Annotated in this window: 82 protein-coding genes, 4 tRNA genes and 1 pseudogene (1 of these 87 running past the window's edge); 38 read left to right on the top strand and 49 right to left on the bottom strand. The window is 68.7% G+C overall.

The window, feature by feature from the left end; genetic code table 11:
* Positions 1–591: 591 nt before the first annotated feature.
* From G582_RS17870 to prmB, 20 genes are all read right to left on the bottom strand, one after another.
* A complete protein-coding gene (locus G582_RS17870) occupies positions 592–1,215 on the bottom strand; it encodes an HGGxSTG domain-containing protein (protein WP_156880311.1) in 624 nt (207 codons plus the stop codon).
* Between the two features lie 247 nt (positions 1,216–1,462).
* Positions 1,463–1,864: a helix-turn-helix domain-containing protein gene (locus G582_RS0106090; protein WP_028839078.1), complete on the bottom strand. Its 402-nt coding sequence runs from the start codon at positions 1,862–1,864 to the stop codon at positions 1,463–1,465.
* A 576-nt stretch (positions 1,865–2,440) separates the two neighbouring features.
* Positions 2,441–2,734 carry a helix-turn-helix transcriptional regulator gene (locus tag G582_RS0106080; RefSeq protein ID WP_083961015.1) on the bottom strand — a complete coding sequence of 98 codons (294 nt, stop codon included), beginning with the start codon at positions 2,732–2,734 and terminating at the stop codon, positions 2,441–2,443.
* A gap of 12 nt (positions 2,735–2,746) precedes the next feature.
* Positions 2,747–2,968 carry a helix-turn-helix transcriptional regulator gene (locus G582_RS17865; RefSeq protein WP_156880309.1) on the bottom strand — a complete coding sequence of 74 codons (222 nt, stop codon included), beginning with the start codon at positions 2,966–2,968 and terminating at the stop codon, positions 2,747–2,749.
* Positions 2,969–3,435: 467 nt separating this feature from the next.
* A complete protein-coding gene (locus G582_RS0106070) occupies positions 3,436–4,650 on the bottom strand; it encodes a tyrosine-type recombinase/integrase (protein ID WP_028839076.1) in 1,215 nt (404 codons plus the stop codon).
* A gap of 172 nt (positions 4,651–4,822) precedes the next feature.
* Positions 4,823–4,907: transfer RNA gene (locus G582_RS0106065), tRNA-Leu, on the bottom strand.
* Positions 4,908–4,963: 56 nt separating this feature from the next.
* Positions 4,964–5,365 (bottom strand): preprotein translocase subunit SecG, encoded by a 402-nt coding sequence (gene secG / locus G582_RS0106060; RefSeq protein WP_028839075.1) that lies wholly within the window; start codon positions 5,363–5,365, stop codon positions 4,964–4,966.
* Between the two features lie 21 nt (positions 5,366–5,386).
* Positions 5,387–6,133 (bottom strand): triose-phosphate isomerase, encoded by a 747-nt coding sequence (tpiA, locus tag G582_RS0106055; RefSeq protein WP_028839074.1) that lies wholly within the window; start codon positions 6,131–6,133, stop codon positions 5,387–5,389.
* A 10-nt stretch (positions 6,134–6,143) separates the two neighbouring features.
* A complete protein-coding gene (locus tag G582_RS0106050; protein WP_028839073.1) occupies positions 6,144–7,097 on the bottom strand; it encodes an isopenicillin N synthase family dioxygenase in 954 nt (317 codons plus the stop codon).
* A 43-nt stretch (positions 7,098–7,140) separates the two neighbouring features.
* A complete protein-coding gene (glmM, locus tag G582_RS0106045; protein WP_028839072.1) occupies positions 7,141–8,499 on the bottom strand; it encodes a phosphoglucosamine mutase in 1,359 nt (452 codons plus the stop codon).
* On the bottom strand, positions 8,496–9,386 hold the full coding sequence (accD, locus tag G582_RS0106040) for an acetyl-CoA carboxylase, carboxyltransferase subunit beta (RefSeq protein ID WP_028839071.1): 891 nt from the start codon (positions 9,384–9,386) through the stop codon (positions 8,496–8,498). Before accD ends, glmM begins: the two co-directional genes overlap by 4 nt.
* A gap of 85 nt (positions 9,387–9,471) precedes the next feature.
* Positions 9,472–10,287, bottom strand: coding sequence for a tryptophan synthase subunit alpha (gene trpA, locus G582_RS0106035; RefSeq protein WP_028839070.1), 816 nt, complete (start codon positions 10,285–10,287; stop codon positions 9,472–9,474).
* Positions 10,284–10,700 carry a DUF3144 domain-containing protein gene (locus G582_RS0106030; protein ID WP_028839069.1) on the bottom strand — a complete coding sequence of 139 codons (417 nt, stop codon included), beginning with the start codon at positions 10,698–10,700 and terminating at the stop codon, positions 10,284–10,286. Before G582_RS0106030 ends, trpA begins: the two co-directional genes overlap by 4 nt.
* 156 nt (positions 10,701–10,856) lie before the next feature.
* The gene (gene trpB, locus G582_RS0106025; RefSeq protein ID WP_038053146.1) at positions 10,857–12,095 is read right to left on the bottom strand and encodes a tryptophan synthase subunit beta; all 1,239 of its coding nucleotides are present in this window, start codon (positions 12,093–12,095) and stop codon (positions 10,857–10,859) included.
* 209 nt (positions 12,096–12,304) lie between these two features.
* Positions 12,305–12,961: a phosphoribosylanthranilate isomerase gene (locus G582_RS0106020; RefSeq protein ID WP_028839067.1), complete on the bottom strand. Its 657-nt coding sequence runs from the start codon at positions 12,959–12,961 to the stop codon at positions 12,305–12,307.
* Between the two features lie 3 nt (positions 12,962–12,964).
* The gene (truA, locus tag G582_RS0106015; protein WP_028839066.1) at positions 12,965–13,759 is read right to left on the bottom strand and encodes a tRNA pseudouridine(38-40) synthase TruA; all 795 of its coding nucleotides are present in this window, start codon (positions 13,757–13,759) and stop codon (positions 12,965–12,967) included.
* A gap of 23 nt (positions 13,760–13,782) precedes the next feature.
* Positions 13,783–15,897: a type IV pilus assembly protein FimV gene (locus tag G582_RS0106010; RefSeq protein ID WP_156880307.1), complete on the bottom strand. Its 2,115-nt coding sequence runs from the start codon at positions 15,895–15,897 to the stop codon at positions 13,783–13,785.
* A gap of 33 nt (positions 15,898–15,930) precedes the next feature.
* On the bottom strand, positions 15,931–16,971 hold the full coding sequence (locus G582_RS0106005; RefSeq protein WP_038053100.1) for an aspartate-semialdehyde dehydrogenase: 1,041 nt from the start codon (positions 16,969–16,971) through the stop codon (positions 15,931–15,933).
* A gap of 115 nt (positions 16,972–17,086) precedes the next feature.
* A complete protein-coding gene (gene aroC, locus G582_RS0106000; RefSeq protein ID WP_028839063.1) occupies positions 17,087–18,196 on the bottom strand; it encodes a chorismate synthase in 1,110 nt (369 codons plus the stop codon).
* A 4-nt stretch (positions 18,197–18,200) separates the two neighbouring features.
* A complete protein-coding gene (gene prmB / locus G582_RS0105995) occupies positions 18,201–19,145 on the bottom strand; it encodes a 50S ribosomal protein L3 N(5)-glutamine methyltransferase (protein ID WP_028839062.1) in 945 nt (314 codons plus the stop codon).
* Positions 19,146–19,226: 81 nt separating this feature from the next.
* Between prmB and G582_RS0105990 the strand changes: the two genes are divergently transcribed.
* The gene (locus tag G582_RS0105990) at positions 19,227–19,865 is read left to right on the top strand and encodes an SCO family protein (protein ID WP_028839061.1); all 639 of its coding nucleotides are present in this window, start codon (positions 19,227–19,229) and stop codon (positions 19,863–19,865) included.
* The gene (gene asd / locus G582_RS0105985) at positions 19,862–20,704 is read left to right on the top strand and encodes an archaetidylserine decarboxylase (protein ID WP_028839060.1); all 843 of its coding nucleotides are present in this window, start codon (positions 19,862–19,864) and stop codon (positions 20,702–20,704) included. The genes G582_RS0105990 and asd overlap by 4 nt, the downstream gene beginning before the upstream one ends.
* Before the next feature lie 6 nt (positions 20,705–20,710).
* Here asd and G582_RS0105980 read toward each other — a convergent pair whose 3' ends face one another.
* Positions 20,711–21,925 (bottom strand): NAD(P)/FAD-dependent oxidoreductase, encoded by a 1,215-nt coding sequence (locus tag G582_RS0105980; RefSeq protein WP_028839059.1) that lies wholly within the window; start codon positions 21,923–21,925, stop codon positions 20,711–20,713.
* Positions 21,926–22,065: 140 nt separating this feature from the next.
* Between G582_RS0105980 and G582_RS0105975 the strand changes: the two genes are divergently transcribed.
* The gene (locus tag G582_RS0105975) at positions 22,066–24,174 is read left to right on the top strand and encodes a catalase (protein WP_028839058.1); all 2,109 of its coding nucleotides are present in this window, start codon (positions 22,066–22,068) and stop codon (positions 24,172–24,174) included.
* A gap of 193 nt (positions 24,175–24,367) precedes the next feature.
* Here the strand turns inward: G582_RS0105975 and G582_RS0105970 are convergent, their stop codons facing one another.
* The 4 genes from G582_RS0105970 to G582_RS15700 all read right to left on the bottom strand — a co-directional run bounded on the left by G582_RS0105970 (position 24,368) and on the right by G582_RS15700 (position 27,296).
* Complete coding sequence (locus tag G582_RS0105970; RefSeq protein ID WP_083961011.1) at positions 24,368–26,116, bottom strand: ABC1 kinase family protein; 1,749 nt, start codon at positions 26,114–26,116, stop codon at positions 24,368–24,370.
* Between the two features lie 123 nt (positions 26,117–26,239).
* On the bottom strand, positions 26,240–26,578 hold the full coding sequence (locus G582_RS0105965) for a hypothetical protein (protein WP_156880303.1): 339 nt from the start codon (positions 26,576–26,578) through the stop codon (positions 26,240–26,242).
* A 148-nt stretch (positions 26,579–26,726) separates the two neighbouring features.
* A complete protein-coding gene (locus tag G582_RS0105960; protein WP_028839055.1) occupies positions 26,727–26,951 on the bottom strand; it encodes a hypothetical protein in 225 nt (74 codons plus the stop codon).
* Between the two features lie 111 nt (positions 26,952–27,062).
* Positions 27,063–27,296, bottom strand: coding sequence for a nuclear transport factor 2 family protein (locus G582_RS15700; RefSeq protein ID WP_282705137.1), 234 nt, complete (start codon positions 27,294–27,296; stop codon positions 27,063–27,065).
* 110 nt (positions 27,297–27,406) lie between these two features.
* On the opposite strand from G582_RS15700, the gene G582_RS0105950 reads away from it, so the two are divergent.
* Entirely contained in the window at positions 27,407–28,072 is a 666-nt protein-coding gene (locus G582_RS0105950) for a dienelactone hydrolase family protein (protein ID WP_028839054.1), read from the top strand.
* Between the two features lie 25 nt (positions 28,073–28,097).
* Here G582_RS0105950 and G582_RS0105945 read toward each other — a convergent pair whose 3' ends face one another.
* From G582_RS0105945 to G582_RS0105935, 3 genes are all read right to left on the bottom strand, one after another.
* Positions 28,098–28,484, bottom strand: a complete 387-nt coding sequence (locus tag G582_RS0105945) for an MAPEG family protein (protein WP_028839053.1) — start codon at positions 28,482–28,484, stop codon at positions 28,098–28,100.
* A gap of 91 nt (positions 28,485–28,575) precedes the next feature.
* Positions 28,576–28,923 (bottom strand): TfoX/Sxy family protein, encoded by a 348-nt coding sequence (locus tag G582_RS0105940; protein ID WP_028839052.1) that lies wholly within the window; start codon positions 28,921–28,923, stop codon positions 28,576–28,578.
* 85 nt (positions 28,924–29,008) lie between these two features.
* Positions 29,009–30,523: a transglycosylase SLT domain-containing protein gene (locus G582_RS0105935; protein ID WP_028839051.1), complete on the bottom strand. Its 1,515-nt coding sequence runs from the start codon at positions 30,521–30,523 to the stop codon at positions 29,009–29,011.
* A 125-nt stretch (positions 30,524–30,648) separates the two neighbouring features.
* Between G582_RS0105935 and G582_RS0105930 the strand changes: the two genes are divergently transcribed.
* Both G582_RS0105930 and greB read left to right on the top strand, forming a co-directional pair.
* Positions 30,649–32,154: a helicase HerA-like domain-containing protein gene (locus tag G582_RS0105930; RefSeq protein WP_028839050.1), complete on the top strand. Its 1,506-nt coding sequence runs from the start codon at positions 30,649–30,651 to the stop codon at positions 32,152–32,154.
* Positions 32,155–32,157: 3 nt separating this feature from the next.
* Complete coding sequence (gene greB, locus G582_RS0105925) at positions 32,158–32,664, top strand: transcription elongation factor GreB (protein WP_028839049.1); 507 nt, start codon at positions 32,158–32,160, stop codon at positions 32,662–32,664.
* 63 nt (positions 32,665–32,727) lie between these two features.
* On the opposite strand, the gene G582_RS17180 is transcribed toward greB, so the two are convergent.
* Positions 32,728–33,075, bottom strand: a complete 348-nt coding sequence (locus G582_RS17180; protein WP_051246815.1) for a hypothetical protein — start codon at positions 33,073–33,075, stop codon at positions 32,728–32,730.
* A 309-nt stretch (positions 33,076–33,384) separates the two neighbouring features.
* Between G582_RS17180 and G582_RS0105915 the strand changes: the two genes are divergently transcribed.
* The 6 genes and pseudogenes from G582_RS0105915 to G582_RS18300 all read left to right on the top strand — a co-directional run bounded on the left by G582_RS0105915 (position 33,385) and on the right by G582_RS18300 (position 39,247).
* Positions 33,385–34,707, top strand: coding sequence for a DEAD/DEAH box helicase (locus G582_RS0105915; protein ID WP_028839048.1), 1,323 nt, complete (start codon positions 33,385–33,387; stop codon positions 34,705–34,707).
* A gap of 108 nt (positions 34,708–34,815) precedes the next feature.
* A complete protein-coding gene (locus tag G582_RS0105910) occupies positions 34,816–35,004 on the top strand; it encodes a hypothetical protein (RefSeq protein ID WP_028839047.1) in 189 nt (62 codons plus the stop codon).
* 52 nt (positions 35,005–35,056) lie between these two features.
* Positions 35,057–35,527 carry a putative periplasmic lipoprotein gene (locus G582_RS0105905; RefSeq protein ID WP_028839046.1) on the top strand — a complete coding sequence of 157 codons (471 nt, stop codon included), beginning with the start codon at positions 35,057–35,059 and terminating at the stop codon, positions 35,525–35,527.
* Between the two features lie 98 nt (positions 35,528–35,625).
* Positions 35,626–37,419: an acyl-CoA dehydrogenase C-terminal domain-containing protein gene (locus G582_RS0105900; protein WP_028839045.1), complete on the top strand. Its 1,794-nt coding sequence runs from the start codon at positions 35,626–35,628 to the stop codon at positions 37,417–37,419.
* A gap of 190 nt (positions 37,420–37,609) precedes the next feature.
* Positions 37,610–38,179: pseudogene (locus G582_RS0105895) on the top strand (HNH endonuclease); the annotation flags it as partial.
* 96 nt (positions 38,180–38,275) lie between these two features.
* Entirely contained in the window at positions 38,276–39,247 is a 972-nt protein-coding gene (locus G582_RS18300) for a hypothetical protein (protein WP_211219305.1), read from the top strand.
* Between the two features lie 109 nt (positions 39,248–39,356).
* On the opposite strand, the gene rlmKL is transcribed toward G582_RS18300, so the two are convergent.
* Both rlmKL and G582_RS0105880 read right to left on the bottom strand, forming a co-directional pair.
* Positions 39,357–41,492 (bottom strand): bifunctional 23S rRNA (guanine(2069)-N(7))-methyltransferase RlmK/23S rRNA (guanine(2445)-N(2))-methyltransferase RlmL, encoded by a 2,136-nt coding sequence (gene rlmKL, locus G582_RS0105885; RefSeq protein WP_028839042.1) that lies wholly within the window; start codon positions 41,490–41,492, stop codon positions 39,357–39,359.
* A gap of 106 nt (positions 41,493–41,598) precedes the next feature.
* A complete protein-coding gene (locus G582_RS0105880) occupies positions 41,599–42,126 on the bottom strand; it encodes an alpha/beta hydrolase (RefSeq protein ID WP_028839041.1) in 528 nt (175 codons plus the stop codon).
* 22 nt (positions 42,127–42,148) lie between these two features.
* Between G582_RS0105880 and G582_RS0105875 the strand changes: the two genes are divergently transcribed.
* The 3 genes from G582_RS0105875 to G582_RS17175 are packed head-to-tail and all read left to right on the top strand — an operon-like array spanning position 42,149 to position 44,428.
* On the top strand, positions 42,149–42,706 hold the full coding sequence (locus G582_RS0105875) for an N-acetylmuramoyl-L-alanine amidase (RefSeq protein ID WP_028839040.1): 558 nt from the start codon (positions 42,149–42,151) through the stop codon (positions 42,704–42,706).
* A 58-nt stretch (positions 42,707–42,764) separates the two neighbouring features.
* A complete protein-coding gene (gene tesB, locus G582_RS0105870; RefSeq protein ID WP_038053097.1) occupies positions 42,765–43,628 on the top strand; it encodes an acyl-CoA thioesterase II in 864 nt (287 codons plus the stop codon).
* Complete coding sequence (locus G582_RS17175) at positions 43,625–44,428, top strand: hypothetical protein (RefSeq protein ID WP_051246812.1); 804 nt, start codon at positions 43,625–43,627, stop codon at positions 44,426–44,428. Before tesB ends, G582_RS17175 begins: the two co-directional genes overlap by 4 nt.
* A gap of 72 nt (positions 44,429–44,500) precedes the next feature.
* On the opposite strand, the gene G582_RS0105860 is transcribed toward G582_RS17175, so the two are convergent.
* Entirely contained in the window at positions 44,501–45,088 is a 588-nt protein-coding gene (locus tag G582_RS0105860) for an EF-hand domain-containing protein (RefSeq protein ID WP_051246809.1), read from the bottom strand.
* A 111-nt stretch (positions 45,089–45,199) separates the two neighbouring features.
* Between G582_RS0105860 and G582_RS0105855 the strand changes: the two genes are divergently transcribed.
* Entirely contained in the window at positions 45,200–45,919 is a 720-nt protein-coding gene (locus tag G582_RS0105855; protein ID WP_028839037.1) for an arginyltransferase, read from the top strand.
* Position 45,920: 1 nt separating this feature from the next.
* Here G582_RS0105855 and G582_RS0105850 read toward each other — a convergent pair whose 3' ends face one another.
* Entirely contained in the window at positions 45,921–46,265 is a 345-nt protein-coding gene (locus tag G582_RS0105850) for a hypothetical protein (protein WP_028839036.1), read from the bottom strand.
* Between the two features lie 75 nt (positions 46,266–46,340).
* On the opposite strand from G582_RS0105850, the gene G582_RS0105845 reads away from it, so the two are divergent.
* The 7 genes from G582_RS0105845 (at position 46,341) to G582_RS0105815 (ending at position 51,346) form a co-directional block, all read left to right on the top strand.
* The gene (locus tag G582_RS0105845; protein WP_028839035.1) at positions 46,341–47,252 is read left to right on the top strand and encodes an SdiA-regulated/phytase-like domain-containing protein; all 912 of its coding nucleotides are present in this window, start codon (positions 46,341–46,343) and stop codon (positions 47,250–47,252) included.
* A gap of 93 nt (positions 47,253–47,345) precedes the next feature.
* On the top strand, positions 47,346–48,230 hold the full coding sequence (locus tag G582_RS0105840) for an SPFH domain-containing protein (RefSeq protein WP_028839034.1): 885 nt from the start codon (positions 47,346–47,348) through the stop codon (positions 48,228–48,230).
* Positions 48,231–48,233: 3 nt separating this feature from the next.
* Positions 48,234–48,413 (top strand): type II toxin-antitoxin system antitoxin, encoded by a 180-nt coding sequence (locus tag G582_RS0105835; protein ID WP_028839033.1) that lies wholly within the window; start codon positions 48,234–48,236, stop codon positions 48,411–48,413.
* Positions 48,410–48,580: a DUF4177 domain-containing protein gene (locus tag G582_RS17475; protein ID WP_083961007.1), complete on the top strand. Its 171-nt coding sequence runs from the start codon at positions 48,410–48,412 to the stop codon at positions 48,578–48,580. Before G582_RS0105835 ends, G582_RS17475 begins: the two co-directional genes overlap by 4 nt.
* 13 nt (positions 48,581–48,593) lie before the next feature.
* Positions 48,594–49,910 (top strand): alpha/beta hydrolase, encoded by a 1,317-nt coding sequence (locus tag G582_RS0105825; protein ID WP_028839032.1) that lies wholly within the window; start codon positions 48,594–48,596, stop codon positions 49,908–49,910.
* A 4-nt stretch (positions 49,911–49,914) separates the two neighbouring features.
* Entirely contained in the window at positions 49,915–50,448 is a 534-nt protein-coding gene (locus G582_RS0105820; protein WP_028839031.1) for a hypothetical protein, read from the top strand.
* A 73-nt stretch (positions 50,449–50,521) separates the two neighbouring features.
* Complete coding sequence (locus G582_RS0105815; RefSeq protein WP_028839030.1) at positions 50,522–51,346, top strand: M15 family metallopeptidase; 825 nt, start codon at positions 50,522–50,524, stop codon at positions 51,344–51,346.
* Here the strand turns inward: G582_RS0105815 and rfbD are convergent.
* The 15 genes from rfbD to uvrB form a co-directional block, all read right to left on the bottom strand.
* Positions 51,334–52,236 (bottom strand): dTDP-4-dehydrorhamnose reductase, encoded by a 903-nt coding sequence (rfbD, locus tag G582_RS0105810; protein ID WP_028839029.1) that lies wholly within the window; start codon positions 52,234–52,236, stop codon positions 51,334–51,336. The genes G582_RS0105815 and rfbD overlap by 13 nt on opposite strands.
* Positions 52,233–52,793 (bottom strand): dTDP-4-dehydrorhamnose 3,5-epimerase, encoded by a 561-nt coding sequence (gene rfbC / locus G582_RS0105805; protein WP_028839028.1) that lies wholly within the window; start codon positions 52,791–52,793, stop codon positions 52,233–52,235. The genes rfbD and rfbC overlap by 4 nt, the downstream gene beginning before the upstream one ends.
* Entirely contained in the window at positions 52,790–53,689 is a 900-nt protein-coding gene (gene rfbA / locus G582_RS0105800; protein ID WP_425476538.1) for a glucose-1-phosphate thymidylyltransferase RfbA, read from the bottom strand. The genes rfbC and rfbA overlap by 4 nt, the downstream gene beginning before the upstream one ends.
* Complete coding sequence (gene rfbB / locus G582_RS0105795) at positions 53,686–54,741, bottom strand: dTDP-glucose 4,6-dehydratase (protein WP_028839026.1); 1,056 nt, start codon at positions 54,739–54,741, stop codon at positions 53,686–53,688. The genes rfbA and rfbB overlap by 4 nt, the downstream gene beginning before the upstream one ends.
* Before the next feature lie 108 nt (positions 54,742–54,849).
* A tRNA-Pro gene (locus G582_RS0105790) sits at positions 54,850–54,926 on the bottom strand.
* A gap of 51 nt (positions 54,927–54,977) precedes the next feature.
* The gene (locus tag G582_RS0105785) at positions 54,978–55,334 is read right to left on the bottom strand and encodes a MerR family transcriptional regulator (RefSeq protein WP_028839025.1); all 357 of its coding nucleotides are present in this window, start codon (positions 55,332–55,334) and stop codon (positions 54,978–54,980) included.
* A complete protein-coding gene (locus G582_RS0105780; RefSeq protein ID WP_028839024.1) occupies positions 55,327–55,629 on the bottom strand; it encodes an integration host factor subunit alpha in 303 nt (100 codons plus the stop codon). The genes G582_RS0105785 and G582_RS0105780 overlap by 8 nt, the downstream gene beginning before the upstream one ends.
* A 12-nt stretch (positions 55,630–55,641) precedes the next feature.
* Positions 55,642–58,026 (bottom strand): phenylalanine--tRNA ligase subunit beta, encoded by a 2,385-nt coding sequence (pheT, locus tag G582_RS0105775; protein WP_028839023.1) that lies wholly within the window; start codon positions 58,024–58,026, stop codon positions 55,642–55,644.
* Between the two features lie 9 nt (positions 58,027–58,035).
* Entirely contained in the window at positions 58,036–59,046 is a 1,011-nt protein-coding gene (pheS, locus tag G582_RS0105770) for a phenylalanine--tRNA ligase subunit alpha (RefSeq protein WP_028839022.1), read from the bottom strand.
* Positions 59,047–59,203: 157 nt separating this feature from the next.
* Positions 59,204–59,563, bottom strand: a complete 360-nt coding sequence (rplT, locus tag G582_RS0105765) for a 50S ribosomal protein L20 (RefSeq protein ID WP_028839021.1) — start codon at positions 59,561–59,563, stop codon at positions 59,204–59,206.
* Between the two features lie 11 nt (positions 59,564–59,574).
* Positions 59,575–59,772, bottom strand: a complete 198-nt coding sequence (rpmI, locus tag G582_RS0105760) for a 50S ribosomal protein L35 (protein WP_027083463.1) — start codon at positions 59,770–59,772, stop codon at positions 59,575–59,577.
* Between the two features lie 288 nt (positions 59,773–60,060).
* Complete coding sequence (gene infC, locus G582_RS0105755) at positions 60,061–60,585, bottom strand: translation initiation factor IF-3 (RefSeq protein WP_246037199.1); 525 nt, start codon at positions 60,583–60,585, stop codon at positions 60,061–60,063.
* A gap of 90 nt (positions 60,586–60,675) precedes the next feature.
* Positions 60,676–62,577 carry a threonine--tRNA ligase gene (gene thrS / locus G582_RS0105750; protein WP_028839019.1) on the bottom strand — a complete coding sequence of 634 codons (1,902 nt, stop codon included), beginning with the start codon at positions 62,575–62,577 and terminating at the stop codon, positions 60,676–60,678.
* Between the two features lie 244 nt (positions 62,578–62,821).
* Positions 62,822–62,896: transfer RNA gene (locus G582_RS0105745), tRNA-Val, on the bottom strand.
* Between the two features lie 145 nt (positions 62,897–63,041).
* Complete coding sequence (gene uvrB / locus G582_RS0105740; protein ID WP_028839018.1) at positions 63,042–65,051, bottom strand: excinuclease ABC subunit UvrB; 2,010 nt, start codon at positions 65,049–65,051, stop codon at positions 63,042–63,044.
* 211 nt (positions 65,052–65,262) lie between these two features.
* Here uvrB and G582_RS0105735 point away from each other — a divergent pair, with 211 nt between their 5' ends.
* Both G582_RS0105735 and G582_RS0105730 read left to right on the top strand, forming a co-directional pair.
* A complete protein-coding gene (locus G582_RS0105735) occupies positions 65,263–65,793 on the top strand; it encodes a GspH/FimT family pseudopilin (protein WP_028839017.1) in 531 nt (176 codons plus the stop codon).
* A 107-nt stretch (positions 65,794–65,900) separates the two neighbouring features.
* Positions 65,901–65,977, top strand: a tRNA-Asn gene (locus tag G582_RS0105730).
* A 148-nt stretch (positions 65,978–66,125) separates the two neighbouring features.
* On the opposite strand, the gene G582_RS17170 is transcribed toward G582_RS0105730, so the two are convergent.
* Positions 66,126–66,761: a lysoplasmalogenase gene (locus G582_RS17170; RefSeq protein WP_051246803.1), complete on the bottom strand. Its 636-nt coding sequence runs from the start codon at positions 66,759–66,761 to the stop codon at positions 66,126–66,128.
* Positions 66,762–67,053: 292 nt separating this feature from the next.
* Between G582_RS17170 and G582_RS0105720 the strand changes: the two genes are divergently transcribed.
* The 13 genes from G582_RS0105720 to G582_RS15670 form a co-directional block, all read left to right on the top strand.
* On the top strand, positions 67,054–68,541 hold the full coding sequence (locus G582_RS0105720; RefSeq protein WP_028839016.1) for a GGDEF domain-containing protein: 1,488 nt from the start codon (positions 67,054–67,056) through the stop codon (positions 68,539–68,541).
* 76 nt (positions 68,542–68,617) lie between these two features.
* Positions 68,618–69,340: a UMP kinase gene (gene pyrH / locus G582_RS0105715; protein ID WP_028839015.1), complete on the top strand. Its 723-nt coding sequence runs from the start codon at positions 68,618–68,620 to the stop codon at positions 69,338–69,340.
* Positions 69,341–69,405: 65 nt separating this feature from the next.
* Positions 69,406–69,963 carry a ribosome recycling factor gene (gene frr / locus G582_RS0105710; RefSeq protein ID WP_028839014.1) on the top strand — a complete coding sequence of 186 codons (558 nt, stop codon included), beginning with the start codon at positions 69,406–69,408 and terminating at the stop codon, positions 69,961–69,963.
* A 49-nt stretch (positions 69,964–70,012) separates the two neighbouring features.
* Entirely contained in the window at positions 70,013–70,798 is a 786-nt protein-coding gene (gene uppS / locus G582_RS0105705; protein WP_425476537.1) for a polyprenyl diphosphate synthase, read from the top strand.
* Positions 70,795–71,646 carry a phosphatidate cytidylyltransferase gene (locus G582_RS0105700; RefSeq protein WP_028839012.1) on the top strand — a complete coding sequence of 284 codons (852 nt, stop codon included), beginning with the start codon at positions 70,795–70,797 and terminating at the stop codon, positions 71,644–71,646. Before uppS ends, G582_RS0105700 begins: the two co-directional genes overlap by 4 nt.
* A gap of 2 nt (positions 71,647–71,648) precedes the next feature.
* Positions 71,649–72,827 carry a 1-deoxy-D-xylulose-5-phosphate reductoisomerase gene (gene dxr / locus G582_RS15680; protein WP_425476536.1) on the top strand — a complete coding sequence of 393 codons (1,179 nt, stop codon included), beginning with the start codon at positions 71,649–71,651 and terminating at the stop codon, positions 72,825–72,827.
* Positions 72,824–74,182: an RIP metalloprotease RseP gene (gene rseP, locus G582_RS0105690; RefSeq protein ID WP_028839011.1), complete on the top strand. Its 1,359-nt coding sequence runs from the start codon at positions 72,824–72,826 to the stop codon at positions 74,180–74,182. The genes dxr and rseP overlap by 4 nt, the downstream gene beginning before the upstream one ends.
* A gap of 96 nt (positions 74,183–74,278) precedes the next feature.
* Positions 74,279–76,744 (top strand): outer membrane protein assembly factor BamA, encoded by a 2,466-nt coding sequence (gene bamA / locus G582_RS0105685; RefSeq protein WP_028839010.1) that lies wholly within the window; start codon positions 74,279–74,281, stop codon positions 76,742–76,744.
* Between the two features lie 13 nt (positions 76,745–76,757).
* On the top strand, positions 76,758–77,777 hold the full coding sequence (gene lpxD, locus G582_RS0105680) for a UDP-3-O-(3-hydroxymyristoyl)glucosamine N-acyltransferase (protein ID WP_028839009.1): 1,020 nt from the start codon (positions 76,758–76,760) through the stop codon (positions 77,775–77,777).
* Positions 77,774–78,241, top strand: a complete 468-nt coding sequence (fabZ, locus tag G582_RS0105675) for a 3-hydroxyacyl-ACP dehydratase FabZ (protein ID WP_028839008.1) — start codon at positions 77,774–77,776, stop codon at positions 78,239–78,241. The genes lpxD and fabZ overlap by 4 nt, the downstream gene beginning before the upstream one ends.
* A 16-nt stretch (positions 78,242–78,257) precedes the next feature.
* The gene (gene lpxA / locus G582_RS0105670) at positions 78,258–79,052 is read left to right on the top strand and encodes an acyl-ACP--UDP-N-acetylglucosamine O-acyltransferase (protein WP_028839007.1); all 795 of its coding nucleotides are present in this window, start codon (positions 78,258–78,260) and stop codon (positions 79,050–79,052) included.
* A 178-nt stretch (positions 79,053–79,230) separates the two neighbouring features.
* Positions 79,231–80,370 (top strand): lipid-A-disaccharide synthase, encoded by a 1,140-nt coding sequence (lpxB, locus tag G582_RS15675; RefSeq protein ID WP_038053094.1) that lies wholly within the window; start codon positions 79,231–79,233, stop codon positions 80,368–80,370.
* A protein-coding gene (locus tag G582_RS15670; protein ID WP_051246800.1) for a ribonuclease HII crosses the window boundary here: on the top strand, positions 80,367–80,946 show its 5' portion. It continues 38 nt past the right edge of the window; 580 of the gene's 618 nt are visible here — the first part of the coding sequence; its start codon is at positions 80,367–80,369; its stop codon lies beyond the right edge, outside the window. Before lpxB ends, G582_RS15670 begins: the two co-directional genes overlap by 4 nt.

Genomic DNA, 80,946 nt, shown 5'->3' with positions numbered 1-80,946 from the left:
CATCCGTCGGGTAGCGTCATAGGGCCACGCGCGTGGGCGTCCCAGCCGATAACCCAACCCCGGCACAGGTCGCCGCCGCTGGGGCAGCATCCGAAAAAGTTACGGATTAAGCGGAAGCAAGTGACGGGCGCGGTGGCCAATGGATCGGCCAGACTTCAGAGCCGCCCCCCTCGCGCGCGCGCGTCCCCGTCTTGTCTCCGGGTAGCAGCCCCAGCCGCCTTGCCAGCTCCAGCGCGCGCATGGACGAATCGCACAAGGCCGCGTTCGGCAAACGGTCGCCGGCACTTTGATTGCCTTGATTCTTTTTCAATCCGCCGGCCCTCGCGCGGCACGCTCAGTGTCAGGGAATGCCTACCCCAGCGCACGGCATCCGCCGACTGTTTCGCCCTGTTCTCAGGTGCAACCTGTCCGGGCTGGCAACGTGCAACGCCGAAAGGTCATCCACGTGCACGCGGGTCGCAGGGATAGCGAACCTGCCGGCAGCTCTCTACTTCGCACTCCTTCGGCTGGGCCGCGCCTTTTCCAGCGTCACAAAATGCGGCGCTCAGTCAGGGCCGCGCGCGATGGTCGACGGCAGGTTGGCACCTTGCCCTAATCTTGCGGTTCCGCCAGCAGGCGATTTTGCCGCAGGTTCGCCAGCGCCCGCGCCCGGCCTTCCGGTGTCTTGGGGCCGGTGGATCGCCCGCCGTGGAATCGGCACCTGCGCTTGCCCGGCTCGCTCTTGGCTTGGCAAGGTTGCCCGTCGCGGTGGCGCTTGGCTCCGCACTGAACGCGCAGGGCAGCCCTGCCGGACTCATACGCACCCGCGCACACGCCCGCGATGCGTGCATTTATTCCGGTCGCTCCGCCGGTCTCTTGCGCGCGTGCGGAACGCTCCACAATCGAACTCACACGCGCCCGCACGTACTGGCCGCACAATTCCGGCTCCCTGTCCGGACTCTTGGGCGGCGTCACTTCGCTGCACTTTATTCCGGTCAGCCTCGCCCATTCCGTCACGATGGCGTCCAGCATCGCGCTATTGGTCGCCGCCACGCTTCCCGGTCGCAGAGTCGCCCGCTTGGCCTCGATGGCCGCCAGTGCCGCCCTGCCGGGCATGTAGTCGATCCGCACCATGCGCGCCCGCCGATCCCGTTGCAGCCGGTTCAAGTGCGGTTTGCAGCGGGACAGGTAGCCGTCGGCGGTGGCCAATTCTTCCGGGGTCGGGCAATCGGTCATCGTTTCCTCGCGCTTCCGCCAGCAGGCGCAAGCCGTTTTGCGTGGGCCGCGATGGTCTGCGGTGCGATCCGCCAGCCCCTAAGCAAACACCATTGGGATGGTAGATATATCTGTGTAGCCGTGGCGACTACCGTGGCGGCTCGGAAAACGGCTTGACGGTAGCCGTGGCGACTACCGTAAGCCCCTCCCGTGGACATTTTTTCACCACATCGGTAGCCGTGGCAGCTACCGACCGTAGTCAAATTGACTACCGTGATTTTTCGTCCGACGTGCGCGGTTGCCATCGCATGTACGGCTTGGCCGGCTTCGCTCCCGGTGTCGCGCCCGGTTCGTTTTCCAGCCTGTAGGCCGTGGCGTGGCGCATCTTGCGGGTGAATCCCCCCGGCTCATGCACCGCGATCCAGCCCCGAGCAAGCAACGCATCGAACGCACGTTGCACCCGCCGCTGTCCGATGTTGAGCCGGCGCTCGGCCTCGCGTATCGACAGGTAAACGATGTTCCCCTGCGACGGCTGATACAGCGCGCGAAGCTCGACAAGCAACGCGCGTGCATCCGGTTCCAACGTCTGCCATGCCGGGCTGCGGGTTTCGTGGGCATACAGGCGGACGTGCGCTTCCGTGGCCGGGCCTCTCCGCTTGCGCCGGCTCATGCGTTCAACCTCCCTGCAATCGCCCCCCGTACCCCCATAGCCGGCAGGGTCACGCGCGGGCCTGCATCGCCAGCCCCGGCACGTCTGGGATCGGGTTGCAGCAGGAAACCTCGCGCGCTGCGTTGCCAGCCAGCGGCCAGCAGGTAGGTCAGGGGCAGGCATCGGCGCGTTCCCTGCCATTGCCCGGGCTCGGCATAGTCGCCCACCCGGTGCCGGTGAAACGCGCGTTCGCTTCCGAAGTAATCGCCGCAGGCTGCGCACTGGCAGCGGCAGCCCTTCAACGTCGGCCCCGTCATGGCGCACCGTCCAGCGCGGACAGCGCCACGTCCAGCAGGTCGGCAGCTTCCACGATGCCAGCCGGCGGGAAGTCTGTTTGACGCGCATACGCGCCTAGCAGGGCCATTGCACCCTGCACCGCTACCCTCGCAAGGGTCACGCCTTGAACGCCCGCCGATTGCCGGCCCCGGCGCGTTCCTGTAGCGTTCGCATCGCTCGGGCCGCTCGCCTTAGCACTCGCCCCCTGTATCCCGTCCGCCGCCAAGCTGTCCGGGATCAGGGGGTTTTCATTGGGCCAGGTCATGCCGCCCTCCCGGCATCGCGCGCTGCGATGCGTTCGGCGATCCATGCGGATACCTCATGCTCGGGCCATGCGCTGGCGCGTTCGCCCAGCTTCACGGGCTGCGGGAAGTCACCCGCCGCGATCCTGCGGTAGACCTCGCTGCGGCTCTTGCCGGTGCGCCGGCAGACTTCGCGCAGGCGTAGCAGGGTCAGGGGGTCGCCGGATGCGGTTGCGGCCAGCTCGCCATAGACCGGATTGCAGGCAAAGGCAGCCCGCCCCGGCTTCGCCGGGTTTTCGTTTTTCGCGTTCATGTCGCCCCCTTGTCAGCGTTGCGCAGTCAGCGCAGCGAGCCATTCGGAAAGGGCCGGCTCCGGGTACCGGACGGCCTTGCCGATGCGGACAAACTGCGGCCCGGTGCCCTTGCGGCGCATGGCCTGCACATGGGCAGGCGACAGCCGCAGGCGGGCGCACAAATCGCGCTCAGTCAGCAGGGAAGCGGGAGCCGCCGGAACCGGCGGATGGGTCAACAACGTCTCAACGGTCATATAGCCCTCCTTTGGGCGATATGGCCGGAAGCGGGACGCTTGCAGGCGCGATACAGTTTGTATACCGTGGCCCTGCTGGCGTGTGTCCCGCACTCCGGCATCAACTACTCAGGATGGGAACGTTCCACCTTCGGCCCTCGACGCCTGCCAGCGTCGGGGGCTTTTAGTATTTAGTGGATCATCCCCGGTTGAGCCGCTACATCTTGCGGCTAAGGCATTAGCGGTATTACTAAACATGCCTCAGCGCCAACGGTAAGAATAGAATCGGGCCAAGTCAACGCCAAAATTGGCTTGCAATTGCTTGCGTTCGCGCAAACCCACCAGCAGTGCGGGTTCCACGCGATCTGTGATCTTCCGGCATGAAACTGAATGCGGGAATGATGACGTTATGCCGCAGTCCAAACGACACAAAGGGCACTCCAAATACTCACCCTAGTTACCCCCTCAGGCCCGGCGCGGTTGTTCGACTAGCTCGCCTTGCGCTTGATCGGTATCACCTTGCCGCCCGCGCGCAGGCTGTCCACGTAGTCGGCCCACGCCTGCATCATCTTCCGGCGTTCGGCCATGTACTGCGCCCGGTTGTAGACGGCGCGCACCTTGTTCCGTTCGGCGTGCGCTAGCTGGCGCTCGATAACGTCGGGCTTCCAGCCAAGCTCATTCAGGCGCGTGGAAGCCATCGCCCGGAAGCCGTGCCCGGTCATGGTGTCGCCATCGAAGCCAAGCCGCCGCAGCGCCGCGTTCACCGTGTTTTCGCTCATTGGCCGGTCAACCGTCCGCAGGCTGGGGAACACGTAGCGGCTCCGCCCGGTCAGCGGTTGCAGGTCGCGCAGGATCGCCACCGCCTGCGATGCCAGCGGCACGATATGTTCCTCCCGCATCTTCATCTTGGCCGCAGGGATGCGCCATTCCGCCGCGTCCAGGTCTAGCTCGGCCCATTCCATGCGCCGCAGCTCGCCGGGGCGCACGAATAGCAGCGGCCCCAGCTTCAACGCCGCCGCCGTCACGGGCTGGCCTGCGTAGCCCTCCAGCGCGCGCAGCAGGTCGCCTATCTTGGCCGGGTCGGTAATGGCCGCGTGCGGCTTGGATTTCACAGGGGTCAGCGCCCCGCGCAGGTCGGCGGTCGGGTCGCGGTCGGCCCTGCCATGCGCCACGGCATAGCGGAACACCTGCCCGATGCGTTGCTTCACCCGGCGTGCGGTTTCGTGGTGCCCCTGCCCCTCGATCTTGCGCAGCGCGGACAGGATCGCCGGGGGGGTCACTTGCGCAAGCGGCAGTGGGTCTAGGCTGGGGACAAGGGACAGCAGCCATTCCGCCTTTGTAGCGGTCACGGGGGCCAGCACGTGGCGTTGCTTGCCCAGCCATTCCGCCGCCACCGCCTTGAAACTGTCCGCCGCTTCCAGCTTGTCCGCTGCTCGCTTCGCCCGCTTGTCCGCCGCAGGGTCGCCACCGTCACGGATCGCGGCGCGCGCTGCATCCCGCCGCCTGCGGGCCTCGGCCAGCGATACCTCGGGGTACTGCCCAAAGGACAGCAACCGTTCCTTGCCGGCGTGGCGGTACTTCATCCGCCACAGCTTCGCCCCGTTGTCTTTGGTCAGCAGGAACAACCCGCCGCCGTCCGCCAGCTTGCCCGGCTTCGCCGCCTTGATCGCCACCGCTGTCAGCTTGCCCGTGTCCGCCGCCATGCCGATACCCCCACCCCGATACCCCCAGCAGGGGGCCGATACCCCCAACGGTACCCCCACGTTGGCCGGGCTGCAATGGGACGCCCCGGAACGCTAGGCAACAAAAAACCCGCCTAAGTGGCGGGTTCTAAAAGGTTTCTGGGATTGCTTGGAACTTCCAGAAACATCGGATTGGTGCCCAAGAGGGGACTCGAACCCCTACGACCTAAATCGCTACCACCTCAAGGTAGTGCGTCTACCAATTCCGCCACCTGGGCAAAATTTTCGGCCTTGCGACCGCGAACCGTGATTCTAAAACGTGTCTCGCCGACCGTCATTGGCCCGGTGCAGGCGCCGGCTGGACCGGCTGGGTCTCCGCTGCCGGCGGTTGTGCGGCGGCCGTCGGAACCTGTGCGGTCGGCACTTGCGCCGCCGGCTGGGCCGGTGCCTGCTGCTGCGCCATCACGCCGAGATCGGCCTTGGCCGGGCCCTGGCGGGTGGCCTGCCGGCTGGCGTACATCGCCATGCCCATGCTGATCACGAAGAACGTGATCGCCAGCCACTTGGTGCTCTTGCTCAGGAAGTTGGACGCGCCGCGCGCGCCGAACACGGTGGCCGATGCGCCGCCGCCGAAACCGGAGCCGGCCTGCGCGCCGGAACCCTGCTGCAGCAGGACGAAGGCGATGATGGCGATGGCGACCAGCACGTACAGGATCTGGATGAATTGCAGCAACATCTGCGCGTTCTCTATGGGTGTTCAGGCCGCCGCGCGGGCGATGGCCAGGAAGTCCGCGGCCGCCAGCGAGGCGCCACCGATCAGTCCGCCGTCCACGTCGGCCTGATTGAACAGGCTGGCCGCGTTGTCGGGCTTGACGCTGCCGCCGTACAGCAGGGGCAGGGAATCGGCAATTCTAGCATCGAGCGCGGAGATTTGGCTACGAATGAAGGCGTGCACGGCCTGCGCCTGCTCCGGGCTGGCGGTGCGACCGGTGCCGATCGCCCACACCGGCTCGTAGGCCACCACCGCGTTGGCGAACGCGGCCACGCCGGCCAGCGCCAGTACCGGCGCCAGCTGCGCGGCGATCACTTCCTCGGTGCGGCCGGCTTCACGCTCTTCCAGGCTCTCGCCCACGCACAGCACCGGCACCAGCCCCGCGGCCTGCGCGGCGACAAACTTGCGCGCCACCAGTTCGCTGCTTTCGGCGTGATACTGGCGACGCTCGGAATGACCCACCAGGGTATAGCGCGCGCCGACATCGGCCAGCATCGCCGCCGCTACTTCGCCGGTGTAGGCGCCTTTGTCGTGCGCGCTCACGTCCTGCGCGCCGAAGGCCACACCATTGCCGTCGAACTTCGCCACCAGCTCGCCCAGGTACGGGTACGGCGGCAGCAACACCAATTCCACCCCGGCGACGCCTGCATCCACGATGTCGGTGACCAGTGCATGGGCGAATTCGCGGCTGCCCTGCAGCTTCCAGTTGCCGGCGACGAGTTTGCGACGCATGTGACGCTCCTTACTTCAGCTTGATTTCGCGCAGGCGTTCCTGCAGGTAGCCTTCCGCGGTAATCGGCTCCGGATAGCGGCTGGGATTGTCCGGGGTGATGCAGGACGGCAGCACGTCGATCAGGAAATCCGGGTTCGGGTGCAGGAAGAACGGGGTGGAATAGCGTGGCTGGCGCGCCTTCTCGCCCGGCGGGTTGACCACACGGTGGGTAGTGGACGGATACACGTGATTGGTCAGGCGCTGCAGCATGTCGCCGATGTTGACCACGATGGTGTCGGCATTCGCCGTGAACGGCACCCACTCGCCCTTGCGCGACAGCACTTCCAGTCCTTCCGCGCTGGCGCCCACCAGCAGGGTGATCAGGTTGATGTCCTCGTGTGCGCCGGCGCGCACGTTGGGAATGTCGTCGGTGGTGATCGGCGGGTAGTGGATCGGACGCAGGATCGAGTTGCCCGAGTCGGTCTTGTCGGCGAAATAGTTCTCCGCCAGGCCGATGTGCAGCGCCAGCGCCGACAGCACCTGCGAGCCCAGCGCATCCAGCGACTGGTACAACCCGTAGCCGACCCGCTTGAATTCTGGAATCTCCGCCGGCCACTGATTTTCCGCCATGTCGGCGGCGTACTTCGAGTCGCGCGCGATCTCGCGGCCGATGTGCCAGAACTCCTTCAGGTCGAAGTGCTTGGAGCCCTTCGCAGTCTCCACGCCGAACGGCGTATAGCCGCGCGCACCGCCGCCGCCCGCCACGTGGTAGCGCTTCTTCACCTCTTCCGGCAGCGCGAAGAACGCCTTGAAGGTGGCGTAGGCCTCGTCGATCTGCGCCTGCGGGATGCCGTGGTTGCGGATGCCGGCAAAGCCCCATTCGCGGTAGGCCGCGCCGAGTTCATCCACGAAGGCCTGGCGGTCGTCCGGGCTGGCGGGGTGGGTAAAACGGCGAATGTCGAAGCTGGGAATCTGCGAAGTCATGGCGTTTTTCCTTCCCGCAGGCGCGGGAGTCACGGCGTCTGGATCAGGCAGCGGCGCGCACGGCGTCGGCCAGCGCGGACAGGGTGGATTCGACCAGCGCGGCATCGTCGGCTTCCACCGTCACCCGCACCACCGGCTCGGTGCCGGACGGGCGCAGGAAGGCACGGCCGCGGCCTTCGACTGCGCGCTGCGCCTGCACCAACGCGGCCTGCACGCTGGCCGCTTCGGCCGGCTTGCTGCCGGTTGCAAAGCGCACGTTGACGGTCTTCTGCGGCACCTTGCGCAGGTCCTTCAGCGCATCGGCCAGGCCGATGCCGCGGCGCTGCAGCACTTCCAGCACCTGCAGCGCGCTGACGATGCCATCGCCGGTACCGGCGCGATCCAGGCACAGGATGTGTCCGCTGGCTTCGCCGCCCAGCACGCCGTCGTGGGCCAGCAGCTGCTGGTGGACGTAGCGGTCGCCGACCTTGGCGCGCACGAACGCGATCCCGCGCGCGGCCAGCGCCTGTTCGAAACCGAAGTTGGTCATCAGCGTGCCGACCACCGGGCCGCGCAGGCGGCCGCTTTCCTGCCAGTCGCAGGCCAGTACGTAGAGCAGGTCGTCGCCGTCGCAGACGCGGCCCTGCGCATCGACGAACAGTACCCGGTCGCCGTCGCCATCGAAGGCGATGCCCAGCTCGGCGCCGCTCTCGCGCACCCGCGCGGCCAGCGCCTCGGGATGGGTGGAGCCCACGCCTTCGTTGATGTTGACGCCGTTGGGGTCGATGCCGATGGCGTCCACGCGCGCTTCCAGTTCGCGCAGCACCAATGGCGCCAACTGGTAGGTGGCGCCATTGGCGCAGTCCACCACGATGCGCATGCCGCCGAGGTGGAAACCCTTGGGCACCGAATTCTTGCAGGCCTCGACGTAGCGGCCGATGGTGTCGCGGGTGCGCACCGCCTTGCCCAGCTTTTCCGAAGGCACGGTTGCGAACGGCGCGTCCAGCGCGGCCTCGATCGCCAGCTCGGTGGCATCGTCCAGCTTTTCGCCCTGCGCGGAGAAGAATTTGATGCCGTTGTCGTGGTGCGGATTGTGCGAGGCGGAAATCACGATGCCGCCGTCGGCGCGCATCGAATGGGTCAGGTGGGCCACCGCCGGGGTCGGCATCGGCCCCATCAGCTGCACGTCCACGCCGGCCGCCACCAGCCCGGCTTCCAGCGCCGCCTCGAACATGTAGTTGGAAATGCGCGTGTCCTTGCCGATCACCACCATCGGCTTGCGCCATTCCTGGCGGTCGCGCGCGGCGGCCACCAGCGCATGGCCGTAGGCATTGCCCAAGCGCAGCACGAAGTCGGCCGAGATCGGGCCTTCGCCGACCCGGCCGCGGATGCCGTCGGTGCCGAAATACCTGCGCGCGCTCACGCCGCCTCCGCGCCGCCGGCCGGGGCCGCACGCTTCATCAGCATCGCCAGCAGGTGCGCCAGCCGCTCGCGCATCTCCCGGCGGTCGACGATCTGGTCCACGGTGCCGTGCTGGAGCAGGAACTCGCTGCGCTGGAAGCCTTCCGGCAGCTTCTCGCGGACGGTCTGCTCGATCACCCGCTGCCCGGCGAAACCGATCAGGGCGCCCGGTTCGGCGATATTCAGATCGCCCAGCATCGCGAAGCTGGCCGACACGCCGCCGGTGGTGGGATGGGTCAACACGGAGATATAAGGCAACCCGGCTGCACGCAGCCGGCCCAGCGCAGCGGAGGTCTTGGCCATCTGCATCAGCGAGAACAGGCTCTCCTGCATGCGCGCGCCGCCGCTGGCGGAGAAGCACACGAACGGGCAGCGCAGTTCCAGCGCGCGTTCGGCGGCCAGGGTGAAGCGCTCGCCCACCACCGAGCCCATCGAGCCGCCCATGAAGGCGAAGTCGAACGAGGCGGCGACCAGGTCATGCCCGGCCAGCTTGCCTTCCAGCGCAACCAGCGCATCGCGTTCGCCGGTGGATTTCTGCGCGGCCTTGATGCGGTCGGAATATTTCTTCTGGTCCTTGAACTTGAGCACGTCGGTCGGGCCCAGCTCGGCGCCGATCTCGCGCGTCGCGCCATCGTCCAGCAGCGCCACCAGCCGCGCGCGGGCGCGGATCGGCATGTGGAAAGCGCACTTCGGGCAGACCTCGAGGTTCTCTTCGAGTTCGGGCCGGTACAGCACCGAGCCGCAGCGCTCGCACTTTTCCCACAGGCCTTCGGGCACGCTGCGCTTGCGCTCGCTGCCCGCGTCGGTGCGGATGCCGGTGCCCGGCATCAGTTTCTTAAGCCAGCTCATTCGTTTCGATCACCGCAGGTTGCGTCGCGCGCACGATTGCCCACTCCCATCCCGGCCGCGGCCCGGATGGCGCCCAGTCTACTACTCAGGCCGGAACGGCCAGCCCGTCCAGCGCCTCGCGCAGGGGGCGCAGGAATGCGTCCGCGCGCGCGGCGGCATCCGCCTCGTCGGCAGCGGCATCCATCGCCGACACCAGCGCACTGCCCACCACCACGCCGTCGGCATGCATCGCCATCGATGCCGCACTGGCGGCATCGCGGATGCCGAAACCGGCGAACACCGGTGCCTTCGCCATCGCCCGCACCTCCGCCAGGTGGCGGCCCGCATCGCTCACGTCCAGGTGCGCAGCACCGGTGACGCCGGCGTAGCTGACGTAATACAGATAACCGTCGGCCTGTTCGCACAGCCGCTGCAGGCGGGCATGCGGCGTGGTCGGCGAGGCCAGCGAGATCAGCGCCAGCCCTTTGTGGGCGAATGCGGCGCGGTATTCCTCGGCTTCTTCCGGCGGCAGGTCGACCAGCAGCATGCCGTCCACGCCGGCCGCCGCCGCATCGGCGGCGAACGCCGCCGCACCGCGGATCTCGACCGGATTCAGATAGCCCATCAGCACCACCGGCGTGGCCGCATCTTGCGCGCGGAACGCGCGCACGCAGTCCAGCACCCAGGCAAGCCCCGCCCCGCGCGCAAGCGCGCGCTCGGAACTGCGCTGGATCACCGGGCCGTCGGCCATCGGGTCGGAGAACGGCACGCCGAGTTCGATCACGTCCGCGCCGGCCTGGGCCAGCGCGTGCATGACCGGCACCGTCGCCGCCAGCGACGGATCGCCAGCGGTGATGAACGGCACCAGGCCCTTGCGCCCGGCCGAACGCAGCGCGTCCAGCCGTTGTTGCAGACGGATCATTCGTTGGCCGCAGCCGGCGCGTCCTTGAGACGGCCGATCTTGACACCGGCAGCCTTGTACTCGTCGGCCAGCTCGGAATCACCGACGTCGATGCCGCGCTCTTCGCCGATGCCGTCGATATGTTCGTTGAGCATGCGGCGGTACATGGTGCTCATGTAGTCGAGGAATGCGGTGCGCTCTTCGGCGGCGGCGATCGGCTTGACGTTGGCCAGGAACACGTGCGAGTTGAAGCGCGCGCTGGCGAACAGCGCGGCCAGGCTGATGTTCTTTTCGCCGTACTTCTGCGCCTGCTTGTTGGTCAGCTCGAGGTACTCGTTGACGCAGTCGAAGAACTGCGGCGGGAACTGGGTGCCGTTCTGCTGTTCGGCCGCGGGCTGGGCCTGCTGCTCTTGCTGAGCGATTTCTTCGGCCATGGCCGGACTCCTGGATAGTTGGGATGAAGTGGAACCGGGCATTCTCGCCGAAACAGGGCCACAGGCCAAATCCGGTCAAATGACGCGGAAGTGGGCAACCTGTCCCGGCGGCCCGTGCCGCGGCGTATGGTCCACCGCGGCAAGGCCGGCCGGCGGCTAGAGCGAGAGCCCCTCGCGGGCGGCGATGGTATGCACGTCCTTGTCGCCGCGGCCGGACAGGTTGCACAGCACCAGCTTGTCGCTGGGCAGCTCGCGCGCCAGCTTGATCGCCTGCGCCACCGCGTGGCTGGATTCCAGCGCAGGCAGGATGCCTTCGGTACGGGTCAGGCGGTGGAAAGCGGCCAGCGCCTCCTCGTCGGTCACGCCCAGGTACTCGGCTCGGCCCATGTCCTTCAGGAAAGCGTGCTCCGGGCCGACGCCGGGATAGTCCAGACCGGCGGAGATCGAATGGGTTTCGGTGATCTGGCCGTCGTCGTCGCAGATCACGTAGGTGCGGTTGCCGTGCAGCACGCCGACCCGGCCCGCCGCCAGCGACGCCGCGTGGCGCCCGGTGTCGATGCCCTCGCCCGCCGCTTCCGCACCGACGATGCGCACGCCCGGGTCGTTGAGGAAGGCGTGGAACAGCCCGATGGCGTTACTGCCGCCACCCACGCAGGCGGTGATGGCATCCGGCAGCCGGCCGTATTCGGCCAGCATCTGCGCGCGCGCCTCGCGGCCGACCACGGCGTTGAAGTCGCGCACCATGCGCGGGTACGGGTCGGGGCCGGCCACGGTGCCGATGATGTAGAAGGTGTCGCGCACGTTGGTCACCCAGTCGCGCATCGCCTCGTTCAGCGCGTCCTTCAGCGTCGCCGAGCCGGAGGTCACCGGCACCACCGTCGCGCCCAGCAGCTTCATCCGGTACACATTGATCTTCTGGCGCTCGATGTCGGTGGCGCCCATGTAGACCACGCACTCCAGGCCCAGCCGCGTGGCCACGGTGGCGCTGGCGACGCCGTGCTGGCCGGCGCCGGTCTCCGCGATGATGCGGGTCTTGCCCATCCGCGACGCCAGCAGCGCCTGGCCGATGGTGTTGTTGATCTTGTGCGCGCCGGTGTGGTTCAGGTCCTCGCGCTTGAGCAGGATCTGCGCGCCGCCCACCTCGCGGCTCAGGCGCTCGGCGTGGTAGATCGGGCTGGGGCGGCCGACGTAGTGCGCCAGGTCCTTGTAGAAGGCGGCGATGAAGGACGGATCGACGCGCGCGGCGTCGTAGGCATCGGCCAGTTCCTGCAGCGGGCCCATCAGGGTCTCGGCGACGAAGCGGCCGCCGTGGCGGCCGAAGTGGCCGTTGGCATCGGGCCAGGCGTGGAAATCGATGGGCGCGGCGGACGCGGCCTGGGGGCTGGAAGTGGTCACGCTGAAGTCTCCGGTGTCGGAACGCGCGCGGCGAGTCACCGCTGGCGCAGGTCGAAACGAATGGCGTGCGCCCGACGGAGGGGCGCGCAAGGCAAGCGCGGCCTTATCTCACCGCCGCCGCGGGCACGCGCCGCCATCGCCGCAGCGAGCGGCCGAAGGGTGCGCGGGGGCGGTTGGAAGTCTTCATGGCGTGGCCATAGCCTACCCGATCATGGCGCCGTCGCGTCCGCGTCGGCCGCACGCACGGCCTCCACGAACCGGCGCATGCGCAGGCCGTCCTTGATCCCCGGGGACAGTTCGATGCCGCCAGCCACGTCCACGCCCCAGGGGCGCACGGCGCGCACGGCGTCGCCGACATTGTCCGGGTCCAGGCCGCCGGCCAGCAGCCACGGCCGGTCCAGGTCGGGCGGGATGTCCGCCGCCGCCAGCCGCTGCCCGCTGCCACCGGGCGCGCCCGGCGCGTGGCCATCCAGAACGAAGCCGGCCGCGTGCGGCCAGCGCGCGCGCAGCGTGCCCGCCTCCACGCGGGCGCCGCCCAGGCCCAGCCCCTTGAGGTAGGGCAGCCCGAAACGGCGGCAGAAGGCATCGTCCTCGCTGCCGTGGAACTGCAGCAGGGTCGGCCGCGCCTCCTCGATCGCCGCGCGCACCTCGCGCTCGTCGTTGTCCATGAACAGCGCCACCAGCGTGACCAGCGGGGACAGCGCCGCGCGCACCGCTGCCGCCCGCGCCGGCGCCACCCGGCGCCGGCTGCGCGCGGCGAAGATCACCCCCACCGCGTCCACGCCCAGCTCGCAGGCCAGGCGCGCGTCGCCGGGCCGGGTCAGGCCGCAGAACTTGATGCGGGTGCGGATGTGCGATCCGGCCATGGCCTACTCGAACTCCCCGCAGGCTTCGGCCGGCAGGTTCCAGTGCGGCGGATATTTTGGCCCGAGGAACAGCAGCCCGGCCGACGGCGCGGTGGGGCCGGCGACGGTGCGGTCGCGCCCCTCCAGCAACTCGGCGATCCACGCCACCGGCCGCTCGCCACGCCCCACCACCAGCAGCGAGCCGACGATGTTGCGCACCATGTGATGCAGGAACGCATTGGCCTGCACTTCCACCACCACCTCGTCGCCGGTGCGGGTGACGGAAATCTGCTGCAGGTTGCGGCGCGCATGGGTGGCCTGGCACTGCGCGCTGCGGAAGGCGGAAAAATCGCGCTCGCCCGGCAGCGCCTGCGCGGCTTCGTGCATCGCCGCGGCGTCGAGCGGCATGCGCTCCCAGCCCAGGTACTGCCGCTCCAAACCCGGCCTCGCGCTGCGGTTGAGTATCCGGTAGCGGTAGCGGCGCGCGCGCGCCGAGAAGCGCGCATTGAAGTCATCGGCCACCGGCACGCACCACCGCACCGCCATGGTCGGCGGCAGGTTGGCGGTGGTGCCCAGGATCCAGCCGCGCGCGTCGCGGGCGGCCTCGGTATCGAAATGCACCACCTGGCAGCGCGCGTGCACGCCGGCATCGGTGCGGCCGGAGCAGACCGTGTCGATGGGCGCCGCGGCCACCTTCGACAGCGCCATCTCCAGCGCGGTCTGCAGGCTGCCGTCAGCCTCCAGCGCGCCGGCCGGGCTCAGCCGCTGCCAGCCGGAAAAGCCGCCGCCGTCGTATTCGACCCCGAGTGCCAGCCGCATCGCTTCGCTCTCGCCGGCGCGCCTCAGCCCACCAGCTTGCTGAGCATGCGCGCGGCTTCGTCGCTGACCGCTTCGTCCTCGTGGTCGAGCAGCTCCAGCAGCAGCTGCTGGGCGGAGAACTCGTCGCCCACGTCGAGGAAGGCGCGCGCCAGCTTGAAGCGCTGCTCGGGGCTGGCCTGCGCGGGCACGGCCGCCAGGTTGGGCAGATCGTCTTCCGCCAGCTGCACCTCTGCGACGGCAACGTCGGTGGCGACTTCCACTGGCGCTTCCTGCTCAGCGACCAACTGTGCCGACGGCGCGACCGGCGCTGCCGGCTCGACCTTCATCCAGCTCGAATGCCAGGCGGGCGTCTCCGCCTCTGCCTGAGGCACAACGCGCGACATGTCGATGGTCGCCTCGGCGTGGGCCTTGGGTTCGGCTGCCGGGGATGCGTCGATGGGCGCTGCCGCATCGGCAGCGTCGCGTGCATCGTCCAGCTGGATTTCCTCGCCCACGTCCTGCTGCACCGGCTCCACCTGATGCAGCGTGGGCGCGGCCATGCCGGCGGCCAGCGCCTCACTGTCGAACACGCTGCGCCGCGGCGCCGGGGCCTGCTTGCGGCGGCCGGCCACCAGCCACGCCAGCAGCGCCAGCACAACCACGCCCAGGCCACCCCACAGCCAGGGCATCATCGCGCCCTTGTCAGCGACCTCGGCGGGCGCGGCCTGCTCGGTGCCGGCCTTGGTGGCGACCGCTGCGGCCTTGGCCTGTGCCGCCTGGTTGCTCGCGGCCAGTCGCGCCTGCGCGGCGGCCAGCTCGCTGTCCTTCAGCGACAGCAGCTTCTGCTGTTCGTCCTTGAGCTTTTCCAGATCCGCCAAACGCTCCTTCAACTCGCCGATCTCGGCCGACTTGGCCGCGATGTCCTCGTCGCGCTGACGCAATTCCTGTTGCAGCATGCTGCCCTCGCCACCGGCGCTGGTGCCGGATTTGTTGCCCGTGGCCTTGCCCGGTGCCGTTGGCGGCACGATCTGCAGGCGCGCGTCTTCCCGCCGCGGCGCTGCCGCCGGGGCCGGCTTGGGCGCTGCAGCCACCGCCGCGGGCTTGACCGCGGGTGTTTTCTCGTTCGCAGCCGGCGCCGGTTTCGGCATCGCCGGTTTGCTCGCCGCAGGAGCGCTGGCGGCATTCGCAGCCGACGCGGCGTCGGGCTGGCGCACCGCGCGCCGCGCCTGCCGCCACTGGCGGGCCTGCTGGCGCACCACCTGCGCGGCTTCCTCGGCGCTGATCTTCGCCACGTCTTCGCGGCTGGGCACCCGCAGTACCGCGCCGCTGCGCAGGCGGTTGACGTCATCGCCCAGGAAGGCGTCGGGGTTGGCCTGCAGCAGCGCCAGCATGGTTTGCTCGAGGCTGAAACTGCGGCGCAGATCCATGCCGCTGGCGATCTTCGACAGCGATTCGCCGGGCTTGATCGGGCCGTACTGCATGGAAGCTGCAGCCGGCTCGGGTTCGAACGCGGAGATTGGCGCCGCCGCAACCGGCGCGGCCCGGTCCGGCTGCGACACCGGCACCGCGCCCGAAGGCGCTGGCGCTTCCACCGGCATCCGCGCAGGCGCAGGCGCGGGTGCAGGCGACGGCCGGTTGGTGGCGGCAACCGGCGCAGGCGCCAGCGGCGCCGAAGCGACCGCCACCGGCTGCGGGCGCTGCACCAGCGCCGGCACCGGGGTTTGCGGCACGCTGACCTGCGGCGGCAGCACCGCGCCGGCGGTATTGGGGGCGTCCATCAGCGCCGAGTACTCGCGCACCAGCCGGCCTGCGCCCCAATCCACCTCGATCAGGAAACTCAGCACCGGCTGTTCGATCGGCCGGATCGTGGTCACGCGGATGACCGGCCGCCCCTTGGCATCGCTGCCGAGACTGAACTGGAGGTCGGCGGCGACACCGCTGGGCGGCGCCAGGCCGACCCGGCGGAAGGTCTCCGGCGAAGCCAGCCGCGCCTGCAGCGCCGCCAGCTCACCGGGGGTGGTGGAGACGATGGGGATTTCCGCAAGCAGCGGCTGGTTGCGCTTGCTCTTGACCTGGATCTGGCCCAGGCCGAGCGCCCACGCATTCCCCGCCGCCAGCAGCAGCGCGGCTGCCACCGCCGTTCGCAATGTTCCGATCACGTGTGCTCCATCCCCCGCCCAGGCGTGGTGACTCTAGCTGCGCGCGGGCTTCGGCGGCAAGCCTTCTGCCACCAGCAGCTCGGCGATCTGCACCGCGTTGAGGGCCGCGCCCTTGCGGATGTTGTCGGCCACCACCCACAGGTTCAGCCCGCGCGGATGCGAAAAGTCCTCGCGGATGCGGCCGACGAAGACAGGATCCTTGCCCGAAGCATGGGTCACCGGCGTCGGATAGCCGCCGGCCTTGTGCTCGTCCACCACTTCCACGCCGGGCGCTTCGCGCAGCAGCGCGCGCGCTTCGTCCGCGGTGATCTTCTTCTTCGTCTCGATGTTCACCGCTTCGGAATGGCCGAAGAACACCGGCACCCGCACCGCGGTGGGGTTCACCTGGATGGACGCATCGCCGAGGATCTTCTGCGTCTCCCACACCAGCTTCATCTCTTCCTTGGTGTAGCCGTTGGGCTGGAACTCGTCGATGTGCGGGATCAGGTTGAAGGCGATCTGCACCGGGAACTTCGACGGCGCCGGGTCCTGGAAACTGAGCAGCGCCGCGGTCTGCCGGCCCAGCTCCTCCATCGCGCTGCGGCCACCGCCGGAGACCGACTGGTAGGTGGCAACGTTGACGCGCTCGATGCCGTACAGCTTGTGGATCGGCGCCAGCACCGGCATCAGCTGCATGGTGGAGCAGTTGGGATTGGCGATGATGCCGCGTGGGCGGTTGCGCACCTGCTCCGGGTTCACCTCGCTGACCACCAGCGGCACGTCGTCGTCGTAGCGGAAGGTCGAGGAGTTGTCGATCACCACCGCGCCGGCGGCGGCGAACTTCGGCGCGTACTCCTTCGACACCGAGCCACCGGCGGAGAACAGCGCGATGTCGACGCCCGAGGGGTCGAACGTCGCCAGATCCTGCACCACCAGCTCTTCGTCGCCGAACTCGACCTTGCCGCCGGCCGAGCGCTCGCTGGCCAGCGCCACCAGTTCGCCGACCGGGAAATCGCGCTCGGCCAGGATCGACAGCATCGTCTCGCCGACCGCGCCGGTCGCGCCGACCACAGCCACCTTGTATTGCTTGCTCATCTGTTGCCTCGGGATCTGCATGCGGCGCGTCGAAGCGCCTGCGGGGAATGGGGTCTGTCTGCGACTGCCGCTGCGGCGCGCTGCTGCCCGTGGGGGCCAAGCCGGCGGCGCGCCGCTATCGTTTGGTGTCGGTAATGGAGGTGGTGCCCGCGATGCGCGGCGCGACTTCGCCCACGTCGCCGCACTGCGCGCGATGGCGCAGCGCCTGGTCCATCAGCACCAGCGCCAGCATGGCCTCGCAGATGGGGGTGGCACGGATGCCGACGCAGGGGTCATGGCGGCCGGTGGTGACCACGTCCACCACGTTGCCATCCACGTCCAGCCCCTGCACCGGCAGGCGCAGGCTGGAGGTCGGCTTGAACGCCACCGACACCGACACCTGCTGGCCGGTGGAGATGCCGCCGAGGATGCCGCCGGCATGGTTGGACAGGAAGCCCGCCGGCGTCATCACGTCGCGGTGCTCGCTGCCTCTCGAAGCGACGGAGGCGAAGCCGTCGCCGATCTCCACACCCTTGACCGCGTTGATCGACATCATCGCCGCCGCCAGCTCGCCATCGAGTTTTCCGTAGATCGGCTCGCCCCAGCCCGGCGGCACGCCGTCGGCCACCACCAGCACGCGCGCGCCGACCGAATCACCGGACTTGCGCAGCGCGTCCATGTAGCTTTCAAGTTCTGACACCTGCTCCGCGCAAGGCCAGAAGAACGGGTTGCCTTCGACCGCGCTCCAGTCATGCGCGCGCGGCACGACATCGCCGATCTGGGTCATGCAGCCGCGCACGGTCACGCCGCGCTGCCCCAGCCATTTCCTGGCGATGACCGCCGCGGCCACCCGCATCGTCGTCTCGCGCGCGCTGGAACGCCCGCCGCCGCGCGGATCGCGGATGCCGTACTTCTGCCAGTAGCTGTAGTCGGCGTGGCCGGGGCGGAACTGCGCGGCGATGGCGCTGTAGTCCCTGCTGCGCTGGTCGGTATTGCGGATCAGCAGGGCGATCGGGGTGCCGGTGGTGACACCCTCGTACACGCCGGAGAGGATTTCCACCTCGTCCGCCTCGTGTCGCGCCGAGGTATGCCGGGTCTTGCCGGTGGCGCGCCGCGCGAGGTCGTGGGCGAAGTCTTCCGGTGCGATGGCAATGCCCGGCGGGCAGCCGTCGAGGACGCAGCCGATGGCCGGCCCGTGCGATTCGCCGAAGGTGGTGACGCGCAGCAGGTGGCCAAAGCTGTTCATCGAATCAGAACAGCCCCGCCGGCGGCGCACCCGCTTCACGCTCGGCGGCCAGCTGGGTGATGCGGGCGTTGTGCTCGATCAGGTCGGCGCACTCGGCCACGAAGATACCCATCTGGCCCACCTTGAACTCCACCCACGCCAGCGGCAGCTCCGGCAGCAGCTTGACCAGCGCCTGTTCGGCCTCGCCCACTTCGCAGATCAGCAGGCCGTCTTCCGACAGGTGCAGCGGCGCGTCGCGCAGGATGCGCAGGCACAGGTCCAGGCCGTCGTCGCCGGCACGCAGGCCCAGTTCCGGCTCGTGCGCGTATTCGCGCGGCAGGGCGTCGGTTTCGTCATTGGTGACGTAGGGCGGATTGGTGACGATCAGGTCGTAGCGCTCTCCGGCCAGGCCGGCGAACAGGTCGGACTTCACGAAGCGCACGTTCTGCACGTGCAGGCGTTTTTCGTTCTCGCGCGACAGTGCCAGCGCGTCGTCGCTGATGTCCACGCCGTCCACGTGCCAATCCGGGTTGTAGTGCGCCATCGCAATCGCAATACAGCCGGAGCCGGTGCACAGGTCCAGCGCGCGGCGCACATCGCGGTCACCCAGCCACGGCTGGAAGCCGGATTCGATCAGCTCGGCAATCGGCGAGCGCGGCACCAGCGCGCGCGGGTCGGACTTGAAACTCAACCCGGCGAACCAGGCCTCGCCGGTCAGGTAGCAGGCCGGGATGCGCTCCTCGATGCGGCGCAGGAACAGCCCCAGCACGTCTTCCTTCTCCGCCTCGGTGACGCGGGCGTTGCCGTACACCGGCGACAGGTCGTGCGGCAGGTGCAGGGCGTGCAGGGTCAGCTGGGTCGCCTCGTCCAGCGCATTGTCGAAGCTGTGGCCGAAAGTCAGGCCCGCCGCGTTGAACCGGCTGGCGCCGTAGCGGATCAGGTCGATGATGGTCTGCAGTTCCTGGGACATGGCGGCAACAGCTGGGCAAGGCGCTGAAGTATAGCGGTGGCACCCCGGTATCATGGCGGGCCGCTTCCATGCCAGACGGTCATGTCCCGACGCCTTGTTCTCCTGCTGATCGTCGCTGCCCTTGCCGGCGCGCTGGGCCTGTGGGCCGCGCAGCGCATGCACGCGCCGGCCGCGCCCGCCCTGCCCGCCACCCGCGCGGTGACCCTGCTGCCCACCCCGCGCGAGTTGCCGGCGTTCGCGCTGCAGCAGGAGGGGGGCAAGGTGCTGGACAAGGCGGCGCTGGAAGGCCACTGGACGGTGGTGTTCCTGGGCTTCACCCACTGCCCGGACGTCTGCCCCACCACCTTGGCCGAACTGGCCGGGGCGCAGAAGCAATGGGCGGCGCTGCCCGCGGACATCCGCCCGCGCGTGCTGTTCGTCTCCGCCGACCCGGAGCGCGACACCCCGCAGCTGGTGGCCCAGTACGCCCGCGCCTTCCATCCCGATTCGTTGGCCGCCACCGCGCCGCTGCCGCAGCTGGAGGCGTTCGCCCGCTCGCTGTCGCTGGTGTTCATGAAGGTGCCCGGCGCCAGCGGCGATCCGGCCGACTACAGCATCGACCACAGCGCCGCGCTGGTGCTGCTGGATCCGCAGGCGCGCATGGCCGGGGTGACCCAGCCGCCGTTCGACGTGAAGGGCATTGCCGCCGACCTTGAAATGCTGACCAAGGCCGCCCGATGAGCCCGATCACCGCCCTCACCTATGTGCTGCCGCATCGCCTGCTGTCCTCGCTGGCGCGGCGGCTGGCCTATTCCACAAACCGCGGGCTCAAGCAGTGGCTGATCGACACCGTCACCCGCCGGTTCGGCGTGGACCTGTCGGAAGCCGCGGAGCCCGATCCCACCGCCTACCCCAGCTTCAACGCCTTCTTCACCCGCGCGCTGAAGCCCGGCGCGCGCACGCCCGACGCCGACCCGCGCGCCCTGCTGATGCCGGCCGACGGCCACATCAGCCAGTGCGGGTCGATCGTCGAAGGTCGCATCTTCCAGGCCAAGGGCCAGGGCTTCACCGCCGCCGAATTGCTGGGCAGCGAGGCGGATGCCGCGCCGTTCCGCGACGGCAGCTTCGCCACCGTGTACCTGTCCCCGCGCGACTACCACCGCGTGCACATGCCGTGGACCGGGACCCTGCGCGAAACCGTGCACGTTCCCGGCCGGCTGTTCTCGGTGGGCACCGACGCGGTGGCCAGCGTGCCGCGCCTGTTCGCCCGCAACGAGCGCCTGGTCTGCCACTTCGACACCGACTTCGGCCCGATGGTGCAGGTGATGGTGGGCGCGCTGCTGGTGTCCGGCGTGGAAACCGTGTGGGGCGGCGTGGAAATCCCCGCCTACGGCGATGCCATCACCCGCAGGGACTACCGCGGCAAGGGCATCAGCCTGGAACGCTTCGCGGAAATGGCGCGTTTCAACTACGGCAGCACCGTGATCGTGCTGCTGCCCCCGGGCGTGGCCACGCTCAGCCCCAACCTGCATGCGGAATCCCCCGTGCGCCTGGGCCAGTGCCTGGCTACCCGCGACTGAGGCGGATCAGCGCGCCGCCCGTTCGAAGCCGAACAGCGCCCTCAGCGGATGCTTGCGGCGCTCGATGATGGCGCGCAGCAGGCCGGCACCCAGCATCGAATAGGTGATGCCGTTGCCGCCGTAGGCCATCGCGAACAGCACCCGCGGGCCGTGCTGCGGGTGCGGCCCGAACCACGGCAGGCCGTCTTCGGTTTCGGCAAAGGTGCCACCCCACGCGAACGCGGGCGTGACCGGCAGGTGCGGGAGCATCGCGGCGACCCGTTTGGCCAGTTTGCGCGCCCTGCGATCCACTACGGCATCGCGGCGGGCGGGGATATCGATCGCGTCGTCTTCTCCCCCCACCAGCAGGCGGCCGTCGCTGGTGGTGCGCAGGTACAGATAGGGCCGCGCGGTTTCCCAGACCAGCGTGTGGCGCAGCGGGCCCAGCAGGTCCGGGGCGATGGGATCGGTGACGAAGGCATAGCTGCTGCGGTTGACCGCCACCTTGCGGTCGATCAGGCCCTGCGCCTGGTAGCCGGTGGCCATCACCAGATGCTTCGCCTTCACGAGAGTGCCGTCGGCGCACTCCAGTTCCACGCCGCGCACGCGCGGGGTGAAGCGCACCACGGTGGTGCGGTCGTGCACCGCCACCCCGCGCCGCTCCAGTTTCACCAGCAGGCGGTAGGCCAAGCGGTAGGGATCCACGCGCGCGGCGTCGGCGGACAGGATCGCGGCGGGCGCATCGAACCCGAAGCGTTCCCGCACCCGCCCGGCGTCCAGCCAGGCGACATCCAGGCCATGTTGCCGCCGCAGTGCGAATTCCGATCGCAGCGACGGCAGGTCGCGCCGGCGGCTGGCGAAATACAGGCTGCGGGCCCGCGCGAAGCCGACGTTGCCGGCGTATCGCGCCACATCCTGCAGACGGTCGATGGCCTCCACGCAGCTGCGGTAGGCCAGCACCGCGTCGGCCTCGCCGTAGCGGTCGCGCAGGTCGGTCATGTGGGTGTCGATCTCGTACTGCAGCATCGCCGTGCTGGCGGCGGTGCTGCCCCAGCCCACGTCGCGCGCGTCCAGCACGCACACGGAATGGCCATGGTCGGCCAACTCGCTGGCGATCAGGGCGCCGGTGATGCCCGCGCCCATGATGGCCACGTCGCAGTGCGTGTCCCGCGCCAGCGGCGGGAAGGCGTGCAGCAGTCCGTTGCTGACCGCCCAGAAGGGATAGCCGCTTTTCAGATCCATGAGGTTCGCTGTGCTCCGGCCTCGCCGCAGCGGCGATTAGCCGGCATGCCGCGTGCAAACAACGTCAACAACCCGCGTCGTTTCCCCCGCTTCACATGCCGTGGCGGACCCTTGGGAACTCCCCCGCCAAGGAAACGCGCATGGCCACCAGGAAGACCCCCGCCCGCCCCGAGCAGAAACCGCGCAAGGCCGACGCGCCGCCACGTCGCGGCAACGGCGGCGAGCCCCGCCAACAGGCCGAGGACGGCTACGACACGTTGACCACCGCCCAGGGCATCCCGGTCTCGGACAACCAGAATTCGCTGCGCGCCTTCGAGCGCGGGCCGACGCTGCTGGAGGATTTCATCCTCCGCGAGAAGATCACCCACTTCGACCATGAGCGCATTCCCGAACGCGTCGTGCACGCGCGCGGCTCCGGTGCCCACGGCTATTTCCAGCTCAACAAGTCGCTGGCGAAATACACCACCGCGCGCCTGTTCACCGAGACCAAGGTGCGCACGCCGGTGTTCGCCCGCTTCTCCACGGTCGCCGGCGGCGCCGGCAGCGTGGACACCCCGCGCGATGTGCGCGGCTTCGCGGTGAAGTTCTACACGCAGGAAGGCAACTTCGACCTGGTGGGCAACGACTTCCCCGTTTTCGCCATCCAGGACGCGATGAAATTCCCGGATTTCATCCATGCGGTGAAGATGGAGCCCGACCGCGCCTTCCCGCAGGCCGCCAGCGCCCACGACACCTTCTGGGACTTCGTTTCGCTCACCCCGGAAACCTGGCACATGACCCTGTGGGCCATGTCCGACCGCGGCCTGCCGCGCAGCCTGCGGATGATCGAAGGCTTCGGCATCCACACCTTCCGCCTGGTGGACAAGGACGGGCGCTCGACCTTCGTGAAGTTCCACTGGCGGCCGCAGCTGGGTGTGCAGTCGCACATCTGGGACGAGCACATGAAGATCCAGCACGCCGACAACGACTTCCATCGCCGCGACCTGTTCGAGGCGATCCAGGCCGGCGACTTCCCGGCCTGGGACCTGGGCGTGCAGCTGTTCACCGAGGAACAGGCGGCCGAATTCCCGTTCGACCACCTGGACGCCACCAAGCTGATCCCCGAGGAACTGGTGCCGGTGCAGCTGATCGGCACCATGGTGCTGGACCGCTGGCCCGACAATTTCTTCGCCGAGACCGAGCAGGTGGCCTTCTGCCCGGCGAACATGATCCCCGGCATCGATTTCTCCGACGATCCGCTGCTGCAGGGGCGCCTGTTCTCCTACCTCGATACGCAGCTGTTGCGCTTGGGTGGGCCGAACTTCACCCATCTGCCGATCAACGCGCCCAAGTGCCCGTTCGCCAACCACCAGCGCGACGGCCACATGCAGACGATGGTGCCCAAGGGCCGCGCCGCCTACGATCCGAATTCGCTTTCGCAGCCCGGCGACACCACCGCGCGGGAAACCGCGGCCGGCTTCCGCAGTTTCCGTGCCGCCGCCGGGGAAGATGGCAAGCAGCGCATCCGCGCCGAACTGTTCGCCGACCATTTCAGCCAGCCGCGCATGTTCTGGAACAGCCTGACCGACATCGAACGCGCGCACGTGGTGTCCGCGCTGGTGTTCGAGCTGTCGAAGGTGGAGAGCGAGCACATCGTCGTGCGCACCGTGGCGCAGGCGCGCAACATCGACGAGGCGCTGGCGCAACGCGTCGCCGACGGCCTAGGCATGCCGCTGCCGCCGCGCATCCCGCCGGCGCGTGAACCGATCGACATGGCCCCCTCCCCGGCCCTGTCCATCCTGCTCAACGCCAAGGAAACCCTGCAGGGACGCGCCATCGGCATCCTTGTGTCGGAAGGCAGCGACGTCGCGCAGGTCAACGCGCTGCGCAAGGCCGCGGAGAAGGCCGGCGCGCAGGTCAAGCTGATCGGGCCGAAGCTGCACATGGCGCTCTCGGACGGCAAGCCCCGGCGCCTGGACGGCAAGGTCGATGGCATGCCGTCGCTGATCTTCGACGCCGTGGCCAGCGTGCTGACGATGGAAGAAGCGAAGAAGCTCGCCCGGGAAGCCGCGGTGATCGACTTCTTCCGCGATGCCTTCGGCCACCTGAAGGCGATCGCCGCCTGCGGCGGCACGCGCGAGCACATCCTCAAGGCCGCCGGGATCAAGCCGGATGCCGGCGTGGTGCAGCCGGAGGACACGGCCGGCTTCATCGCCGCGGCCAAGGTGCGGCAGTGGGCGCGCGAGCCCAAGGTCCGCACGCTGCCCTGAGCCACACCTGCAAAGGCCCGCCCCACGAAAAAGGGCGGGCCTTTGCCTTGTCAGGAGAACCGGAGGCGCGTTGCCGCCGGCGCGGGCGCGAAATCAAGGAGAAGATGCCGACGCCATGTCGGCATCGGGGGACATTCGCGCCCGCGCCGGCGGCAACGCGCCCCTCCGCAGTCCGGCCTGTATGTCCGGCGTTTCAGCCCGTGCCCGGCGTTTCCTTCGGCTTGGCGCGCCGGTCGCGCAGCAGCGCGCTGATCACGATGGCCAGCCCCAGCACCGCCGCCGCCACGAAGAACACCAGCGCGATGGCCGGATAGCCGAACAGGCGGGCGCCGCCTTCCTGGCGCATCAGCATGGCCGACGCCAGGATCAGCGCGGCCACGATGATGCCGGTGCTGATGCGGTTGGCGATCTTCTGCATGTTCTCCATCAGGCGGGATTCCTCCAGCCCGGTGACCTTCACCTGCATCCGGTTGTCGGCCAGCAGGGTCAGGATGTCGGAGACGCGGCGCGGCGCACCGCGCACCAGCGCCTGCAGCTCCATCGCCTCGCTGGCCAGGTTGGCCGGCGAGAACGACTTCTTCAGCCGCTGGCGCATGACGTGTTCGAGGTGGTCTTCCACCACCCGCTTCACGTCCAGCTCCGGGTCCAAGCCGTTGCAGACCGCTTCCAGGTTGAGCAGGGTCTTGCCCAGCAGGCTCAGTTCCGGCGGCGTGCGCAGGCCGCAGGCGCTGCCCAGCAGCACCAGGTCCAGCACCATCCGGCCTTCCGGCTGGGTGCGCCCGCCGGTCATCGCGGCGTAGCGGGCGATCATCTGCCCCACTTCGCGGTGATAACGCTCGTTGTCGAAGTTTTCCAGCCGCGTGCCCATGGCGATGGCCTCGGCGGCCACGTCCTCGCCACGGCCGTCCACCGCGGCAAACAACAGCTTCAGCAGTTGCTCGCGCCGGCGCGGCGGGATGTGCGCCACCATGCCCAGGTCCAGCAGCGCGATGCGGCCGTCCGGGGTCAGCAGCAGGTTGCCGGGGTGCGGATCGGCGTGGACCTCGCCATGCACGAACACCATGTCCAGGTAGGCGCGCATGACGGTTTCCGCCAGCGCGCCCAGGTCCTGCTCGGTGCGGCGCAGGCCGGAGATCGCGGTGACCTTGATGCCATCGGCCAGGTCCATGGTGAGCACGCGCTCGCGGGTGTAGTCCCACACCGGTTGCGGCACCACGATCTCGGGGTACTTGGCGAAATGGTTGCCGAAGCGCACCAGGTTGTCGGCCTCCACCCGGTAGTCCAGTTCGGCCAGCAGCGACTTGCGGAATTCGTGCACCCAGTCGGCAAAACCCACGCGGCGGCCGACGTCGGTCCAGCGGTCGGCGCGCGCGGCAATGTCCGCCATCGCATCCAGATCGGCCACGATGGCCTGCAGCACGCCGGGGCGCTGCACCTTGACCGCCACCGGGCGGCCGTCACGCAGGTGGGCGCGGTGCACCTGGGCCAGCGAGGCGGCGCCCAGCGGCTCGGGGTCGAAGTCGGCGAAGGCCTGCGACAGCTTCACCCCCAGCGCCTCCTCCACCAGCGCGCGCACGTCCTCCACCGGCATGGGAGACACATCGTCCTGGATGCGCTCCAACGCGACCAGATACTCCGGCGGCAACATGTCGGGCCGGGTGGAGAGTGCCTGCCCCAGCTTGATGAAGGTGGGGCCCAGTGCCTCCAGGTCGTCCACGAAGGCCTCGGGCCCGGCCTCGCTGTCCGACTGCACGGCGGGGGCTTCGCCGAGATCCCCATCCAGTCCCGCGAACACGCCGGCACGGCGGTATTTCAGCAGGAAGCCCAGGATCTGCGCGGTGCGCGCAATCCCGGTGGACGGGGTGGCAGTGGGGTTGTCGGGCACCTTGAACGGTGCGATCGGGGTTTCCGGCACGTCCTGCGGATGATGCGGATCTGGCATGGCGGGTCCATTCGATGAGTGGGCCGCCACGCGCTGCAGCGTGCGTGGCACGTGCGCGGCGTGGCACTGGTGCCAGCCTGCGACAGCGCCGGTGTGACCTGCGTGAAGCACCCAGTCGCCGGGTCAGTGCCGACGCCGCCCCAGGCGCGCGGCATTGGCGCCCACCCGCTTGGCGTAGGGCGCCAGCACGGCGCGGCCGGCGCGCTCAACCTGGGCGGGGCTCAACGGCTGCCCCAGCAGGCATTGCGTCCATGCCTGCAGCGCGTGGTTACCCAGTGCCGCCCAGCTTTCCATCGCCGCGGCCTGCTTCTCCAGCACCATCCGGCTGGCTTCGCGGCGGGTCCGTGCGGACGGCGGCACCATCGGGACCATCCAGTCCCCCATCCGCGCCGCCATCACCAATGGCGCCTGCAGCGCCATGTGCATCATCTGGCCCGCAAGCCCTGCGTAAGGAAACAGCATCGCCCTGCTCCGTGGAAAAGGACGCCAGTGTCCCTGTCACGGTATCAATGGCGCGTGAGGTGCGGGCACCTCGATGTCCGTGCGGAGGCGGAAGGGTGTGAACAAGAACGCGCAGCCGATCGTCGTATGGGCATCAACGGTGCCCGGATCAGGCCCCTGCCGCGCGGGCCGCGGGACGCCAGCCCAGCAGCCGCGCAGGCAGGAAGAGAACCGCCCGCAGGAAGGCGAACAGCGCAGCGAAAGTGATGCCGAGCAGACGGAATGGCAGGGCGATCAGCCAGACCAGCGGCCACAGGACCAATGCCAGCAACGCAAGCGGCCAGCAAAGAACGAACAGGACGCACCAGACCAGCAGTGCCAACAGCGCTCCCATTTGGGCGCTCCCGAGGTGGACGGAGGGCCTACGCTGCCGCCGGCGGCAGCCAGCGCCAACCGCGGCGCGACGAACCCGCCGGAATCCGCGACGGAACCGGGACAGCGACGGCTAGAACATCCCCAGCGCGTTCGGCGAATCCTTCGGAATCACCTGCCCCACGTCCCACATCTCCACGATCCTGCCGCCGGAGAACCGCAGGATATGCACCACCGCGATGTCGATGTCGGCCTGCTCCCGCCGCACGTGCGACAGCACCGCCACCCGGTCGCCGCTCTCGATCGTCTGCTGGACCTCGAACGACCTGTTCGGCTCGCTGCGCGCGCTCTCCTCCATTCCCCGCAGCAGCGATTCGCGGTCGCCGGGGAAATAGCCGCTAGAAGTGAACCTCGCCCGTTAATATCCGGCACGCCATCACTGTTGATTCGGCATCGGAAAAACAACCGGGAGTCACGATGGGCACCTGGCACACCCTCTACACCCCCTGCGGCGCGGTGCAGGCCTGGCGCGCGGAACCCGCCGGCACGCCGCGCGGCGCGGTGGTGGTGGCGCACGAAATCTTCGGCCTGCTGCCGCACTACCAGCGCCTGTGCGAACGGCTGGCCGATGCCGGCTTCATCGCGCTCGCCCCGGCGCACTTCGACCTGATCGAGCCGGGACTCGTGCTGTCCACCGATCAGGCCGGCGCCGACCGCGGCCGCAGCGTCGTGAACCGGCTGGGCCTGGACTGCGGCCTGGATACCACCGAAACCGCCGCGCAGCTGCTGCAGGCGGAAGGCCACGAGGTAGGCGTGCTGGGGTTTTCCTGGGGCGGCACGGTGGCGCTGCTGGCCAATACCCGGCTGGGCCTGCCGGCGGTCAGCTATTACGCCACCCGCAACCCGCCCTATCTGGACGAGCCCGCGCAGACGCCGCTGATGTTCCACTTCGGCGCGCTGGACACAGCCATCCCGCCGGACACCATCGAGTTGCACAGGCAGAAGCAGCCGCAGGCGCAGGTGTTCGTGTATGCCGATGCGAACCACGCCTTCAATCGCGATCCGGACCCGGCCTATCACCCGCAGGCCGCCGCGCTGGCGTGGGAAAGGACGCTGGGGTTCTTCGGCGAATACCTGCAATAAACGGGGGATGCCTCCAACCAGATTCCTAGGTTGCAAGACCACGAACGATGGCGGCCAAAGAACCAAACAGCAGCGCCATCACCGGCAGCATGGAAAGCCCGAAGCCCAAGCTGCGGCTGGCGGGCGCGGAGAGGTAGCTGCGCCAGTAGATGAACCTGCCTACCAGAAAGAGGGCACCAACAGCCGCAACCCAAGCCTGCGGCCAGTACTTGCCGGCGATGAACAGCAGCGGCAGGAACGCAACCAGCAGCTCAAGCGTGTTCATCTGGACGCGATAGGTGCGCTCAAACAACTCATGGCCGGTAACGGCGGGGGCCTTGACGCCATACCTCCCCCGCGCCTGACCCACCAGCACGCCGAAGAACACGAACTGCGCTACAGCAAGGACCGCGACCAAATCAACGTAGTTCATAACCTTCCAGTTTTAGAGATGGAACCACACCCAGATTTCAATCATTTCATCGGACACGAGAAAAGCTGCCCAGCACCCGGCAAATCCCCACCTACCCCTTTTTTGCCTTCCCGCCCGCCTTCGCCTTCTTCGCCTTCGGTGCTGGCATCAGCAACATCGTCTCCAGCAGCAATTCCCTCAGGCGCTCGCCGTCGTCCAGCAGCTCGTCGGCCACCGGGTAATCCTTGGCGCCGGGGTACGGCGGGCGCTGCGGCAGGTCCGGGGCCAGACGCGTGGCAGCGGCGGAGGGTTTGACGAACAGGCTGTTGTCGCAGGCGAAGGCCACCACCTTCTCGTCCACATACAGGGCGTATTCCCCGAACATGCGGCGGTGGGTCAGGCGGGCGCCAAGGCCGGCCTGTTCTGCGATATAGGCGATGAAATCGGTGTCGGTGGCCATGGCGCGGGGCGTGCGGCCGGGCTGGCCGGCGGGGCCTCACCATAGCGCCGGACGGCGGGCCCCGTCCGGGTTGCGCGCGGCGGTATCAGCCGCAGCCGCCCAGGGTCAGGGTCTGGCCGGGCTTGATGGCGTACTGCGGCTTCTTCAGGCGGTTGGCCTTGGCCAGCTCGCCGATGTCGCAGCGCAGCTTGCGGGCGATGCCGCCGAGGGTGTCGCCGCGCTGCACCTTGTAAGTCTTCGGCTTGGCCGGGGCGCGAACGGGGGCGGCGGGCTGCGGCGCGGGCGCCGTGGCCGCTGCGCCGGCGGGAATCGGGTCACCCACGCGCACCAGCGCCGACTGCACGTTGCTGGCCATCAGCTGCTGGGCCAGGTCCAGGCGCTTGCCGCGGGTGCAGTTGAAGCGGTACAGCCAGGCGATGCGGGTGGTGGCGTTCAGCGCGGTGCCGGCCGGCAGGGTCTGGCCGGGTTCCCAGCGCGGGTTGAGGTTGCGCAGCGCGCGCAGGTAGCCGTCGCGCGAGCCCCAGTTGCCCAGGCAGATGGTGAGCTGGTACAGCGAGGCCGGCTGCGACAGGGTGACGGTGGCCGGGCGTGCGCTGACCCGCGGCCAGCGGATGCCGTAGTCCTTCGGGTGCAGGAACAGCCACGCGGCGGCAATCACCATCGGCACGTAGTCCTTGGTTTCGGCCGGGAACTGGTTGTACACGTCGGCGTCCCAGAAGCTGCGGCCGCCGGTGTCGCGGAACACGCGCAGGGCGCGGCCCTCCCCGCCGTTGTAGCCGGCCAACGACAGCTCGATGCTGTTGTTGAGCTGGGCCATGCGTTCGGTCAGGTACTGCGCGGCGGCATCAGCGGAGGCGCGCGGGTCGTAGCGGGTGTCGAAGCCGCTGCCGTCGTTGCCCAGGCCGAAGCGGCGGCCGGTGGCCGGCATGAACTGCAGCGGCCCCACCGCGCCGGCGCGCGAGCCGGCGTGCACCTTGCCGTTGGATTCCTTCGCCATGATCCCGAACAGCAGCGCCTCCGGCAGGCCGTGCTGCTTGAACGCCGGCGACATCAGGTGCTGCATGTAGCGGTAGTTCTCGTAGCTGTCCATCAGCGACGGCCGCATGTCGGTGAGCCAGCGGCGGATGCCTGCCTGCACCGCCGGGTTGAACTGCACCATCTTCACGAAGCGCTGGCCTTCCTCGCTGAGCAGCGAGGCGGCGTTGGCGGAATCGGGCACGTCCACGTCGTCCAAGTCGGATTCGTCGATGGGATCGGCGTTGCCGTCTTCGGCGGTGGCGTCGTCGAACTGCGGGGTGGCGCGCAGCAGCCGCTCGTAGGTGGCCAGCATGGTTTCCACCGAGCAGCCGTGCTGCTTCGCGCAGGCGTCCACCACGCCCTTCATTTCCGCCAGTGCGATGCTGGTGGCGGTGGCCGCCGCTTCCTCGTCCACCGCCAGCATGGCGTCGCGGTAGCGCTTCTCGGCGGCGTCCATGCGCTGCTGCAACACCGCCACCGCCGCCTGTTCGCGCCTGGACTGCGCCTGTGCAACGGGCGCGGACAGCCCGGCCAACAGGGTGAAGGAGAGCGCGGCGATCACAGGCAACGGACGAAGGGGCATCAGGCGTGGTCTTGCGAAGGGGGCTGGCAGGGTAGCCGCGCCCGCTGCGCGGCGGCAACCCGCGCCATCCATGAATGCGCACGCGTTCGCATAGAATCCGGCGACCCTCCCGGATGACGCGCGCAATGGATCCCATTTTCGTCGGCAAGGCCATCACCACCGAAACCAGCGGCAACGTGTTGCTGCTGCCGAAGTACGGCAACCGCCACGGGCTGGTGGCCGGCGCCACCGGCACCGGCAAGACGGTGACGCTGATGACGCTGGCCGAAGGCTTCAGCCGGATCGGGGTGCCGGTGTTCCTGGCCGACGTGAAGGGCGACGTGGCCGGGCTGGCGGTGCCGGGCACCACCAGCGAGAAACTGCAGGCGCGCATCGACCAGATGGGCATCAGCGACTACCGCAACGAAGCGGCGCCGGTGGTGTTCTGGGACCTGTGGGGCAAGTCCGGTCATCCCGTGCGCACCACCGTCAGCGAGATGGGCCCCACCCTGCTGGGCCGCATCCTGGAGTTGAACGACACCCAGGGCGGCGTGCTCGACATCGTGTTCAAGCTGGCCGACGACCGCGGCCTGCTGCTGCTGGACCTGGAGGACCTGCGCGCGCTGCTGGGCCTGATCGCCGACGAGCGCAAGGACATCAGCACTTCCTACGGGCTGGTCAGCGCGCCGTCGATCGGCGCCATCCAGCGCGCGCTGCTGCGGCTGGAAGCCGAAGGCGCGGACATGTTCTTCGGCGAGCCCGCGCTGGAGCTGGCCGACCTGATGCGCACCACCCCAGACGGCCGCGGCGTGGTCAACATCCTTGCCGCCGACCAGCTGATCCTGAAGCCGCGGCTGTATTCCAGCTTCCTGCTGTGGCTGCTCTCCGAGCTGTTCGAGAACCTGCCGGAAGTGGGCGACCTGGACAAGCCCAAACTCGTCTTCGTGTTCGACGAGGCGCACCTGCTGTTCGACGACGCTCCGGCCGCACTGCAGCAGCGCATCGAACAGGTGGTACGGCTGATCCGTTCCAAGGGCGTGGGCGTGTATTTCTGCTCGCAGTTCCCCGACGACGTGCCGGCCAACGTGCTGGGCCAGCTGGGCAACCGCGTGCAGCACGCGCTGCGTGCCTACACCCCGCGCGACCAGAAGGCGGTCAAGACCGCCGCCGAAACCTTCGTCAGCAACCCGAACCTGGACGTGGCGCAGGCCATCGGCCAGCTGGGCACGGGCGAGGCGCTGGTGTCGATGCTGCTGGACAGGGGCGTGCCGATGCCCGTGGAGAAGACCCTGATCGCGCCGCCGCGCTGCCGCATGGGCGCCATCACCGATGCCGAGCGCATGCAGGTGCGCGCCGGCAGCCCGGTGGGCATGAAGTACGACACCCGCATCGACCGCGACTCCGCCGCCGAACTGCTGGCGCAGAAGACCGAGGCCAAGGCGGCGCAGGCGCAGGCCCCGGCCGCGAAGACGACGGAGGCGGACGACGGCAACGGCTTCGGCCAGACGGTGAAGGACGCGCTGTTCGGCACCAAGCGCCGCCAGGGCATGATCGAGACCATGGCCAAGCAGACCGCGCGCACGGTGGGCAGTCAGGTGGGCCGGCAGATCCTGCGCGGGCTGCTGGGCGGCATCTTCGGCGGCAAGCGCTGACGCATGGGCCGCTGGCGTCCCCCCGCCGAGAAAAGCACGGCGCTGATCACCCGCGATGGCCACGACCGGCTGAAGGCCGAGCTGGACGAACTGTGGCGGGTGAAGCGCCCGGAAGTGGTGAAGGCGCTGGCGGCAGCCGCCGCTGAAGGCGACCGCTCCGAGAACGCCGAATACACCTACCGCAAGAAGCAGCTGGGCGAGATCGACCGCCGCGTGCGCTACCTCAGCAAGCGGCTGGAGGTGTTGAAGGTGGTGGACGCCGCGCCGTCCGACCGCCAGGCGGTGTTCTTCGGCGCACAGGTGGAACTGGAAAACACCGCCAGCGGCGAGCTGGTGCGCTACCGCATCGTGGGGCCCGATGAAACCGACGCCAGGCTGGGCTGGGTCAGCATCGACGCACCGCTGGCGCGGGCGATGCTGAAGAAGCGCGTGGACGACGAGTTCGAGGCGCCGTTGCCCGGTGGCACGGTGCGTTACGCGATCATCGAAGTGGCGTACCCGCCCGCATAGGCCCGCGCAGCCCGCGCTTGCGGCGCGCGCGCCTCCCAGCGGCCGAAGGTGCAGCCGCGGCGATCAGCGCCGCTTGGCACCGCCGGCACCGGACAGCAGCACCAGCCCGCCCACCAGCCCCATGTTCTTCATGAACTGCTGCAGCCTGGTCCATTGCGCGCCGCCGGAAAATTCCCAGAACGGATGCGACAGCACGGCGTCGGTCAGCAACAGCGCAGCCGCGAACAGCGCCACCGCGCGCAGCTGCCAGCCGGCGGCCAGCAGCACGCCGATCAATACCTCGACGGTACTCAGCAGCAGCGCGTCGTTGCCGATCGGCACGCCGCGCAGCGCCTGCCACAGACGGAACCCACCGGCGATGAGGAAGGCAGCGGCCAGCAGCCACTGGGCAAGACGGACTTCAAGCTTCATGCGGGGACCAGACCTTGCGGGAAGCCGGAAGAGTGGCACGCCAACCTGAACGGCGAAAGGGGTGCCTCGGCGCATCGGGGCTTTTCGCGTAGAATGCCCGCTGTTCTGCGCACGGCTGATCTCCTTTCCTCCGAGAAAGGTGCGTTTTTCCTGATCGAGCCGGCCGCCCCTAGCGGCTTTCTTCCCGTACGCCTTTCGTCGCGCAGACACGGCCCGGATCACCGGCGTCGTGCCATCTGCCTGCGGCGCGGTTCAACAGGAACGCCCGGGCCGCCCCGTATTCCGTGCGGGGCACCAAAGGAGTTCCCCATGTCGTTCGAATCCCTGGGCCTTGCGCCCGCGTTGCTGCGCGCGCTTGCCGACAACAACTACACCACCCCGACCCCCATCCAGCAGCAGGCGATCCCGCTGATCCTGGCCGGCCACGACGTGCTGGGCGGCGCCCAGACCGGCACCGGCAAGACCGCCGCGTTCGGCCTGCCGCTGCTGCAGAAGCTGGCCGAGATGCCCAAGCCCGAGGGCCTGCACCGCCCGCGCGTGCTGGTGCTCACCCCCACCCGCGAACTGGCCGTGCAGGTCAGCGAGAGCCTGCGCAGCTACGCCAAGCACCTGCGCATCAACGTCACCTCGCTGTTCGGCGGCGTCGGCATGCAGCCGCAGGTGGAAGCGTTCCGCCGCGGCGTGGACGTGCTGGTGGCCTGCCCGGGCCGCCTGATCGACCACCTGGACCGCGGCACCTGCAAGCTCGGCAACGTGCAGATGCTGGTGCTGGACGAAGCCGACCGCATGCTGGACATGGGCTTCCTGCCGTCCATCAAGCGGGTCATGAAGCATGTGCCTGCGCAGCGCCAGACGCTGCTGTTCTCGGCCACCTTCGAGCCGCGCATCAAGGCGCTGGCGCTGGAGTTCATGAAGGACCCGCAGCAGGTGCAGGTGGCCGCGCAGAACACCGTGATCGAGACCATCCGCCACCATGCCCATCCGGTCGACGGGTCGAAGAAGCGCGACCTGCTGATCGACATCCTGGCTCGCCGCCACACCGAGCAGGTGCTGGTGTTCGGCAAGACCAAGCACGGCTGCAACCGCCTGGCGGAGCAGCTGGAAAATGCCGGCCTGCCGGCGCTGGCGATCCACGGCAACAAGAGCCAGGCCGCCCGCCAGAAGGCGCTGAACGAGTTCAAGAGCGGCAAGACCCGCATCCTGGTCGCCACCGACGTGGCCGCGCGCGGCCTGGACATCCCCGACCTGCCGCTGGTGATCAACCACGACCTGCCGATGGTGGCCGAGGACTACGTGCACCGCATCGGCCGCACCGGCCGCAACGGCGCGACCGGCGAAGCGATTTCGCTGGTGTCGCCGGACGAGGCCAACCTGCTGCGCCAGATCCAGAAGCTGCTGGGTCGCGAGATCGCAATGGAAGTCGTGCCGGGCTTCGAGCCCTCGCGCTCTATCCGCAGCGACGCCAAGCCGTTCGAGGCCGCCCCGCGCAGCCCGCGGCCGGCCCGCAACCGTCGCCCGCACGGCAAGCCGCGCACCGCCGAGGCGCATGCGCATGCCGGCCCCAAGCAACCGCGCGACGGCCGCCGCGGCAACGCGCCGGGCGCCGGCCGCCGCGACTCCCGCCAGGGCTGATCCGGCCCCGGCGCAGCACCATCACCGCCGGCACGGCAGACGCCTGCCGGCGGGTTCCTGCGGGCGCATCGCGGGTGTATGTTCGCCACTTCCTCTGGGGAGCAACGCATGGACATCCACGACATCGCCCTGAACCTGTTCGCCCAGCTGGTAGGTGCCCATCGCGGCGCGCCGCTGGATGCCGATGCGCGCATCGAACTCGGCCGCGAAGCCTATCGCTGCGCCGAAGCCTTCATCGCCGCCAAGGACCTGTACATCCGCGAACTGCCCGTGCCCGGCGGCGAGCAGATCTACTGATGCCGGCGACACGCGCGGGTATGCTGCGGCCTTCGTCCCACGGAGCCTCCGCATGATCCGCCGGCTTGCCTGTTTCACCGCCCTTGCCTTCCTGCTGGCCGGTTGCGGCAGCGGACCGGTGCGGCGCGTCTCCGAACCCGCGGCCAGCATCCAGCAACTCACCGTGCGCGCCGATGGCCGCTGGGACGTGGCGCTGCGGCTCAACAACTTCAGCAGCGTGGCGATGCGGTTCGACAGCACCGCGCTGGAGATCAGCTTCGACAACGGCGACGCGGCGCGGCTGGACCTGCAGCCGAACTTGGAAGTGGCACCGGAATCCGCCGACGTGCATAGCGCCGTGGTGACCCCCACACCGGCCGGGCGCGCGCGCCTGGCTACCGCGCTGGCCGACGGCCGCGGGCTGTCCTACAGCCTGCGCGGCACCCTCCAGGCCGGCCCTTTGGACGGCAAGCCGCGCAGCTACGAGATCAAGCGCGAAAGCGCACTGTCGCCGGTGCCCGGGCTGCCCGGCGCGCTGCGCTGAGTCCGCCCCGGCAGGCATTCCACCAAAACCATACGCTGTAGTATGCTCAGGGTTCCCGCGGGCCGGATGGCGGCCCGCCCATGCCAGGAACCGCACGCATGAGCACCTACAAGGCCCCCCTCGACGATCTTCGCTTCGCCCTTTACGACGTATTGGGCGCCGAAGCGCTGTTCGCCCGGCTCGGCCATGCCGACGCCAACCGCGAGCTGGTGGACGCGGTGCTGGACGAAGCCGCGCGCTTCAGCGAAACCGTGCTGGCCCCGCTCAACCGGATCGGCGACGAGATCGGCTGCAGCTACGACAAGGCCACCGGCAACGTCACCCCGCCGCCGGGCTTCAAGGACGCCTTCGACAAATTCGTGGAGGGCGGCTGGACCGGCCTGACCAATGCGCCCGAACACGGCGGCCAGGGCATGCCGGCGCTGCTGGGCGGCGTGCTCACCGAGATGGTGGACAGCGCCAACCTGGCCTGGGGCAACTTCCCGATGCTCAGCCACGGCGCGGTCAAGGCGCTGGAGACCTACGGCGAGGACTGGCAGAAGACGGTGTTCCTGGAACCGCTGGTGGCCGGCACCTGGACCGGCACCATGTGCCTGACCGAACCGCACTGCGGCACCGACCTCGGCCTGCTCAAGACCCGCGCCGAACCCATTGCCGACAACAAGTACGCCATCACCGGCACCAAGATCTTCATCACCGCCGGCGAACACGACCTCGTCCCGAACATCGTCCACCTGGTGCTGGCCAAGCTGCCGGACGCGCCGCCCGGCGCCAAGGGCATCTCGCTGTTCGTGGTGCCGAAGTTCAAGGTGGCGCGCGACGGCAGCGTCGGCGAGCGCAACGCGGTGCGCTGCGGCGCGATCGAACACAAGATGGGCATCCATGGTTCCGCCACCTGCGTGATGAACTTCGACGGCGCCGAGGGCTATCTGCTGGGCCAGCCGCACAAGGGCCTGCAGGCGATGTTCGTGATGATGAACTCGGCTCGCCTCGGGGTTGGCGTGCAGGGCCTTGGCCTGTCCGAGCGCGCATACCAGAACGCGCTGCGCTACGCCCGCGAGCGCCTGCAGTCGCGCTCGCTGTCGGGCCCGAAGTATCCCGACAAGCCGGCCGATCCGATCCTCGTGCAGCCCGACGTGCGCCGCATGCTGCTGTCGCAGAAGGCGCTGATCGAAGGCGGCCGGCTGCTGTCGATGCAGGCCTATGCGCTGCTGGACACCGCCGAGAAAGCCGGTGATCCCGCCGAGCGGGAACGCGCCGAGACCCTGGTCAGCTTCCTCACCCCGATCTCCAAGGCCTGCCTGACCGAGTGGGCGATCGAGAACACCTACAACGCGGTGCAGTGCTTCGGCGGCCACGGCTACATCGCCGAACACGGCATCGAGCAGCTGGCCCGCGACGCCCGCATCACCACCCTGTATGAAGGCACCACCGGCATCCAGTCGCTGGACTTGATCGGCCGCAAGACCGCAGCAACGCAGGGCGCGGGGCTGAAGCTGTTCATCGCCGAGGTGGAAGCCTTCGCCAAGCAGCACGAAGGCGACGAAGCGCTGGCCGAGTTCATCGCGCCGCTGCGCGCCAAGTGCGGCGAGTGGGGCAAGCTCACCATCGAGACGTTGACCCGCGCCGCCGGCAACCCGGAGGAGCTGGGTGCGGCAAGCACCGACTACCTGTTCTATTCGGGCTACGTGGTGCTGGCCTACTGGTGGGCGCGCAGCGTCGCCGCCGCCAATGGGTCGGATCGCCCGCAGGCATTCAAGGACGCCAAACGCGACACCGCCCGCTTCTACTTCGCCCGCATCCTGCCGCGCACGCTGGCGCACAAGGCGGCCATCGAAGCCGGCGCGGCCACGCTGATGGCGATGCCTGACGCAGGCTTCGGCGCGAACTGAGCATCACCACGCGCCCGGCACCCGCCGGGCGCGTGGGCTGCGCCTCGGTACACAAACCGTCATCGAAGGCGTATAAGCTGGTTTCCCGATGGAGACCGATACAGCGACATATCGCACGGCCCATACCGGCGACCCCACCGCTGCGCTGCATGCGGACAGCTTCGTTTTCCCCGGCACCCCCGGCTTCTTCCCCAATCTGCGCCTGCTCGGGCTGGATGCACATGGCCGCGCGCTGGACTGGATGAGCTGGCAAGATGCCACCTGCCTGTACGCCCGCGGCGCGGTGGCGTGGACGCTGGGCGAACCCTGCCTCAGCGTCCACGGCGGCATCAACCGCCGCAGCGGCGAGCGCAGCATCCTGCGCCTGCACCCCATCATCGCCGCACGCGGCCACGTCCGCCCGGCGGCCATCGACCCCACGCCCACCCTGACCAACCAGGCGTTGTTCGCCCGCGACCAGCAGCTGTGCCTGTACTGCGGCCGCCAGTACCACCGCGGCACGCTGACCCGCGACCACGTGCAGCCGGTGTCCAAGGGCGGCCGCGACATCTGGGAAAACGTGGTCACCGCCTGCTTCCACTGCAATTCGCGCAAGGGCAACCGCACCCCGCAGCAGGCCGGCATGCCGCTGCTGGCGGTGCCGTACCGGCCCAGCTGGATCGAGCACCTGATCCTGTCGAACCGCAACATCCTGGCCGACCAGATGGCCTTCCTGAAGGCCCAGCTGCCCGCCAAGAAGCCCCGCAGACTTGCCGTGTAGCGCCGGTGCATTGACGCGCGCGCCCCGCTTGGCAACACTCGACCGTGTTTTTCTGCTGCGGGGATGGCGATGGCGCTGACGTTGGGCACTACCGGGATGGATCGCGCGACCGAGGCGGAGGTTGCCGCCGCGTTCAAGATCGCCAACGCCGAAACCGGCCACCGCTGGAGCTTCATCGAAGGCGACGCGGCCGACTACATCATCATCGACATGGACAGCCTGTACGGCCCGATGAGCTGGCTGCGCCTGCACGGCATGGGCCGCAAGGTGATTGCGCTGGCCGCCGCCGACCGCCAGCAGACCGACTACCGGCTGCCGCTGCCGATCAACGCGACCGACCTGGCAGTGTTGCTGAGCGAGATCGCCGGCGATGCGCAGCTGACGCCCGACGAAACGCCGCCGCCGCGCGAGCCCGCACCGGCGGTCGAGCCGGCGCCGACCATCGTCGCGCCGGAACCGCAACCGGCGCCGGAACCGCCCGCAACCCCGCAGCCCGAACCCGAGCCGGAACCAGCACCGCCGGCCGCGCGCACGCTGCAGCAGTGGCTGGCGAACGGCGCCCTGCGCCAGCGCGTGCGCCTGCAGTGCGCCGATGCACCGGCGCTGCTGATCGACCCGCAGGCCGGCAGCTGGCACGGCCCGGCCATGCTCAAGCCGCTGGCGCCCTATTTTGCCGGCGAACTGCCGGAAAGCGATTTCACCATGCCCGACGCCGCGGCCTGGGACGCCGAGGCGGCGGCGCTGGGCCCTGCGCAACCACTGCAGCGTCTGCAGTGGCTGGGTGGGCTACTGTCCGGCGCGGCCATCGACGGCCGCTACCTGCTGAAGAAGTGGCCGCAGACCGAGCGCGAGTATCCCAAGCATTTCCGCATCGCCACGGTGATGATGAAAGGGCCAGCCGGGGTTGCCGACATCGCCGAAGCAAGCGGGGTCAGCGCCGAGGAAGTGACAGGCTTCATCAACGCCAACCTCGCCACCGGCTATGCCGAACCGGCCGATGCACCGCCGCCATCGGCCCCGGCATCGCCGCGCACTACCGGCCTGTTCGGGCGCATCCGCGGCCACTGACAACACGCCGGCTCACGCCGCGCCAGCACCGTAAGCTCCGGCATGGTGATGCACCGGCGCCGGCGCACGCCCCGAGAAGCGGAGTTTGCTCCCCTGCCCTTCTGCGTGGTCAGGAACTCGATGCCAGGATCCGCCACGCCCGGTGGATGCGCGCGTTGCGGGCGAAATCCGGCGGAATGGTGGATGCGCTGATGTCTTCCACCTGCGCGAAGTCCGCCAACGCCGCCTCGTCCAGCTTGAAGCGACGGAAGTTGTTGCTGAAGTACAGCACGCCCCCCGGCGCCAGCCGCGCCACCGCCGCGCGCAGCAGGCGCACGTGGTCGCGCTGCACGTCGAAGTCGTCGGCGCGCTTGGAGTTGGAGAACGTGGGCGGGTCGCAGAACACCACGTCGTACACGCCATCGTCGGCTTCCAGCCACTTCAGCGCATCCGCCTGGGCAATGCGGTGGCGGGTGCCGCCGATGCCGTTGCCGCGCAGGTTGTCGGCCAGCCATTCCAGATAGGTCGCCGACAGGTCGACGCTGGTGGTCTGCGCTGCGCCCTCCACCGCCGCCTGCACGGTGGCAACGCCCGTGTAGCAGAACAGGTTGAGGAAGCGCTTGCCGCGCGCTTCCCGCGCCATCCGCGCGCGCAGCGGGCGGTGGTCGAGGAACAGCCCGGTGTCGAGGTAGTCGAACAGGTTGACCTGCAGTTTCGCCGCGCCCTCCTCCACCGTGAGGAACTGCCCCCGATGGTCGAAGTGGCCGTACTTGCTGCCGCCCTTGCCGGTGCTGCGGGTCTTCACCGCCACCCGCTCGCGCGGCAGGGCGAACACTTCGCGCACCGCCAGCAACAGGTCGTTCAGGCGCTTGCGGGTGGTGGTTTCGGGGATCTCGGCCGGCGCGGCGTATTCCTGCACATGCAGCCAGATCTCGCCGTCGATGATGGTGTAGACGTCCACCGCGCAGGCGTATTCGGGGATGTCGGCGTCATAGGCGCGGAAGCAGCTGACCTGCTCCTGCTGGCGCCAGCGCGCCAGCTTGTCGAGATTCTTGCGCAGGCGGTTGGCCACCATCTGCGCGCCTTCCGGCAGCGCGCGCTTCTCCACGCCTTCACGCTGCGGCGGCGCGATCGGGTCCACCGCGATCAGGCTGCATTCGATCGCGCCGTTGAACAGCTGGTAACTCTTCTTCGCACGCAGCCCGGTGGCGCGGGCCAGTTCACCGTCGCCGCACAGCAGGGCCGCGCGCCACTGCGGGGCGACGCGTTTCAACGCATCGCCCAGCGCGCGGTACAGCGCGGGGTCTGCAGCCAGGCGCGCATCGTAGGGCGGATTGCAGACGACCACGCCGCGCGGGTTCTCCATCGACGCGAGGTCGGCGATGTCGCGGACCGAAAAGCCGATGGCATCGTCCACGCCCGCGGCCTGCGCGTTCTCATGCGCGGCGCGGATGGCATGCGGGTCGACGTCGCTGCCGTGGAAGCAGGGCCGCAATGTGGCGCGGCCGCGCGCCTCGCGGGCGATAGCCTCCACCCGCAATCCCGCCCAGGCTTCGACATCGAAACCGATCCAGCGCGTCGGTGGCGCATCGCCGTGGCGGCGCAGCCCCGGCGCCACGTCGGCGGCCATCAGTGCGCCCTCGATCAGCAAAGTGCCGCTGCCGCACATCGGGTCGAGCAGGTCGCCGCCCTCGGCATAGGCCTGCGCCCAGCCGGCGCGCGCCAGCACCGCGGCGGCCACGGTTTCCTTCAGCGGCGCTGCACCCTGCACGCGCCGCCAGCCGCGGCGGTGCATGGGGCCGCCGGACAGGTCGATGGACAGGGTGGCGCGGCCCTTGCGGACGACGAGGTTGATGCGGACGTCCGGCGACTCCACGTCCACGTCCGGCCGCTGGCCGGTGCTGGCGCGCAGGGTATCGACGACGGCGTCCTTCACCCGCTGCGCGGCGTAGCGCGCATGGGTGATGGCGCTGCCGGAAACGTGTGCGTCGATGGCGAAGGTATGGCTGGGCGAGAGATGGCGCGTCCAGTCCACCGCGGCGGCGCCGGCGTACAGCGCGTGCTCGTCGGCGCACTCGAACTCGGTGATCGGCCAGAGGATGCGGCTGGCCAGCCGCGACCACAGCACCGCGCGCTGGGCGTCCAGCAGGCCGCCCTCGACGTTGGCACCGGCGATGGTGGCGGTGGCGCGTGCGCAGCCGAGCGCGACCAGTTCGTCGGCCAGCAGGTATTCCAGCCCTTTGCCGCAGGAGGCGAAAAATTTCATGGCTCGAGAGTTCTATCGTAGGAGCGCACCGCAGGGGCGCGACCGAAAATCCGGCAAGAGGCATCGCGCCCCTGCGGTGCGCTCCTACGAAAAGTCGCGGGCAACATCAGCGCACGTCCAGGAGCAATTGGGCGAACGCCTCGGCGCTGGCCTGCACGTGGTCGGACAGGCGGTGGGAATCGTTCACCAGCAGCAGCCGAGCGTCGCGCGCCGCCGCCCATTCCACCACCTGTGCGACCGGGATCAGCTCGTCGTGCCAGCCGTGGATGATCGAGGTCGGCACGCCGGCGGCCTGCATCGGCGGCGCGCCCTCCATGACCACCGGCGGGGCCATCAGGAACAGGCCGGCTACCGGCAGCTGCCGCGACACGTGGCCGCTGATGTAGGCACCGAGGCTGGAGCCGGCCAGCACCAGCGGGCCGCGCGCGGCGGTCGCCTGTGCCAGCGATTGCAGGCGTGCGATGCGTGCGACCACGTCACCCAGCGGTGTGACCTCGCGGCGGGCGTCGAGATCGGTGTAGTCCGGGCGTTCGTGGGTCCAGCCCAGGCGCTCGGCCACATCGGCCAGCGCGGTCACTTTGGTCGCATCGGGGCCGCTTTCGAAGCCGTGCGACAGGATGCAATGTCCTCTCATGGGTGAATGCTAGCATCGGCGCATGCCAGCCCCGACGATCCACGCACGCCACCTGCCCTATGCGGAGCTGCTGGCCGCACGTGCGCCGGACGCCGTCGACACCGTGGTCATCCACTGCACCGAGCTGCCCGACCTCGCCACCGCGCGCGCGTACGGCGAGCGGGTCCTCTACGACTCCGGTACCGGCAACAGCGGCCATTACTACATCGACCGCGACGGCCGCATCGAGGAATACGTGCCGGTGGGCCGCAGCGCCCACCACACCCGCGGCTGGAACGCGCGCAGCATCGGCATCGAACTGGTCAACACCGGCCGATTCCCCGACTGGCTGGATTCCCGCCAGCAGGCGATGGGCGAGCCATACACCGACGCGCAGATCGCCGCGCTGACCGCCCTGCTGCAATGGCTGTGCGGGGAAATCCCCTCGCTGGCGCAGATCGCCGGCCACGAGGACCTGGATCGCGACGAGGTCGAAGCCAGCGACGACCCCGCCCTGAAGGTACGACGCAAGCGCGACCCGGGGCCGCTGTTTCCTTGGCAGGCCGTGCTGGCTGCGGTGCCGCTGCGGCGGATCGCATAGCGGCGATCCGCCCTGCCCGCAAAGGGAGGCGCGGCGGTCGCCCCGTATAATCGCGCCCATGAACGCCCCCGTCTCCGAACTGATCGAACTGCTGTCGCTGGAACGTCTGGAAGACGACCTGTTCCGCGGCCAGAGCCGCGACATCGGCACCAAATACGTGTTCGGCGGGCAGGTGCTGGGACAGGCGCTGTCGGCGGCGCAGGCCACCATGACCGAGCCACGCAACGCGCATTCGCTGCACGCCTATTTCCTGCGCGCCGGCAACATCGAGGCGCCGATCGTCTACCACGTGGACCGCACCCGCGACGGCGGCAGTTTTTCGGTACGCCGCGTCACCGCGATCCAGCACGGCAAGGTGATCTTCTTCTGCGCCGCCTCGTTCCAGGACGAGGAGCCGGGCGCCGAGCACCAGCTGTCGATGCCGGACGTGCCCAAGCCCGAAGACCTGGAGCCCGCGCCCACCATCCCGCCCGAAAAGCTCGCCCTGCTGCCCACCAAGGTGCAGCGCTGGCTGGATCGTGCCGGCCCGTTCGAGTTCCGCCACGTCTATCCGCGCGACGAACTGAACCCGCCCAAGCGCCCGCCGTTCCAGCAGGTGTGGTTCCGCCTGACCGAGAAGGTCGGCGACGCGCCGGAGCTGCACCGCGCGCTGCTGGCCTACGCGTCCGACTTCCATCTGCTCGGCACCGCCACCTTCCCGCACGGCATCAGCTACTACCAGCCGAACGTGCAGATGGCGTCGCTGGACCATGCGCTGTGGTTCCACCGCAGCTTCCGCGCCGACGACTGGCTGCTGTATTCGATCGACAGCCCCAGCGCGCAGGGCGCGCGCGGGTTGGCGCGCGGGCAGGTGTTCGACCGCAGCGGCCGGCTGGTGGCCAGCACTGCGCAGGAGGGCATGATCCGGGTGCTGCCGGCGTGAGGAAGGTCTTCTCCAGCCAGCGCCTGGAAAACGTCGAGGCGGTGGCCGAGCTGCTGCGCGCCGAGGGCATCGCGGTCAAGATCGCCAACGGCCGCTCGTATCGCGGCCGTCGCCGCGGCGGCTTCAGCTACGACAGCCGTCGCATTCCCGACGACATCCCCGCGGTCTGGATCGTCCATTCCGAAGACCAGCCGCGCGGCCGCCAGCTGCTGCGCGAGTTGGGGCTGCTGGAAAACACCCGCGATCCGGGATCCAGCTACCTGCCCAGCGGCCGCCACGGCGAGGCGTCGGGCGGCGGCTACTTCAACGCCAAGCGGGTGAAGGTGGGGCTGCTGTTGCTGATCGCCGGCGGCATCGCGCTGATCGTTTTCACCACCCGCAAGCAGGCGCCGGAGGCAATCGTCGCCGCGCCTGCCGCGCCCGCGGCCCCATCGGCGCCGCCGCCACTGGTGCCCGAGGCCATCACCGACGTGCAGGTCCATCGCGTCGATGTCCCCACCGCGCTGGCGCAATTGCTGGTGGCCGACACGCTGGATAGGCGCAAGCCGGCGCAGGCCTGCCTCTCGGTGGATGGCGGCGATCCATCGGCAAAGCTGCTGCAGGCGCTGCCGACCAAGCCTGTCGCCCTGTTCCCGGCGTCGGCCTGCCCCGGCAAGGACGCGCTGGCCATCGCGGTGGAGGATTACCGCACCGATGGCAGCGGCAGCGGCGAGGTGCAGCTGACGGTGGGCAGCGGCAAGCCGCGCGTGCTCGAGGTGGAACGCAACGGCACCGTCTGGCGGGTGCTGCGCCGGCGCTGATACACGCGCCACCCAGCAACAAAAAAACGGCCCGCATCGCTGCGGGCCGCTTTCGTTACCGGTGCCTCCGATTCAACGCTTCGGCATCTGCGCCGGATGGCCGTCGTGCGACATCCGCCCACCCTTGCCGCCACGCCCATGGCCGCAGGCCTCGCCCATCTTGTCGAACTCGGCGCGGCTGAGCTGGCCGTTGTGGTCGGTATCGGCCTTGCCGAAGCACTCGGCGCGGCGCTCGGCCATGCGCGCCTGGCGGTCGGCCTTGTCGATGTAGCCGTCCTTGTTCACGTCCATCCGCTCGAAGTGCTGGTCCATGCCGGCCTTCCCCGCCTGCATCTCGGCGCGGCTGATGCGGCCATCGCCGTCGCTGTCCAGCGCGCGCATCCCGCCGCCGTGCTGGCCACGCATGCCGCCAGCCTGCCCGCGCATGCCGGCGCGGTGCATCGGCAGCTCGTCGGCGGCCAGCTTGCCGTCCTTGTCCTTGTCCAGCTGTGCGAACTTCTCCGCAAGGCGCGGGAACTTCGCGGCTTCCTCCTTGCTGATAACGCCGTCGCCGTTGGCGTCGGGCTTGGCCTGCATGCGCGGGGTAGCGGTCTGCGCCAATGCCAGGGTCGAAACCAGGGCGGCAGCAATCGCCAGGGTCAGGATGTGCAACTTCTTCATCGGTCGTCTCCTCCCGGCACCAACCGGGCTTGTCATGGAAAACGCGCGCGCGCCGCGCCGGTTGACCGCGCAGGCCTGCCCGCCGCTGAACGGCGGCGCTATCCTGCGGGCATGGGCAGCGACGAAGACAACCTGCGACTGTTCCACAGCACTCCGCACCCCTGCGGCTACTGGCCGGGCCGCGAAGCCCGCGACCTGGTCCTGGATCCGCGCGACGAACGCCTGCCGAAGCTCTATCCGACCGCGCTGGCGTGGGGCTTCCGTCGCAGCGGCGACATCGTCTATCGCCCGAGCTGCAGCGGCTGCCGCGCCTGCGTGCCGGTACGGGTGCCGGTGGCCGCCTTCGTTCCCGACCGCAGCCAGCGGCGCTGCCTGGCCCGCAATGCGGATGTGCACGCGCACGTGGTCGCACCGGCCTGCACCGACGAATACCTGGCGCTGTATCGGCGCTATCTGTCTGCCCGCCACCCCGGCGGCGGAATGGACGACCACGGCACGCACGAGTTCGAGCAGTTCCTGATCGGCGCATGGAACGACAGCCGCTTCCTGGAGCTGCGCGAACGCGCCAGCCACCGGCTGCTGGCGGTGGCGGTCACCGATCTGGCGCCGGAAGCGCTGTCGGCGGTCTACACCTTCTACGAGCCGGACGAAGCGGCGCGCGGTCTCGGCACCCTTGGCGTGCTGCGCCAGCTGGAATGGGCGCGTCGCGACGGCCGCGCGCATTTGTACCTGGGTTACTGGATCGCCAGCCACCCGAAGATGGACTACAAGCGGCGCTTCCGTCCGCTGGAAGGCTTCGACGGCCGCGGTTGGCGGCGGCTGGAAGCCTGATTCAGGGCTTGGCTGCGGGTTCCGTCGGCGACACCGGCGGCATGCCTGGTTCCAGCGTCACCGCGCCGCCGCGATTGCGGTCGTAAAAACCGAATTCGGCATCGCTGCGCACCGACACGATCATCCGCACCATGTTGCCCGGCACCATCAGCTCCAGGTCCACCGCGTGTCCGTCCGGGGCGCGACCCTCCAGGGTCATCTCGATGAAGGCGCCGCCGGTGTCAACCTCACGACACTGCACGAACGACCCCGCCGGCCCCTCCTGCAGGTAGGGCTTGACCGCATCACCCAGCGCTTCCAGCGCCGGCGGGAAGAAGAACACGGCATATCCGGACCATTCGCTCATGCAGACATCCTTGCATACCTGCGGTGATGGCCGGATGTGCTTCGTCCCACGGGCAGGCCATGCGATCCTGTGCGGATGCCGATTTCGCTCCTCCCGCGGATCTCGCTTCTGGCCGCGCTGCTGCTCGGCATCGTCGCCTGTGCGCCGCCGTCGCTGCCGTTCGCGCGGCTGGCCGGGCTGGTGACCAGCGGCCAGCTGGGCGAAATCAGCGGCCTGGCCGCGTCGCACGTCCACGACGGCGTGCTGTGGGCGATCAATGACGGCGGCAACCCCGCCCGCCTGTTCGCTATCAGCCGGCGCGGCCGCCTGCTGGCCCGTTACGAGGTCGAAGGCGCCAAGAACCACGATTGGGAAGACCTGTCCAGCTTCGAGCTGGGCGGCCGCCGCTATCTGCTGCTGGCAGACACCGGGGACAACGCCGGGCGCCGCCGTGGCTTCACCCTGCATGTATTCGAGGAACCGGCCAAACTGGCCAACGGCAAGCTCAAGCCGGCGTGGACGATCCACGCACGCTGGCCGGACGGCCCACGCGACTGCGAGGCGGTGGCGGTGGACGCCGCCGCCGGGCAGGTGCTGCTGGTGTCGAAAAAGCGGGTGCCGCCGGAACTGTTCTCGCTGCCGCTGGCCGACCCGCGCGGCACCGTGGTGGAGGCGCGCCGGATCGGCCGGCTGGCCGGCGTGCCGCAGGTGAGCGAGGAGCTGCGGCGCAAGGATCCGAAACTGGCGGCGCTGTTCTCGCAGGTCACCGCCGCGGACATCGCACCCGACCGCCGCAGCCTGGCGGTGCTGACCTACGGCAGCGTGCTGTTCTATCGCCGCAGTGAAGGCCAAAGCTGGGCGGATGCCACCGCCCGGGCGCCCGAAGCGCACGACATCCCGCCTATCCCGCAGGCCGAGGCGCTGGCCTGGAGCGCGGGCGGCGGCGGGTTGTATGCGACCGGCGAATTCGGCCCGGCGCCGCTGTTTTACCTCGTCCCGCAACAATGAGCCGGTCCCGCGGCTGACCGTTTGTCGGGCCCCACTTGCATGAACTGATATCATTTTGATATCAATACAGCACACGAACCTTGGGGCCCCACCATGAAAGAGAATCCCGTTTCCTCGCTGCCCGGCATCCCGTTCCTGCTGGCGGTCATCGCCGTGGCCGTGGTCTCGGTGTGGTTGGTCGCCACCGGCATCGGCCCGGACCCGGACAACCTTGGCGTCGCCTCCGGTGCCAGCATCCTCGGCGGCCTGTTGCTGGGCGCGCTGGCCTTTTTCAGCCTGATCGGCCTGTACAAGGTCGAGCCCAACCAGGCGGCGGTACTGAGCCTGTTCGGTCGCTATGTGGGCACGGTCAAGACCGACGGCCTGCGCTGGAACAACCCGTTCTTCAGCAAGAAGAAGATCTCGCTGCGGGTGCGCAACTTCGAATCCGGCAAGCTCAAGGTCAACGAGCTCGACGGCAGTCCCATCGAGATTGCCGCGGTCATCGTCTGGCAGGTGCAGGACAGCGCCGAGGCCGTCTACAACGTGGACGACTACGAAAGCTTCGTCCACATCCAGTCCGAATCCGCGCTGCGGGCGATGGCCACCAGCTACCCCTACGACCAGCACGAGGAAGGCCAGCTGTCGCTGCGCAGCCACGCCGCCGAGATCAGCCTGCATCTGCTGAACGAACTGCAGGAGCGGCTGGCCGATGCCGGCGTGCAGATGCTCGACGCGCGCATCAGCCATCTTGCCTACGCACCGGAAATCGCCCAGGCCATGCTGCAGCGCCAGCAGGCCAACGCCATCATCGCCGCGCGCACGCGGATCGTCGCCGGCGCGGTGGGGATGGTCGAAATGGCGCTGGCCGAACTGCAGAAGAACGGCGTGGTGCAGCTGGACGAGGAGCGCAAGGCGGCGATGGTCAGCAACCTGCTGGTGGTGCTGTGCGGCGAGCGCAGCACCCAGCCCATCGTCAACGCCGGCACGCTGTACTGAGCCATGTCCGAAAAGAAGGCCTATCCGCTGCGCATCAACGCCGAGGTACTGGCAGCGGCGCAGCGCTGGGCGGACGACGAACTCCGCAGCCTCAACGCGCAGATCGAATACGTGTTGCGCGACGCGCTGCGCAAGGCCGGGCGGATGCCCGCGCCAAAATCGAAACCGGAGGATGAAGCGTGAACAAGCGTTGGCTGTACAAGGTGGTCATGGTCAAGCCGCAGTTCCTCGGGCTGAAGCCGGAACAGATCGAAGCCACCCTGGCATCGCTCGGCCAGCAGGGCTGGGAGCTGGTGTCGGTGATCCAGAACGGCATGAACGTCAATCTTTACCTGAAGAAGGAAGCCTGAGATGCGCCCAGCGATGCTTTCCCTGCTCCTCGCCAGCTCGCTCGCGCTGTCCGCGGGCACCAGCGCGCAATCCGCCGATCCGGCCGCGCTCGCCAGGCAGGCACTGGACCGTCTCGACGCCGGCGACTACGCGCAGGTTGAGGCGCTGTTCGGCGCGCAGATGGCCGCGGCGGTGCCGGAGGACAAACTGAAGGCGGTGTGGGAATCGCTGCCGGCGCAGGTCGGCAAGGCCACCGGGCGCGGCGAAGCCGCCGTGTCCGCGCAGGGCGACGCGACGCGGGTGAAAGTCCCGCTGCATTATGAAAAAGCCGAGCTGGTGGCAACTTTCACCATCGACGCCGAAGGCAAGATCGCCGGCTTCGTGGTGCAACCGGCGCAGTCTGCCGCGCCTGCACCGGCGGTGGCTGCCGATGCTTCCTACGTCGAACACGAGCTGACGGTCGGCGATGGCGAGCGCGCCCTGCCCGCCACGCTGGCGCTGCCGAAGGACGATGGGCAGGCCCCTGCAAAACTGGTCCCCGCCATCGTGCTGGTGCACGGCTCCGGCCCGCACGACCGCGACGAAACCATCGGCCCGAACAAGCCCTTCCTCGACATCGCCCGCGGCCTGGCCGCGCAGGGCATCGCCGTGCTGCGCTATGACAAGCGCACCAAGGCACGCCCGCAGGACTTCACCGGCGGCCAGTTCGGCGTGGACGAGGAAACCACCTTCGATGCGGTGCTGGCGGTGGACGCCCTGCGCAAGATCGAAGGCATCGATCCCGAGCGCGTGTTCGTGCTCGGCCACAGCCAGGGCGGGATGATGGCGCCGCGCATCGCCGCGATGTCGGGCCACGTTGCCGGCCTGGTGCTGCTGGCCGCACCGGCGCGGCCGCTGCTGGACATCGTGATCGAACAGAACCGCCGGCTCGCCGTGCTTGACGACGGCAAGACCAGCGACGCCGAACGCGACGCGATCAACGCCCTGGTCCAGCAGGTGCGCACCGTTCGCGATGCCGCGACCGATGCCACCGCGAAGGGGCCGATGGGCCTGCCGGTGGGCTACTGGCGCAGCGCCGACGGCGTGGACGCGGTGGCCGAAGCGCGACAGGTGGAGCTGCCGATGCTGGTGCTGCAGGGTGCACGCGACATCCAGGTGGTGGACGCCGACTGGCAGCGCTGGAAAGATGCCTTCCACGACGATCGCAAAGTCGCGTTCAAGCTGTACGACAGGCTCAACCACCTGGGCATCGCCGGCGATGGCGAAGGCTCGCTGGCCGAGTACCAGCGGCCGGGGCACGTCGACGCGCGTTTGATCGACGACGTGGCCGCCTGGATCAAGGCGCGCTGAGGCCATGCGCAACTCTCCCGCTTCCCGATCGTTCGATGTAAGCCCACCGGGCACGCTGGCCTGGTCGATGCTGGTGCTGCTGGGCGGTGTACTGCCGCTGGCCATCATCGGCACCCTCTGGCTCAGCGGCCGCCCGGTCCACGGCGTGCTGCCGGCACTGGTGGTGATCCCGCTGCTGCTGGCGTTCCTGCTGCTGGCCATGCGGCGGCGCGCGGTGGTGCTGGCGGGCGGGATGCTGGACGTGCGCGCGGCGCTGTACCGCAAGCGCGTGGCGACCGCCGAACTGGACTTGGCGCGCGCGCGCATCGTCGACCTCGGCGAACGCACCGAGCTGCGCCCCTGGCTGAAGAGCAATGGCATGGCGATGCCCGGCTTCCATGCCGGGCATTTCCGCCTGCGCGGCGACTTCGGCAAGGCGTTCTGCCTGCTAACCCAGCGCGAGCGCGTGCTGTGGCTGCCGTTGCAGGACGGCAAGCAGCAGCTCCTGCTCAGCCTGGAGCGGCCACAGGCGCTGCTGGACGCGCTGCGCGGCGCATAGCAGGCATTCGCGTACACGCCCCCGGCACAGCACCATCGCCGCGCGCCGGTCTATGCTTGCGGCCATGTCCCGAATGCCCCCGCTCCCGCTGCGTGCAGTCCTCCTCAACACGGCGGATATCGAACTGTGGCCGGCCGGCCTGCTGCGCGCGCGCGGCAATGGCCACGCCCGCCTGCTCGCCCGTGCCCGCCGCGTGCTGCGGCGCAAGCGCGACGGCGCGTGGCTGGCCGCCGAACTGGAGGATGGCCTGCACCCGCTGCGGCCCGGCCTGCAGCGCGAACCCGGAATGGTCGCGGCGATGCGCGCACTTGGCACGCATCCTGCGCATCGCCGCAATGGCCTTGAACACGTCGATACGCTGCCGCTGCATCGCCTGCACCAGCGACTGGCCGCGCTTGGGCTGGATGCCGACGCTTATGCCACGCGCACCGACCTGACGCTCACCCATGAACCGGACTGGCTGGCGCTGGCGGACTTCGACCGCTGGCAGCGCTCGCTGTGGCTGCGCATCGACGCCGCCCGCGCCTGGCGGCACCTGCGGGATGCCGCGCTGGCCGACGGCATCGTGCTGGAAGCAATCTCCGGCTATCGCAGCCACGACCATCAACTGGGCATTTTCGCGCGCAAGCTGGCGCGCGGGCTGACGGTGGAGGAGATCCTCGCAGTCAATGCCGCCCCGGGTTTTTCCGAGCACCACTCCGGGCTGGCGCTGGACATCGGCAGCACGGACGAACCGCCTGCAGAAGAATCGTTCGAGCGCACGCCGGCGTTCGGCTGGTTACGCGACAACGCGGGCGGCTACGGGTTTTCGATGAGCTATCCGCGCGACAACCCGCACGGCATCGTGTATGAGCCGTGGCACTGGCGCTTCGACGCCAACTTCAATCAGGCCGCGTAGGCGCGGCTCGCGGCAAGCTCGGCGATCACCGCATGCAGCCCATCGCGCCAGTCCGGTGCGGTGACGCCGAAATCCTTGGGCAGGCGGTTGGTGTCGAGGACGGAATAGGCGGGGCGACGCGCCGGCGTCGGATAGTCCGCCGTGGTGATCGGCAGCACGCGCGGACCGCGCACCAGCAGGCCTGCCGCCAGTGCCTCGTCCATGATCGCCTCGGCGAACCCGTGCCAGCTGGTTTCGCCGGCGGCAACCAGATGCCAGGTGCCGGAGGCCGGCAGGCCCTGCGCAATGATCCGCGCGCTGGCATCGGCGATCCACCCTGCCGGCGTCGGCGCGCCGATCTGGTCGCCGACCACGCGCAGCTCGTCGCGTTCGTGCGCCAGCCGCAGCATGGTGTGCAGGAAGTTCTTGCCGTGCGCGGCGTACACCCACGCCGTGCGCAGGATCGCGTGACGCGCGCCGCTGGCGCGAACCGCTTCCTCGCCGGCCAGCTTGCTGGCGCCATACACGCCCAGCGGCGCGGTGGCATCGTCCTCGCGATACGGGCGTGACGCGCTGCCGTCGAACACGTAGTCGGTGGAGTAATGCAGCAGCAGCGCACCGGTCGCGGCGCAGGCCTGCGCGATGGCTGCAGGCGCCAACGCATTGACCCGGAACGCGGCGTCCGGCTCGCTTTCGGCGCGGTCCACCGCGGTGTAGGCGGCCGCATTGACCACCACGTCCGGAGCGACGCGAGCGATCAATGCCGGCAGCGATTCCGGTGCATCGAAATCCGCCACGGCATCGCCATTCGCGCCCGCGCGCGTGGCCACCACCACTTCGCCCAGCCCCGGCAGCGCGCGCCGCAGCTCGCGCCCGACCTGGCCGTTGCCGCCCAGCAACAGCAGCTTCATGCGGGGTACTGCGGCAGCCGTTCCGGCGCGATGTCGGCCAGCAGCGGCGCGGCCGCGTCCTTGGCCGACAGCGATACATACGCCAGCGGCCAGTCGATGGCCAGCGCGGGGTCGTCCCAGCGCAGCGAGTTGTCGCTGGCGCGGTCGTAGGGCGCGGTGCACAGATAGGTGAACAGGGCCGTCTCGCTGAGCACCAGGAAGCCGTGGGCGAAGCCTTCCGGCACCCAGAAATGCCGCCTGTTGTCGGCGCTCAGGATCGCCGCGGCATGCCGGCCGAAGGTCGGCGAGCCGCGACGGATGTCCACCGCCACATCAAACACCTCGCCCTCCAGCACGCTGACCAGCTTGCCCTGCACGTTGTCCGGCCACTGATAGTGCAGTCCACGCAGCACGCCCTGCTGTGAGCGGCTGACGTTGTGCTGCACGAATGCGGTGGACAGGCCGTGTTGGGCGAAGCGCTGCGCGTTCCAGCCCTCGTAGAAGAAGCCGCGCTCATCGCCGTGCACGGCCGGCTCGATCACCACGCAGCCGGACAGATTCGTTTCGATGATTTTCACGCGACGCGTCCCTGCTCCGCCAGCCCCAACAGATACTGCCCGTAGCCGTTCTTCGCCAGCGGCTCCGCCAATGCGCGCAGGCGCGCGACATCGATCCAGCCGTTGAAGAAGGCGATTTCCTCCGGGCAGCACACCCGCAGGCCCTGCCGTGCCTCGATCGTCTCGATGAAGGTCGAGGCCTCCACCAGCGACTCGTGGGTGCCAGTGTCGAGCCAGGCATAGCCGCGGCCCATCTTCTCCAGATGCAGGCTGCCGTCGTCGAGGTAGCACTTGTTGAGGTCGGTGATTTCCAGCTCGCCGCGCAGCGACGGTTTCAGCGAAGCGGCGTAATCGCAGACCCGGCCGTCATAGAAATACAGGCCGGTGACGGCGTAGTTGGACTTGGGCTTCGCGGGCTTTTCCTCCAGACCCACCACCTTGCCGTCGGCATCGAACTCCGCCACGCCATAACGCTGCGGATCGCGCACCCAATAGCCGAACACGGTGGCGCCGTGCTCGCGCGCATCCGCGCGCTGCAGCAGGTCGGTCAGGCCGTGGCCGTGGAAGATGTTGTCGCCCAGCACCAGGCAGGACGGCCCGCTGGCCAGGAACTCGCGACCGATCAGGAACGCCTGCGCCAGCCCGTCCGGGCTCGGCTGCACCGCGTATTCGATCTTCATGCCCCACTGCGAACCGTCGCCCAGCAGGCGCTGGAACAAGGCCTGCTCGTGCGGCGTATTGATGATCAGCACTTCGCGGATCCCCGCCAGCATCAGCACGCTGAGCGGGTAGTAGATCATCGGCTTGTCGTACACCGGCAGCAGCTGTTTGCTGATCGCCTGGGTGATCGGATACAGGCGGGTGCCGCTGCCGCCGGCAAGGATGATGCCCTTGCGGCCACTGCTCAGCGGGCTCATGCCGCCACCCCGATCCGCTCAAGGCGATAGGAGCCGTCGAGGACGCGCTGCACCCACGGCTGGTTTTCGAGGTACCAGTCCACCGTCTCGGCGATACCTTGCTCGAAGCTGTACTTCGGCGCCCAGCCCAGCTCATCGCGCAGCTTGCTGGCGTCGATGGCGTAGCGGCGGTCGTGGCCGGGGCGGTCTGCAACATGGGTGATCTGCGATTCGCGCGGCTTGCCATCCTCACGCGGACAGCGCGCGTCCAGCAGCGCGCAGATCGCCTTCACCACCTCGATGTTCTGCTTCTCGGCATTGCCGCCGACGTTGTAGGTCTCGCCCACCCGGCCCTTGGCCAGCACGGTGCGGATCGCCTCGCAGTGGTCGGCCACGAACAGCCAGTCGCGCACCTGCTTGCCATCGCCGTACACCGGCAGCGGCTCGCCGGCCAGCGCCTTGGCGATCACCAACGGGATCAACTTTTCCGGAAAGTGGTACGGGCCGTAGTTGTTGCTGCAGTTGGTGGTCAGCACCGGCAGCCCGTAGGTGTGGTGGAAGGCGCGCACCAGATGGTCGGACGCGGCCTTCGACGCCGAATACGGCGAGTTCGGCGCGTACGCCGTGGTCTCGGTGAACAGGCCGGTTTCGCCCAGCGAGCCGTACACCTCGTCGGTGGACACGTGCAGGAAGCGGAACCCGTCCTTCGCCGCGCCCTGCAGCGCCTTCCAGTAATCGCGCACCGCTTCCAGCAGCGCCAGCGTGCCGACCACGTTGGTCTGGATGAACGCCGCCGGGCCATCGATGGAGCGATCGACGTGGCTCTCGGCGGCGAAGTTCACCACTGCGTCGGGCCGGTGTTCGGCCAGCAACTGCGCCACCAGCGCGCGGTCGCCGATGTCGCCGTGCACGAACACGTGGTTCGGGTCGCCTTCGATCGATGCCAAGGTGTCGCGATTGCCGGCGTAGGTCAGCGCGTCGAGGTTCACCACCTTGATGCCGCGCGCCACTGCCTCCAGCACGAAATTGCCACCGATGAAACCGGCGCCGCCGGTAACCAACCATGTCGTCATGCGTGAACGATCCCTGTGATGCAGCTTGCGAGTATCGCCCAAACGCAAAAACCCCGCCTGAAAAGGCGGGGTTTCGGAAGCGGTTCCGGCATGGCCGAAACGCGTGTTTGGTCGGGGTAGCCGGATTTGAACCGACGACCACTTGTCCCCCAGACAAGTGCGCTACCAGGCTGCGCTATACCCCGAAGATTGGCCGGCGATTATACCCGAGCCCGCCCGCTTTCGGCGATACGGGATCAGCGGCGCAGGATCTGCAGCACTTCTTCCAGCTCGGCGCGCACCTGGCGGACGATCTGGTTGCTCAGCGCAGACTCCTGCTTGCCGTCCTCGCCTTCCAGGCGCAGGCGGGCACCGCCGATGGTGTAGCCCTGTTCGTACAGCAGGCTGCGGATCTGCCGCACCATCAGCACGTCGTGGCGCTGGTAGTAGCGGCGGTTGCCACGCCGCTTGGACGGCTCCAGGCTAGGAAACTCGGTTTCCCAGTAGCGCAGCACGTGCGGCTTGACCTCGCACAGCTCGCTGACTTCGCCGATGGTGAAGTAGCGCTTGGCCGGGATCGGCGGAAGCTCGCGGTTGCTGCCGGGATCAAGCATGGACGCCCCCGACGAAGGCTTCCACGCGTTCCTTCAGTTTCTGGCCGGGGCGGAAGGTGACCACGGTGCGGGCGGAAATCGGAATCTCCTCGCCGGTCTTGGGGTTGCGGCCGGGGCGCGGATTCTTGCGGCGCAGGTCGAAATTGCCGAAACCGGACAGCTTGATCTGCCGCCCCTGCTCCAGCGCCTCGCGCAGTGCGTCGAAGAACGCATCCACGAACTCCTTGGCCTCGCGCTTGTTCAGACCGACTTCCTCGTACAGCTTTTCGGCCATTTCCGCCTTCGTCAACGCCATTACCGCCCCCTGTCAGCCCCGCATGCTCGCGCCGTGCTCCCTGCCCAGCGCGGCAATCACGCCTGCCAGAACCGCATCCACGTCACGATCCTCCAGCGTGCGCGATTCATCCTGCAAAATCAAGCCGATGGCGAGACTCTTGAAACCCGATTCGATGCCCTTGCCGGCATACCGGTCGAACAGCCGCAGCTCGCGCAGGATCGGGCCCGCGGCGCTTTCCGCGGTCGCCTTCATGGCCGCCCACGACACCGCTTCCGGGACGACGAACGCGAGATCCCGGCGGACGGACGGATACTTCGACAGCGCCTTGGCGCGCGGCAGCGGGCGCGCCAGCAGCGCGTCCAATGCCAGCTCGAAGCCGTAAACATCCACGTCCAGGCCCAGCGCCTGCTGCAGGCGCGGATGCAATTGGCCGATCCAGCCGATGCACGCGCCTTCGCCCGCTTCATCGAGGCGATAGACGTCTGCGCTGCGGCCCGGATGGGCAAACGGCTGCTTTGAGGCGCGGTATTCCAGCACCGCGCCGGACAGCGCGGCCAGGCTGTCCAGATCGCCCTTGATGTCGTGGAAATCGAGCGCGCGGTCGGCCACGCCCCACTGCTCGGCGGCGGCCTTGCCACATGCAACGGCGGCGACGCGGCGGGTCTCCTGCGGCGCGTCTTCGCTCGCCGCGAACGTGCGGCCCAGCTCGAACAGGCGCACGCGCGGCTGCTGGCGCGCCAAGTTGCGGGCCAGCGCCGACACCAGTCCGGGCAGCAGGCGGGTGCGCATCACGCCCAGCTCCGCGCTGAGCGGATTGGCCAACGCGACGCCGCCGGCGTCCAGTTCCCACGTTTTCAGCAGCTCGGCATCGACGAAGGCGAAATTGATCGCCTCCAGATAGTCGCGCGCCACCAGCTGGCGACGCACGTCGTGCTCGCTGCTGCGGCTTTCGCTGGGCGCGATCAGCCGGGTGGAGCCGCCCGGCAGGGTGGCCGGAATCGCGTCGTAGCCGTGGATGCGGGCGACTTCCTCGATCAGGTCTTCCTCGATGGCGAGGTCGAAGCGGCGCGCCGGCGGCGTCACCTGCCAGCCGTCGGCGACCGCCTGCACTGCCAAGCCGAGCGCGCTGAGGATGCGCGCCACCTCCGCATCGGCCACCTGCGTGCCCAGCACGCGGGCCAGCCGCGCGCGGCGCAGCATGACCGGCTGCGGCTGCGGCAGGTGCTGGGCCAGCACCGCTTCCTGCACCGGGCCCGGCTTGCCGCCGGCAATGTCCAGGATCAGCCGGGTGGCGCATTCGATGGCGATCCGCGGCAGTTCCGGATCCACGCCACGCTCGAAACGGTGCGCGGCATCGGTATGCAGGCCCAGTTTGCGGCTGCGACCGATGATCGCCGCAGGCGCGAAGTGCGCAGCCTCCAGCAGCACGTTACGGGTCGCCTCGCCCACCTTGGTGTCGTTGCCGCCCATGATGCCGGCGAGTCCCACCACGCGATCGGCGTCGGTGATGACGAGGAAGCCATCATCCAGCTTCGCTTCGTCGCCGTTGAGCAGCACCACGGTTTCACCCGCGCGCGCATGGCGCACGCCGACCGGGCCCTTGAGCAGGTCGCGGTCGTAGGCATGCATCGGCTGGCCGAGCTCCAGCATCAGGTACTGGGTGACGTCGACAAGGAAGCTGACCGGGCGCACGCCGCTGCGCACCAGCCGCTGCGCCATCCACACCGGCGTCTTCGCTGCCGGGTCCACGCCCTCGATCATGCGTGCGACGAAGCGCGGCGCATCGCTGCCCGCGTTCAACTCCACCGCCATCACGCTGTCGGTGACCGCCGCCACCGGCGTGGCCTGCAGCGGTTCCACCTCGCAGCCGGTCGCAGCCGCCACGTCGAAGGCGATGCCGCGCACGCCGAAGCAGTCGGCGCGGTTAGGAGTCAGCTTCAGCTCGATGCTGGCATCCGGCAGGCCCAGGTAATCGGCCAGCGGCGTGCCCACCGGCGCATCGTCCGGCAGCTCCAGCAGGCCCGAGGCATCGGCGTCGATGCCCAGCTCTTTCGCCGAGCACAGCATGCCGTTGGAATCCACGCCGCGCAGCTTGGCGGCCTTGATGGTCAGCGTACCCACCGTGGTGCCGATGGTGGCCAGCGGCGCCACCAGCCCGGCGCGCGCGTTGGGCGCGCCGCAAACGATCTGCAGCGGCGTATCCAAGCCGGCGTCCACCTGGCAGACCTGCAGCTTGTCGGCCTGCGGATGTTTTTCGGCGGACAGGATCCTCGCCACCACCACCCCGTCCAGCGCCTCGCCCAGCGGAGTGAGTTCTTCCACCTCCAGGCCGATGGCGGTCAGGGTGGCGGCCAATTCTTCGCGCGTCGCCGTGGTCTTGACGTGCTGGCGCAGCCAGTTCTCGGAGAATTTCATCGCACTACCTCAGGCGAACTGGCGCAGGAAGCGCACGTCGTTGTCGAAGAAGGAACGCAGGTCATCCACGCCGTAGCGCAGCATGGCGAAGCGCTCGACGCCGAGGCCGAAGGCGAAACCGGTGTACTTCTCCGGGTCGATGCCCACGCTCCTGAGCACGTTCGGGTGCACCATCCCGCAGCCCAGCACCTCCAGCCAGCGGGTGCTGCCATCGGCCTGCTGCCAGGCGATGTCCACTTCCGCCGACGGCTCGGTGAAGGGGAAGTAGCTCGGGCGGAAGCGCATCTCGAAGTCGCGCTCGAAGAACGCGCGCACGAATTCCACCAGCGTGCCCTTGAGGTCGGCGAAGCTGGCGTGCTCGTCCACCAGCAGGCCTTCCACCTGGTGGAACATCGGCGTGTGGGTCTGGTCGGAATCGCTGCGATAGACCTTGCCCGCCGCGATCATGCGCAGCGGCGGCTGCCCGCCATGCGCCAGCAGGTCCTGCATGTAGCGGATCTGCACGCCGGAGGTGTGGGTGCGCAGCAAGCGGCCGTCCCCGAAATAGAACGTGTCGTGCATGGCGCGCGCCGGGTGGTGCGGCGGGAAGTTCAGCGCCTCGAAGTTGTGCCAGTCGTCCTCGATTTCCGGGCCGTCGGCGGACTCGTAGCCCAGCCGCCCGAAGATCTCGCTGATGCGCTCCAGCGTGCGGCTGACCGGGTGCACGCCGCCGCGGGCGGCATCGCGGCCGGGCAGGGTCACGTCGATCGATTCGCCGGCCAGGCGCGCGTCCAGCGCCGCGGCGTCCAGCGCGGTCTTGCGCGTGGCGAGCGCCTCACCGATCACGTCGCGGGCGCGGTTGATCGCCTCGCCCGCGGCCTTGCGCTGGTCGCCCGGCAGCGCGCCAAGCGCCTTCAGCTGCGCGGTGATGCTGCCGTTCTTGCCCAGCAGCGTCACGCGCAGGGCTTCCAGCGCATCGGGGGTCGCCGCCGCTTTGATCTCGGACAGCGCCGCGGCGGACAGGGATTCGATATCGCTCATGTGCTTGATGACTCCAGAACCACCGCGTTCCCATCCCCGCCCTGCGGGAATGACACAAAGAATTCAGTGCCACAAAAACAAACATGGGGAAGGACTTGCGCCCTTCCCCACGTGATGGCGACCGAAGCCGCCGCTACAACTGCTGTGGAGTGACGGCTTAAGCCGCCAAAGCGCCCTTGGCCTTTTCGGTCAGGGCGGTAAAAGCAGCTGCGTCGTGCACGGCAATGTCCGCCAGCACCTTGCGGTCCAGGGTGATGCCGGCCTTCAGCAGGCCGTTCATGAAGCGGCTGTAGCTCATGCCGTTGGCGCGGGAAGCAGCATTGATACGCGCAATCCACAGGGTGCGGAAATGGCGCTTCTTCTGCTTGCGGCCGATGTATGCGTACTGCAGGGCCTTGGTGACGGCCTGCTTGGCGACGCGGAAGACCTTGCGGCGGGCGTGGTAGTAGCCCTTGGCAGCCTTCAGAACCTTCTTGTGGCGCGCGCGCGCCGTAACACCACGTTTGACTCGTGCCATTTCTTATCTCCTCACAAATACGGCAGCATGCGGTCCAGACGGCCCGCGTCCTCGGCACGAACATGGTTCGTCTGCCGCAGGTTGCGCTTCCGCTTGGTCGCTTTCTTGGTGAGGATGTGGCTCTTGTTGGCGTGGCCGCACTTGTACTTGCCGGAAGCGGTCTTCCGGAAGCGCTTGGCCGCCGCCCGATTGGTCTTGATCTTGGGCATTGGGAATCCTTGCGAAATCTAGAACTGGCCTGGGCGGCGGTGTTGCCTTGCGGCGCCACCACGCTTTCCATCCTGCCCGACCGGTGGGTAAGCCCTTGATCCGAAACGGATCAGGGCGGGTCCATGAGTGAAACCGACAACATTCCCGGCAAACCGGGCCGCGCATTATGGCGGATTTCCGGGGAACTCTCAAATCGCCTGAAATTGCGAAGCGGCCAACTACCCGATACCACGCTCGTCCGTCCGGCCACCGCACCGGTCGCCCCTGCGGGCGACCGGCCGCGAGCCTTACTTCTTCTTCGGCGCGATCATCATCACCATCTGCCGCCCTTCCAGGCGCGGACGCGATTCGATGACGATGTCTTCGCCAAGATCGCCCTCGATCCGCGCCGCCATCTCGCGACCCAGCTCCTGGTGGCTCATCTCGCGGCCACGGAAGCGGATGTTGACCTTGATCTTGTCGCCTTCCAGCAGGAATTCGCGCATCTTGCGCAGCTTGATCTGGTAGTCGCCCTCGTCCGTGACCGGACGGAACTTCACTTCCTTGATCTCGACCTGCTTGGTCTTCTTCTTGGCTTCGTTGGCCTTCTTCTGCAGTTCGAACTTGAACTTGCCGAAGTCCATGATCTTGCAGACCGGCGGATCCGCGTTGGGCTGGATCTCGACGAGGTCGAGTTCCTCTTCCTCGGCCATGCGCAGCGCTTCGTCGCGCGAGAGCACGCCGATCATTTCGCCGTCGCTGCCGATGACGCGTACGCGCGGGACGCGGATTTCGCCGTTCCGCCGGTTCTGCTTGTTGTCAGGGATGCTGATTGTGGCTGTCTCCAAGGGTTGGCCCCTGCGGGCCGGTTCGCCCACCGGTTCCGGAACCGGTGGGCGGGTTTGCGCGAAGCGGCGGGGCGGTCAGCCGGCGCCTTCTTCCCGCAGTCTGGCGGCGAAGGCGTCAACGGTCATGCTGCCAAGGTCTTCCCCACCCCGCGTACGCACCGAGAGCATGCCATTTTCCTTCTCGCGGTCACCGACCACCAGCAGGTACGGCACGCGCTGCAGCGTGTGCTCGCGGATTTTATAGCCGATTTTTTCGTTCCGCAAATCCGAAACCACCCGGAAACCTTGATTGGAAAGGGATTTCCTGGCCGCTTCGACGGCATCGGCCTGGGCGTCGGTGATATTCATCACCACCGCCTGCACCGGGGCCAGCCACGCCGGGAACTGGCCGGCGTGGTGCTCGATCAGGATGCCGATGAATCGCTCCATCGAGCCCACGATGGCACGATGCAGCATCACCGGGTGGCGGCGCTGGCTGTGTTCGTCCACGTATTCCGCGCCCAGCCGGCCCGGCATCATGAAGTCCACCTGCATGGTGCCCAGCTGCCAGGTGCGGCCGATCGCATCCTTCAGGTGGTACTCGATCTTCGGGCCGTAGAACGCGCCCTCGCCCGGCAGCTCCTCCCATTCCACGCCGGAAGCACGCAGCGCGTTGCGCAGCGCATCCTCGGCCTTGTCCCAGGTGGCATCGTCGCCCAGCCGCGAATCCGGGCGCAGCGCGATCTTGATCTGGATGTCGCTGAAACCGAAGTCGGAATACACCTTCAGCGCCTGCGCGTGGAACGCACGCACCTCGGATTCGATCTGGCCTTCGGTGCAGAACACGTGGCCGTCGTCCTGGGTGAAGCCGCGCACGCGCAGGATGCCGTGCAGCGCGCCGGACGGTTCGTTGCGGTGGCAGGCGCCGAACTCGCCGTAGCGGATCGGCAGGTCACGGTAGCTGTGCAGGCCCTGGTTGAACACCTGCACGTGGCCGGGGCAGTTCATCGGTTTCAGCGCATAGGTGCGCTTCTCCGATTCGGTGAAGAACATGTTGTCCTTGTAATTGTCCCAGTGGCCAGACTTCTTCCACAGCTCGACATCGAGGATTTGCGGGCAGCGCACCTCGCCGTAGCCAGTGTCGCGGTAGACCTTGCGCATGTACTGCTCGACGGTCTGCCAGATGCTCCAGCCCTTGGGATGCCAGAACACCAGCCCCGGACCCTCTTCCTGCAGGTGGAACAGGTCCTGGACCTTGGCGATCTTGCGGTGGTCGCGCTTCTCGGCTTCCTCGATCTGGTGCAGGTAAGCCTTGAGGTCCTTGTCGTTAAGCCAGGCGGTGCCGTAGATGCGGCTGAGCATCTGGTTGTTGTGGTCGCCGCGCCAGTAGGCGCCAGCCACCTTCATCAGCTTGAACGCGCGCAGCTTGTCTGTGCCGGGCACGTGCGGACCGCGGCACAGGTCGGTGAACTCGCCCTGCGAATACAGCGACAGCGCCTGATCGGCCGGGATGCTTTCGATGATCTCGGCCTTGTAGGCCTCGCCCATGCCCTTGAAGAAGGCCACCGCGTCGTCGCGCGACTTGACGCTGCGGCTGACCGGCAGCGCTTCCTTGACGATCTTCTGCATTTCCGCCTCGATCGCCGGCAGGTCTTCCGGCGTGAACGGGCGCTCGAAGGCGAAGTCGTAATAGAAGCCGTTATCAATCACCGGGCCGATGGTTACCTGCGCGCCGGGGAACAGGCGCTGCACGGCCTGCGCCAGCAGGTGCGCGGTGGAGTGGCGGAGGATGTCCAGCGCCTCCGGCGACTTGTCGGTGATGATGGACAGCGCCACGTCGTGGTCGATGACGTGGCTGGCATCGACCAGCCGGTCGTCCACCTTGCCAGCCAGGGTGGCCTTGGCCAGGCCCGCGCCGATGGAGGCGGCAACGTCCTGCACGGACACGGGAGCATCGAACTGGCGCTGGGAGCCGTCGGGGAGCGTGATCGAGATCATGGGATTTGCTCTTCTGGAAAGCCCGGCCGTGGCGGCGGGACTCTTGGTTCAGGGACGAACGAACAAAACGAAAAAAGGCGCCGAGGCGCCTTTTCGATCATCCACATTGAAGGGAGCGCGAATGCGTCGGCAGGATCAGCAGTGGGCGCCGGTAGTGTCCATGTCGCACGCTCGGCCGGCGTTGCCGCGGGCCACCTCTCTCCGTTTCGTTGCCACGCCGGCGCTCCATGTTTGAGAGCTGGCGTGGTGGGCGGTACAGGGTTCGAACCTGTGACCCCTACCATGTCAAGGTAGTGCTCTACCGCTGAGCTAACCGCCCGAAGGGGCGCGAATTGTAGCCTGACAAATCCGGCGTCGACAAGAGAAAACGGAAGAAAAGGCAGGGAAAGGGAAGGAAAGGGGGGTCAGAGTGGCTTTTCCGGAGCGAAAAGCCACTCTGACCCCCTCTCCCAGTCGCGCGCGCCCTACAAACTCGCCTCGCGCAGCCTGCGGATCTGGTCGCGCACCCGCGCCGCATCCTCGAACTCGAGGTCGCGGGCGTGCTGGTGCATCTTCTGCTCCAGCTCCTTGAGTCGCGCCGCCTGCTGCGCGGGCGACAGCCGCAGGTATTCCAGCTCCGGCTCGGCCACGCGCTTGGCCTTGCCGCGCCCCTTCAACTCGCCCGGTTCCGCGCGCGCGCCCTCCATCACGTCGCGCACGGCGCGCTGCACCGACTGCGGGGTGATGCCGTGTTCGGCGTTGTATTCCACCTGCCGGCTGCGGCGGCGGTCGGTCTCGTCGAGCGCGGCGCGCATCGAATTGGTGACCCGGTCGGCGTACAGGATCGCCTTGCCGCGCAGGTTGCGGGCGGCCCGGCCGATGGTCTGGATCAGCGAACCGGTGCTGCGCAGGAAGCCTTCCTTGTCGGCATCGAGGATGGCGACCAGCGAGACCTCCGGCATGTCCAGTCCCTCGCGCAGCAGGTTGATGCCGACCAGCACGTCGAACACGCCCAGCCGCAGGTCGCGGATGATCTCCACCCGCTCCACCGTGTCCACGTCGGAATGCAGGTAGCGCACCTTCACGTCGTGTTCGGACAGGTATTCGGTGAGGTTCTCGGCCATCCGCTTGGTCAGCACGGTGACCAGCACGCGGTCTTCCAGCGCCACCCGCGCGCGGATCTCGCTGAGCAGATCGTCCACCTGCGTGGCCACCGGGCGGATTTCCACCGGCGGATCGACCAGCCCGGTCGGGCGCACCACCAGCTCGATGATCTCGTCGCCGGCCTCGCGCAATTCGTAGGGGCCTGGCGTCGCCGAAACGTATACGCTGCGCGGCGCGCGCGCCTCCCATTCCTCGAACTTCAGCGGCCGGTTGTCCAGCGCCGACGGCAGCCGGAAGCCGAACTCCACCAGCGTCTCCTTGCGCGAGCGGTCGCCCTTGTACATCGCGCCGACCTGCGGAATGGTGACGTGCGATTCGTCGATCACCAGCAACGCATCCGCCGGCAGGTAGTCGAACAGGGTCGGCGGCGGGTCGCCGGGCGCGCGCCCGGTCAGGTGGCGGGAGTAGTTCTCGATGCCGTTGCAGTAGCCGACCTCGGCCATCATTTCCAGGTCGAACTGGGTGCGCTGGCTCAGCCGCTGCACCTCGACCAGCTTGTTCGCCGCGTACAGCTGTTCCTGACGCTCGCGCAGCTCGGCCTTGATCGTTTCCACCGCGCTCAGGGTGCGCTCGCGCGGGGTGGCGTAATGGGTCTTGGGATAGATCACGTAGCGCGGCAGCCGGCGCAGGATCTCGCCGGTCAGCGGGTCGAACATCGACAGCTGCTCGATCTCGCCGTCGAACAGCTCGATGCGCAGTGCCTCCAGGTCCGATTCGGCCGGAAACACGTCGACCGTCTCGCCGCGCACGCGGAAGGTGCCGCGGTCCAGCACCATCTCGTTGCGCGAATACTGCAGCGTGGTCAGGTGGCGCAGCAGCTCGCGCTGGTCGATGCGTTCGCCGCGCGACAGGATCAATCGCATCGCCAGATAGTCTTCGGGCGCACCGAGGCCGTAGATCGCGGACACCGAGGCGACGACGATGGTGTCGCGCCGCGACAGCAGCGCTTTGGTCGCGGCCAGCCGCATCTGCTCGATGTGGTCGTTGATCGAGCTGTCTTTCTCGATGTAGGTGTCGCTGGACGGGACGTAGGCTTCCGGCTGGTAGTAGTCGTAGTAGCTGACGAAATATTCCACCGAGTTGTGCGGGAAGAACGCCTTGAACTCGCCGTACAGCTGCGCCGCCAGGGTCTTGTTGGGCGCCATCACCAGGGTCGGCTTCTGCACCTGCTGGATCATGTTGGCGATGGTGTAGGTCTTGCCCGAGCCGGTCACGCCCAGCAGCACCTGCTTGGCCAGCCCGCTTTCGAAACCGGCGACGAGTTTTTCGATGGCCTGCGGCTGGTCGCCTGCGGGCGAATACGGCGACACCAGCTGGAAGCCGGCGGACACGGTGGTCAGGTCGAGGTCGGACGGGACGGACTGGGTCATCTGGCGGCGCGCAACAAGGCAACCTGAAAGTTTACGCCGCCGCAACGACACCGGCCGTCACGGAAAAGTCCCAGCGCCCGCCGCGGACTTTTCCGACCCGCCCATTCGCCCCGCACCGATGCCGCCGCAGGCCCTGACGGCCCAGGCTGCGTCCACCTGCCGGAGCACCGCCATGCCCAGAAGCCCTGCCGGATTCACCCTGATCGAACTGCTGGCCACCACCTCCATCCTGGCCATCGTCGCCGGGGTCGCGGCATCGCCAATGAACGCGCTGCTGGAGCGATATCGCGCTACCACTGTCGCGTCCTCGTTGGTCACACACATGCAGCTCGCCCGCATGGCGGCCGTCAACCACGGCCGCCGCACGGTGCTCTGCCCGAGCAGCGATGGCGCCCGCTGCGACGCCGGCACCGACTGGAGCCCCGGCTGGCTGCTGTTCGTGGACCAGGACGGCAACCGGCAGGCCGACGCCACCGACGCCATCCTGCGCGTCGACCGGCAGCCCACCAGCCGCCACCTCCGCATCATCAGCAGCGCCGGGCGCCAGCAGCTGCGCTACCTGCCCGATGGCACCAGCGGCGGCAGCAACCTGACGCTCTCCATCTGCAGCCAAGGCGGCGAACTGCTCGGCCGGGTCATCGTCAACAACGTTGGCCGGCCGCGCACGGAGCGGCCGACGACGCCACTTCCCTGCCCGCGCTGAACCGCGGCAGGCCGCCGGGCACCTGCCGCAACCACCGGCCGGCAGCGCAAAATTTCGCGCGCACCCGCTTGCCCAACCGCAACGACCCGCATACAATGCGCGACCTCGCCCGAATAGCTCAGCCGGTTAGAGCACTTGACTGTTAATCAGGGGGTCGTTGGTTCGAGTCCAACTTCGGGCGCCAAATATTTCAAAGACCCAGGGTCGCTTCGGCGGCCCTGAGTTTTTTCCGGCGTAGCCAGAACGTCGGCGGAGATTTTTCCGCAGCCACCCATGGACGTCGGCACGGATTCTCGGGATCCAGGGATCGCCCGGCGACCGCCGGGCCACCCTCATCCCAGCGACAGCGCGAACATGACCTGCGCCGCGTAATACAGCGGCAGTCCCCACGCCTTGTTCGCCGGCCCGGGCGCAACGAAACGGTTGCGGGCGACGGCAACATCGGAGGCGGCGAACGCCAGCGCACCGGCCGCGTAGCGCCAGTCGCCGCCAGCAGCGGTTGCCGAGATCGCTGGCGCCGCCATCGCCACCAACGACGCAACGTAGGCGGTCACCGCCGGCCGGTAGACCGGCTTCAGGTGCGGCCACAGCCAGCGCAGCATCAACAGGCCGCTGGCAGCCAACGCCACGACCGCAGCCCATAGCGCCGGCATGCGCTGCGGCAGGATCAGGAACGCACCGGCGAACGCGACATGCGCGGCCAGGAAGGCGAACAGGCCGACCAGGAACACACGGCTGCGCGCGGACAGCAGCAGCGCGTCGCCCACCCAGCTCAAGGCGAATGCGGCCAGCAACCAACGGCCGTGGCGGCTGGCCGCGGCGTCCAGCTGCCAGGCGATGGCGACGAAGGCGCTGCTGGCAACCAGCTTGGCCAGCGCGCGAACCGGCTGCGACCGGCGGAATTCCGCCCAGACCAGCATCGCAACCGCGAGCAAGCAAATACCGGTCAGCGGGACGACGGCATTCATGGCCGTCCCCGTACCCGGCGATGGACAGGCGCCGCTGGCGATGGCACAAACGAAGGCGTCATTTCTCTCCGATGGGTGATTCGCGCCGGCCACGGCGCCGGTCTGCCCGCCGGGATGCGCGGCCGACGCCCGTCCGGCACCACAGCCGGCGCGGACAAAGAACCGCAACGGTAGACGATCCAGCGCGCGGATTCCCTGCCGATGCGGTCACGCACCGCCACTGATTTCGCCCCGACTTACCGCAGTCACCATTCACACGCATACTGGAGATCTGGAATCCAATCCAAACACGATGCGAACGGAACTCGAAATCACTCTCCTGCACTGCCGCAACCTGCCGTCGCCGCCAAGCGTCGCGATGCAGATCATCGCGCTTGCGCAGGACCCCAATGCCACCCTGGGCGCGGCTGCGCAGTTGATCAGCGTCGATCCGGCGTTGAGCGCGCGGCTGTTGCGGGTCGCCAATTCGCCTCTTTACGCCACCCGCCGGCGCATCGACACGCTCACCCAGGCCATGGCGATGCTGGGCCTCAACGCCACCTTGAGCCTTGCGCTGGGGTTTTCCCTGATCCACGGCCTGCGCGGCCACAATGGCACTGCCGAGCTGCAGGAACGAATCTGGCGGCGCAGCGTACTGGCGGCGATGGCCGCCCGGCAGCTGGGACAGCAGACCAGCCTGAAACGCGCCGAAACCCTGATGCTGGCGGGGCTGCTGCAGGACATCGGCAGGTTGGCACTGCTGCAGGCCATGCCGGAGGAATACGCCGCGCTGTGCGCCGGCACCGAGGACAACGCCACCTTGCTGGCACTGGAGCGCGAGCGTTTCGACGCCGACCACGCCGACGTCGGCGCCTGGCTGGCGCGCAGGTGGAACCTGCCCGACTATCTGGTGGAAGCCATCGCCGCCAGCGAGCTGGCCGACGCCGAAGACCCCTTCCTGCGCTGCATCCAGGCCTCCGGCGCCATTGCCGACCTATGGCTGGCGCAGCCCGAGGCGGCCGAAGTCGCGCGCGAACTTGCCTGCGCCCGCATCGAATCGAGCATCGGCCGCGGCAAGGAAGCACTGGAAGAGGTGCTTTCGCAGCTCGCGGTCTCGCTGCCGGAAATCAGCACCCTGTTCGAGGTGCGGATCGACCAGCCCTCACACCTGCAGGCCATCTCGGACGAGGCGCGGGAACTGCTGATCCTGCGCAACCTGCGGCAGATCCAGGATGCCTCGCAGTCGCACCAGGAAGCCCGGATCACCGAAGAGCGCATGCGCCAGCTGAGCGAGCAGGCGCGCCGCGATCCGCTGACCGGCGTCTACAACCGCCTGCACATGGAAGAGGTGCTGGAGCAGGAGTTCGCCGCCGCCGGCCTGCACCCGCTCACCGTGGCGCTGTTGGACCTGGACGATTTCAAGAAGATCAACGACCGGTTCGGCCATCTGGTCGGCGACCAGGTGCTGCGCCAGTTCGCCCAGACCGTGCAGCGCACCCTGCGCAGCACCGACCTGATCGCCCGCTACGGCGGCGAGGAATTCCTGCTGGTGCTCAACTATTCCAGCGAATCCTCCGCGCGGCAGGTGCTGCAGCGGTTGCTGGAAGAGGTTTCGCGCACGCCCATGGCCATTGTCGACGGCCAGCCCGTGTTCACCACCTTCTCCGCCGGCATCGCCACCCACAACGGGGAGCCGGAAAACCGCTTCAACAGCGTCCACGAACTGCTGCAGGCCGCCGACGACGTCCTCTATGGCGCCAAGCGCGAAGGCCGCAACCGCGTCCGCCTGCACGGCGCGTGACCGCGGGCCCGTGCGCGGCTGAGCCGGCGCGCCGTTTCCGCTAGAATCCTCGGGTTTTCCATTGCCCGAGGCCTCCATGTCCAATCTCGCTTACCGCCGCGTCCTGCTGAAGCTGTCCGGCGAGGCGCTGATGGGGGACGAGGACTACGGCATCGACCCCAAGGTGTTGAACCGGCTGGCGCGCGAGGTTATCGAAGCCAGCGATGCCGGTGCCGAAATCGCGCTGGTGATCGGCGGCGGCAACATCTTCCGCGGCGCCGGCCTGGCCGCAGGCGGGATGGACCGGGTGACCGGCGACCACATGGGCATGCTGGCGACGGTGATCAACGCGCTGGCGATGCAGGATGCGCTGGAAAAACTCGGCGGCAAGGCTCGGGTGATGAGCGCGCTGAAGGTGAACGACGTGTGCGAGGATTACATCCGCCGCCGTGCCATCCGCCATCTGGAAAAGCGCCGGCTGGTCATCTTCGCGGCCGGCACCGGCAACCCGTTCTTCACCACCGACTCCGGCGCCGCCCTGCGCGCGATCGAGATCGGCGCGGACCTGCTGCTGAAGGCGACCAAGGTCGACGGCGTCTATGACAAGGACCCGAAGAAGTATCCCGATGCGGTCAAGCTGGACACCCTGACCTACGACGAGGTGATTTCGCGCAACCTGCAGGTCATGGACACCGCCGCCTTCGCGCTGTGCCGGGATGCCCGCCTGCCGCTGCGCATCTTCGACATGGCCGAGCCCGGCGTGCTGCTGCGGATCCTCCGCGGCGAACCGATCGGCACCCTGGTCCGCGCCCGCGACTGAGCCGCGCCCGGCGGTACCGGCCCCGCTTATAATCGCGGGTTTGCAGAACACCTCCGGAGCGCCGCATGTTGAACGAGATCAAGAAAGACGCCCAGGCCCGCATGGCCAAGAGCATCGAGGCGCTGCGCCACGCCCTGGTCAAGGTCCGTACCGGTCGTGCCAACGCCGGCCTGGTCGACAGCATCAAGGTCAACTACTACGGTTCCGAGATGCCGCTGTCGCAGGTCGCCAGCGTCTCGGTCGCCGACGCCCGTTCCATCGTCATCACCCCGTGGGAAAAGCAGATGGTGGGCGCGGTGGAAAAGGCCCTGCTCGCCTCCGACCTGGGCCTGACCCCGAACACCGCCGGCACCACCATCCGCCTGAACATCCCGGCGCTGACCGAAGAACGCCGCCGCGACCTGACCAAGGTCGTGCACAGCGAAGGCGAGGACGCCAAGATCGCCGTCCGCAACATCCGTCGCGACGCCAACCACCAGGTCAAGGAACTGCTGAAGGACAAGCAGATCACCGAGGACGAGAGCGCGCGCACCGAGGCCGAGATCCAGAAGATCACCGACGCCGCAATCAAGGACGTGGACGACGTGATCAAGGCGAAGGAAGTCGAGCTGATGTCGGTTTGAGCGACGTGGCAGGCGACCGCAATGCCCCGCCCGTGACCAGGCCGTCCCGTTGAACGGCACGGCCGGCCCGCTTGCGCACGCGGGGCTGCCCGCAGCCGCCGGCGTGCCGCGGCACCTTGCCGTCATCATGGACGGCAACGGCCGCTGGGCGCAGCAGCGCCACCGCCCGCGCCTGATCGGCCATCGTGCCGGCGCGCGTGCGGTCAAGCGCAGCGTGGAGTTCTGCCTGGAGCGCGGGATCGGTGCGCTGACCCTGTTCGCGTTTTCCAGCGAAAACTGGAACCGCCCGGCCGAGGAAGTGGGCGGGCTGATGAAGCTGTTCCTCGGCGCACTGGAGCGCGAGGTCGAGGAGCTGCACCGGCTGGGCGCGCGGTTGCGCTTCATCGGCGAGCGTAACCGTTTCGACGGCGCAATCCTCGCCCGCATGCAGGCAGCGGAAACCCTGAGCGCCGGCAATACCCGCCTGCAACTGAACATCGCCGCCAGCTATGGCGGCCGCCAGGACATCGCTGCCGCCGCGCGCGCGCTGGCCGAGGAGGTGGCCGCCGGCCGCCTGCGTCCGGATCAGATCGACGAGGACGCGCTGGGCGCGCGCGTGGCGCTGGCCGACCTGCCCGCCCCCGACCTGTTCATCCGCACCGGCGGCGAAGTGCGGATCAGCAATTTTCTGCTCTGGCAGCTGGCCTATACCGAACTCTGGTTCACCGACGCCCTGTGGCCCGATGTCGACGCCACGTTGCTGCAGTCCGCGCTGGACGACTACGCCCGCCGCGAACGCCGCTTCGGCCTGACCAGCGCTCAGCTCGGGCAACCCGCCCCTGGAGAAACGATGTGACCAAGACCCGCATCCTGGCCGCCCTGGTCATGGCACCGGCCGTCATCGGCGCCGTCCTGCTGTTGCCCACCGGCTGGCTGATGCTGCTCAGCGCGCTGGTGTTCCTGGCGGCGCTGTGGGAATGGCTGAAGCTGGCCGACATCGAGGACGCGCTGGCGCGCAGCATCCTGCTGGCCTGCAACCTGGCGCTGATGGTGGCACTGGTCTGGGGCTCGCGCTCGCAGCATCCCGGCGCATTGCCGCTGTTCCAGCTGACCGTGGTGCTGGGGGTGGCCTGGTGGCTGCTGGCATTGCTGTGGCTGCGCCATTACGACTTCGCTTCCCGCCACGACGGCAACGCGCGGGTATTCAAGCTCGCCGCCGGCACCGCCGCGGTGGTCCCGGCCTGGTGCGCGCTGGCGGTGATCCATGCCAGCCAGCCCAACGGCCACCGCTGGCTGCTGCTGGCGCTCCTGCTGGTCTGGGCGGCCGACAGCGGCGCCTACTTCACCGGCCGCAAATTCGGCGGGCAATGGTTCGGCGGGCGCAGGCTGGCGCCGCGGATCAGCCCGAACAAGACCCTGGAAGGCGTCGCCGGCGGCGTCGGCCTGGCGATGCTGGTGGCGATCATCGGCGCGCTGCTGATTGGCGCCAAGGCCAGCCAGCTGCCGGCGGTGGCGCTGGCAGCGGCGGTCACGGTGGTGTTCTCGGTAGCCGGCGATCTGTTCGAAAGCCTGCTCAAGCGCCACGTCGGCGCGAAGGACTCCGGCACCCTGATCCCCGGCCACGGCGGCGTGCTGGATCGCGTCGACAGCGTGCTGGCGGCGCTGCCGGTATTCGCGCTGGCCAAGATCTGGCTGGGGTTCTGAACATGCAGCGGGTAGCGGTGCTCGGCGCCACCGGTTCGATCGGCACCTCCGCGCTGGACGTGATTGCGCGCCATCCGGATGCGATGCGCGCCAGCGTGGTGGCGGCCGGCAGCAGGGTCGACGCGCTGCTGGCGCTGTGCCTGGCGCACCGCCCCGAACATGCGGTGATCGCCGACCCGGCCGGCTATGCCGCGCTGCGCGACGGCCTGCGCGAAGCCGGGCTGGCCACCCAAGCACATGCCGGCGGCGAAGCGCTGGAGTCTCTGGTCGCCGGCGATGCCTGCGATACCGTGGTCGCCGCGATCGTCGGCGCCGCCGGCCTGCCCTCCACGCTTGCCGCTGCCCGCGCCGGCAAACGCCTGCTGCTGGCCAACAAGGAATCGCTGGTGCTGGCCGGCGAGCTGCTGATGCGCGAAGCCCGCCGGGGCGGCGCCACCATCGTCCCGATCGACAGCGAACACAACGCCATCTTCCAGTGCCTGGCCGACGGCAACGCGCCGGCGCGGATCACCCTGACCGCCTCCGGTGGCCCGTTCCGCGGCTGGAGCCGCGCCGCGCTCGCCTCCGTGACTCCGGCGCAGGCGGTGGCGCACCCGAAGTGGTCGATGGGGCCGAAGATCTCGGTCGATTCCGCCAGCCTGATGAACAAGGGGCTGGAAGTGATCGAAGCCCACCACCTGTTCGGCGTACCCGGCGACGCCATCCGCGTGCTGGTGCATCCGCAGTCGCTGGTGCATTCGCTGGTCGATTTCGCCGACGGCAGCAGCCTCGCCCAGCTCGGTCTGCCGGACATGCGCACCGCCCTGGCAGTGGGCCTGGGCTGGCCGCGGCGGATCGCCTCCGGGGTCGGCCCGCTGGATCTGCTGGCGCAGGGCGGCAAGCTGGAGTTCGAGGCACCGGACCTGGACGCCTTCCCCTGCCTGGCGCTGGCATTCGGGGCGCTGGCTGCGGGCGGCACCGCGCCGGCAGTGCTCAACGCCGCCAACGAGGAAGCGGTTTCAGCCTTCCTTCAGGGCCGGATCGGTTTTCTGGGCATCCCCGATACCGTTGCCGCCACCCTCGACGTCATGCCGCCACAGTCCGCCGATTCGATTGATGCGCTGCTGGCCGCCGATGCCGGTGCCCGCGCTGCTGCGCGCGCGCGCATCGCCGCGCTGCCGGCGCACGGGGGCCGCGCATGAGCGATTTCTTCGGCTCGGTGTGGTGGTTGCTGGTCGCGCTGGGGGTGTTGGTCACTTTCCACGAGTTCGGCCATTTCTGGGTCGCCCGCCGCTGCGGGGTGAAGGTGCTCCGCTTCTCGGTGGGCTTTGGCAAACCGCTGTGGTCGAAAATCGGCAAGGACGGCACCGAATACGTCATCGCCGCGATCCCGCTGGGCGGCTACGTGAAGATGCTGGACGAACGCGAGGGCGATGTCGCCGCGCACGAGCTGGATCGCGCGTTCAACCGCGCGTCGGTATGGCGGCGCATCGCCATCGTGGCTGCCGGGCCGCTGGCCAACCTGCTGCTGGCCTTCGGCCTGCTGTGGGCGATGCTGGTGATCGGCCGTCCCGATTACGCGCCGGTGGTCGGCAGCGCCAATGGCATCGCCGCGCAGGCCGGGCTGCAGCCGGGCGACCGCATCCTGGCGGTGGGCGAACGCGAAACACCCACCTGGAGCGAGCTGGGCATGGCGCTGTCGGTGGCCGCGCTGGATCGCCAGTCGGTGCCGCTGCGGATCCAGCGCGAGGACGGCGGCACCGCCATCCGCTCGCTGCCGCTGCAGAAGCTGCCGGCGCAGGCGGACGAGCTGCGCGCGATCGGCGAGATCGGCCTGGTCCCCCGCCACCTGCTGCTGCCGGCGCTGGTCGGCAGCGTGCGCGAGGGCACGCCGGCCTGGGGCGTGCTGGCCGAAGGCGACCGCATCACCGCCATCGACGCCCATCCGGTAGCCAGTTTCGAGGACATCGCCCCGCTGGTGGCCCGGCTGGGCGCGCGTGGGGTGCCGGGCATGGTCGAGGTCGAACGCGACGGCGAGCGGCTGGCGCTGGAGCTGACCCCGCAGCGCATGGCCGGCGACGACGGCCAGCCGCGCTGGATCCTCGGCGTCGGCAACGCCGCCCTCGGCCCGGCGCCGCACGACGCCACCCTGCGCTACGGGCTGCTGGCGGCGATCCCCGCCGCCGCGCGCGAGACCGGCTTCCAGGCCCGCCAGCTGGTGGACATGATCGGCCGCGCCTTCACCGGCCGGGTATCGGTGCAGAACACCGTTTCCGGCCCGCTGACCATCGCCCGCGCCGCCAACGACTTCGCCGCCCGCGGCCCGGCCTGGTTCCTGAACTTCCTGGCCCTGTTGTCGGTCAGCCTGGCCTTGATCAACCTGCTTCCGATCCCCGTCTTGGACGGGGGTCATCTGCTGTATTACCTTATCGAGCTTGTCATCCGCCGCCCCGTGGGCGAGCGGGCCATGGCTGTCGGCCATTACATCGGCCTTGCGATGATCGCAGGGCTGATGGGACTGGCTTTCTACAACGACATCCTGCACCTGATGTCGTGACCCCCCCGGTTGGCGCTGCCCGCGCCGCCGCATTCCCCGCAACAGGGCGCTGCGATACTGCAACGCCGGACCAGGCAGCTCAACAGGATGTTCCGAATGACCCGACCCATGCACCGCCGCCTGCTTACCCTTGCCCTTGCCTCGGCGCTTTCGCTGCCGGCGCTGGCGCAGACGGCGCTCGCGCCCTTCACGGTCAGCGACATCCGCATCGACGGCCTGCAGCGCATCGGCGCCGGCACCGTGTTCACCTACCTGCCGGTGGAACGCGGCGACACCCTCGACCAGGGCAAGGCCGCGGAGGCGCTGCGCGCCCTGTACAAGACCGGCTTCTTCGAGGACGTGCGGCTGGATCGCCAGGGCGGCATCCTGGTGATCAGCGTGGTCGAGCGGCCGGCGATCAACAAGCTGACCCTGTCCGGCAACAAGGACCTCAAGACCGAGGACCTGACCAAGGGCCTGAAGGACATCGGCCTGGCCGAGGGCGAAACCTACAACCCGCTCAACCTGGATCGCGTCACCCAGGAGCTGACTCGCCAGTACAACAACCGCGGCAAGTACGGCGTGCAGATCAGCCCATCGGTGGAGCGGCTGGACCGCAACCGCATCAACCTGACCATCAACGTCAAGGAAGGCAAAGCGGCCAAGATCCGCCACATCAACCTCATCGGCAACGAGAGGTATGAGGAAGAGGACATCACCAAGGGCTGGGAGTCGCATACCAGCAACTGGATGAGCTGGTACAAGCGCGACGACCAGTATTCGCGCGAGAAGCTGTCAGGCGACATCGAGAAGCTGAACTCCTGGTACCTGGACCGCGGCTTCGTCGACTTCAGCCTGGATTCCACCCAGGTGGCGATCAGCGGCGACCGCAAGGACATGTTCATCACCGCCGGCATGACCGAGGGCGAGGCCTACAATTTCGCCGACATCTCGGTGTCCGGAGACACGGTGCTGCCGAAGTCCGAGGTCGAAACCATCGTCAGCTTCATCAGGCCCGGCAACGTTTTTTCGCGCGGGCTGCTGGAAATGGCCACCAACGCGATCACCGCGCGCCTTTCCAACATCGGCTACGCCTTCGCCCGGGTCAACCCGGTGCCGAGCATCGACCGCGACAAGCGCACCGTGGCGGTCGACTTCCAGGTCCAGCCCGGCCCGCGCGTGAACGTGCGCCGGATCGTGTTCAAGGGCAATACCCGCACCGCCGACCCGGTGCTGCGCCGCGAAATGCGCCAGTTCGAGGGCAGCTGGTATTCGCAGGCGGCGATCGACCGCGGCAAGGTGCGGCTGGACCGCCTCGGCTACTTCGAGGAAGTCAGCGTCGACAGCGAACCGGTGGCCGGCACCGACGACCAGGTGGACGTGGTCTACACGGTCAAGGAAACCACGTCCGGCAGCATTTCGGCCGGCGTCGGCTATTCGCAGCTGTCCGGCCTGAACCTGTCGTTGCAGCTGCAGGAGAACAACTTCCTCGGCACCGGCAACCGCGTCTCCACCGCGATCACCCGCAGCGACTACCAGAAGCGCTACGACTTCTCGTACGTGAATCCCTATTTCACCGACGACGGCATGTCGCTGGGCTACAACCTGTGGTGGCGCGAGTTCGACTACTCCAGCTTCAACGTCGCCTCCTACTCCACCAACAGCGGCTCCTTCCAGGTGTTCATGGGGCTGCCGCTGAGCGAAGCCGACTCCATCTCGCTGATGGTGGGCATCGACAGCAACGAGATCCTGGCGTTCGAAGGCTCGACCCCGCAGCCGCTGGTCGATTACGTCAAGGCGGTTGGCCAGCGCACCTTCCACAGCTGGCGCGCCCAAGTGGGCTGGGGCCGCGATACCCGCAACAACTACTTCACCCCGGTGGTGGGCGGCACCCAGAACCTCTCCGCTGAAATCGCCCTGCCCGGCTCCACGGTGGAATATTTCAAGCTGCAGTACGACATCTCCAAGTACTGGCCGCTGCATCCGGCGCTGGTGGTCAAGACCGCGCTGAACCTGGGCTACGGCGATTCCTACGGCAAGGACTACAGCCGCAACCTCTGCTTCACCGCACCCACCCTGGTGGACACCAACAACGACGGGCAGGGCGACACCTACGTGCCCGGCCCGATCGGCACCGATCCCTGCCTGACAAATTCGCCGGACTACGTGAAGACCGTCAACGCCACCGGGCTGCCGTTCTTCGAGAACTTCTACGCCGGCGGCATTGCCTCCAGCGGGCGCGTGCGCGGCTTCATGGACAACACCCTCGGCCCCGTCTACACATCCAGCTTCGGCTACCGCCAGCCGTTGGGCGGCTCGGTGCTGCTGGCCGGTTCGGTGGAAGCGATCTTCCCGAAGCTGTTCGACAGCCCGTCGGCGCGCGTGTCTGCGTTCCTGGACGTCGGCAACGTCTACAACGGCTGGGACAACTTCGATGCCGGCGAACTGCGTGCTTCGGCCGGCGTGGCGCTGCTGTGGCGCTCGCCGATGGGGCCGCTGTCGATCAGCTACGCACTGCCGCTGCGCAAGAAGGACGGCGACCGGATCGAGCGGTTGCAGTTCAACTTCGGCGGCCAGCTCTGACGGCAACGCCGGCATGACCATGCCGACGTTCACCGCCGCCGAGCTTGCCGCGCGCTTCGGCCTGGAGCTGCGCGGGCAAGACCGTACGGTGGCGGGCGTCGGCACCCTGGCCGATGCCTCGCCGTCACAGCTGGGCTTTCTGGCCAATCCGCGTTATCGCAGCCAACTGGCGCAGACCCGCGCCGGCGTGGTGGTGCTGCGCGCCGACGACGCCGATGCCTGCACCGGCACGGCACTGCTGGCACGCGACCCTTACGTCGCGTTCGCGCGCATCGCCGCGCTGTTCGAGCCGCGGCCGGTGCACGCGTCCGGCATCCATCCCACCGCGGCGGTGGATGTCACCGCGCAGGTCGATCCCGGCGCCAGCATCGGCCCGCACGTCAGCATCGGCGCGCGCAGCAGGATCGACGCCGGCGCGATCATCGGCCCCGGCTGCGTGGTCGGCGAGGATTGCGAAGTCGGCGAGGATTGCGAGCTGCAGGCAAGGGTGACCCTGTGGACGCGGGTACGCCTCGGCAAACGCGTGCGCATCCTGCCTGGCGCCGTGCTGGGCGCGGCCGGCTTCGGCATGGCGATGGAAGCCGGGCGCTGGATCAACGTGCCGCAGCTGGGCGGCGTGGTGGTCGGCGACGATTGCGAAATCGGCGCCAACACCACCATCGACCGCGGCGCGCTGGGCGATACCGTGCTGGAAGAAGACGTACGCCTCGACAACCAGATCCAGATCGGCCACAACGTGCGGATCGGCGCGCATACCGCGATGGCCGGCTGCGCCGCGGTGGCCGGCAGCGCAAAAATCGGCCGCCACTGTCTGGTTGGCGGCGGTGCCGGCATCCTCGGTCATCTGGAGGTCTGCGACCGGGCGGTGATCACCGCGATGTCGTTGGTCACCCATTCGCTCCGCGAGCCGGGCGAGTATTCTTCCGGCACGCCGTTGATGGACAATCGCAGCTGGCGCAAGAGCGCCGCCCGCTTCAAGCAACTTGACCGCATCGCCCGGCGCCTGCCCGCCGATGCGAAGGACACCGAATGACCGATACCACCGCAATGCCGGCGCTGCCCGCCACCATCGCCGACATCCAGCGCCTGCTGCCGCACCGCTATCCGTTCCTGCTGGTGGACCGGGTGGTGGCGCTGGAGCCGAACAAGCGCGTGCTGGCCTACAAGAACGTCACCATCAACGAGCCGTTCTTCCAGGGCCACTTCCCCGGCAAGCCGGTGATGCCGGGCGTGCTGGTGGTGGAGGCGCTGGCGCAGGCCGGTGGGCTGCTGACCCAGCTGTCCACCGCAGCCGGCGATCCGCAGACGGAAACTTTCTACCTGGTGAAGGTGGACAACGCCAAGTTCAGCCGGATGGTGGTGCCCGGCGACCGCCTGGAGCTCGACGTCGAGCTCAAGCGCCGCATCCGCAACATGGCCCAGTACGTGGGCGTGGCGCGAGTCGATGGCGAGCAGGTCGCCTGCGCCGAAATCCTGTGCGCGGCATCGCGCGACTGAACCTGCGGCAGCAACGATGAGCAACCACGACGCCAGCGCCATCCACCCCACCGCCGTGATCGATCCGCGCGCGCGGATCGGTGCGGGCGTGCAGGTCGGCGCCTATGCGGTGATCGGTGCCGAGGTGGAGGTGGGCGACAACACCCGCATCGGCCCGCACTGCCTGATCGAAGGCCCCACCCGGATCGGCCGCGACAACGTGTTCCACGGCCATGCCGCGATCGGCGGCGAGCCGCAGGACAAGAAGTACCGCGGCGAGCGGGTGGCGCTGGAGATCGGCGACGGCAATTCGATCCGCGAATTCGTCACCATCAATCGCGGCACCGGCGAAGGCGGCGGCATCACTCGCCTCGGCAACCGCAACTGGATCCTCGCCTACAGCCACATCGCCCACGACTGCATCGTCGGCGACGATTGCGTGTTCTCCAACAACGCCACCCTGGCCGGCCATGTCACCGTCGGCAGCCACGTGATCCTGAGCGGGTTCTCCGGCGTCCACCAGTTCTGCCGGGTCGGCGACCACGCGTTCATCGGCATGGGGGCCTTCGTCAACGGCGACGTGCCGCCGTTCCTGATGATCGCGCAGGAAAAATACGCGCGTCCGCGTGGGATCAATGCCGAGGGCCTGAAGCGCCGCGGCTTCGACGCCACCCGCGTGGCCGCGATCAAGCGCGCGTACCGGGCGCTGTACATGGGCGAGGCGAGATTGGACGAAGCCAAGCTCGAGCTGGCGGAGATCGCCGCGGGCAGCGAGGACGTGCGCGCCTTCCTCGATTTCATCGACGCCGGCGAGCGGCCGTTGCTGCGGTGAGCCCGGTCGGCCTTGTCGCTAGAAGGGACATAGCTGCAAGGCGCAGCACTACCGGCGCCGTTGCGGCGGCTGGGGTGTGTCCCGACAAAGCGAGTATCGGGGAGTGCGCTCGCGCCAGCGAGTGCGTTGGGACACACCCCAGCCGCCGCAACGGCGCGACCCCGAAGCGAAACAAGCCATGACCCCACGCATCGCCCTCTGCGCCGGCGAAACCTCCGGCGACCAGCTTGGCGCCGGACTGATCGAGGCGCTGCGCGAACGCTTTCCGGATGCGCAGTTCGCCGGCATCGGCGGCGATGCCATGCGCGCCGCGGGCATGGACACGTGGTTCGACGCCAGCGAGCTGGCGGTGATGGGCCTGGCGGAAGTGCTGGCGCACCTGCCGCGCCTGCTGAAGCTGCGCAAGACTTTCCGCCAGCGCGTGCTGGACTGGAATCCCGACGTGTTCATCGGCATCGATGCGCCGGACTTCAATCTCGGCGTGGAGCGCTGGCTGAAGCAGCGCGGCGTGCGCACCGTGCACGACGTCAGCCCTTCGGTCTGGGCATGGCGCGAAAACCGCGCCTTGAAGATCGGCGAAAGCGCCGACCGCGTGCTCTGCCTGTTCCCGATGGAGCCGCCGATCTACGCCAGGCACGGCGTGGATGCCACGTTCATCGGCCACCCGCTGGCCGACGCAATTCCGCTGCAACCGGATCGCGACGTGGCTCGCGCGGCACTGGGCGAATCCAACGACGCGCCAATCCTGGCGCTGCTGCCCGGCAGCCGGCTGGGCGAAATCCGCCGCATGCTGCCCGACTTCGCCGAGACCGCGCGTCGCCTTGCCGCGGATGTCCCCGGCCTGCGCGTGCTGGTGCCTGCGGCAAACGCGCAGTGCCGCAGCGCCATCGACGCCATCCTCGGCGACGCGCCGGCGTTCCGCGTCATCGACGGCCGGGCGCAGCGGATCATGATCGCCAGCGACGCGGTGCTGCTGGCGTCCGGCACCGCCGCGCTGGAAGCGATGCTGTGCAAGCGGCCGATGGTGGTGGGCCACCGCATCGCGCCGCTGACCTACCGCATCGTCCGGCTGTTCGGCATGCTCAAGTCCGCCCACGTCAGCCTGCCCAACGTGCTGGCCGGCGAGGCGCTGATTCCGGAGCTGCTGCAGGACGCCTGCACGCCGGACAACCTGCACGCCGCGCTGCTGCGCTGGTTCCGCGACGAAGAGGCGGTGGCAGCGCTGCAGCCGCGCTTCCTCGCCATCCACCAGACGCTGCGCCGCGACGCCTCGGCGCGCGCCGCCGAGGCGGTGGCGCAGCTCCTGCGGCAGCCATGAGCCTGCGCGTTGCCGGCATCGACGAGGCCGGGCGCGGCCCGCTGGCCGGGCCTGTGGTGGTGGCCGCGGTGGTGTTCGCGCCGGGCCGCACCCCGGTGAACGGGCTCGACGACTCCAAGGCGCTGACCGAAAAGAAGCGCGAGCTGCTCTACCCGCGCATCCTCGAACGCGCGCTGGCGTGGAAAATCGTGTTTGTCGAAGCCGACGAGATCGACCGCCGCAACATCTTCCAGGCCACCATGCACGGCATACGCGAAGCGCTGCTGGGTGTGGCCCACGTCGCCGACTGCGCGCGCATCGACGGCAACCGCCTGCCGAAGGACCTGCCCTGCCCGACCGAGGCGTGGATCGGCGGCGACGCCCGCGACCGCAGCATCATGGCCGCCTCGATCCTTGCCAAGGTCGCGCGCGATGCGCGCATGCGCGAGCTGCACGCGCACTATCCGCAATACGGCTTCGACCGCCACAAGGGTTACCCCAGCCCGCTGCATCTGGCGGCACTGCAGGCGCACGGCCCCTGCCCGCAACATCGACGCAGCTATGCGCCGGTGCGTGCGGCGCTGGAACCCATGCCGC

This window comes from Thermomonas fusca DSM 15424 (genome assembly GCF_000423885.1).
Taxonomy (GTDB): Bacteria; Pseudomonadota; Gammaproteobacteria; order Xanthomonadales; family Xanthomonadaceae; genus Thermomonas; species Thermomonas fusca.
The sequence above is the reverse complement of the archived record's forward strand: the minus strand, read 5'-3'. Positions and strand labels throughout refer to the sequence as shown.

What these genes read in the sequence shown, in the direction of transcription:
- G582_RS17870 (WP_156880311.1), bottom strand. Translation starts at nt 1,215, where the DNA reads ATGACCGATTGCCCGACCCCGGAAGAATTGGCCACCGCCGACGGCTAC.
- G582_RS0106090 (WP_028839078.1), bottom strand. Translation starts at nt 1,864, where the DNA reads ATGAGCCGGCGCAAGCGGAGAGGCCCGGCCACGGAAGCGCACGTCCGC.
- G582_RS0106080 (WP_083961015.1), bottom strand. Translation starts at nt 2,734, where the DNA reads ATGAACGCGAAAAACGAAAACCCGGCGAAGCCGGGGCGGGCTGCCTTT.
- G582_RS17865 (WP_156880309.1), bottom strand. Translation starts at nt 2,968, where the DNA reads ATGACCGTTGAGACGTTGTTGACCCATCCGCCGGTTCCGGCGGCTCCC.
- G582_RS0106070 (WP_028839076.1), bottom strand. Translation starts at nt 4,650, where the DNA reads ATGGCGGCGGACACGGGCAAGCTGACAGCGGTGGCGATCAAGGCGGCG.
- secG (WP_028839075.1), bottom strand. Translation starts at nt 5,365, where the DNA reads ATGTTGCTGCAATTCATCCAGATCCTGTACGTGCTGGTCGCCATCGCC.
- tpiA (WP_028839074.1), bottom strand. Translation starts at nt 6,133, where the DNA reads ATGCGTCGCAAACTCGTCGCCGGCAACTGGAAGCTGCAGGGCAGCCGC.
- G582_RS0106050 (WP_028839073.1), bottom strand. Translation starts at nt 7,097, where the DNA reads ATGACTTCGCAGATTCCCAGCTTCGACATTCGCCGTTTTACCCACCCC.
- accD (WP_028839071.1), bottom strand. Translation starts at nt 9,386, where the DNA reads ATGAGCTGGCTTAAGAAACTGATGCCGGGCACCGGCATCCGCACCGAC.
- trpA (WP_028839070.1), bottom strand. Translation starts at nt 10,287, where the DNA reads ATGATCCGTCTGCAACAACGGCTGGACGCGCTGCGTTCGGCCGGGCGC.
- G582_RS0106030 (WP_028839069.1), bottom strand. Translation starts at nt 10,700, where the DNA reads ATGGCCGAAGAAATCGCTCAGCAAGAGCAGCAGGCCCAGCCCGCGGCC.
- G582_RS0106020 (WP_028839067.1), bottom strand. Translation starts at nt 12,961, where the DNA reads ATGGCCGGATCGCACATCCGCACCCGCATCAAGTTCTGCGGCCTGACC.
- truA (WP_028839066.1), bottom strand. Translation starts at nt 13,759, where the DNA reads ATGCGGCTGGCACTCGGGGTCGAATACGACGGCGGCGGCTTTTCCGGC.
- G582_RS0106005 (WP_038053100.1), bottom strand. Translation starts at nt 16,971, where the DNA reads ATGAGCAAGCAATACAAGGTGGCTGTGGTCGGCGCGACCGGCGCGGTC.
- aroC (WP_028839063.1), bottom strand. Translation starts at nt 18,196, where the DNA reads ATGAACAGCTTTGGCCACCTGCTGCGCGTCACCACCTTCGGCGAATCG.
- prmB (WP_028839062.1), bottom strand. Translation starts at nt 19,145, where the DNA reads ATGTCCCAGGAACTGCAGACCATCATCGACCTGATCCGCTACGGCGCC.
- G582_RS0105990 (WP_028839061.1), top strand. Translation starts at nt 19,227, where the DNA reads ATGTCCCGACGCCTTGTTCTCCTGCTGATCGTCGCTGCCCTTGCCGGC.
- asd (WP_028839060.1), top strand. Translation starts at nt 19,862, where the DNA reads ATGAGCCCGATCACCGCCCTCACCTATGTGCTGCCGCATCGCCTGCTG.
- G582_RS0105980 (WP_028839059.1), bottom strand. Translation starts at nt 21,925, where the DNA reads ATGGATCTGAAAAGCGGCTATCCCTTCTGGGCGGTCAGCAACGGACTG.
- G582_RS0105975 (WP_028839058.1), top strand. Translation starts at nt 22,066, where the DNA reads ATGGCCACCAGGAAGACCCCCGCCCGCCCCGAGCAGAAACCGCGCAAG.
- G582_RS0105970 (WP_083961011.1), bottom strand. Translation starts at nt 26,116, where the DNA reads ATGCCAGATCCGCATCATCCGCAGGACGTGCCGGAAACCCCGATCGCA.
- G582_RS0105965 (WP_156880303.1), bottom strand. Translation starts at nt 26,578, where the DNA reads ATGCTGTTTCCTTACGCAGGGCTTGCGGGCCAGATGATGCACATGGCG.
- G582_RS0105960 (WP_028839055.1), bottom strand. Translation starts at nt 26,951, where the DNA reads ATGGGAGCGCTGTTGGCACTGCTGGTCTGGTGCGTCCTGTTCGTTCTT.
- G582_RS0105950 (WP_028839054.1), top strand. Translation starts at nt 27,407, where the DNA reads ATGGGCACCTGGCACACCCTCTACACCCCCTGCGGCGCGGTGCAGGCC.
- G582_RS0105945 (WP_028839053.1), bottom strand. Translation starts at nt 28,484, where the DNA reads ATGAACTACGTTGATTTGGTCGCGGTCCTTGCTGTAGCGCAGTTCGTG.
- G582_RS0105940 (WP_028839052.1), bottom strand. Translation starts at nt 28,923, where the DNA reads ATGGCCACCGACACCGATTTCATCGCCTATATCGCAGAACAGGCCGGC.
- G582_RS0105935 (WP_028839051.1), bottom strand. Translation starts at nt 30,523, where the DNA reads ATGCCCCTTCGTCCGTTGCCTGTGATCGCCGCGCTCTCCTTCACCCTG.
- G582_RS0105930 (WP_028839050.1), top strand. Translation starts at nt 30,649, where the DNA reads ATGGATCCCATTTTCGTCGGCAAGGCCATCACCACCGAAACCAGCGGC.
- greB (WP_028839049.1), top strand. Translation starts at nt 32,158, where the DNA reads ATGGGCCGCTGGCGTCCCCCCGCCGAGAAAAGCACGGCGCTGATCACC.
- G582_RS17180 (WP_051246815.1), bottom strand. Translation starts at nt 33,075, where the DNA reads ATGAAGCTTGAAGTCCGTCTTGCCCAGTGGCTGCTGGCCGCTGCCTTC.
- G582_RS0105915 (WP_028839048.1), top strand. Translation starts at nt 33,385, where the DNA reads ATGTCGTTCGAATCCCTGGGCCTTGCGCCCGCGTTGCTGCGCGCGCTT.
- G582_RS0105910 (WP_028839047.1), top strand. Translation starts at nt 34,816, where the DNA reads ATGGACATCCACGACATCGCCCTGAACCTGTTCGCCCAGCTGGTAGGT.
- G582_RS0105905 (WP_028839046.1), top strand. Translation starts at nt 35,057, where the DNA reads ATGATCCGCCGGCTTGCCTGTTTCACCGCCCTTGCCTTCCTGCTGGCC.
- G582_RS0105900 (WP_028839045.1), top strand. Translation starts at nt 35,626, where the DNA reads ATGAGCACCTACAAGGCCCCCCTCGACGATCTTCGCTTCGCCCTTTAC.
- G582_RS18300 (WP_211219305.1), top strand. Translation starts at nt 38,276, where the DNA reads ATGGATCGCGCGACCGAGGCGGAGGTTGCCGCCGCGTTCAAGATCGCC.
- rlmKL (WP_028839042.1), bottom strand. Translation starts at nt 41,492, where the DNA reads ATGAAATTTTTCGCCTCCTGCGGCAAAGGGCTGGAATACCTGCTGGCC.
- G582_RS0105880 (WP_028839041.1), bottom strand. Translation starts at nt 42,126, where the DNA reads ATGAGAGGACATTGCATCCTGTCGCACGGCTTCGAAAGCGGCCCCGAT.
- G582_RS0105875 (WP_028839040.1), top strand. Translation starts at nt 42,149, where the DNA reads ATGCCAGCCCCGACGATCCACGCACGCCACCTGCCCTATGCGGAGCTG.
- tesB (WP_038053097.1), top strand. Translation starts at nt 42,765, where the DNA reads ATGAACGCCCCCGTCTCCGAACTGATCGAACTGCTGTCGCTGGAACGT.
- G582_RS0105860 (WP_051246809.1), bottom strand. Translation starts at nt 45,088, where the DNA reads ATGAAGAAGTTGCACATCCTGACCCTGGCGATTGCTGCCGCCCTGGTT.
- G582_RS0105855 (WP_028839037.1), top strand. Translation starts at nt 45,200, where the DNA reads ATGGGCAGCGACGAAGACAACCTGCGACTGTTCCACAGCACTCCGCAC.
- G582_RS0105850 (WP_028839036.1), bottom strand. Translation starts at nt 46,265, where the DNA reads ATGAGCGAATGGTCCGGATATGCCGTGTTCTTCTTCCCGCCGGCGCTG.
- G582_RS0105845 (WP_028839035.1), top strand. Translation starts at nt 46,341, where the DNA reads ATGCCGATTTCGCTCCTCCCGCGGATCTCGCTTCTGGCCGCGCTGCTG.
- G582_RS0105840 (WP_028839034.1), top strand. Translation starts at nt 47,346, where the DNA reads ATGAAAGAGAATCCCGTTTCCTCGCTGCCCGGCATCCCGTTCCTGCTG.
- G582_RS0105835 (WP_028839033.1), top strand. Translation starts at nt 48,234, where the DNA reads ATGTCCGAAAAGAAGGCCTATCCGCTGCGCATCAACGCCGAGGTACTG.
- G582_RS0105825 (WP_028839032.1), top strand. Translation starts at nt 48,594, where the DNA reads ATGCTTTCCCTGCTCCTCGCCAGCTCGCTCGCGCTGTCCGCGGGCACC.
- G582_RS0105820 (WP_028839031.1), top strand. Translation starts at nt 49,915, where the DNA reads ATGCGCAACTCTCCCGCTTCCCGATCGTTCGATGTAAGCCCACCGGGC.
- G582_RS0105815 (WP_028839030.1), top strand. Translation starts at nt 50,522, where the DNA reads ATGCCCCCGCTCCCGCTGCGTGCAGTCCTCCTCAACACGGCGGATATC.
- rfbD (WP_028839029.1), bottom strand. Translation starts at nt 52,236, where the DNA reads ATGAAGCTGCTGTTGCTGGGCGGCAACGGCCAGGTCGGGCGCGAGCTG.
- rfbA (WP_425476538.1), bottom strand. Translation starts at nt 53,689, where the DNA reads ATGAGCCCGCTGAGCAGTGGCCGCAAGGGCATCATCCTTGCCGGCGGC.
- rfbB (WP_028839026.1), bottom strand. Translation starts at nt 54,741, where the DNA reads ATGACGACATGGTTGGTTACCGGCGGCGCCGGTTTCATCGGTGGCAAT.
- G582_RS0105785 (WP_028839025.1), bottom strand. Translation starts at nt 55,334, where the DNA reads ATGCTTGATCCCGGCAGCAACCGCGAGCTTCCGCCGATCCCGGCCAAG.
- G582_RS0105780 (WP_028839024.1), bottom strand. Translation starts at nt 55,629, where the DNA reads ATGGCGTTGACGAAGGCGGAAATGGCCGAAAAGCTGTACGAGGAAGTC.
- pheT (WP_028839023.1), bottom strand. Translation starts at nt 58,026, where the DNA reads ATGAAATTCTCCGAGAACTGGCTGCGCCAGCACGTCAAGACCACGGCG.
- pheS (WP_028839022.1), bottom strand. Translation starts at nt 59,046, where the DNA reads ATGAGCGATATCGAATCCCTGTCCGCCGCGGCGCTGTCCGAGATCAAA.
- rplT (WP_028839021.1), bottom strand. Translation starts at nt 59,563, where the DNA reads ATGGCACGAGTCAAACGTGGTGTTACGGCGCGCGCGCGCCACAAGAAG.
- rpmI (WP_027083463.1), bottom strand. Translation starts at nt 59,772, where the DNA reads ATGCCCAAGATCAAGACCAATCGGGCGGCGGCCAAGCGCTTCCGGAAG.
- thrS (WP_028839019.1), bottom strand. Translation starts at nt 62,577, where the DNA reads ATGATCTCGATCACGCTCCCCGACGGCTCCCAGCGCCAGTTCGATGCT.
- G582_RS0105735 (WP_028839017.1), top strand. Translation starts at nt 65,263, where the DNA reads ATGCCCAGAAGCCCTGCCGGATTCACCCTGATCGAACTGCTGGCCACC.
- G582_RS17170 (WP_051246803.1), bottom strand. Translation starts at nt 66,761, where the DNA reads ATGAATGCCGTCGTCCCGCTGACCGGTATTTGCTTGCTCGCGGTTGCG.
- G582_RS0105720 (WP_028839016.1), top strand. Translation starts at nt 67,054, where the DNA reads ATGCGAACGGAACTCGAAATCACTCTCCTGCACTGCCGCAACCTGCCG.
- pyrH (WP_028839015.1), top strand. Translation starts at nt 68,618, where the DNA reads ATGTCCAATCTCGCTTACCGCCGCGTCCTGCTGAAGCTGTCCGGCGAG.
- frr (WP_028839014.1), top strand. Translation starts at nt 69,406, where the DNA reads ATGTTGAACGAGATCAAGAAAGACGCCCAGGCCCGCATGGCCAAGAGC.
- dxr (WP_425476536.1), top strand. Translation starts at nt 71,649, where the DNA reads ATGCAGCGGGTAGCGGTGCTCGGCGCCACCGGTTCGATCGGCACCTCC.
- rseP (WP_028839011.1), top strand. Translation starts at nt 72,824, where the DNA reads ATGAGCGATTTCTTCGGCTCGGTGTGGTGGTTGCTGGTCGCGCTGGGG.
- bamA (WP_028839010.1), top strand. Translation starts at nt 74,279, where the DNA reads ATGACCCGACCCATGCACCGCCGCCTGCTTACCCTTGCCCTTGCCTCG.
- lpxD (WP_028839009.1), top strand. Translation starts at nt 76,758, where the DNA reads ATGACCATGCCGACGTTCACCGCCGCCGAGCTTGCCGCGCGCTTCGGC.
- fabZ (WP_028839008.1), top strand. Translation starts at nt 77,774, where the DNA reads ATGACCGATACCACCGCAATGCCGGCGCTGCCCGCCACCATCGCCGAC.
- lpxA (WP_028839007.1), top strand. Translation starts at nt 78,258, where the DNA reads ATGAGCAACCACGACGCCAGCGCCATCCACCCCACCGCCGTGATCGAT.
- lpxB (WP_038053094.1), top strand. Translation starts at nt 79,231, where the DNA reads ATGACCCCACGCATCGCCCTCTGCGCCGGCGAAACCTCCGGCGACCAG.